Origin of the sequence: Luteimonas sp. MC1750 (assembly GCF_016615955.1) — a bacterium.
Classification (GTDB): domain Bacteria; phylum Pseudomonadota; class Gammaproteobacteria; order Xanthomonadales; family Xanthomonadaceae; genus Luteimonas.
The window spans coordinates 2,206,780-2,318,141 of the sequence record NZ_CP067113.1 but is presented as its reverse complement, the minus strand read 5'-3'; the positions used below and the strand labels follow the sequence as shown (position 1 = coordinate 2,318,141).

112 protein-coding genes and 5 tRNA genes (2 of these 117 only partly in view) are annotated in these 111,362 nt (G+C 70.0%); 84 read left to right on the top strand and 33 right to left on the bottom strand.

Annotated elements, in window-relative coordinates; translation table 11 throughout:
- From lptD to JGR68_RS10885, 4 genes are all read right to left on the bottom strand, one after another.
- On the bottom strand, positions 1–1,219 hold the 5' portion of the coding sequence (gene lptD, locus JGR68_RS10900) for an LPS-assembly protein LptD (RefSeq protein WP_234446646.1). The gene continues 1,139 nt to the left of window position 1, outside the view; the window shows 1,219 of its 2,358 coding nt (coding positions 1–1,219); the start codon lies at positions 1,217–1,219; its stop codon lies beyond the left edge, outside the window.
- A gap of 143 nt (positions 1,220–1,362) precedes the next feature.
- Positions 1,363–2,289 (bottom strand): histone deacetylase family protein, encoded by a 927-nt coding sequence (locus JGR68_RS10895; protein WP_199362949.1) that lies wholly within the window; start codon positions 2,287–2,289, stop codon positions 1,363–1,365.
- A gap of 17 nt (positions 2,290–2,306) precedes the next feature.
- The gene (locus JGR68_RS10890; protein WP_199362886.1) at positions 2,307–2,861 is read right to left on the bottom strand and encodes a cob(I)yrinic acid a,c-diamide adenosyltransferase; all 555 of its coding nucleotides are present in this window, start codon (positions 2,859–2,861) and stop codon (positions 2,307–2,309) included.
- Between the two features lie 5 nt (positions 2,862–2,866).
- On the bottom strand, positions 2,867–3,463 hold the full coding sequence (locus JGR68_RS10885) for a hypothetical protein (RefSeq protein ID WP_199362888.1): 597 nt from the start codon (positions 3,461–3,463) through the stop codon (positions 2,867–2,869).
- A 79-nt stretch (positions 3,464–3,542) separates the two neighbouring features.
- Here JGR68_RS10885 and ubiH point away from each other — a divergent pair, with 79 nt between their 5' ends.
- Positions 3,543–4,763 (top strand): 2-octaprenyl-6-methoxyphenyl hydroxylase, encoded by a 1,221-nt coding sequence (ubiH, locus tag JGR68_RS10880; RefSeq protein ID WP_199362891.1) that lies wholly within the window; start codon positions 3,543–3,545, stop codon positions 4,761–4,763.
- A gap of 8 nt (positions 4,764–4,771) precedes the next feature.
- Positions 4,772–5,950 (top strand): FAD-dependent monooxygenase, encoded by a 1,179-nt coding sequence (locus JGR68_RS10875; protein WP_199362950.1) that lies wholly within the window; start codon positions 4,772–4,774, stop codon positions 5,948–5,950.
- Positions 5,951–5,974: 24 nt separating this feature from the next.
- On the opposite strand, the gene JGR68_RS14045 is transcribed toward JGR68_RS10875, so the two are convergent.
- From JGR68_RS14045 to JGR68_RS10850, 5 genes are all read right to left on the bottom strand, one after another.
- A complete protein-coding gene (locus tag JGR68_RS14045; RefSeq protein WP_234446501.1) occupies positions 5,975–6,733 on the bottom strand; it encodes a hypothetical protein in 759 nt (252 codons plus the stop codon).
- Between the two features lie 101 nt (positions 6,734–6,834).
- Positions 6,835–7,929 (bottom strand): 23S rRNA (cytidine(2498)-2'-O)-methyltransferase RlmM, encoded by a 1,095-nt coding sequence (rlmM, locus tag JGR68_RS10865; protein ID WP_199362894.1) that lies wholly within the window; start codon positions 7,927–7,929, stop codon positions 6,835–6,837.
- Entirely contained in the window at positions 7,929–8,507 is a 579-nt protein-coding gene (locus tag JGR68_RS10860; RefSeq protein WP_199362896.1) for a nucleoside deaminase, read from the bottom strand. Before JGR68_RS10860 ends, rlmM begins: the two co-directional genes overlap by 1 nt.
- Before the next feature lie 5 nt (positions 8,508–8,512).
- Positions 8,513–8,986, bottom strand: coding sequence for a hypothetical protein (locus JGR68_RS10855; RefSeq protein WP_199362899.1), 474 nt, complete (start codon positions 8,984–8,986; stop codon positions 8,513–8,515).
- 82 nt (positions 8,987–9,068) lie between these two features.
- Complete coding sequence (locus JGR68_RS10850; protein ID WP_199362901.1) at positions 9,069–10,820, bottom strand: glutamine--tRNA ligase/YqeY domain fusion protein; 1,752 nt, start codon at positions 10,818–10,820, stop codon at positions 9,069–9,071.
- A gap of 109 nt (positions 10,821–10,929) precedes the next feature.
- Between JGR68_RS10850 and msrA the strand changes: the two genes are divergently transcribed.
- Positions 10,930–11,553 (top strand): peptide-methionine (S)-S-oxide reductase MsrA, encoded by a 624-nt coding sequence (msrA, locus tag JGR68_RS10845; RefSeq protein ID WP_234446500.1) that lies wholly within the window; start codon positions 10,930–10,932, stop codon positions 11,551–11,553.
- A gap of 30 nt (positions 11,554–11,583) precedes the next feature.
- On the opposite strand, the gene JGR68_RS10840 is transcribed toward msrA, so the two are convergent.
- The 3 genes from JGR68_RS10840 to ahpC form a co-directional block, all read right to left on the bottom strand.
- Positions 11,584–12,537: a LysR substrate-binding domain-containing protein gene (locus JGR68_RS10840; RefSeq protein ID WP_199362906.1), complete on the bottom strand. Its 954-nt coding sequence runs from the start codon at positions 12,535–12,537 to the stop codon at positions 11,584–11,586.
- A gap of 34 nt (positions 12,538–12,571) precedes the next feature.
- Positions 12,572–14,164 (bottom strand): alkyl hydroperoxide reductase subunit F, encoded by a 1,593-nt coding sequence (ahpF, locus tag JGR68_RS10835; protein ID WP_199362909.1) that lies wholly within the window; start codon positions 14,162–14,164, stop codon positions 12,572–12,574.
- Positions 14,165–14,400: 236 nt separating this feature from the next.
- On the bottom strand, positions 14,401–14,961 hold the full coding sequence (gene ahpC / locus JGR68_RS10830; protein WP_199362911.1) for an alkyl hydroperoxide reductase subunit C: 561 nt from the start codon (positions 14,959–14,961) through the stop codon (positions 14,401–14,403).
- Positions 14,962–15,077: 116 nt separating this feature from the next.
- Here ahpC and prmC point away from each other — a divergent pair, with 116 nt between their 5' ends.
- Both prmC and pip read left to right on the top strand, forming a co-directional pair.
- On the top strand, positions 15,078–15,929 hold the full coding sequence (gene prmC / locus JGR68_RS10825) for a peptide chain release factor N(5)-glutamine methyltransferase (RefSeq protein ID WP_199362912.1): 852 nt from the start codon (positions 15,078–15,080) through the stop codon (positions 15,927–15,929).
- A 36-nt stretch (positions 15,930–15,965) separates the two neighbouring features.
- Positions 15,966–16,907 (top strand): prolyl aminopeptidase, encoded by a 942-nt coding sequence (gene pip, locus JGR68_RS10820; RefSeq protein ID WP_199362913.1) that lies wholly within the window; start codon positions 15,966–15,968, stop codon positions 16,905–16,907.
- 27 nt (positions 16,908–16,934) lie between these two features.
- Here pip and JGR68_RS10815 read toward each other — a convergent pair whose 3' ends face one another.
- From JGR68_RS10815 to JGR68_RS14040, 4 genes are read right to left on the bottom strand one after another with little or no spacing between them, the layout of a single operon-like run.
- Entirely contained in the window at positions 16,935–17,543 is a 609-nt protein-coding gene (locus JGR68_RS10815) for a hypothetical protein (RefSeq protein WP_199362914.1), read from the bottom strand.
- 23 nt (positions 17,544–17,566) lie between these two features.
- Positions 17,567–18,133 (bottom strand): NUDIX hydrolase, encoded by a 567-nt coding sequence (locus JGR68_RS10810; RefSeq protein ID WP_199362915.1) that lies wholly within the window; start codon positions 18,131–18,133, stop codon positions 17,567–17,569.
- A gap of 10 nt (positions 18,134–18,143) precedes the next feature.
- Positions 18,144–19,106: a 5'-3' exonuclease H3TH domain-containing protein gene (locus JGR68_RS10805; RefSeq protein WP_234446645.1), complete on the bottom strand. Its 963-nt coding sequence runs from the start codon at positions 19,104–19,106 to the stop codon at positions 18,144–18,146.
- Positions 19,088–19,708: a nitroreductase gene (locus JGR68_RS14040; RefSeq protein WP_234446499.1), complete on the bottom strand. Its 621-nt coding sequence runs from the start codon at positions 19,706–19,708 to the stop codon at positions 19,088–19,090. The genes JGR68_RS10805 and JGR68_RS14040 overlap by 19 nt, the downstream gene beginning before the upstream one ends.
- 49 nt (positions 19,709–19,757) lie before the next feature.
- On the opposite strand from JGR68_RS14040, the gene JGR68_RS10800 reads away from it, so the two are divergent.
- The 3 genes from JGR68_RS10800 (at position 19,758) to JGR68_RS10790 (ending at position 25,620) form a co-directional block, all read left to right on the top strand.
- Complete coding sequence (locus JGR68_RS10800) at positions 19,758–22,205, top strand: DUF1631 family protein (protein WP_200672690.1); 2,448 nt, start codon at positions 19,758–19,760, stop codon at positions 22,203–22,205.
- Between the two features lie 121 nt (positions 22,206–22,326).
- Positions 22,327–24,453, top strand: coding sequence for a DUF1631 family protein (locus JGR68_RS10795; RefSeq protein ID WP_199362917.1), 2,127 nt, complete (start codon positions 22,327–22,329; stop codon positions 24,451–24,453).
- A gap of 66 nt (positions 24,454–24,519) precedes the next feature.
- Positions 24,520–25,620 (top strand): NAD(P) transhydrogenase subunit alpha, encoded by a 1,101-nt coding sequence (locus JGR68_RS10790; protein ID WP_199362918.1) that lies wholly within the window; start codon positions 24,520–24,522, stop codon positions 25,618–25,620.
- Positions 25,621–25,627: 7 nt separating this feature from the next.
- Here the strand turns inward: JGR68_RS10790 and JGR68_RS10785 are convergent, their stop codons facing one another.
- Genes JGR68_RS10785 through JGR68_RS10775 form a run of 3 tightly spaced genes read right to left on the bottom strand, consistent with a single transcriptional unit; the run spans position 25,628 to position 27,047 of the window.
- Entirely contained in the window at positions 25,628–26,095 is a 468-nt protein-coding gene (locus JGR68_RS10785; RefSeq protein WP_199362919.1) for a DUF3106 domain-containing protein, read from the bottom strand.
- A 5-nt stretch (positions 26,096–26,100) separates the two neighbouring features.
- Positions 26,101–26,484, bottom strand: a complete 384-nt coding sequence (locus JGR68_RS10780) for a hypothetical protein (RefSeq protein WP_199362920.1) — start codon at positions 26,482–26,484, stop codon at positions 26,101–26,103.
- A complete protein-coding gene (locus JGR68_RS10775; protein WP_199362921.1) occupies positions 26,481–27,047 on the bottom strand; it encodes an RNA polymerase sigma factor in 567 nt (188 codons plus the stop codon). Before JGR68_RS10775 ends, JGR68_RS10780 begins: the two co-directional genes overlap by 4 nt.
- A 177-nt stretch (positions 27,048–27,224) precedes the next feature.
- On the opposite strand from JGR68_RS10775, the gene JGR68_RS10770 reads away from it, so the two are divergent.
- Positions 27,225–27,548, top strand: coding sequence for an NAD(P) transhydrogenase subunit alpha (locus JGR68_RS10770; RefSeq protein WP_199362922.1), 324 nt, complete (start codon positions 27,225–27,227; stop codon positions 27,546–27,548).
- Positions 27,545–28,942, top strand: coding sequence for an NAD(P)(+) transhydrogenase (Re/Si-specific) subunit beta (locus JGR68_RS10765; RefSeq protein ID WP_199362923.1), 1,398 nt, complete (start codon positions 27,545–27,547; stop codon positions 28,940–28,942). The genes JGR68_RS10770 and JGR68_RS10765 overlap by 4 nt, the downstream gene beginning before the upstream one ends.
- Positions 28,943–29,039: 97 nt before the next feature.
- On the opposite strand, the gene JGR68_RS10760 is transcribed toward JGR68_RS10765, so the two are convergent.
- Positions 29,040–29,447, bottom strand: a complete 408-nt coding sequence (locus JGR68_RS10760; RefSeq protein WP_199362924.1) for a hypothetical protein — start codon at positions 29,445–29,447, stop codon at positions 29,040–29,042.
- Between the two features lie 86 nt (positions 29,448–29,533).
- Here JGR68_RS10760 and sufT point away from each other — a divergent pair, with 86 nt between their 5' ends.
- Positions 29,534–30,085 carry a putative Fe-S cluster assembly protein SufT gene (gene sufT, locus JGR68_RS10755; RefSeq protein WP_199362925.1) on the top strand — a complete coding sequence of 184 codons (552 nt, stop codon included), beginning with the start codon at positions 29,534–29,536 and terminating at the stop codon, positions 30,083–30,085.
- Positions 30,086–30,337: 252 nt separating this feature from the next.
- Complete coding sequence (locus JGR68_RS10750; RefSeq protein ID WP_343225130.1) at positions 30,338–32,389, top strand: S8 family peptidase; 2,052 nt, start codon at positions 30,338–30,340, stop codon at positions 32,387–32,389.
- Between the two features lie 646 nt (positions 32,390–33,035).
- Here JGR68_RS10750 and JGR68_RS10745 read toward each other — a convergent pair.
- From JGR68_RS10745 to wrbA, 3 genes are read right to left on the bottom strand one after another with little or no spacing between them, the layout of a single operon-like run.
- A complete protein-coding gene (locus tag JGR68_RS10745) occupies positions 33,036–33,521 on the bottom strand; it encodes an asparaginase domain-containing protein (RefSeq protein ID WP_199362926.1) in 486 nt (161 codons plus the stop codon).
- 58 nt (positions 33,522–33,579) lie between these two features.
- The gene (locus JGR68_RS10740; RefSeq protein ID WP_199362927.1) at positions 33,580–33,939 is read right to left on the bottom strand and encodes a DUF2069 domain-containing protein; all 360 of its coding nucleotides are present in this window, start codon (positions 33,937–33,939) and stop codon (positions 33,580–33,582) included.
- Positions 33,939–34,529: an NAD(P)H:quinone oxidoreductase gene (gene wrbA / locus JGR68_RS10735; protein WP_199362928.1), complete on the bottom strand. Its 591-nt coding sequence runs from the start codon at positions 34,527–34,529 to the stop codon at positions 33,939–33,941. The genes JGR68_RS10740 and wrbA overlap by 1 nt, the downstream gene beginning before the upstream one ends.
- 88 nt (positions 34,530–34,617) lie before the next feature.
- On the opposite strand from wrbA, the gene JGR68_RS10730 reads away from it, so the two are divergent.
- Positions 34,618–35,886 carry a YihY family inner membrane protein gene (locus tag JGR68_RS10730; protein ID WP_199362929.1) on the top strand — a complete coding sequence of 423 codons (1,269 nt, stop codon included), beginning with the start codon at positions 34,618–34,620 and terminating at the stop codon, positions 35,884–35,886.
- Between the two features lie 4 nt (positions 35,887–35,890).
- Positions 35,891–36,484 (top strand): TlpA disulfide reductase family protein, encoded by a 594-nt coding sequence (locus tag JGR68_RS10725; RefSeq protein ID WP_199362930.1) that lies wholly within the window; start codon positions 35,891–35,893, stop codon positions 36,482–36,484.
- Positions 36,485–36,524: 40 nt separating this feature from the next.
- On the opposite strand, the gene ppk2 is transcribed toward JGR68_RS10725, so the two are convergent.
- Genes ppk2 through hemA form a run of 4 tightly spaced genes read right to left on the bottom strand, consistent with a single transcriptional unit; the run spans position 36,525 to position 41,499 of the window.
- Positions 36,525–37,310: a polyphosphate kinase 2 gene (gene ppk2 / locus JGR68_RS10720; RefSeq protein ID WP_199362931.1), complete on the bottom strand. Its 786-nt coding sequence runs from the start codon at positions 37,308–37,310 to the stop codon at positions 36,525–36,527.
- 53 nt (positions 37,311–37,363) lie between these two features.
- Positions 37,364–39,091 carry a tetratricopeptide repeat protein gene (locus JGR68_RS10715; RefSeq protein WP_199362932.1) on the bottom strand — a complete coding sequence of 576 codons (1,728 nt, stop codon included), beginning with the start codon at positions 39,089–39,091 and terminating at the stop codon, positions 37,364–37,366.
- A 19-nt stretch (positions 39,092–39,110) separates the two neighbouring features.
- On the bottom strand, positions 39,111–40,199 hold the full coding sequence (gene prfA / locus JGR68_RS10710) for a peptide chain release factor 1 (protein ID WP_199362933.1): 1,089 nt from the start codon (positions 40,197–40,199) through the stop codon (positions 39,111–39,113).
- Entirely contained in the window at positions 40,177–41,499 is a 1,323-nt protein-coding gene (gene hemA, locus JGR68_RS10705) for a glutamyl-tRNA reductase (RefSeq protein ID WP_199362953.1), read from the bottom strand. Before hemA ends, prfA begins: the two co-directional genes overlap by 23 nt.
- 130 nt (positions 41,500–41,629) lie before the next feature.
- Here hemA and JGR68_RS10700 point away from each other — a divergent pair, with 130 nt between their 5' ends.
- The 54 genes from JGR68_RS10700 (at position 41,630) to JGR68_RS10435 (ending at position 83,668) form a co-directional block, all read left to right on the top strand.
- Complete coding sequence (locus tag JGR68_RS10700; RefSeq protein WP_234446498.1) at positions 41,630–43,273, top strand: tetratricopeptide repeat protein; 1,644 nt, start codon at positions 41,630–41,632, stop codon at positions 43,271–43,273.
- Positions 43,270–43,920: a lipoprotein insertase outer membrane protein LolB gene (gene lolB / locus JGR68_RS10695; RefSeq protein WP_199362935.1), complete on the top strand. Its 651-nt coding sequence runs from the start codon at positions 43,270–43,272 to the stop codon at positions 43,918–43,920. Before JGR68_RS10700 ends, lolB begins: the two co-directional genes overlap by 4 nt.
- Entirely contained in the window at positions 43,917–44,816 is a 900-nt protein-coding gene (gene ispE / locus JGR68_RS10690; protein WP_199362936.1) for a 4-(cytidine 5'-diphospho)-2-C-methyl-D-erythritol kinase, read from the top strand. Before lolB ends, ispE begins: the two co-directional genes overlap by 4 nt.
- Positions 44,779–44,855, top strand: a tRNA-Gln gene (locus JGR68_RS10685). The genes ispE and JGR68_RS10685 overlap by 38 nt, the downstream gene beginning before the upstream one ends.
- 36 nt (positions 44,856–44,891) lie before the next feature.
- Positions 44,892–45,854, top strand: coding sequence for a ribose-phosphate diphosphokinase (locus tag JGR68_RS10680; RefSeq protein WP_199362937.1), 963 nt, complete (start codon positions 44,892–44,894; stop codon positions 45,852–45,854).
- 109 nt (positions 45,855–45,963) lie between these two features.
- On the top strand, positions 45,964–46,617 hold the full coding sequence (locus tag JGR68_RS10675; protein ID WP_199362938.1) for a 50S ribosomal protein L25/general stress protein Ctc: 654 nt from the start codon (positions 45,964–45,966) through the stop codon (positions 46,615–46,617).
- Positions 46,618–46,668: 51 nt separating this feature from the next.
- Complete coding sequence (gene pth / locus JGR68_RS10670) at positions 46,669–47,250, top strand: aminoacyl-tRNA hydrolase (protein WP_199362939.1); 582 nt, start codon at positions 46,669–46,671, stop codon at positions 47,248–47,250.
- 7 nt (positions 47,251–47,257) lie between these two features.
- Positions 47,258–48,349 (top strand): redox-regulated ATPase YchF, encoded by a 1,092-nt coding sequence (ychF, locus tag JGR68_RS10665; RefSeq protein WP_199362940.1) that lies wholly within the window; start codon positions 47,258–47,260, stop codon positions 48,347–48,349.
- Positions 48,350–48,424: 75 nt separating this feature from the next.
- Positions 48,425–48,510, top strand: a tRNA-Tyr gene (locus tag JGR68_RS10660).
- A gap of 13 nt (positions 48,511–48,523) precedes the next feature.
- Positions 48,524–48,597: transfer RNA gene (locus JGR68_RS10655), tRNA-Gly, on the top strand.
- Positions 48,598–48,640: 43 nt separating this feature from the next.
- Positions 48,641–48,716 (top strand) — tRNA-Thr (locus JGR68_RS10650).
- A 60-nt stretch (positions 48,717–48,776) separates the two neighbouring features.
- Positions 48,777–49,967 carry an elongation factor Tu gene (gene tuf / locus JGR68_RS10645; RefSeq protein ID WP_199363292.1) on the top strand — a complete coding sequence of 397 codons (1,191 nt, stop codon included), beginning with the start codon at positions 48,777–48,779 and terminating at the stop codon, positions 49,965–49,967.
- A 170-nt stretch (positions 49,968–50,137) separates the two neighbouring features.
- A tRNA-Trp gene (locus tag JGR68_RS10640) sits at positions 50,138–50,213 on the top strand.
- Positions 50,214–50,237: 24 nt separating this feature from the next.
- Positions 50,238–50,621: a preprotein translocase subunit SecE gene (secE, locus tag JGR68_RS10635; RefSeq protein WP_199363274.1), complete on the top strand. Its 384-nt coding sequence runs from the start codon at positions 50,238–50,240 to the stop codon at positions 50,619–50,621.
- A gap of 5 nt (positions 50,622–50,626) precedes the next feature.
- Positions 50,627–51,208 (top strand): transcription termination/antitermination protein NusG, encoded by a 582-nt coding sequence (nusG, locus tag JGR68_RS10630; protein WP_199363275.1) that lies wholly within the window; start codon positions 50,627–50,629, stop codon positions 51,206–51,208.
- A 178-nt stretch (positions 51,209–51,386) separates the two neighbouring features.
- Complete coding sequence (rplK, locus tag JGR68_RS10625) at positions 51,387–51,815, top strand: 50S ribosomal protein L11 (RefSeq protein ID WP_199363277.1); 429 nt, start codon at positions 51,387–51,389, stop codon at positions 51,813–51,815.
- 4 nt (positions 51,816–51,819) lie between these two features.
- Positions 51,820–52,518, top strand: a complete 699-nt coding sequence (rplA, locus tag JGR68_RS10620; protein ID WP_199363279.1) for a 50S ribosomal protein L1 — start codon at positions 51,820–51,822, stop codon at positions 52,516–52,518.
- Positions 52,519–52,866: 348 nt separating this feature from the next.
- The gene (rplJ, locus tag JGR68_RS10615; RefSeq protein ID WP_199363282.1) at positions 52,867–53,391 is read left to right on the top strand and encodes a 50S ribosomal protein L10; all 525 of its coding nucleotides are present in this window, start codon (positions 52,867–52,869) and stop codon (positions 53,389–53,391) included.
- A gap of 65 nt (positions 53,392–53,456) precedes the next feature.
- Complete coding sequence (rplL, locus tag JGR68_RS10610) at positions 53,457–53,828, top strand: 50S ribosomal protein L7/L12 (RefSeq protein ID WP_199363284.1); 372 nt, start codon at positions 53,457–53,459, stop codon at positions 53,826–53,828.
- A gap of 229 nt (positions 53,829–54,057) precedes the next feature.
- Entirely contained in the window at positions 54,058–58,215 is a 4,158-nt protein-coding gene (gene rpoB, locus JGR68_RS10605) for a DNA-directed RNA polymerase subunit beta (RefSeq protein ID WP_199363287.1), read from the top strand.
- A gap of 89 nt (positions 58,216–58,304) precedes the next feature.
- Positions 58,305–62,555 carry a DNA-directed RNA polymerase subunit beta' gene (gene rpoC, locus JGR68_RS10600; RefSeq protein ID WP_199363289.1) on the top strand — a complete coding sequence of 1,417 codons (4,251 nt, stop codon included), beginning with the start codon at positions 58,305–58,307 and terminating at the stop codon, positions 62,553–62,555.
- A gap of 355 nt (positions 62,556–62,910) precedes the next feature.
- Positions 62,911–63,285, top strand: a complete 375-nt coding sequence (rpsL, locus tag JGR68_RS10595) for a 30S ribosomal protein S12 (RefSeq protein WP_144892849.1) — start codon at positions 62,911–62,913, stop codon at positions 63,283–63,285.
- Positions 63,286–63,335: 50 nt separating this feature from the next.
- Complete coding sequence (rpsG, locus tag JGR68_RS10590; protein ID WP_199363290.1) at positions 63,336–63,803, top strand: 30S ribosomal protein S7; 468 nt, start codon at positions 63,336–63,338, stop codon at positions 63,801–63,803.
- 129 nt (positions 63,804–63,932) lie between these two features.
- Positions 63,933–66,029 carry an elongation factor G gene (gene fusA / locus JGR68_RS10585; RefSeq protein WP_199363291.1) on the top strand — a complete coding sequence of 699 codons (2,097 nt, stop codon included), beginning with the start codon at positions 63,933–63,935 and terminating at the stop codon, positions 66,027–66,029.
- A 50-nt stretch (positions 66,030–66,079) separates the two neighbouring features.
- Positions 66,080–67,270 carry an elongation factor Tu gene (gene tuf / locus JGR68_RS10580; RefSeq protein WP_199363292.1) on the top strand — a complete coding sequence of 397 codons (1,191 nt, stop codon included), beginning with the start codon at positions 66,080–66,082 and terminating at the stop codon, positions 67,268–67,270.
- 469 nt (positions 67,271–67,739) lie between these two features.
- On the top strand, positions 67,740–68,051 hold the full coding sequence (gene rpsJ, locus JGR68_RS10575; RefSeq protein ID WP_024891232.1) for a 30S ribosomal protein S10: 312 nt from the start codon (positions 67,740–67,742) through the stop codon (positions 68,049–68,051).
- Positions 68,052–68,061: 10 nt separating this feature from the next.
- Positions 68,062–68,715 (top strand): 50S ribosomal protein L3, encoded by a 654-nt coding sequence (rplC, locus tag JGR68_RS10570; RefSeq protein WP_199363293.1) that lies wholly within the window; start codon positions 68,062–68,064, stop codon positions 68,713–68,715.
- Between the two features lie 12 nt (positions 68,716–68,727).
- Positions 68,728–69,333, top strand: a complete 606-nt coding sequence (rplD, locus tag JGR68_RS10565) for a 50S ribosomal protein L4 (protein WP_199363352.1) — start codon at positions 68,728–68,730, stop codon at positions 69,331–69,333.
- The gene (gene rplW, locus JGR68_RS10560; RefSeq protein ID WP_199363294.1) at positions 69,330–69,632 is read left to right on the top strand and encodes a 50S ribosomal protein L23; all 303 of its coding nucleotides are present in this window, start codon (positions 69,330–69,332) and stop codon (positions 69,630–69,632) included. Before rplD ends, rplW begins: the two co-directional genes overlap by 4 nt.
- A 10-nt stretch (positions 69,633–69,642) precedes the next feature.
- Positions 69,643–70,470, top strand: a complete 828-nt coding sequence (gene rplB, locus JGR68_RS10555; protein WP_199363295.1) for a 50S ribosomal protein L2 — start codon at positions 69,643–69,645, stop codon at positions 70,468–70,470.
- A gap of 6 nt (positions 70,471–70,476) precedes the next feature.
- Positions 70,477–70,743: a 30S ribosomal protein S19 gene (gene rpsS, locus JGR68_RS10550; RefSeq protein ID WP_199363297.1), complete on the top strand. Its 267-nt coding sequence runs from the start codon at positions 70,477–70,479 to the stop codon at positions 70,741–70,743.
- Between the two features lie 10 nt (positions 70,744–70,753).
- Positions 70,754–71,089 carry a 50S ribosomal protein L22 gene (gene rplV / locus JGR68_RS10545; protein ID WP_199363299.1) on the top strand — a complete coding sequence of 112 codons (336 nt, stop codon included), beginning with the start codon at positions 70,754–70,756 and terminating at the stop codon, positions 71,087–71,089.
- Between the two features lie 4 nt (positions 71,090–71,093).
- On the top strand, positions 71,094–71,834 hold the full coding sequence (gene rpsC, locus JGR68_RS10540; RefSeq protein ID WP_199363300.1) for a 30S ribosomal protein S3: 741 nt from the start codon (positions 71,094–71,096) through the stop codon (positions 71,832–71,834).
- A 3-nt stretch (positions 71,835–71,837) separates the two neighbouring features.
- Positions 71,838–72,251, top strand: coding sequence for a 50S ribosomal protein L16 (rplP, locus tag JGR68_RS10535; protein WP_199363302.1), 414 nt, complete (start codon positions 71,838–71,840; stop codon positions 72,249–72,251).
- On the top strand, positions 72,251–72,436 hold the full coding sequence (gene rpmC / locus JGR68_RS10530; protein WP_199363304.1) for a 50S ribosomal protein L29: 186 nt from the start codon (positions 72,251–72,253) through the stop codon (positions 72,434–72,436). The genes rplP and rpmC overlap by 1 nt, the downstream gene beginning before the upstream one ends.
- Positions 72,437–72,449: 13 nt before the next feature.
- Positions 72,450–72,716 (top strand): 30S ribosomal protein S17, encoded by a 267-nt coding sequence (gene rpsQ / locus JGR68_RS10525; protein ID WP_199363305.1) that lies wholly within the window; start codon positions 72,450–72,452, stop codon positions 72,714–72,716.
- Positions 72,717–72,728: 12 nt separating this feature from the next.
- The gene (gene rplN / locus JGR68_RS10520) at positions 72,729–73,097 is read left to right on the top strand and encodes a 50S ribosomal protein L14 (protein WP_199363307.1); all 369 of its coding nucleotides are present in this window, start codon (positions 72,729–72,731) and stop codon (positions 73,095–73,097) included.
- A gap of 22 nt (positions 73,098–73,119) precedes the next feature.
- Positions 73,120–73,434, top strand: coding sequence for a 50S ribosomal protein L24 (gene rplX / locus JGR68_RS10515; RefSeq protein ID WP_199363308.1), 315 nt, complete (start codon positions 73,120–73,122; stop codon positions 73,432–73,434).
- Positions 73,435–73,444: 10 nt separating this feature from the next.
- Positions 73,445–73,987 (top strand): 50S ribosomal protein L5, encoded by a 543-nt coding sequence (rplE, locus tag JGR68_RS10510; RefSeq protein WP_199363310.1) that lies wholly within the window; start codon positions 73,445–73,447, stop codon positions 73,985–73,987.
- Positions 73,988–74,001: 14 nt separating this feature from the next.
- Positions 74,002–74,307 carry a 30S ribosomal protein S14 gene (gene rpsN, locus JGR68_RS10505; protein ID WP_199363312.1) on the top strand — a complete coding sequence of 102 codons (306 nt, stop codon included), beginning with the start codon at positions 74,002–74,004 and terminating at the stop codon, positions 74,305–74,307.
- 84 nt (positions 74,308–74,391) lie between these two features.
- Entirely contained in the window at positions 74,392–74,787 is a 396-nt protein-coding gene (rpsH, locus tag JGR68_RS10500) for a 30S ribosomal protein S8 (RefSeq protein ID WP_199363314.1), read from the top strand.
- A gap of 13 nt (positions 74,788–74,800) precedes the next feature.
- Positions 74,801–75,328: a 50S ribosomal protein L6 gene (rplF, locus tag JGR68_RS10495; RefSeq protein WP_199363315.1), complete on the top strand. Its 528-nt coding sequence runs from the start codon at positions 74,801–74,803 to the stop codon at positions 75,326–75,328.
- 30 nt (positions 75,329–75,358) lie between these two features.
- Positions 75,359–75,712, top strand: coding sequence for a 50S ribosomal protein L18 (gene rplR, locus JGR68_RS10490; RefSeq protein WP_199363316.1), 354 nt, complete (start codon positions 75,359–75,361; stop codon positions 75,710–75,712).
- A 175-nt stretch (positions 75,713–75,887) separates the two neighbouring features.
- Positions 75,888–76,427 carry a 30S ribosomal protein S5 gene (gene rpsE / locus JGR68_RS10485; protein ID WP_199363317.1) on the top strand — a complete coding sequence of 180 codons (540 nt, stop codon included), beginning with the start codon at positions 75,888–75,890 and terminating at the stop codon, positions 76,425–76,427.
- A complete protein-coding gene (gene rpmD / locus JGR68_RS10480) occupies positions 76,420–76,617 on the top strand; it encodes a 50S ribosomal protein L30 (RefSeq protein WP_199363318.1) in 198 nt (65 codons plus the stop codon). The genes rpsE and rpmD overlap by 8 nt, the downstream gene beginning before the upstream one ends.
- A 4-nt stretch (positions 76,618–76,621) precedes the next feature.
- Positions 76,622–77,056 carry a 50S ribosomal protein L15 gene (gene rplO, locus JGR68_RS10475; protein ID WP_199363319.1) on the top strand — a complete coding sequence of 145 codons (435 nt, stop codon included), beginning with the start codon at positions 76,622–76,624 and terminating at the stop codon, positions 77,054–77,056.
- A 7-nt stretch (positions 77,057–77,063) separates the two neighbouring features.
- Positions 77,064–78,401, top strand: coding sequence for a preprotein translocase subunit SecY (secY, locus tag JGR68_RS10470; RefSeq protein ID WP_199363321.1), 1,338 nt, complete (start codon positions 77,064–77,066; stop codon positions 78,399–78,401).
- A 343-nt stretch (positions 78,402–78,744) separates the two neighbouring features.
- Positions 78,745–79,101: a 30S ribosomal protein S13 gene (rpsM, locus tag JGR68_RS10465; RefSeq protein WP_189496883.1), complete on the top strand. Its 357-nt coding sequence runs from the start codon at positions 78,745–78,747 to the stop codon at positions 79,099–79,101.
- A 12-nt stretch (positions 79,102–79,113) separates the two neighbouring features.
- Complete coding sequence (rpsK, locus tag JGR68_RS10460) at positions 79,114–79,503, top strand: 30S ribosomal protein S11 (protein ID WP_189496882.1); 390 nt, start codon at positions 79,114–79,116, stop codon at positions 79,501–79,503.
- Positions 79,504–79,518: 15 nt separating this feature from the next.
- A complete protein-coding gene (gene rpsD / locus JGR68_RS10455; RefSeq protein WP_189496879.1) occupies positions 79,519–80,154 on the top strand; it encodes a 30S ribosomal protein S4 in 636 nt (211 codons plus the stop codon).
- Between the two features lie 49 nt (positions 80,155–80,203).
- On the top strand, positions 80,204–81,202 hold the full coding sequence (rpoA, locus tag JGR68_RS10450) for a DNA-directed RNA polymerase subunit alpha (protein ID WP_199363323.1): 999 nt from the start codon (positions 80,204–80,206) through the stop codon (positions 81,200–81,202).
- 25 nt (positions 81,203–81,227) lie between these two features.
- Positions 81,228–81,602: a 50S ribosomal protein L17 gene (gene rplQ / locus JGR68_RS10445; protein WP_199363325.1), complete on the top strand. Its 375-nt coding sequence runs from the start codon at positions 81,228–81,230 to the stop codon at positions 81,600–81,602.
- Between the two features lie 83 nt (positions 81,603–81,685).
- Positions 81,686–82,204 (top strand): disulfide bond formation protein B, encoded by a 519-nt coding sequence (locus tag JGR68_RS10440; protein ID WP_199363327.1) that lies wholly within the window; start codon positions 81,686–81,688, stop codon positions 82,202–82,204.
- Positions 82,205–82,273: 69 nt separating this feature from the next.
- Positions 82,274–83,668, top strand: coding sequence for a 3-deoxy-7-phosphoheptulonate synthase class II (locus JGR68_RS10435; protein WP_199363329.1), 1,395 nt, complete (start codon positions 82,274–82,276; stop codon positions 83,666–83,668).
- A gap of 124 nt (positions 83,669–83,792) precedes the next feature.
- Here the strand turns inward: JGR68_RS10435 and typA are convergent, their stop codons facing one another.
- On the bottom strand, positions 83,793–85,640 hold the full coding sequence (gene typA, locus JGR68_RS10430; protein ID WP_199363331.1) for a translational GTPase TypA: 1,848 nt from the start codon (positions 85,638–85,640) through the stop codon (positions 83,793–83,795).
- Positions 85,641–85,830: 190 nt separating this feature from the next.
- On the opposite strand from typA, the gene JGR68_RS10425 reads away from it, so the two are divergent.
- The 6 genes from JGR68_RS10425 (at position 85,831) to prpC (ending at position 93,555) form a co-directional block, all read left to right on the top strand.
- Positions 85,831–86,325, top strand: coding sequence for a peptidylprolyl isomerase (locus JGR68_RS10425; protein ID WP_199363333.1), 495 nt, complete (start codon positions 85,831–85,833; stop codon positions 86,323–86,325).
- 104 nt (positions 86,326–86,429) lie between these two features.
- The gene (locus JGR68_RS10420; protein WP_199363335.1) at positions 86,430–87,629 is read left to right on the top strand and encodes an aminotransferase class I/II-fold pyridoxal phosphate-dependent enzyme; all 1,200 of its coding nucleotides are present in this window, start codon (positions 86,430–86,432) and stop codon (positions 87,627–87,629) included.
- A gap of 100 nt (positions 87,630–87,729) precedes the next feature.
- The gene (locus JGR68_RS10415) at positions 87,730–88,716 is read left to right on the top strand and encodes a malate dehydrogenase (RefSeq protein WP_199363337.1); all 987 of its coding nucleotides are present in this window, start codon (positions 87,730–87,732) and stop codon (positions 88,714–88,716) included.
- Positions 88,717–89,424: 708 nt separating this feature from the next.
- Positions 89,425–91,311, top strand: coding sequence for a propionate--CoA ligase (gene prpE, locus JGR68_RS10410; protein WP_199363339.1), 1,887 nt, complete (start codon positions 89,425–89,427; stop codon positions 91,309–91,311).
- 116 nt (positions 91,312–91,427) lie between these two features.
- Positions 91,428–92,309 carry a methylisocitrate lyase gene (gene prpB / locus JGR68_RS10405; RefSeq protein WP_199363341.1) on the top strand — a complete coding sequence of 294 codons (882 nt, stop codon included), beginning with the start codon at positions 91,428–91,430 and terminating at the stop codon, positions 92,307–92,309.
- A gap of 91 nt (positions 92,310–92,400) precedes the next feature.
- Positions 92,401–93,555: a 2-methylcitrate synthase gene (gene prpC, locus JGR68_RS10400; protein ID WP_199363344.1), complete on the top strand. Its 1,155-nt coding sequence runs from the start codon at positions 92,401–92,403 to the stop codon at positions 93,553–93,555.
- Between the two features lie 110 nt (positions 93,556–93,665).
- Here the strand turns inward: prpC and JGR68_RS10395 are convergent, their stop codons facing one another.
- Together JGR68_RS10395 and JGR68_RS10390 are read right to left on the bottom strand one after the other, a co-directional pair.
- Positions 93,666–94,277 (bottom strand): glutathione S-transferase N-terminal domain-containing protein, encoded by a 612-nt coding sequence (locus tag JGR68_RS10395; RefSeq protein WP_199363346.1) that lies wholly within the window; start codon positions 94,275–94,277, stop codon positions 93,666–93,668.
- An 85-nt stretch (positions 94,278–94,362) separates the two neighbouring features.
- Positions 94,363–94,818, bottom strand: a complete 456-nt coding sequence (locus JGR68_RS10390; protein ID WP_199363348.1) for a cell wall hydrolase — start codon at positions 94,816–94,818, stop codon at positions 94,363–94,365.
- A 471-nt stretch (positions 94,819–95,289) separates the two neighbouring features.
- Here JGR68_RS10390 and JGR68_RS10385 point away from each other — a divergent pair, with 471 nt between their 5' ends.
- The 4 genes from JGR68_RS10385 (at position 95,290) to JGR68_RS10370 (ending at position 99,140) form a co-directional block, all read left to right on the top strand.
- Positions 95,290–96,414, top strand: coding sequence for an OmpA family protein (locus JGR68_RS10385; RefSeq protein ID WP_199392535.1), 1,125 nt, complete (start codon positions 95,290–95,292; stop codon positions 96,412–96,414).
- A gap of 216 nt (positions 96,415–96,630) precedes the next feature.
- A complete protein-coding gene (locus JGR68_RS10380) occupies positions 96,631–97,719 on the top strand; it encodes an OmpA family protein (RefSeq protein ID WP_199359851.1) in 1,089 nt (362 codons plus the stop codon).
- 105 nt (positions 97,720–97,824) lie between these two features.
- Positions 97,825–98,388: a hypothetical protein gene (locus JGR68_RS10375; protein ID WP_234446497.1), complete on the top strand. Its 564-nt coding sequence runs from the start codon at positions 97,825–97,827 to the stop codon at positions 98,386–98,388.
- The gene (locus JGR68_RS10370; protein WP_199360790.1) at positions 98,385–99,140 is read left to right on the top strand and encodes a pseudouridine synthase; all 756 of its coding nucleotides are present in this window, start codon (positions 98,385–98,387) and stop codon (positions 99,138–99,140) included. The genes JGR68_RS10375 and JGR68_RS10370 overlap by 4 nt, the downstream gene beginning before the upstream one ends.
- 72 nt (positions 99,141–99,212) lie before the next feature.
- Here JGR68_RS10370 and kbl read toward each other — a convergent pair whose 3' ends face one another.
- The 3 genes from kbl to tdh form a co-directional block, all read right to left on the bottom strand.
- On the bottom strand, positions 99,213–100,406 hold the full coding sequence (gene kbl / locus JGR68_RS10365; protein WP_199359852.1) for a glycine C-acetyltransferase: 1,194 nt from the start codon (positions 100,404–100,406) through the stop codon (positions 99,213–99,215).
- A 48-nt stretch (positions 100,407–100,454) separates the two neighbouring features.
- Entirely contained in the window at positions 100,455–101,450 is a 996-nt protein-coding gene (locus JGR68_RS10360) for a hypothetical protein (RefSeq protein ID WP_199359853.1), read from the bottom strand.
- A 68-nt stretch (positions 101,451–101,518) separates the two neighbouring features.
- Positions 101,519–102,553 (bottom strand): L-threonine 3-dehydrogenase, encoded by a 1,035-nt coding sequence (tdh, locus tag JGR68_RS10355; protein ID WP_199360792.1) that lies wholly within the window; start codon positions 102,551–102,553, stop codon positions 101,519–101,521.
- Between the two features lie 160 nt (positions 102,554–102,713).
- Between tdh and JGR68_RS10350 the strand changes: the two genes are divergently transcribed.
- From JGR68_RS10350 to purF, 6 genes are all read left to right on the top strand, one after another.
- A complete protein-coding gene (locus JGR68_RS10350) occupies positions 102,714–104,912 on the top strand; it encodes a S46 family peptidase (RefSeq protein WP_234446496.1) in 2,199 nt (732 codons plus the stop codon).
- Between the two features lie 136 nt (positions 104,913–105,048).
- Positions 105,049–107,142, top strand: a complete 2,094-nt coding sequence (locus tag JGR68_RS10345; RefSeq protein ID WP_234446642.1) for a S46 family peptidase — start codon at positions 105,049–105,051, stop codon at positions 107,140–107,142.
- The gene (locus JGR68_RS10340) at positions 107,139–107,783 is read left to right on the top strand and encodes a histidine phosphatase family protein (RefSeq protein WP_199359855.1); all 645 of its coding nucleotides are present in this window, start codon (positions 107,139–107,141) and stop codon (positions 107,781–107,783) included. The genes JGR68_RS10345 and JGR68_RS10340 overlap by 4 nt, the downstream gene beginning before the upstream one ends.
- Positions 107,784–107,786: 3 nt before the next feature.
- Positions 107,787–109,088 carry a bifunctional tetrahydrofolate synthase/dihydrofolate synthase gene (gene folC / locus JGR68_RS10335; RefSeq protein ID WP_199359856.1) on the top strand — a complete coding sequence of 434 codons (1,302 nt, stop codon included), beginning with the start codon at positions 107,787–107,789 and terminating at the stop codon, positions 109,086–109,088.
- 30 nt (positions 109,089–109,118) lie between these two features.
- On the top strand, positions 109,119–110,282 hold the full coding sequence (locus JGR68_RS10330) for an SPOR domain-containing protein (protein WP_199359857.1): 1,164 nt from the start codon (positions 109,119–109,121) through the stop codon (positions 110,280–110,282).
- A 36-nt stretch (positions 110,283–110,318) separates the two neighbouring features.
- Positions 110,319–111,362, top strand: partial view of an amidophosphoribosyltransferase gene (purF, locus tag JGR68_RS10325; protein WP_199359858.1) — the 5' portion only. The gene runs 429 nt beyond the window's last position; 1,044 of the gene's 1,473 nt are visible here — the first part of the coding sequence; the start codon lies at positions 110,319–110,321; the stop codon falls past the right edge of the window.

Below are 111,362 nucleotides of genomic sequence, written 5' to 3'. Positions count from 1 at the left end.
CCGAGGCGCCGGCGACGAACCGGCCGAACCGGTCCTCCCAGTTCGCGTACAGCCGCGGCAGGCGGTTGTAGGGCAGAATCAGTTCCGGCTGGGTGTAGTCGCCGAGCTGCCAGTAGTCGGCCATCAGGCCGGCGTCCCAGGTGCGCCCGCGGCCGTACACGCCGATGTCGCTCTTGATCGAGAAGTCGGTGGCGCCGTTGAGGTTGCTGGTGGAGTCCTCGACGTAGCGCGGATCGCTGATCCAGGCCAGGAAGGTGCGCGCCTGCCAGTTGGCGTCGAGCCCCTCGACGGCCTGGAAGCGCAGCATGCCGCGGTTCTCCTTGCGGCGGTTCTCGGGCCGGATGCCGAGGTCGATCTCTTCCTGGCGCCCGTCTTCGGCGAGGCGGTCGGACGGCAGGTACTCGACTTCCAGGTTGCCGCCGCCATCCTTGGTGAGATAGCGGAACTCGGTGCCGAGCAGCAGCCCGCGCCGGGTCATCAGCCGGGGCTCGAGCGTCATGTCGTAGTTCGGCGCGAGGTTGAGGTAGATCGGCTGGCGCCAGTCGAAGCCGTTGCGGCTGGAGTACCCGATGGCGGGGTACAGCAGGCCGGTCTTGCGGCGGCTGTCGGTCGGGAAGGCGAAGATCGGCACGTACAGCACCGGCACCTTGCCCACCCGCAGCGTCGCGTTGCGGGCAACGCCCTGGCCCTTGTCGTTGTCGATCTCGATGCGCTCGGCGCGCAGCTCCCACCAGCGGTCGTCCGGCGGGCAGGTTGAATAGGTGGAGCCGTACAGCGCGCCCTGCGAGCCCTTCATCTCGATGCGCTCGGCGCCGCCGTTGCCGCGGCGCTCGGTGAGCTGGTAGGTGACGTTGTCGACGCGGTGGGTATCGGCCTCCTGGTCGCCTTCCAGGTGCTCGGCGACCAGGCGCATGCCCGAGTCCTGGTAGCGCACGCGGCCGCTGGCGACATAGGTGGAATCGCCGGCGCGGTATTCCAGGTTGTCGGCGCCGAGGAACTGGTCGCCGCGGCGCAGGGTGACGTTGCCGGAGTACTCGACGCTTTCGCCGTCGACGCCGGCAAGGGTGTCGCCGGCGATGTCGGTGGGCTGAGCCGCGCGGTCGGCCGGCGCGCCGGTGGCCGGCTGGGCGTCCGGGAACGCAGGCACCGACTCCACCAGCGGACACAGGCCCCAGTCGGGCTCGATGTCGTCGCGCGCCATCGCGCCGGGGTGGTGCATGGCCAGGACCGAGGCGATGCACAGCGGCAGCGGGAGCAGGCGGGAGGCTTGGCGCACGCAGGATTTCCGGGGGGGAAGAAGCGGCGGCTAGCTTGCCGCATCCCCCGTGCAGCGGCAATGCATGGCCCGTGAACGCTGGCGCGTCACCCGGGCGCTCCGGCGGCAAGGGCGCGGACGTGGGCGATGCTGCATTCGGCCAGCGCACCGAGGTCGTAGCCGCCTTCGAGCACCGAGACGATCCGGCCGCCCGCATGGCGTTCGGCGATCGCGGCGAGCTCGGCGGTCAGCCAGGCGAAGTCGTCGGCTTCGAGCTCGATGTGCGCCACCGGATCGGCGCGATGGCCGTCGAAGCCGGCGGACACCATCACCAGCTGAGGCTCGAACGCGTCGATGGCCGGCAGCAGGCGCTCGCGCCAGGCCTCGCGGAAGCGGTGGCTGCCGGTTCCGGCGCGCAGCGCGGCGTTGTGCACGTGCAGGCCGGCGCTGCGCTCGCGCGGGTCGCCGCTTTCGGGAAACAGCGGCATCTCGTGCGCACTGGCATAGAGCACCCGGTCCTCGGCCGCGAAGATCGCCTGGGTGCCGTTGCCGTGGTGCACGTCGAAGTCGACCACGGCCACCCGGGCCAGGCCATGGCGCTCCAGCGCGTGCGCGGCGCCCACGGCGACGTTGTTGAAGAGGCAGAACCCCATCGCATGGGCCGCGGTCGCATGGTGGCCCGGCGGGCGCACGGCACAGAAGGCCGCCTCGGCGACACCGCCCATGACCAGGTCGACCGCGGCGACCACGGCGCCGGCCGCGCGCAGGGCGGCCTCGGGCGAGCCCGGCGAGAGCACGGTGTCGGGATCCAGCCGGACCGTGGCGTCGGACGCGGACTCGAGGATCGCGTGCAGCAGCAGGGGGTCGTGCACGCGCAGCAGCTGGCCGCGCGTGGCGCGCGGGGCTTCCAGCCATTCGATGTCCGGGAGGTGGTCGCGCAGCGCGGTCACCACTGCGCCCAGGCGGGCCGGGACCTCGACGTGTCCGGGGCCGGTGTCATGCCCGAAGCACGCTGCGTGGGTGAACACCGGCAGCGGCTTCGCGCCCACGCTCAGCCCCGGCGTCGCTCGTGCTGCCAGGTGACCTCGCCGTGGCCGCCCTCGCGTGCCAGCACGCGACCGAGCACGAAGAGCAGATCGGACAGGCGGTTGAGGTAGCGCACCGCCTGCGGGCGGACGTCTTCGACCCGCGCCAGCGCCACCGTGCAGCGCTCGGCGCGACGGACGACGGTGCGCGCCACGTGGCAGCGCGCCGACGCTTCGCCGCCGCCGGGCAGGATGAACTCCTTCAGCGGCGGGAGGTCGGCGTTGAAGCGGTCGAGGTGCTGTTCCAGGCGGGCCACGTCGTCATCGTCGATCGCGGCATGGCCCGGGATGCAGAGCTCGCCGCCGAGGTCGAACAGCTGGTGCTGCACCGCGGTCAGCAGCTCCTGCACCGCGGCCGGGACCCCGGCGGCCAGCATCACGCCGATGCAGGCGTTCGCCTCGTCGACGGTGCCATAGGCCTCGACGCGCAGCGAATCCTTGCCGGTGCGGCTGCCGTCGCCCAGGCCGGTGCTGCCGTCATCGCCGGTGCGCGTGTAGATCTTCGAAAGGCGGTTGCCCATCGTGCTCAGCGACGCGTCTGCTGCCGGGTGGCCGCCGAATGGCGGGCCACGACCTCCGACACCGCCTGCGCCGCCGCGGCAACGGCCACGAACATGGCGGTGGAGCCGAGGTAGGGTCCGATCCAGTGGCCGTAGTTGGCGGCCCAGCCGGCCAGCGTCGGCTCGGCGACCGCCGCCGACAGCCAGTAGAAGCCGCCCTGCGCGAACAGGTGGCAGGTCGCGGTGGCAGCGACCACCACCGCCGCCAGGCGCACCAGGGCGCCCAGGCTGGCGCCACTGTAATGGCGGCCCAGCCAGTGGCCGCCGGCCCACATCGCCGCGTGCGCGGGCACCAGCATCCAGTAGCCCGGCGACACGCAGTAGTGGGCGAAGAAGTCCATGCCCTGGCCGCGGATCACCATCCAGTCGATCGCCACCGCCAGCGCCATCAGCGCCGGGAAGGCCCAGCGGGCCCAGTCGCGCAGGTAGAAGCCGCCGATCAGGAACACCGCCCACGACGCATCCGGCACCGGGGTGAAGTGGGTGAAGACATGGCTGCGCGTGGCGGCCATGAGGAGCGCGAGCAGCGACAGGACGATGGCGCGGTGCAGGGTGGTGTTCATGGGCGCTGGCGGCTCCGGGAATTGCAGGTCGGCGGCCATTCTAGCGAACCGCGGCGCCGGGCGGCCGTATCATGCGTGGATGACGGCGACTCACGACGTGGTGATCATCGGTGGCGGGCTGGTGGGTGCGAGCCTGGCCATCGCGCTGGAGGGCAGCGGCCTGGACGTCGCGATGGTCGAAGCCGCTCCGGCGGCGGCGATGCCGGCGGTCTTCGACGAGCGCAACCTCAGCTTCGCCGAGGCCACGGTCAATGCACTGACCCGGCTCGGGGTGATGCAGCGCCTGCGCGCGCCCACCGGTGCGATCGCGCGCATCCACGTCAGCCGCCGCGGCGACTTCGGCCGGGTGCTGATGCAGGCCGCGGACCACGGCCGCACGGCGTTCGGCCAGGTGGTCGTGGCGCGCGACTTCGGCGAGGCGCTCGAGGCGCGGCTGGCCGAAGTGCAGGGACTGGTGCGGCACCGCGGGACCCGCTTCACCGGCTTCGCCGCCGATGCCGGGGGTTGCCGCGTACTCGACCTGGCCGGGGCCGGGCCTTCGCAGCTGCGCGCGCGCCTGGTGGTCGCCGCCGATGGCGCGGCCAGCGGGGTGCGCGATGCGCTGGGGATCGAGGCCAGCCGCCACGATTACCGCCAGGTGCTGCTGGTCGCGCGCCTGCGCGCCGCCCGCGCGCCTGACGGCACCGCCTACGAGCGCCTTGGCGACGACGGCCCCACCGCGCTGCTGCCGCGGGGCGACCGTGCCTGGGGCCTGGTCCACGGCGTGGCGGCCGAACATGCGCCGGGCGTCCAGGCGCTGGACGACGCCGGCTTCCTCGCCCGCGTGCAGGACGCATTCGGCTGGCGCGTGGGCCGGCTGCTGTCGGTGGGTCCGCGCAGCGCCTACCCGGCCGTGGCGGTGCGGGCCGCGACCACGACCGCGGCGCGCGCCGTGCTGGTCGGCAACGCCGCACAGAGCATCCACCCGGTCGGCGCACAGGGCTTCAACCTCGGCCTGCGCGATGCGCTGGTGCTGGCGGAACTGCTGGTCGCCGCGGCGCGCCAGGGTGCGGATCCGGGCGATGCCGACCTGCTGTCGGCCTATGCCGGGCGCCGCCGCGAGGACCGCGCCCGCACCCTCGACTTCTCCCACGGCCTGGCGCGGCTCAGCTCGAATCCGGAGCACGGCGCCTCGCTGCTGCGCAGCGCCGGGCTGGTGGCGCTGGCGGCGCTGCCCGGGCTGCAGGCCGGCGTGGCCGGTGGCGCGATGGGCTATCGCGGCGACGTGCCGGATGCCTGCCGGGCCGGAGCCGTTCGGTGAGCCGCGGCATGGTCGACGTGGCCGTCGTCGGCGGCGGGGTGGTCGGGGCCACGGCGGCGCTGGCCCTCGGCGGACTCGGCCTGTCGGTGGTGCTGGTCGAAGGCCGGGCACCGGCGCCCTGGTCCGAGGCACGCCCGGATCTGCGCGTCTTCGCCTTCGCCCACGACAATGCCGCCCTGTTCGAGGCGATCGGCGTCTGGGCCGGCATCGACGGCCGCGACGGCCGCGCCACGCGCCTGCAGCCGTATCGGCGCATGCGTGTCTGGGACGCGGCCGGTGGTGGCGAGCTGGCCTTCGACGCCGACCGCCTGGGCCGCCGCGAGCTGGGCTGGATCGTCGAGAACGGCCTGCTGGTCGACCGCCTGTGGGCGCGCCTTCCCGGCGCCGGCGTCGATGTGCGCTGCCCCGCGCGGGTCGAGGCGCTCGAACAGGACGCGCAGAGCGTGCGCCTGCGCCTCGACGACGGCAGTCGGGTGGCCGCGCGCATCGTGCTGGCCGCGGACGGGGCCGGATCGACCCTGCGCCAGCTGGCCGGAATCGACGTCACCGGCCATGGCTATGGCCAGTCCGGCGTGGTCGGCTTCGTGCGCACCGGGCACCCGCACGAGGCCACCGCCTGGCAGCGCTTCCTGCCCGGCGGTCCGCTCGCCTTCCTGCCCTTCGCCGACGGCAGCTGCTCGATCGTCTGGTCGATGCCCACGGCCCAGGCCGAAGCCGCGCTGGCGATGGATGACCCCGCCTTCGCCGCGATCCTTGAACGGGCCTTCGATCGCCGGCTTGGCCGGATCGAGCCCTGTTCGCCGCGGGCGGCGTTTCCCCTGCGGCTCCAGCTGGCCGAGCGCTATGCGCAGGGGCGAGTGCTGCTGGTCGGCGACGCGGCCCACGTGATGCATCCCCTGGCGGGCCAGGGGGTCAACGTCGGGCTGCGCGATGTCGCCCTGCTGCGCGAGTCGGTCAGCGCCGCGCTCGCGCGGCGGCAGCCCTGGGATACCCCGCAGCGGATCGCGCGCTGGGCGCGCACCCGGCGCAGCGAAGCGACACTGGCGGCGCGGGCCTTCGACGGCATCAACCGCGTCTACAGCAGTGACTCCGCGCCCGCCGTGCTGCTGCGCGGCCCGGCCCTGGGTGCCGCCGGGCGCGTGCCGCCGGTGGCGGCGGCCCTGTGGCGGCGCGCGGCGGGGATCTGAGGCCGCCGGCGCGCCGCAGGACGGTCAGCGCGTCCAGCCCCTGAGTTCGGTGGCGTCGAGCGCGCCATCGCCGTTGCTGTCGACCGCGCGGAATTCCGCGGTCAGGGTGGCATTGGGTCGCGCCTCGGCGCGGCTGAGCCGGCCATCGCCGTTGGTGTCCAGCGCGGCCATGTCGATGCGGTATTCGCCCACGACTGAATCCGGCGCGCTGGAGGTGATCGTCACCTGCGGCTCGCTCGGGTAGGTCTCGGCCGGACGCGTGCGCGGGGGCGGGGCGGGTGGCTCGCTCGCGGCGGCGCGCGCGCGCTCCGCGGCGGCCCGGGCCTCCATCGCGGCATCACGCGCCGCGCTGCTCGCGGCACTGGCATCGGCGGCGGCGCCGTGGGACTGGGCGGCCACCTGGCTCGGCTGGGCGGCGCCGCCATACGCCGCGGCGCTGGCGCCCCCGGCACGGTTGCCGGCGTGGCCGGCGGCATGCGCGGCGCGTTCGGCCCGGCGCGAGGCCTGGTCGGCCTGCCATGCGCTGTAGTCCGCCTGCGCCTGGCCTTCGGCGGTCACGGCGCCGGCGCGGCGCTGGGCTTCGGCCTGCTCGGCAGCCTCGCGCGCCATCCGGGCATCCTGTTCCGCAGTCCGTGCATCCTGCTGCGCGGCACGGGTCTTCTGGTCGGTCACGGTCTGCAGGCCGACGCTTTCGGCCGACTGTGCGAACAGCGGCCCGCTGGCGCCGATGGCGGCCGCGAGCAGGGCGAGGCCGAGCGGGTGCTTGAGCATGCGAGTGTCCATGGTGGTTCCCGTCGTGTTGGGTCGGGGCGCCACGCTAGTCCGGGGCCCATGAAGCCCCGGTCAGGATCCGCCTGCTGGACGCTGAACGGCGGTCGGGCGCGTCAGCCGCGGGCCGGCAGCACCAGCACCGTGATCTCTTCGCGGTCGTGGTAGAGCTGGCGCGCGCGCAGCTCCAGCGGACGCCCGGCCTCGCGGGCGAACAGGTCCAGGCACAGCGCCGTCTCCAGCCAGCGCTTCTTCATCGGCAGCTTCAGGTTGAACACCGCCTGCCGGCACCAGCCTTCGCGGAACCAGGTCGCCATGCGCGAGGCGACGCGGCGCGGCTGCTCGACCATGTCGCAGACCATCCAGTCGAGGGCGCGCGGCGGCTGCCAGCGGAAACCGTCCTCGCGCAGGTGGTCGACGCCCCCGGCGTCGAGCACGTGCTGGCGCAGCGGCCCGTTGTCGACCGAGGTCACGTGCAGGCCCGAGCGCTGCAGCACCCAGGTCCAGCCGCCGGGCGCGGCGCCGAGGTCGGCGGCGGTCATCCCGGGCCTGAGCAGGCGCGCGCGTTCGCCTTCGTCGAGCAGGACGAGGAAGGCCTCCTCCAGCTTCAGCGCCGAGCGCGACGGGGCGTCGCGGTGCAGGCGCAGGCGCGGCACGCCCATCGGCCAGGACGAGGCATCGCCGGAATCGGCCACTGCCAGCAGCAGGTGGTCGCCGTCCAGCAGGCAGACGTGCAGGGCGGGCCGCCGCGGATCGTCCTTCGCGGCCAGCAGGCCGGCCTTGCGCAGCACCGGGCGGATCGCGTTGCCGAGCGCGCGGGCCAGCCCGGCGAGCGGCCGCGCGGCGTCGCTGTCGGGGTGCTCGACGACCAGGGCGCCGAACGCGGCGCTGCCGGCGTGGGCCTGCAGCGCGGCCACGATCGGGGTGACGCGGTCGCTGGTGTCGATGCCGTCGAGCTCCGCCAGCAGCCTCAGCTTCTGCCGCGCGAAGACCAGCGAGCGCCAGGGCAGGGCGCGCGACAGCGCGTGCGCGTCGGCGCCGGGCGCGAGGAAGCGCACGAAGCCGCTGCCGCGCTCGGTGGCGGCGTAGCCGTGGTGGCCGGCCGCGGCGGCGCGCTCGCCGAGCTCGGCCGCGAGCTCGGGCTCGAAGCCGCCGCGGCAGTAGCAGAGCAGTCCGGTCGCGCCCGCCGCGGGCGCATCTCCGGCGTGCATCAGTAGCGCTGTCCGCCGGCGCGGCCGTAGGCGGCCAGCACCTCGCGGGCCTGCCCACGGGCGATGTCGCGCACCACCTCGATGCCGCGGCGGGCCAGTTCGCCCGGCCAGTCGGCCGGCAGCGGGCCTTCGTCGAACTCGGTCAGCGCGTGCACGTCCTCGGCGCGGGCGCCGATCAGCAGGCGGTCGATGCCGGCCCAGACGGTCGCGCCATAGCACTGGCAGCAGGGCTGGGCCGAGGTCGCCAGCGTGTACGGGCCACACGGGCGGCCGGCGTCGTCGAGATTGATGCGCGCGCGGCCCAGCGCCTGCTGGGCCAGCATGTAGGTCAGGTTCTCGGCGTGGGCCAGCGAGGTCGACTGCGGCAGCACCACGTTGACGCCGGCGGCGACGACGCGGTCGTCGGGGCCGAACAGCACCGCCCCGAACGGGCCTCCGGTCGCCTCGTCGACGTTGCGTGACGCCAGCGCGATGGCCAGCGCGACCTTGTCGTCATCGCCGGCATAGGCGCGTTCGCGGTCGACCAGTCCGTCGACCCAGGCCGGGAGCTCGAGGCCCACGCGCGCGGGAAGGTGCATGGCGGTCACCGGGCCACCGCGCCGCCGGACTGGGCCGGCTCGCAGGTGTTGGACACGCAGGCGCAGGCCTCGATCTCGCGGAAGCCGCAGACGCCGGCCATGCCCGAGTCGGCGCAGGCGGCCTGCACGGCCTTGGGGTCGGGCCGGGCGGCCGTGTTCACGCAGGCCGGGAAGTAGCCGCAGCAGTTGCCGACGTCCTTCACCGCGCAGTCGCTGTCGACGCGGCAGCTGCGGTCGAGGTCGGGTACGCCGGGCATCGCGCCGCGGACGGGCGCGGCGACACCGGCGGGCGGAGCGACATCGGCGGGCGGAGCGACATCGGGCGAAGCGACTCCGGGCGCGACCGGGGCGGTCGGGGCCGCGGGACGCGTTTCGGCGGTTGGCGGCATCACCGCACCGCCATTCGGCTGCGGGGCGGTGCAGGCCGCGAGCAGCAGCGCGGCCAGGGCGATGGATGCGGGCTGGAAGATCCGGCGCATGGAGGTCTCCGGTCGTGGACGTCGCCGGGCATGGTAGCCCCGGACGGCGTGGACCCCGGCGAAGGCCGGGGCCGCGGGTCGGTCAGGCCTTGGCGGCCCAGGTGTCGCGCAGGGTCACGCTGCGGTTGAACACCGGCGCCCCGGCGCGGTGGTCGCGCCGGTCGGCGACGAAATAGCCCAGGCGTTCGAACTGGAAGGCGGTCTCGGGCGCCGCATCCGCGGCCGAGGGCTCGATCCAGCCGCGCACCGACACGCGCGAGTCCGGATTGAGGTGGTCACGGTAGGTCTGGCCGCCGCTCTCGTCGTCCGGGTCGGCGACTGAGAACAGGCGGTCGTAGAGCCGGACCTCGGCCTCCACCGCGCACGTCGCGTCGACCCAGTGGATGGTGCCCTTGACCTTGCGGTTCGCGCCTTCCATCCCCGGCCGCGATTCGGGATCGAGCGTGCCGCGCAGCTCCACGATCGCGCCATCGGCGTCCTTGACGACCTCGTCGCAGCGCACGATGCCGGCGCCGCGCAGGCGGACTTCGCCGCCCGGCACCAGCCGCTTCCAGCCCTTGGGCGGCACTTCGGCGAAATCGTCCTGCTCGATCCACAGCGCGCGCGAGAACGGCACCGCGCGCTCGCCGAAGGCGTCGTCCTTCGGATGGTTGGCGAAGCGCAGGGTCTCCGCGTGGCCCTCCGGGAGGTTGGTGAGCACCAGCTTCAGCGGTGCGACCACGGCCATGCGGCGCGGGGCGCGCGCGTCGAGATCTTCGCGCAGCGCACCTTCCAGCACCGAGAAGTCGATCATCGAGTTCTGCTTGCTGATGCCGATGCGGTCGACGAACAGGCGCAGCGCACCCGGGGTGTAGCCGCGCCGGCGCAGGCCCTGCAGGGTGTACATGCGCGGGTCGTCCCAGCCGTCCACCAGGCCTTCGGCCACGAGCTGGGTGAGCTTGCGCTTGCTCATCACCGTGTAGTTGATGTTGAGCCGCGAGAACTCGATCTGGCGCGGCTTGGCGGCCTCGATCGGCAGGTCCTTCCCGACCAGCGGCGCCAGCAGCTCCGGGTTGCCGGCGAGATCGACCCGGTCCACGCACCAGTCGTACAGCGGACGGTGGTCCTCGAACTCCAGCGTGCACAGCGAGTGGGTGATGCCCTCGACGGCATCGCCCAGGGCGTGCGCGAAGTCGTACATCGGATAGATCGGCCAGGCGTCGCCGGTGTTCTGGTGCGGCACCTTCTTGATGCGGTAGATCGCCGGGTCGCGCAGGTTGATGTTGCCGCTGGACATGTCGATCTTCGCGCGCAGCGTGCGCGCGCCGTCGTCGAACTCGCCCGCGCGCATGCGCCGGAACAGGCCGAGGTTCTCCTCCACGCCACGGTCGCGATACGGCGACGCGCGGCCGGGCTCGGTCAGGCTGCCGCGGTACGCGCGCACCTCGTCGGCGGACAGGTCGCAGACGAAGGCATCGCCCTGGCGGATCAGCTTCTCGGCGGCCAGGTAGAACACCTCGAAGTAGTCGGAGGCGTGGCGCAGGCTGTTCCACTCGAAGCCCAGCCAGCGCACGTCGTCCTGGATCGCCTGCACGAACTCGGGGTCCTCCTTCGCCGGATTGGTGTCGTCGAAGCGCAGGTTGCAGCGGCCGCCGAACTCCTCGGCGATGCCGAAGTCCAGGCAGATCGCCTTGGCATGGCCGATGTGCAGGTAGCCGTTGGGCTCGGGCGGGAAGCGCGTGCGGATGGCGGTGTGCTTGCCGCTGGCCAGGTCGTCGCGGACGATCTGGCGGATGAAGTCCTGCTTCACGGGCGCCGTATCGGAGCCGGCCGTGGTGTCGTGGGGTGCGGTCATGCGTGTCGTCGGGGAGTCCGGCGCGGCTGCGCCGTGGACCGGGCAGTGTAGCGGAGCGGCGCGCGGGCGGTGGCCGGGCTGAACGCCGCGCCCGGGCGTGGCTTGGACCGTGCCGGGGCAGGCCACATCATGGAAGGCCGGTCCGCGCGAGGCGTCAACGATGAACACCGTCCACCATGTCCATGGCCGCCCCCTGCGCGGCGTGTTTTCCGGCGCGGAGCGCGTGCAGTTCGGGATGGGCTGCTTCTGGGGTGCGGAGCGGCTGTTCTGGACCCTGCCGGGCGTGGAGACCACGGCCGTCGGCTATGCCGGCGGTGACGCCGACGCGCCCACCTACCGCGAGGTGTGCAGCGGACGTACCGGCCACGCCGAAGTGGTGCTGGTGGTCTACGACCCGGAGCGGGTCGACTTCGCGACCCTGCTGTCACGCTTCTGGGAGGGCCACGACCCGACCCAGGGCATGCGCCAGGGCAACGACGTCGGCAGCCAGTACCGTTCGGTGATCCACTGCGACACCGGGGCGCAGCACCGCGCCGCCGTGGCCAGTCGCGACGCCTACCAGCAGCGCCTTGCCGACGCAGGCCACGGGCCGATCACCACCCAGATCGTGTATCCGGCGCCCGCCTTCCACTACGCGGAGGACGAGCACCAGCAATACCTGTCGAAGAATCCCCGCGGCTACTGCGGCCTGGGCGGCACCGGGGTGAGTTGCCAGGTGGGCGTCGCCAGCTGAGGCCGCGCGCAGGAACGGACGCCGTTGCGGCTACAGGCCGGGGGCGCCCGGGACGTGGGCCGTCGCGGTGGATTCGGACACGTGCGGCTCCAGCAGCCCGGCCGGCAGCCCGCGGAGCACGTCGGCGAGTTCGTGCAGGAAGCCGGCCATCGCCGTGCTGCGGCGCCAGACCATGGCGATGCGCCGGCTGGGCGCCGGCGCGTGGAAGTCGACCAGCCGGATGTTGTCCGAGCGCGCCACCGGCGGCTTCACCGCCAGCGAAGGCAGCAGGGTCACGCCGACGTTGGCGGCGACCATCTGGCGCAGGGTCTCCAGGCTGGTGGCCTGGAACTCGCCCTTCTCGCCGGCGCCGGCGAGATGGCAGACGTCCAGCGCCTGGTCGCGCAGGCAGTGGCCGTCGGCGAGCAGGAGCAGGCGCTCGTCGACCAGGTCGCCCAGCGAGATGCGGCCGCGGCCGGCGAGCGGGTGCGCCTCGGGCACCGCGAGCACGAAGGGCTCCTCGAACAGGAACTCGACCTCGAGCTGGTCGTCGCCTACCGGCAGCGCGAGGAGAGCGGCATCGAGCCGGCCCTGCTGCAGGCGATCGAGCAGGACATCGCTCTTCTCCTCCACCAGCAGCAGCTCGAGCTCCGGGAACCGCTTCCGGATCGCCGGCACCACGTGCGGGAGCAGGTAGGGGCCGAGGGTCGGGAACAGGCCCAGGCGGACGGTGCCGGCCTCGGGGTCCTGGCTGCGCCGGGCGGCCTCGCGCATCTGCTCGATGTCGGCCATGACCCGCCGAGCGCGCGTCGCGACTTCGCGCCCGGCGGGCGTGAGCATCACGTTGCGCGGCGCCCGTTCCACCAGCGCCACGCCCAGCTCCTCCTCCAGCTTGCGGATCTGGGTCGACAGCGTGGGCTGGCTGACGAAGCTCGCCGCCGCCGCCCTGCCGAAGTGCAGGTGGTCGGCGAGGGCGACGAAGTAGCCCAGGTCGCGCAGGTTCATGGCGGAGCCTCGCTGTGGAGGAGGTGGCCGCGGCTTACGCCGTGGCCGCCTCGGCATCGGCCGTGGCGGCCGGGCTGCTGCTGCGGATCAGGTGGTCGAACGCGCTGAGCGATGCCTTGGCGCCTTCCCCCATCGCGATCACGATCTGCTTGTACGGCACCGTGGTGGCATCGCCGGCCGCGAACACGCCCGGCAGCGACGTGCGGCCGGCGTCGTCGACCACGATCTCGCCGCGGGGGCTGAGCGCGATGGCGCCCTTCAGCCACTCGGTATTGGGCAGCAGGCCGATCTGCACGAACACGCCTTCCAGCTCCACGCGGTGCGCGTCGCCACCGACGCGGTCGCGGTAGACCAGCCCGTTGACCCGCTTGCCATCGCCGAGCACCTCGGTGGTCTGCGCGGAGGTGATGATGCGCACGTTGGCCAGGCTGCGCAGCTTGCGCTGCAGCACCTCGTCGGCGCGCAGCTTCGAATCGAACTCGACCAGGGTGACGTGGCTGACGAGGCCGGCCAGGTCGATCGCGGCCTCGACGCCGGAGTTGCCGCCGCCGATCACCGCCACGCGCTTGCCCTTGAACAGCGGGCCGTCGCAGTGCGGGCAGTAGGCCACGCCCTTGTTGCGGTACTGGTCCTCGCCGGGCACGCCCATCTGCCGCCAGCGCGCGCCGGTGGCGAGCACCACGGTGCGGCCGCGCACGCTGGCGCCGCTCTCGAGCTCGACGGTGGTCACGCCGTCGCCGTCCTGGCTCAGCGCCTTCGCGCGCTGCAGGTTCATGATGTCGACGTCGTACTGGCGCACGTGCGCCTCGAGCTGCGCGGCGAAGCGCGGGCCGTCGGTCTCGGGCACGGAGATGAAGTTCTCGATCGACATGGTGTCCAGCACCTGGCCGCCGAAGCGCTCCGAGACGACGCCGGTGCGGATGCCCTTGCGCGCCGCATAGATCGCCGCCGCCGCGCCGGCGGGGCCGCCGCCGACTACCAGCACGTCGAACACGTCCTTCTTCGCGATCGCCGCGGCGTCGCGCCTGGCGGCGCCGGTATCGAGCTTGGCGACGATCTGCTCGAGGCTCATGCGGCCCTGGTCGAAGACCTCGCCGTTGAGGAACACGGTCGGCACCGACATCACTTCGCGCGCCTCGACCTCGTCCTGGAACAGGGCGCCGTCGATCGCGACGTGGTGGATGCCGGGGTTGAGCACCGCGGCCAGGTTCAGCGCCTGGACCACGTCCGGGCAGTTCTGGCACGACAGCGAGAAATAGGTCTCGAAGCGGTACTCGCCCTCGAGGTTGCGGACCTGCTCCAGCAGCTCCGGCGCCGCCTTGGACGGATGGCCACCGACCTGGAGCAGCGCCAGCACCAGCGAGGTGAACTCGTGGCCCATGGGCAGGCCGGCGAAGCGCAGGTCGATGTCATGGCCGGGGGAGGTCACGGCGAAGGACGGCTTGCGCTGCGCGTCGTCGCGCGAGACCTCGACGCTCACCTTGTCCGACAGCGCGCGGATGTCTTCCAGCAGCTCGAGCATCTCGGCCGACTTGCTGCCGTCGTCCACGCTGGCGACCAGCACCACGGGGCGCTGCAGCCGCTCGAGATAGGCCTTGAGCTGGGTCTTGAGATCGTCTTCGAGCATGGTGGACTCCTGGATAACGGCAAGGCGGGGGCCTGCAGCCCGTCCCGGGACGGGCCGCCACCGGCGTGGGGATGGACCGCAGGCCGCGCGCGCTGCACGGACTCCGGTCCAGCCCCACCCCCGCCGAAGCGGGGATGGGCTGGGTCTTGCACCTGTAGGAGCGGCCATGGCCGCGATCGCTTCCTGAGGCCGGAGGGATCGCCGCTATAGCGGCTCCCACAGAAAAACCGGCGTTCTTAGATCTTGCCGACCAGGTCGAGCGACGGCTTCAGGGTCTTCTCGCCTTCCTTCCACTTGGCCGGGCAGACCTCGCCCGGATGGGCGGCGACGTACTGGGCGGCCTTGACCTTGCGCAGCAGCTCCAGGGCGTCACGGCCGATGCCCTCGGCGGTGATCTCGATCGACTGGATCACGCCCTCGGGGTCGACGATGAAGGTGCCGCGGTCGGCCAGGCCGGACGGACGCAGGATCTCGAAGTTCTTAGAGATCTCGTGGGTCGGGTCGCCGATCATCGGATACTGGATCTTGCCGATCGCGTCGGAGCTGTCGTGCCAGGCCTTGTGCGAGAAGTGGGTGTCGGTCGACACGCTGTAGATCTCGACGCCGAGCTTCTTGAACTCGTCGTAGTTGATGGCCAGGTCCTCGAGCTCGGTCGGGCAGACGAAGGTGAAGTCGGCCGGGTAGAACACGAACACGGACCACTTGCCCTTCAGGTTGGCGCTGTCGACTTCGACGAACTCGCCGTTGTGGAAGGCGGTAGCCTTGAACGGCTTGATTTCGGTGTTGATGACGGACATGGGAATCCTCGCGAGGTGGGAGAAAACCGGCGGCTGCCGGACGAAGGGAATGTTAGGCCAGGCCTATCAATCGGTAAAGTTGATTATAGTTATTCAATCGATAGGCTAAAACTATCATGAGCCAGCACATTGTTTCCCAATGCCTGTCGGAGGCCGCAGAGCGGATCGAAGCCTCCGAGGCCGGTCTCCTCCTCCAGCACGTCCTGCGGCGGTCACAGGCCTGGCTTTTCGCGCACGCGGACGCCGAGGTTCCGGCGGCCGAGGCCCGCCGCTTCGATGCCCTGGTGGCACGTCGCGCCGAGGGGATGCCGGTGGCCTACCTGGTCGGACGCCGCGGCTTCTGGACCCTCGACCTTGCGGTGACCCCGGACACGCTGATTCCGCGCCCCGAAACCGAGCTTCTGGTGGAGCAGGCGCTCCAGCGGCTGCCGACCGGGCGGCCGCTGCGCGTCGCCGACCTGGGGACCGGCAGCGGCGCCATCGCCCTGGCGATCGCCAGCGAGCGTCCGCTCGCGCAGCTGGTCGCGACCGACCGCAGCGAGGCCGCGCTGGCGGTGGCGCGCGGAAACGCGCGGTCGCACGGACTGGATGGCCGCGTCGACTTCCGCCAGGGCGACTGGTTCGCGCCGCTGGCCGGCGATCGCTTCGACCTGCTCGCCAGCAATCCGCCCTATATCGCCGCGGCCGACCCACACCTGGGACGCGGCGACCTCCGCCATGAGCCGGCCGATGCGCTGGCGTCCGGCGCCGACGGCCTGGACGCGATCCGCATCCTCGCCGCGCACGCGCCGGCCCTCCTCGTGCCCGGCGGCTGGCTCCTGCTCGAGCACGGCTGGGACCAGGGTCCGGCCGTGCGCGCGCTGCTGGCCGCCGCGGGCTTCGAAGAGGTCGCCACCGTGCCCGACCTCGAACACCGCGACCGGGTCAGCCTGGGGCGCCTGGGGTCGGCCCGGGGAGCCCGCTGGTAGACTGGCCACGTTCATCCCGCACGAGGTTCCGCCCGCATGCGCACGCTGTATCCCGAGATCCAGCCCTTCGACGCCGGCACGCTCCGCGTCGACGATCGCCACGTCCTCTACTACGAGCAGTGCGGCAATCCAGAGGGCAAGCCGGTGGTCATGCTGCATGGTGGCCCGGGCGGCGGATGCACCGACAAGATGCGCCGCTTCCACGACCCGGCGAAGTACCGCATCGTGCTGTTCGACCAGCGCGGCTCGGGCCGCTCGACCCCGCACGCCGACCTGGTCGACAACACCACCTGGCACCTGGTCGACGACATCGAGCGCCTGCGCGAACACCTGGGCATCGAGCGCTGGCAGGTCTTCGGTGGTTCCTGGGGTTCGACGCTGGCGCTGGCCTACGCGCAGAGCCATCCGAAGAAGGTCACCGAGCTGGTGCTGCGCGGCATCTTCATGCTGCGCCGCTGGGAGCTGGAGTGGTTCTACCAGGAAGGCGCCTCGCGCCTGTTCCCCGAGGCCTGGCAGCACTACATCGCGGCCATCCCGGAGAGCGAGCGCGGCGACCTGATCGCGGCCTTCCACCGCCGCCTGACGTCCGACGACGAGGCCACGCGCCTCGCCGCGGCGCGGGCGTGGAGCGTCTGGGAAGCGGCCACGAGCTTCCTGCGCATCGACCCCGGCTTCATGTCCGACCACGAGGACCCGCAGTTCGCGCTGGCCTTCGCGCGCATCGAGAACCATTACTTCACCAACGCCGGCTTCTTCGAGTGCGACGACCAGCTGATGCGCGATGCCTACCGCATGGTCGACATTCCCGGCGTCATCGTGCACGGCCGCTACGACGTGGTCTGCCCGATCCAGAACGCCTGGGACCTGCACCAGGTCTGGCCGAAGGCCGAGCTGGTGGTGACGCCGACGTCCGGTCATTCCGCGTTCGAGGACGAGACCGTCGACGCGCTGGTGCAGGCGACCGACCGCTTCGCCTGAGCGGCTGCGCGGTCCCGGCCCGGCGGGCTAGGCCACGCTCGCCGCGCGCGGGCGCGGCGGGCGGTTGAAGAGCAAGAGCATGCGCTGGATCAGCGGGCCGATCGTCAGCGCGTAGGCGAGGGTGCCGAGCCCGAGGCTGCCACCCAGCAGGAAGCCGGCCAGCAGCACGCCGCCTTCGATCAGCGTGCGCACCAGGCGCACGGACCATCCGGTGCGCCGCGCCAGCCCGGTCATCAGGCCGTCGCGCGGCCCGGGGCCGAAGCGCGCGCCGATATACGCCGCGGTGGCCGCGCCGTTGAGCACGATGCCGCCGACCAGCAGCCCGACGCGCGCCGGCAGCGTGAGGTCGGCGAGCGCGCCGCCGATCCAGGCCATCGCCGCATCGAACACCAGGCCGATCACGACCACGTTGCAGACGGTCCCGAAGCCGGGGCGCTGGCGGATCGGGATCCACGCCAGCAGCACCGCGAAGCCGACCACGATCGCCACCCGGCCCATCGGCCAGTCGCCCTGCAGCGCGATGCCCTGGTGCAGCACGTCCCAGGGCATCAGCCCGAGCCCGGCCTGCACCAGCAGCACCATCGACAGGCCGTAGGCGACCAGGCCCAGGAACAGCTGGATGAGCCGGCGGGGCATGCGTGGGGCCGCCGCGCCGCGGCTCAGGCCTTCGTGCCGTCCGGGTTGTATTCGATCATCCACAGCCCGGCCCAGAGCTTGAGGTCGAGCTCGTAGCCTTCGGCGTATTTCCGCATCAGCCAGGCCGGTGCGCTGGCGCGCGGCACCGCGTGCACGGTGATGGCCTCGTCGGCCACGCCGCCGCCGTCGCCGACCTTGCGCAGGTCCAGCGCGCGGGCGAACGCGATCCGCTCGTTGCTCATGCCCGACGAGGTGGGGCCGACCAGCAGCACGTCGATGCGGCCCGCGTCCCAGCCGGTCTCCTCGATCAGCTCGCGCCGCGCGGCGGATTCGAGGGTGTCGTCGTCGACATCGTCGCCGACGAGGCCGGCCGGCATCTCGATCGTGCGCGCGCCCAGCGGCACCCGGTACTGCTCGACGAAGAGCACGTGGTCATCGGGGGTCACCGCGATCACCAGCACCGCCAGGCCGTCCTTGCCGTGGGTGCGTTCGCAGGATTCCCAGTGGCCGCGCCGGACCATGCGCAGCCATTCGCCCTGGTAGAGGATTTCCGGTTGTTCGCCGCCGGCGCGGGTGCGGGTGTCGTCCATGCCCTCGATCCTAGCCTTCCGACATGGTCGAAGCACCGTTTGCCGTCGCCGCGATGCCGCTGGCGGCGTCGAGCCTGCGGCGCGTCATCGGTCCGAACCCCAGCGCGTCGGCGAACGCGGCCAGCGTCGCGGCGTCGGCGGCGGCGCGTTCGAACGGCACCGTCGCATCCGTGAGCGGGGCGTCGCAGGCGATGGTCGACAGTCGCCGGCAGAGCAGGGCCTGTTCGCGGTGCTCGCGCAGGCGCGCGGCCACGGTCGCGGCGCCGCGCATGCGCAGGAAGGCCACCTCGTCGATGCGCCCGAGCAGCGCGTCGAGGCTGCCGAAATGCCCGAGCAGCACGGCCGCCGTCTTGCAGCCGATGCCGGGAACGCCCGGGATGTTGTCGACCGCGTCGCCGCACAGGGCCAGGTAGTCGGCCACCTGGTGGGCATGCACGCCCTGGCGCGCCTTGACCCCGTCCGCGCCCCAGCGCTGGCCGCGTGCGTAGTCCCACTGCTCGTCGTGCGCCTGCAGCAGCTGGGACAGGTCCTTGTCGGCCGAGACGATCACCCCGCGGAAGCCGGCATCGCGCGCCAGCACCAGCGCGGTGCCGATCAGGTCGTCGGCCTCGTACTCGCGGTGCGCCAGCACCGGCAGCCCGAGCGCCGCGCACAGCGATTTGCAGTAGGCGAACTGGCGCTTGAGCTCCGCCGGCGCCGGGTCGCGGTTGGCCTTGTAGGCCGGGTACAGCGCGTTGCGGAAGCAGGAGTCCAGGGCCTCGTCGAAGGCGATGGCGATGTGCCGCGGGCGCTCGCGCTCCAGCAGGTCGAGCAGGAAGCGGGCGAAGCCGTGCACCGCGTTGGTCGGCCAGCCGTCGGCGTCGCGGAAGCCCTCCGCCGGCATCGAGTGCCAGGCGCGGAAGACGTACAGGCTGGCGTCGACCAGGTAGAGCGGCGGGGCCGGCGCGGGCAGGGTCACGCCGGCGGCGTCCAGGCGCGCAGCAGCGCGTCGGGATCGGGTCGCTCGCGCTCGGGCGGCACCAGCTTGGGCGTGCCGATATGGATGAAGCCGGCGATCCGCTCGTCGGGGCCCAGTCCGAGCAGCGCCGCCACGCCGGGATCGACGGCCGGCCAGCCGGTGAGCCAGCACGCGCCGAAGCCCATGCCCTGCGCTGCCTGCAGCAGGGCGAAGCAGGCGCAGCCGGCGGTCAGCAGGCGTTCCTGCGCGGGGATGGCCTCGTCCGCCGGATCGAACACCGCGACCACCACGACCACCAGCGGGGCATGCGAGAAGCGCGCGCGGTCCTTGGCAATCGCCGCCTCGCCGGCATCGGGATGGAGGACCTGGCCACGCGCGGCGACCGCCTCGCCCAGCGCGTGGCGCGCGTCGCCGGCGATCGACAGGAAGCGGAACGGCACGCGCTTGCCGTGGTCCGGCACGCGGACCGCCGAACGCAGCATGCGCCGCAGCTCGGTTTGCGTCGGCGCGGGCGCCTCCAGCTGGCGCGCGGGCACCGACCGGCGGGCGTCGAGGGCCTCGAGCGCGGCGGAGTGTTGGCTAAGTGGGATTGCAGTCACAGACCTCGATGGCTCCATTCAGGGATGGTATGCGTGGGTGCATCCCCCGGCACCGATCGCATCCCGAATGATCGCAGAAGACGCCCCCGGCTACTCCCCCTCCCCGTCACGCTCCGGCGCGATGCGCGATCCCGTGCGCCTGTTCGACGCCCTGCGGCGCGAATCGGTGACCGCCCTCGGCGGCGTGCTCTCGGGGTTCTGGGGCACGATCGAAGAGCAGGTGCGCCTGGAGGCGCTGGCCGGCCACGACTACAGCGGTGCCCAGGACGACCGCATGGCGGTGATGGCGCTCGGCCATCGCGCGCTGGACCTGGCCACGCGCTACCGCGAATCGCTCGAGCGCGGCTTCGATGCCTGGCGCAAGCCCGCGTCGCCACCGCTCAGCGACAAGTCGCTCAGCCTGATGTCGGAGGGCGAGCTCGAGATCCACCTCGCGGGACAGCACACGACCGAGCTGCTCGACCACCAGTTCCTGCATCCGCTGGAGCAGCTGGAGGAACGGCTGCAGGCCCTGGCCTCCGCGCTGGGCGTCGAAGGTCCGCGGGCCAATCCCGTGCGCCCCGAGGCCGCGGTGGCCGCCTTCGTCGAGCTCTTCGGTGCCGAAGACCTGACCCGCGGGCTGCGTCCGCTGGTCTTCAACCAGTTCGACAAGCGCCTGCCGGAGGTGCTCGGCGACCTGTACGAGAAACTCAATTCGATGCTCGAAGGGGCCGGCTTCGGCTCCCAGGCGGGCGGCGGCACGCGCGCGGTGCGCGGGCGCCCGGGCACGGGCGGAGGGCAGGGCCACGGGGCAGCCGGCGCCGACCTCGGCGGACAGGCCGAGGTCGGCGGTGGCTGGGTGCCCGAGGGCGGGGTTGTCGAGCACGGCGGTGGTGGCGGCGGCGGCGGTGGTGGTGGCGGTGTCTCCGGAGCGGCGGGCGGATCGGGCGGGCCGGGCGGTGGCTTCGGCGCCGTGCCGATGGGCTACGGCATCGGCGCGCCGATCGCCGGCGGCGCGATGCACGCCGCGGCGTCCGAAGGCCGTCCACCGCGCTATCGCGACGTCGTGCGCGAGCAGCTCGCGCACTGGCGCGCCTCGGGCGGCGGCACGGCCACGGGTACGGCGCGCGCGGGTGACCCGTTCGAGCAGGATGCATCGCCTGGCGACGCGCACGTGCTGCGCACCGAGGACCTGCTCAACGTCGCGCAGATCCTGCAGGGCGACGACAGCGCCCCCTACACCCGCGCACTCGCGGCGTCGGACGCGCGTGAGCTCAGCCGGGTGATGCGCGAAGCCATCCGCGGCGGTGTGCGCCAGCTCGGCCTCGACGCCGACGTGACCCATTTCAGCGTCGACGAGGAGGATGCGATCGACCTCGTCGGCATGCTTTTCAGCTCGATCAGCGACGCCAACGACCTGGAGGGCCGCGCACGCGACTTCTTCGGCCGGCTGGTGGTGCCCTACCTGAAGGTCGCGCTGACCGACGATTCGATGTTCAACCGCCGCAGCCATCCCGCGCGGCGCCTGCTCGACGTGCTGGCCGAGGCCTGCGACGGCAACGCCGGGGAAACGCCGCAGGACCGCGAGACCCTGGACCGCGCCGAGCGTGCCGTCGACCGCGTGGTCGAGGAATACGACGACGACCAGGCGATTTTCGAACTCGCCGCCAGCGAACTGCGCGACCAGCTGGAGCAGCAGCGCCGCCGGTCCGAGCTGGCCGAGAAGCGTGCCGCCGAAGCGATCCACGGTCGCGAGCGGCTGCAGCAGGCGCGCGCCCATGCCGCCGACCTGGTCGGCTCGCGTCTGTCGGAGCGGCGGCTGACCGCGCCGGTGGCGCAGTTCCTCGACCGCCACTGGCGCCACCACCTCACCCAGGCCTGGCTGCGCGACGGCCCGGGCAGCAGTCGCCACCACGAGGCCATCGCGCTCGGTGACGCGATGGTCCAGGTCGACGTCGACGCCGCGCACGCGCGCGGCCGGGTGGTCGCCGAGCAACTCCTGGCGCTGCAGGTGCCGCTGGGCGAGTGCTATTCCAGCTGCGGCATGGACGCGACCGCGGCGCGCGACGGGATGGCCCGCATCATCTCCGCGCTCGGCCTGCCCGACGCCCCCCGGCGCGTGCATGCGCCGGAGGCCGGCCTGGAGGACGCGGACACCGGCGCCGCCGAAGGCCCGCTGGCGGGGCTGCAGCTTGCGGGCGGCACCGACACCCTGGACTTCGACCCGGAGGTCGCCGCGCGGATGCGCCGGCTGCGGGTCGGGCAGGGCCTGCGCCTGATCGACGAGGACGGACACGAGACCGCGGCGCGGATCGCCTGGGTGAGCCCGCTGACCGGCCGCTTCCTGGTGGTGAACCGCCGCGGCATGCGCCGGATGGTGGTGTCGCCCGAGGAGCTGACCGCCCTGGTCGCGGCGGGCCGGGTGGCGGTGCGTTCGACCGATGCACCGTTCGACGAGGCCATGCGCCAGGTGTGGCAACAGCTCAATCCCAAGGCCGCGTCCAACGCGCGGGACGAGAGGGCGGTCAACGGCTGACGCCTGCTGGCGGATGGCCGTGGCGCCTGCCGGCGGATGACCGCCGCGGTTGCCGTCATGCGCCATGTGCTGGTGTTGGGATATCGTGGCGCGCCCGCCCAGTCTCAGGCATCTCCTAGAAATGCGACCGCGATCAAGTCCCGGCGATGCAGGTCCTGCCCGGACAGCGTCGGCCAACACGCCGGCCCGCCAGCTCGAGGCGCTGCACCAGGGCTTCCGCGCCCGCCTGCTACCGCTGCTGGCCGAGTCCCGCGAAGCCACCGAGGCCGAGTTGAGGCGCCTCGCGGCCGAGGCGCCCGACGACGAACTCGCCGAAGCGCTCGCCAACGCCGTCGTCCTGCAGCACGACGCCAGCCGCCACCAGCGCAGCTGGGAAGGCCATCTCGCCCAGGGCTTCGCCGGCTGGCCCACGCCGCCGGATGCGGCCAGGCTCGCGCGCGGCTTCGCCCTGGTCTCGGACGGGGAGCTGCATGCGCAGCTGATCGGGCAGCCCGCGGTCGAGGCGCTGGAGCGGCGCTTCGCCGACGTGCTCGGCATCATCGATGGGCGCCTCTGGTCGATGGCGGCGTCGCTCGGCGGCCATGCGCGGCCGGTCAATCCGTTCGCGCCGCGCGCGGTGATCGACGCCTTCCTCGAGACCTTCAGCGCCACCGAATGCGATCCGATCCTGCGCTCGGCGCTGCTGCGCCAGTACGAGCGGCTGTGCGGACCGCGCCTGCTCGAGGCCTATGCCTGGCTCAACACCACGCTGGCCGAAGGTGGACACGCGCTGGATGGCGCCAGCGGCGGTGCCGCACTGGTCTCGCAACCGGTGGCGGGCAAGGGCGGGCAGCCGGCCTGGGCCGGACACGACGCGCTCAAACCCCAGGCGTCGTCCTGGCGCGAGTCCGCGCCCGGAGCCGTGGAGCACGGCACCGGGCGGCGCAGGATCCTGTGCGACCGCCTGCGCGCGGCGCGCGGCCCGGAGGCCAGTTCCCGGGCCGCGTCGGCCCGCGACTTCAGCGAGCAGGAATTTTTTTCGGTGCTGTCCCTGCTGCAGGGCAACGAGACGCCGAAGCAGCCGGTCCAGGTGCCGGGTTCGATCGGCGTGCACCTCAGGGATGCGCTGCGGAACGGAGCCGAAGGCCTGGGCCTGCCTGCGGACCTCGCGGCGCCATCGCCGGCCCAGGACGATGCGATCGACGCGGTCGGTGCGCTGTTCGACGGCCTGCGCGCCGACGCCGCACTGTCACCCGATGCCCGCGGCCGGCTGGCAAGGCTCGCCTGGCCATGGCTGCGGCTGGCGCTGGCCGATCCCGCGCTGTTCGAAGACCCCGCGCATCCGGCCATGCGCCTGCTCTCGGGCCTGGTGGCGTGCTGGGACGCCAACCTGGCGCGCAGCGACGACGAGGCCGCGCTGCACGTCCTGGCGGACGGGCTGGCCGACCGCGTGGCCAACGACTACCACGACGACGCGGGCGTGTTCGCCGCGGCGCTGGAGGAACTCGATGCCACGCGCGCGCCGCTGGAGCGGCGTGCGGCGATCAGCGAACGCCGGGCCTGGCAGTCGATCCTCGGCGGCGAGCGCCTGCAGGAGGCGCGCCGCGACGCCGATGCGCACCTCGCCGCGCGGCTTGGGCGCGCGCCACTGCTGGTCGAGGTGGCCGGCTTCCTCTCCGGCGCCTGGCGCCAGTCGCTGGCCATGGCCTGGCTGCGCGACGGCCCCGGGTCGGCTCGCCACGGCGAGGCGCTGGCCGTCGGTGACGAACTGCTGGAGATCGACGCCGCGGCGGCCGCGGCCGAGGGACGCGACGTTGCCGATCGCCTGATCGCACTCGGCCCGCAGCTTCGCGCCTGCCTGCTGGCCGGCGGTATCGCCGATGCCGGCGCCGACGAGCAGTTGGCCCGGCTGGTGGCCGCCCTGGCACGGCCCGATGCGCCGCGCATGCCGGCGGCCTTCGTGCCGCTGGCCGAGCCGGAAGGATTCGATACGTCCGCCGGGTCTGTCGGCGACGACGCGGCGGCAGCCGTCGGACAGGTGCTGGTCGGGGATGCCGCTGGGGGCGAGCCACCGACCTGGCTGCGCCTGGCCTGGACCAGCCCGGTCACCGGACGCCACCTGCTGGTGAACCGCCAGGGTGCGCGCACGGCGCTGCTTGGACCGGCGGAGCTGGCCGCGACGCTGGCAGGCGCGCAGCTGGTGGCGCGCTCGGCGGAAGGCGCGGCGGAAGCCGTGCTGCAGCGACTCGCCGGTCCGCCGGCCGGCTGAGCGCTGCCGTCGCGCATCGCCGCCGACACCGCTAGGATGGAGCGAAGGCATCGCGGGGAGTCGGGAATGGCAGTGAGGATCGGCATCGCGCGGGAAACCGCGCCGGGCGAGCGGCGCGTCGCGCTGACCCCCGAAACCTGCAGGAAGCTGGTCGCCCTCGGGGCGACGGTCACCATCGAACGCGGCCTGGGCCACCACGCCCACTTCGCCGACGCCGCCTATTCCGCCGCGGGTGCCGTGCTTGCCGACGATGCACCGGGCGCGCTGGCCGGAGCCGACCTGGTGCTGTGCGTGCAGGCGCCGCCGCCGGCGCTGCTGGCGACGCTGCGCGAAGGCGCCGCGCTCATTGGCCAGCTGCAGCCCGAGGCCGACCCGGCGCGTGGCGAAGCGATCCGCGCGCACGGCGTGGTCGCGTTCCCGCTGGAGCGGTTGCCGCGCACCACGCGCGCGCAGGCGATGGACGTGCTGAGTTCCCAGGCCGGAATGGCCGGCTACAAGGCGGTGCTGATCGCCGCGCAGCTGGCGCCGCGCTTCTTCCCGATGCTGACCACCGCGGCCGGCACCATCCGGCCGTCGAAGGTGCTGGTGATCGGCGCCGGCGTCGCCGGCCTGCAGGCGGTGGCCACCGCGCGCCGGCTGGGCGCCCAGGTGGAGTGCTTCGACGTGCGTCCGGAAACCCGCGAGCAGATCGAATCGCTGGGCGGCCGGTTCCTCGACCTCGGCGTGAGCGCGGCGGGCGAGGGCGGTTATGCGCGCGCGCTCACCGACGAGGAGCGCGCCGAGCAGCAGAAGCGCCTGGGCGAGCACCTGCGCAACATCGACGCCATCGTCTGCACCGCCGCCGTTCCCGGGCGGCCGGCGCCGAAGATCATCACCGCCGGCATGGTCGGCGGCATGGCGCCCGGCAGCGTGATCGTCGACCTCGCCGCCGAGACCGGCGGCAACTGCGAGCTGACGCGGCCGGGCGAGACGATCGACGCCGGCGGGGTCACCGTGGCCGGGCCGCTCGACCTTGCGAGCAGCGGCGCGGTGCACGCCAGCGAGATGTTCGCGCGCAACGTCTTCAACTTCGCCAGCCTGCTGGTCGCCGACGGCGCGCTCGCCTTCGACTGGAACGACGAGCTGCTGGCCAGGACCGTCTGGCCGCAACCGCAGCCCGCGGCCTGAGTCGCGCTCAGCGGTCGCGCGGCGGCTCGGGGGACCTGGGCGCCCGCGGTGGCGCCGGATGCGCCTGGACCCACGCGCGCCGCTGCGCCGGCGTCATCGCGCCCCACTGCTTGCGCAGGACCTCGCGCTCGGCCTCGGGCAGGGTTCGCATGTGCGCATAGAGGGCGCGCAGGGCGCCGCGCTTTTCCGGATCCATCTGTCGCCAGCGCTCGGCGCCCCGGCGGGCACGCTCACGCTGTTCGGGCGGCATCTGCTGCCAGCGCTCGGCATGTTCGAGCATGCGCGCGCGGCGCTCGGGATGGTCGTCCCAGCGCTGGCGCAGCGGCGCGACCAGGGCCTCGCGCTGCGCGTCGCTCAGCTGGTCCCAGGCTGGGAGTGCCGGTCCGGCGGGCGTCTGTGCGGCGGCCGGCAGGGTGAACGTGGCCAGCGCCAGAAGCAGCGCGGTGGTGGTCGAGCGGATCGTGGGATTCGGCATGGTCCTCACTCCATCGCCAGGATCAGGCTGTCCTGCGAGGCGACCCACAGGTACAGATCAGGGTCTTCCTCGAGCGTGGCCAGGCCCTCGTCCCAGGCTGCCGCCTCGATGGCCGTCCCGGCCGCGGCCAGCGACGGTGGCGCAGCATCCGTTGGCCCACCGTCCAGCGCCGGCTGGCGCAGCCCGATGGCCAGCGCGAAGACGGCTGCCAGGCCGGCCGCCGCCCACCAGCCGCCCGACCGCAGCTCCGGCCGTGCCGGCGTGGCGGCGGAGGCGGCATGGCCACGCCGCACCCGCAGGGCATAGAGGGTGCGCGGCGGCACCTGTGCCACCGCCTGCACATGCACGGCGCGCAGCCGGCGGTCGAATGCGTCGTGTGTGTCGCTCATCGGAAATCCTCCAGTCGCTTCTGCAGCGCGTCGCGTGCGCGCGACAGGTGTGTCTTGACCGATCCCTCGCTGCAGCCCATCACCCGCGCGGTGGTCGCCACGTCGAGCTCTTCCAGGATCCGCAGGGTGAAGGCCTCGCGCTGGCGCCTCGGCAGGGCGCGCAGCGCCTGCACCAGCTCGCTCCAGGCCTCGCGGCCGTCGTGCGCGCGGGACGGGTCCGGCTCGTCGCCGGCCCATTCCACGCCCGCCTCCTGGCGTTCGTCGGCCGAGGTCATCCAGCCCAGGCGCAGGGTGCGCCGGCGCTGCACGTCGACGATGCGGCTGCGCAGGACGGTCCAGAACAGCGGCGTCCACTCGTCGGCGGGCCGATCGCGGTAGCGCAGCATCCGCACCATCGCGTCCTGCACCGCGTCCAGGGCGTCCTCGCGGTGGCGCAGCCCGGCTTCGGCGAAGCGCACCGCACGCGCGGCGATGCCGTCGAGGAAGGTCTCGAGCGTCATCGCGTCGGCCGTCGCCCCGGTCTGCGCCGCGGCGGCGTACACGCTGTTGGCGTCAGCTGGCATGGGATCCAGCATAGCCAGCGCGGTGCCGTGGTGTTGTGGGTTGCTGCTGCCGTCCATCCAGGCATTCCAGTCGGGTCGTGGATGGGAACGCAGGCCGGCGCGCGCGGTTGACAGGTGCCCGTGGCGCCGCGGTCAGGGCCGGTTATGATCGGAGCGGGCAGCCCGGGGAGAACGCGTGTGGCCGATGGATTCGTTGCGCTGTACATCTTCATGCTGGCGGCGATCGCCGGCCACGTGATCATCTCGCGGGTGCCGGTGATCCTGCACACGCCGCTGATGTCGGGGTCGAACTTCATCCACGGCATCGTGCTGATCGGCGCGATGGTGGTGCTGGGGCACGCCGACACCACGCTGGAGAAGGCGATCGGCTTCGTGGCGGTGCTGATGGGCGCGGGCAATGCCGCCGGCGGCTACGTGGTCACCGAGCGCATGCTCGAGATGTTCAAGCCCAGCGACCGCGCCAAAGGCGGCAAGTCCGGCAGCCCGGAGGGTGGCGCATGAGCGGCGCGTCCGTGCTGATGCTGGTCATCCAGGCGAGCTACCTGGTCGCGGCCACGCTGTTCCTGCTCGGCCTGCAGCGCATGGCCTCGCCGCGCACCGCGCGCAGCGGCATCCAGTGGGCGGGCGTCGGCATGGTCCTGGCCACGGTGGTCACCTTCTTCATCCCGGGGCTGCAGAACATCGCGCTGATGGCGGTGGCGGTGGCCCTGGGCACGGTGATGGCCTGGGTCTCGGGCAAGCGCGTGGCCATCACCGACATGCCGCAGATGGTCGCGCTGTACAACGGCCTGGGCGGTGGATCGGCGGCGGCGATCGGCGCGGTCGAGCTGCTGCGCTGGACCTCGGCCGGCCAGGCGCCTGGCGTGGTCGTGCCGGTGCTCGCGCTGCTGGGCGCGCTGATCGGCTCGGTGGCGCTGTCGGGCTCGATCATCGCCTGGGCCAAGCTCGACGGGCGCATGGACAAGCGCTACAGCTTCCCGGGCATGCAGCTCTTCAACGCCGCGGTGCTCCTGGCGGCGCTGGTGCTGGGCGGGCTGCTGCTGCGCTCGCTGGGCGTGCCGCTGGTGGTGGCGTTCTTCGTCGCCGCGCTGGCCCTGGGCGTGCTGATGACCCTGCCCATCGGCGGCGCCGACATGCCGGTGGTGATCTCGCTGTACAACGCGCTGACCGGCCTGGCGGTGGCCTTCGAGGGCTATGTGCTGGGCAACGAGGCGCTGATCATCGCCGGCATGATGGTCGGCGCGGCCGGCATCCTGCTGACCCGGCTGATGGCCAAGGCGATGAACCGCTCGATTTCCAGCGTGCTGTTCTCCAACTTCGGTGCCACCGGCGAGGCGGCGGAGATCACCGGCAGCCAGAAGCCGATCGAGGCCGCCGACGTCGCCGCGATGATGGCCTACGCCGAGCGCGTGGTGATCGTGCCCGGGTACGGCATGGCCGTGGCCCAGGCGCAGCACAAGATCTGGGAGCTGAGCCAGCGGCTGATCGAGCGCGGGGTGAAGGTGAAGTTCGCCATCCACCCGGTGGCCGGGCGCATGCCCGGGCACATGAACGTGCTGCTGGCCGAGGCCGGCGTGCCCTACGATCTGATCGTCGACATGGACGACGTCAATCCGGAGTTCAAGAACACCGACGTCAGCCTGGTGATCGGCGCCAACGACGTGGTCAACCCGGTGGCCAAGACCGATCCCGCCAGCCCGATCTACGGCATGCCGATCCTCGACGTGGTCGAGTCGAAGAACACGATCGTCATCAAGCGCGGCAAGGGCCGCGGATTCGCCGGCATCGAGAATGCGCTGTTCTACGCCGACAACACGCGGATGCTCTATGGCGACGGATCGGAGATGGCGAGCGCGCTGGTGAGCGAGCTCAAGGCGCTCGACGGCGGGCACTAGCCGGTCGGGCCTGTGGGAGCGGCTACAGCCGCGAAAACGGAGTTCGCGCAGGGCGATCGCGGCTGTAGCCGCTCCTGCAGACGGCGGGCGTAGGTGCTCAGCGGCCCCAGGCGGCGGCGACCACGAGGCCGGCCGCCAGCCAGGCCAGGTCGACGGCGTCGTTGGCCATGCGCAGCAGCAGCCAGCCGTGCTCCGGGCCCATGCGGATGATCGAGCTCCAAGGGGTGAGGCCCAGCATCCGCCCGACCTGGTCCGCGGCGATGCCCCAGTTGGCCAGCGCGATCGCCACCAGCGTCGCCAGCACCGCCCAGGCCGCGCGCGCGGCGCCGGGCCGGTGTCCGCCCATGCGCAGCAGCAAGAGCGCATCGACCGCGGCCACCACGGCCATCCAGCTCGACTGGCGGCCGGTCACCTGCGCGACCAGGATCCAGGCCGCGGCGATGCCGATGCTGCCGGCCAGCGCCAATGCCAGCGCCGTCGTCGGCCGGGAGCGGAAAGGGGGCATGGAACGCAGCACCGTTCGGGGTGGTACAGGATAGCGTCCGCCACGGGCGGTAGAATGAGCGTCCAGTCGCCACAGCCGAATCCCGCATGTATTCCCGCAACAGCGAACCCGTCCGCCTCGAGCGCGACTGCGCCGCCGTGCTCGTGCCGCAGGGCGACGAGGTCACCCTGCCCGCGGGCAGCGTGGGCTACATCACCCAGGCGCTGGGCGGCAGCTTCACGGTGTTCGTCGAGGGCAACCTGTTCCGCATCGCCGGCAACGACGCCGACGCGATCGGCAAGGAGCCGCCGGAACCGCTGCAGCTGGAGGAGGGCGCGGACGACGCCGCGGTGGAGCGCCTGGTCTGGAGCCAGCTGCGCACCTGCTTCGACCCGGAGATCCCGATCAACATCGTCGACCTCGGCCTGGTCTACGAGGCGAACGTGCTGCACCGCGACGATGGCCAGCGGCTGGTCGAGGTGCGCATGACCCTCACCGCGCCCGGCTGCGGGATGGGCGACATCCTGGTCGACGACGTCCGCATCAAGCTGGAAATGATCCCGACCGTGGTCGAGGCCGACGTCGAACTGGTGTTCGACCCGCCGTGGACCCGGCACATGATGTCCGAGGCCGCGCGGCTGGAAACCGGGATGTTCTGAACGGCGGGCGCAAGGCCCGTCTTGCCTGTTTTCCAGAGCCAATGTCAGGATCTGTGACTGGCCGCACATTCCGTGCTGCCAAGTGCAACCTGTTTCCGCTTGCGGGCCCCGAAGGTGTCGCTTAGCGTCACTTTGCGGACGGAAAGTGTCAGTCCGCATCCGGCGGCTGCCACAGACGGGGAGGGGTTCCCGGAGCGGCGGCGCCGTCCCGCCGCGCGCGCGGCACCTCGTTCACTCCGGGAAAAACCACTCATGTCCGACGCCAAGCTTCGCCGCGTGCGCCTGCACGCCCTCGCGGTCGCCACCACCGCGGTCCTGTCGTCCCTTGCGGTCGCGTTGCCGGCCCTCGCCGCCGAGCGCGTCGAGCTCAGCGGCCTCCAGGCCTCGCAGCAGCACGATCGCTTCATCGTGAAGTACGTCGATGGCAGCCCGGAACAGGCCAGTCCCAAGGAGCGCGACGCCGCGCTGCGCGCCGCGGCCGGCGTGGTCCCGGCCTCGCGCCGCGCCGCGCCGCTGGTGCTGCGCCACGAGCGCCGTATGGCCGTGGGCGCCGAGGTGATCACCACCAGCCGCAAGCTCGACCGCGTCGAGGCCGAAACCCTGATGCGGCAAATCGCGGCCAATCCGAACGTCGAGTACGTCGAGGTCGACAAGCTCAACACGCTGGTCATGACGCCGAACGATCCCCAGTTCTCGCAGCAGTGGGGCTTTGGCACCGGAGCCGGCGGCATCCGCGCCACCCAGGCCTGGGACACCACCAGCGGCGCCGGGACCGTGGTCGCAGTGCTCGATACCGGCATCGCCAGCCACAGCGACCTCAATGCCAACGTGCTGCCCGGCTATGACTTCATCGCCGACACCGCGGTCGCCGGCGACGGCAACGGCCGCGACGGCGACGCCAGCGATCCCGGCGACTACTACGGCGGCAACGCCTCGAGCTGGCACGGCACCCACGTCGCCGGTACGGTGGCCGCGCTGACCAACAACGGCAAGGGCGTGGCCGGCACGGCGTATGGCGCCAGGATCGTGCCCGTGCGCGTGCTCGGCCGTGGCGGTGGCTACGACTCCGACATCGCCGACGCGGTGATCTGGGCCTCGGGCGGTTCGGTCAGCGGCGTGCCGGCCAACGCCAACCCGGCGGAAGCCATCAACCTCAGCCTCGGCGGCTCCGGCAGCTGCGGCAGCGCGATGCAGAGCGCGATCAACGGCGCGGTCGGCCGCGGCTCCACGATCGTGATCGCCGCGGGCAACAGCAACGCGAACACCTCGGGCTTCTCGCCGGCGAACTGCGGCAACGTGATCGCCGTCGGCTCGATCACCAGCACCGGCGCGCGCTCCAGCTTCTCCAACTACGGCGCCATCGTCGACATCGCCGCGCCGGGTTCGAGCATCCAGTCCACGCTCAACAGCGGCAGCCAGGGCCCGGGCGCCGAAAGCTATGCCAGCTACAGCGGCACCTCGATGGCCGCGCCGCACGTGGCCGGCGTGGTCGCCCTGATCCAGTCGGTGGCCAACCCGGCCAAGACCCCGGCGCAGGTCGAGGCGCTGATCAAGAGCACCGCCCGCGCCTTCCCGTCCACGCCGTCGCAGCCGATCGGCGCCGGCATCCTTGATGCCAAGGCGGCGGTCGATGCGGCCGCGGGTGGCGGCGGCAATCCCAACCCGAACCCGGGCGGCGTCCTGCAGAACGGCACGCCCGTCAGCGTGGCCGGCGCCTCGGGCAGCACCCAGTACTGGACCGTCACCGTGCCGGCCGGGGCGACCAACCTCAACATCGCCACCGCGGGCGGCACCGGCGACCTCGACATGTACGTGCGCTTCGGGTCGCAGCCGACCACGTCGACCTACGACTGCCGCCCCTACCGGTCGGGCAATGCCGAAACCTGCAGCTTCGCCACGCCGCAGGCCGGCACCTGGCACGTCATGCTGCGCGGCTATTCGGCGTTCTCGGGCGCGAGCCTCACCGCCAGCTACTCCACGGGCGGTGGCGGCGGTGGCAACACGCTGCAGAACGGCGTGCCGGTGACCGGCCTGTCGGGCGCGGCGTCGAGCGAGCGTCGCTACACCATCCAGGTGCCGGCGGGCCGTACCCAGCTCCGGGTGCAGACATCGGGCGGCACGGGTGATGCCGACCTCTATGTGCGCCAGGGTTCGGCACCGACCACCACCACCTACACCTGCCGTCCGTACCAGGGTGGCAACAACGAGACCTGCACCATCAACAATCCGGCGGCCGGGACCTGGCACGTCATGGTGCGCGGCTACAGCGCGTACTCCGGCCTGAGCCTGGTCGGCAGCTACTGACCACGGCGGGCTGACGGCGGCGGACGGGGCGACCCGTCCGCCGTTTTCTTTTTTTGCCGACGGGGTTCGCGCCGCCCGTCCCGCGCACAGGGGGTGTGCTTCCCCGTCCTGTCCGCATCCTGCTCCCAAGGCCGGCCGCCGGCCATCCATGGCCGGCTGTACGCACACCCCCTGTGCGCGGGACGGGCCGTGGCCATGGTCGGCTTCGGGGAAGAGCGACGGCAACGGCAACGGCTGCAGCGAAAGCGGCAGCTGCAGCCACGGTTACCGCCAGAGCTGCAGCCACAGCTGCAGCCACAGCCACCGCTACAGCTACGCAAGGGCGATCGCGGCTGTAGCCGCTCCTACAGGGGTGGGGCGTGAGGGCTTGGGATGTCGGGGCTTCCCGATCGCGGAGGCGGTGGGGCCGGACGCGGATGCAGGGGGGATGGCCAGAGCCGGCCATGGATGGCCGGCGGCCGGAACTGGGAGCAGGGCGCGGACATTCCGGCTGGGCATCCCCCCTGCATCTGCGGCCGGCGGCGCACCGTGTCCGGAGCAATGGCCACGAGTCAGCAGCTCCGAGGAAGACCGTCCAAGCGTGCAGCCGAAGCGGCTCGGTCGTGCGGCCTGCCGATCACCCGGCCTGCCGGCGTGGGCCGCGCGGTCAGGCCGGTTCGAAGCGGTTCGCGGCCACGTTCTTGCGGACCGTGAGCGGGTCCCAGATGCGTCCGTTCATGGCGATGTAGACGCCGGCGGACAGTGACTGCACCGCGCCCACCGCGGTGCCGATGTTGAACTCGGCGTCCGAGCCGCGGAAGCGCGCCGGGTTGAGCGCACCGGTCAGCACGATGGTGCGGTCGGCCAGCGGCGCCAGCGCCTTCGCGGTCTCGACCATGGTGTCGGTGCCGTGGGTGACCAGCACGTGGCGCGTGGCCTGCGCCGCGATGGTGGCGCGCAGCAGCTCGCGGTCGCCGTCGTCGATGTGCAGCGAATCCTTGCGCAGGATCGGGATCACGCGGAAGCGGAAGGCCACGCCGAGTTCCTCGAGGATCCGGCCGATCTGCGGCTCACCCACCTGGAAGTCCGACTTGTCGTCGAAATAGACCTTGTCGATCGTGCCCCCGGTGGTGACGATCAGCAGTTCTTCCATCGTGCGTGTCCTCGATTGCGGCAGCCGTGACCCGCATCGCGCGGGCCGGGTGCGCATTCTAGTCGTTCGCGGCGTGGCGCTTGCCGCGGCCGGCGAAGCGCGCCTGCAGTCCCGGCCAGCTCGAGGCCACGATGATGCCCAGCGCCAGCAGCACCTCGCCCAGTGCGTAGCCGCGCCCGTCCGCGCGCTCCCACGCCAGCATGACGCCGTGGCAGAACCACCCCAATCCCAGCACGCCGGACCAGAAGGCCGCGGTGCGCCGCCCGGCCAGCACGCCGATGGCCAGCAGCAGCGGCGGCAGCGCGAACACCGCCAGCGCCTGCAGGTAGCGCGCGTCGCCCGCGAACCAGGCCGCGAACAGCGCCGCCAGCGCCAGCAGCAGGGCGGCAAGCACGCGCCCGGACGTCGTCGCCGGCATCAGCCCAGCCTCGCCGCCAGGGCGGCGATGCGCCGGCCGAGAGCGCGCGCAAGCCTGGCCTCGTCCTCGCTGGGCGTCGGATCGTTGTCGCCGCCGGCGACGTGGCTGGCGCCGTAGGGCGTGCCCCCGGTGCGCGTGGACGACAGCCCCGGCTCGGTGAAGGGAATGCCGGCGATGACGCAGCCGTGGTGCAGCAGCGGCAGCATCATCGTGAGCAGGGTCGACTCCTGGCCGCCGTGCTGGGTGGCGGTGGAGGTGAACACGGCCGCCGGCTTGCCCACCAGGGTGCCGCTGGCCCATTCGCTGCCGAGGCCGTCGAGGAAGTGCTTCATCGGTGCCGCCATGTTGCCGAAGCGGGTCGGGCTGCCGACCAGCAGGCCGGCGCATTCGGCCAGGTCGCGCAGCTCGACGTAGGGCGCGCCGTCCTCGGGCACCGGTGGCTGCGTGGCCACGGTCACCGGCGCCACCGGTGGCACCGTGCGCAGGCGCGCGGACATGCCCTCGACCTCGCCGACGCCGCGCGCGATCTGCCGCGCGAGCGCGGCGACCGAGCCGCCGCGGCTGTAGTACAGGACCAGGATCTCGGGCATGGCGACTCCTCGCGGGGCCGGGAAGCATAGCCGCAGCGGCCCTGCGCGCGCTGCGATGGGGCCGGTGCGATCGGTTAACCTCGCCACGATGGAGCCACTGGATTCGCTCAACCGCTGGGCCGACCGCCTGCGCGACCGCGCGCGCGCGCTGACCTTCGCGCGCTTCCTGTGGCGGCGCTTCCTCGACGACCGCCTGTTCGAGGCCGCCGGCGCGCTGTCGTTCACCACGACCTTCGCCCTGGTGCCGCTGTCGATGGTGGTGTTCGGGGTGCTGTCGGCGTTCCCGGTGTTCGAGGAGTGGCGCGACCTGCTCAGCGAGTTCGTGTTCGCGAACTTCGTTCCCAGCTCCGCCCAGGGCATCCGCGACTGGCTGATGTCGTTCTCCGAGAACACCGGCAAGCTCACCGCGGTCGGCGTGATCGCGCTGGTGGTGTCGGTGCTGGTGACCCTGGTCGGCATCGAGGCGGCGTTCAACCGCATCTGGCGCGTGCATACTGCCCGCCCGCAACTGTCGCGCTTCCTCGTCTACTGGACCGTGCTGACGCTCGGCGCGCTGGTGGCGGCGGCCAGCCTGTCGGTGCTCGGGCGGCTGTTCGCCCTGGACGTCTTCCGCAGCGGCGCCGGGCAGTGGCTGCAGGGGGCGATGCTGGACGCGGCGCCGGTGGTGATCGAGCTGCTGGCGTTCGCGACCATCTACCGCGTGGTGCCGCATCGCACGGTGCAGTGGCGCCACGCGTTCGCCGGCGCCCTGGTGGCGGTGGTGCTGCTGGAGATCGGCCGGCGCCTGATCAGCCTCTACCTCGGCAGCTTCAACGCCTACCAGAACATCTATGGCGCGGTGGCCTTCGTGCCGATCTTCCTGCTCTGGCTGTACCTCGGCTGGGTCAGCATCCTGCTGGGAGCTTCGTTCGCGGCCTCGGTCTCGGCCTTCCGCTACCAGCCGGCCCACCTGCGCCTGCCGCAGGGCTACGAGATCTACGCGATGCTGCGCCTGCTGGACCGCTTCCGCGAAGCGCGCGCCACCGGCGGCGGCCTGCACAGCGACGAGATCCTGGAGTGCGAGCCGGTCCTGACCGACGCCCTGGTGCAGGAGACCCTGGGCCAGCTGGCCTCGATCAACGTCGTCCGCCGGGCGGAGTCGGGCGAGTGGCTGCTCGCCCGCGACCTCGACGCGCTGACCCTGGCCGAGCTCTACGAAGCCGGCCAGTTGCGCATCCCGATCGCCGAGGCCCACCTGCCGGGCGCCGACGACGCCCGCGGCGCCGCGGTGATCGCCACCATCGACGCGCTGCGCCTGCCGCTGCGCGACCTCCTGCGTCGCCGCGTCGGCGACTGCCTCGACCAGAACCGGACCTGACGCCATGCCGCTGCGCCACGCCCTCGCAACCTGCTTTGCCCTGCTGCTCCTCGCGGCCTGCCAGCCTGATCGCGAGGGAGTGGCCCAGGGGCCGGCAAGCGCTCCGTCCGCCGCGCAGGAACCGTCCGTTGATAACCCGGCGGGCGAGGCGACCGGGACGACCTCCAGCGAGGAGTTCCCGTCGCTGGTCGTGACCACGCTCGACGGCGAACGCTTCGACCTGGCCGAGCGTCGCGGCCGCTGGGTGGTCGTCAACTTCTGGGCGACCTGGTGCGCGCCCTGCCTCAAGGAGATGCCCGAGCTGTCGGCGCTCGACGCCATGCGCGAGCACGTGGAGGTGATCGGGCTGGCCTACGAGGAGACCGACGCCGAGACCCTGCGCGCCTTCCTCGCCGAGCGCCCGGTGGTCTACCCGGTCGCCATCGTCAGCACCTACGAGCCGCCGGCGGACTTCCCGACGCCCCGCGGCCTGCCGCTGACCGTGCTGGTCGCGCCGGACGGCCGGCGGGTCAAGGCCTTCCTCGGCCCGGTGACCGCCCTGGAGCTCGAGCAGGCCATCGAGGCTGCCGGCGGTCCCGCGCCCGGCGAGGGCGCGTAGCCGCGCAGGCGGGGATCGACCGACCGCGCAGCCGCGGCGCTCAGTCGCCGTCGCTGCCGTAGGGAGGGATCGGCTGCAGCACGCCGTAGCGCTCCGTGGACGGCGGCCCGGGCAGGGGCGCGAAGTCCGGCCTGTGTGCGGGGACGGTCACGTCCGGCAGGCGGTCGAGCAGGTGGCGGATCAGCGCCAGCCGTCCGGACTTCTGGTGGTTGAAGTCGACCAGGGTCCAGGGTGCGTGCGTGGTATGCGTCGCCGCCAGCATCGCCTCGCGGGCGCGGGTGTAGTCGTCGTAGCGCAGGCGCGCCTCGACGTCGATCGGCGACAGCTTCCAGGCCTTGAGCGGATCGTCCAGCCGCTCGGCGAAGCGCTTCTCCTGCTGCGCCTGGTCGCAGCACAGCCAGTACTTGAACAGCCTGATGCCGTCGTCGGCCAGCAGCTGTTCGAACGTCGGGGCCTGGGCCAGGAAGGCCTCCACCTGCCCATCGCTGGCGAAGCCCATGACCTTTTCGACGCCGGCGCGGTTGTACCAGCTGCGATCGAACAGGACGATCTCGCCTGCGGCCGGCAGGTGGCAGACGTAACGCTGGAAGTACCACTCGCCCTGTTCGCGTTCGCTCGGCCTGGGCAGGGCCACCACGCGGTACTGGCGCGTGTCCAGGTGCTCGGTGATGGCCTTGATCGCGCCGCCCTTGCCGGCGGTGTCGCGGCCTTCCATGACGATCGCGATGCGCTCGCCGCAGTGGCGGGCCCAGCGCGCCATCGCCACCAGCTCGTGCTGCATGGCCTTCAGCTCGGCCGCGTACGCCTTGCCCTTGAACGTCTTCACCTGTGCGCTCCTTCCCGTCGGTCCCCGGATGGGGCGGCATCCGCGCGCCGCGGTCAAGCGCCGTCGAGCCGGAGGCCGGCGGGCGGAAGCCCGTTCCGATGGCGCGCGGCCATCGCCCGGGCCATGGCCGCGAAGTCGCGCGCGAAGCCGGCCATGTCGAACAGGCCCGAGCTCCCGCGCAGGCCGGCCAGCCGCGCACGCAGCCCGGCCAGCCGCGCCGGGTCCCGGCCCAGCGCGGTGGCGAGCTCCACGTACGCCGCAGCGTCGGCCACGTTGAGCGCGCCCAGGCCCAGATGGTGGTTCAGGCTGCCCGCGACCCGCGCGGCGAAGGTGCGTCCGGGACAAGTCAGCACCGGGCAGCCGGCCCAGAGCGCGTCGGATGCCGTGGTGTGGGCGTTGTAGGGATTGCTGTCCAGGAACAGGTCGGCGAGCTGCAGCCGCGCGAGGTAGGCGGCGTGCGGCTGCTTGGCCATGAACACCAGCCGCGCGGGATCGATGCCCGCGGCCGTCGCCGCCGCGCGCAGACGGTCGTCGCCCCGGCCGGGGCCGGAGAGCAGCCAGAGCACGCTGCCGGGCACGCCGCGCAGCACCGCCATCGCGCGCATGAAGCTGGCCGGATTCATCTTGTAGCTGTTGTTGAAGCAGCAGAAGACCACGCCGGCGTCGGGCAATCCGCACTCGCCGCGCGAAGGCGGCGGTCCCGGCGCACGCCGCGTGTCGGAGGGCTGGAAGCAGCGCGGCAGGCGCGCAACGGCTTCCGAAAACCCCGTTTCCAGCGCCGTCGGCAGCACGACGTCATCGGCCAGCACGTAGTCGATCCACGGCGCGCCCGAGGTGCCCGGATAGGCCAGCCAGTTGACCTGCACCGGCGCCGGGCGCATGGCCAGCACGCCCGGCGCGCCGCCCCCGCCCCAGCCGCGCAGGTCGTGGAGGATGTCGATGCCCGCGTCGCGGATGCGCTGCGCCACCGCGGCATGGGGCAGGGCGGAGACGTCGTGCAGCGTGGTCGCGGCCTCCAGGCGCTGGCGGATCGCGCTGCCGTCGTCGGGGTTGAGCGCGAACAGGTGGGCCTCGAGCCCGGCTTCGGCACGCAGGGCTTCCAGCAAGGCCACGGTGAGCAGGCCGGTCGGATGCGCGCCGAAGCCGTTGGACAGGAAGCCGACGCGCAGGGTTCCGGCTGCGGCCATCGCGCGCGGTGGCAGCGGCCGCGCCTGGTGCGCGACCTGTGCCGCACTCAGGCGCGCGCAGCGCAGCTGCTCGACGGCGTCGCCGTCCTCGCTGAGGAACGCGAAGGGTTCGACCGCCGCCTCGCCGCGCGCGACGGCGCCGCGCACCTGTGCCGACAGCGCGTCCAGGCCGCGCCAGTCGCACAGCTTGCGGCGCCAGGCGAGGAGATGGGCGGCGATCTGCGCCGCATCCGGCGCCAGCGCGTGGGCCCGTGCATAGGCTTCGGCGGCGGCTTCGGCCTGGCCGGCGTCTTCCAGCACGTGCCCGAGCCACAGCGCGATCCCGGGGTGGCGCGGGGCTCCCCGCGCCGCCCGGGCGAGGCTGTCGACGGCCTCGCGGTGGCGGCCGCGCATCCAGTGCAGGCGGCCCAGCCGGGCCAGCGCTTCGGGATGGCCGGGCGCCAGGGCCAGCGCGCGCTGGACCGCGACCTCACCGGCCGCGGCGTCGCCGGCATCGAGTTCGGCGTCGGCCAGCACGATCCAGGCGACGGCATTGCCGGGGGCCGCCGCCGTGGCGCGGCGCGCGGCGTCGCGGGGATCGCGCGCGCCGGTCACGCGTCCCGCGGCCCCGGCCTCACGCCGCCTGCTCCGCCAGCCGCGCCAGTTCGTCGGCCTGGTGCTCGCGGGCCAGGCGGTCGACCAGCAGGTCGAGCGCGCCGTCCATCACGTTGGGCAGGTCGTACAGGGTCAGGCCTTCGATACGGTGGTCGGTGATCCGGCCCTGGGGATAGTTGTAGGTGCGGATGCGCTGGCTGCGGTCGCCGCTGCCGACCTGCAGCTTGCGGCTGGCGGCGGTGGCCGCGGCACGGCGGTCGGCCTCGGCCTGGGCCAGGGTCGCGCGCAGCCGCTTCATCGCCTTGTCGCGGTTGGCGTGCTGCGAGCGCTCGGTCTGCGATTCCACCACCACGCCGCTGGGGAGGTGGGTGATGCGGATCGCCGAGTCGGTCTTGTTGACGTGCTGGCCGCCGGCGCCGGAGGAGCGGAAGGTGTCGACGCGCAGGTCGGCCGGGTTGATCTCGACCGGCTCGCCTTCTTCTTCCACCGGGATGATCGCGACCGTGGCTGCCGAGGTGTGGATGCGACCCTGCGACTCGGTCTCGGGCACGCGCTGCACGCGGTGGGTGCCGGACTCGAACTTCAGCCGCGCGTACGCGCCCGCGCCCTCGATCCGGGCCACGGCCTCGCGCACGCCACCGTGTTCGCCGGGGTTGGCGGATTCGATCTCGACCTTCCAACCCTGGCGCTCGGCGTAGCGGGTGTACATCCGCAGCAGGTCGCCGGCGAAGATCGCGGCCTCGTCGCCGCCGGTGCCAGCGCGCACCTCGAGCCAAATGCCGCCGTCGTCGCGCGCGTCGCGCGGGACCAGCAGCGCCATCAGCGCGTCATCGAGCTCGGCCAGCCGCGCGGTGGCGGCGTCGACCTCCTCGTCGGCCAGCTCGCGCAGCTCCGGATCGGTGCGCATCGCCTCGGCGGCCTCGAGGTCGGCGCGCGCGCGGGTCTCGTCGGCGAGCGCGGCGGCGAGCGGTTCCAGCCCGGAGAACTCGCGCGACAGCGCGCGGAACCGGGCCTGGTCGGCGGCGATCGCGGGCTCGGCGAGCAGGCGCTCGAGCTCGTCGCGGCGCTCGGCCAGGGCCTCCAGCTTACGGCGCAGCGTCGGGAGCATCGGGGTTGCGGGGGTCGCGGGGGGCGTGGTCGGCAGGGGTGCCGGCGTCGGGCGGCAGCATGCGCGAGATCGCGTCCAGCATCGCGCCGTCCCCGCTGGCCGCGGCGTCGCGCAGGGCGGCGGTGGGCGGGTGCAGCAGGCGGTTGGTGAGGGTGTGCGCCAGGTACTCCAGCGTGGCTTCTGGCGACTGGCCCGCGGCCAGCTGCTGGCGTGCGCGTTCCAGAACGTCGGCGCGCACGGCGTCGCCGTGGGCGCGAAGCCGCCGGATCGGACCGCTGCGTGCGCCGGTGGCCTGCACGCGCGCATAGCGCGCCACCTGCAGGTCGATGATCGATTCCGCGGCGTCGGCGGCCTCGCGGCGGTTGCGGCGGTTGTCCTCGACCGCGCGCTCGAGGTCGTCGACCGAGTAGAGGTAGGCATCGCGCAGCTGGCCGACTTCGGGCTCGATGTCGCGGGGCACGGCCAGGTCCAGCAGCAGCATCGGCCGCTGCCGGCGTGCGGCCAGCGCCGCCTTGACGTCGGCGTGGCGGATCACCGGCTCGCGGCTGGCGGTCGCCGACAGCACGATGTCGGCCAGGTGAAGGTGGTGCTGCAGCTCTTCCAGCGGCAGCGCGGTGCCGCCGTGGCGGTGCGCGAGTTCCTCGGCGTGGCGGTACGTGCGGTTGGCGATGACCAGCCGCTTCACCCTGGCGGCCGCGAGGTGGCGCGCCGCGAGCTCGATGGTCTCGCCGGCGCCGACCAGGAGCGCCACCGAATCCTCGGGTCGCGCGAAGCTGTCCTGGGCCAGGCGCACCGCCATCGAGGCCATCGACACCGGGCTGTTGCCGATCCGGGTCTCGGTGCGCGCGCGCTTAGCGGTGACGAAGGCGTGCTGGAACAGGCGGTCGAGATGGCCGCCGAGCGTGCCGGCGCCGCGCGCGGCCGCCCAGGCCTGCTTCACCTGGCCGAGGATCTGCGGCTCGCCCAGCACCATCGAGTCCAGGCCGGTGGCGACGCGGAACAGGTGGCGGGCGGCGTCGTCGCCGGCGTGCCGGTACAGGTAGGCCTGCAGCGAGCCGGCATCGCCCATCGGATCGTCCGGGTGCGTGGCCAGCCAGTTCACCAGCGCGCGCCCCTCGTCGTCCGCCACCGCGTAGAGCTCGGTGCGGTTGCAGGTCGACAGCAGGGCCACCTCGTGCACGCCGGGCAGGCCGCGCAGGTCGGCCAGCGCGCGCTCCAGCCGGTCGCTGGCAAACGCCACCCGTTCGCGCAGTTCAACCGGCGCGGTCTGGTGGTTGAGGCCGATGGCGAGGAGGCTCATGTGCTCGGGGTGCTTGCGATAAAGTGCTGGCATGACACGGCCTCATTTTACGGTGCCTGCGCCTCCCGCGTCCGGGACCCCGGTTGGCGGGCATTCCGCCCGGCTCCGGACCGCGGTCGGGACCCTCGTCGTGGCCCTCTGCCTGGCGCTCCCGGTGGCGCCCGCGGCCGCGCGCGGGGCGCCGGCCACGCCGCCGCTGCGCGAGGTGCTGGCGGCGGAGTTCGCGGTCTCGTCGGGGCGACCGGAAGAGGCCGTCACCTGGTACCTGCAGGCGGCCCGCGCCGCGCCCGGCGACGCGGCGCTGGCGTCGCGCGCCACCCAGTACGCGCTGATGGGCCGCGACGACGCTGCGCTGAAGGAAGCGCTGGCGCTGTGGAGCGCCCGCGCGCCGGAGTCGCTCGGCATGCAGGGTGCCCGCGCCACGCTCGCCCTGCGCACCGGCCGCGCGCGCGTCGCGCGCCGTGAGCTGGAGTCGATGCTGCGCGGCGGCGGGGCCCGCGGCTGGCTTGCCGCCTATAGCGTGCTCGGCACCGGCAGCCGCGACCCCGAGCTGTCGGCCCGGGTGCTGGGACAGCTGTTCGAGCGCGACGTCCTGCCGACCAGCCCCATCGCCCTGGCCGCGGCCGGGCAGCTGGCGCTTGGGCTCGGCGACGACGCGCTGTTCGGGCGCATCGACGCGGTCGCCCGCGAGCTCCATCCCGGCGATCCGGCGATGGGCCTGCTGCGCGTCAGCCACCTGCATCGCGCCGGCCGCAGCGCCGAGGCCCGCGCGGTGCTCGACGCACTGGCCGCCGGCGGTGCCGCGGGCCCGCGGATCCGCGAGCGCATCGCGCTGGGCTATGCCGAGCTGGGCGACCCGGCCGCCGGCGCCGCCCTGCTGGCGGCCAATCCCGGGCCCGACACCGATCTCGGCCAGCTCGCGCTCCGTGCCTCGCTGCTGGCCGATGCCGACGACAAGCAGGCCCTGGCCGCGCTGTACCAGGGCCTGTCCGCCGGCGCCGAAGTCCCCAACCCTGCGCGCCGGCTGCTGCTGGGACAGGTGGCCGAATTCCTGGAGCGTCCGGGCGAGGCGCTGGACTGGTACCGCAGCGTGCCGGGCGGCACCGAGCGCGACACCGCGCGCCTGCGCGAAACCAAGGTGCTGCACGACCTCGGCCGGAAGGACGAGGCCTGGGCCGCCCTGGGCGCGCTGCAGCAGGACGCCGCGGCCAACGAGCGCCTGCGCCGGGACGCCTACCTGATGGAGTCCGAGCTGCGGCGCGCCGACACCGACGGCGCCGCCGAGCTCGACGCCCTGGCACGCGGCCTGGCGGCATTCCCGGACGAATCCGCCCTGCTGTACGCGCGCGCCCTGATGTGGGAGCGCCGCGACGACATCCCGCGCGCCGAGGCCGACCTGCGCCGCATCCTGGTCGCCGAGCCGGACAGCACCGCCGCGCTCAACGCGCTGGGCTACACGCTCGCCGACCGCACCGACCGCTACGCGGAGGCACTGGAGCTGATCGAGCGCGCGCGCATCGCCGAGCCCGCCAACGCCGCGATCATCGACAGCTACGGCTGGGTGCTGCATCGCCTGGGCCGCAACGAGGAGGCCCTGGTGGAGCTGCGCCGGGCCTTCGTGCTGGAGAAGGACGCCGAGATCGCCTCCCACGTCGGCACCGTGCTGTGGCAGCTGGGACGGCGCGACGAGGCGCGGGAGTGGTTCGAGCAGGCCCGCGCGATCGACCCCGACAACCGGTCGCTGCGCCGCGCACTGGAGGATATCGGCGCATGAGGACGCTTCGGTTCGTGATGGTGCTGGCCTGCACGGGCCTGCTCGCGGCCTGCGCGACGCGCCCGCCGGCGCCGGCGCCGCTGCCGACCCTCGATGCCGCCGCGCAGGCGGGGGCCGAAGCCCTGCAGGCCGATCGCGCCCGGGCGCTGTCGGCGATGCCGGCCTGGAGCCTGTCCGGACGGGCCGCGATCACCCGCGCCGGAAAGGGCGGCAGCGGGCGCATCGAATGGCAGCAGGACGGCGCGGCGTTCGCGGTGGCGCTGGCCGCGCCGGTGACCCGGCAGAGCTGGCGGCTCGCGGTCGACGACGATGGGGCCCGGCTGGAAGGACTCGACGGCGGTCCGCTCAGCGGCCCGGATGGCCAGTCCCTGCTGTTCGACGCCACCGGCCTCGAAGTGCCCGTGGACGCGCTGGGCGCCTGGCTGCGCGGGCTGCCGGCCGACGAGGCCGTGCACGGCCCGGCGCGCATGGCGTTCGGTGCCGACCTGCTGCCGGCGCGGCTGGAGCAGGGCGGCTGGAGCATCGACTATCGCGCCTGGCGCCCGCAGGACGGCGCGGCGCCCGCGCTGCCGCTGCGCATCGACGCCCGCCGCGGCGACGCCGGCGTCCGCCTGGTGGTCGATACCTGGAGCGAGGCCGGCCCGTGACGGCGGCCGGGTGGTCGGCCTGGCCCGCGCCGGCCAAACTGAACCTGTTCCTGCGCATCACCGGGCGACGTCCGGACGGCTACCACGAGCTGCAGACCGTGTTCCGCCTGCTCGACTGGGGTGACACGGTGCATCTGCGTCCGCGCGAGGACGGCAGGATCGTGCGACACGGCGGTGACCTGTCGGACGTGCCCGAGGCCGCGGACCTCAGCCTGCGTGCAGCGCGATTGCTGCAGGACGCGTTCAACGTCGCCCAAGGTGTCGACATCCGCGTCGAAAAGCGCATCCCTACGGGTGGTGGGTTTGGCGGGGGCTCTTCGGACGCGGCCACCGTGCTGCGCGCGCTGGACGCCCTCTGGGGCCTCGGCGCGGACGTCGATGCGCTGGCGGCGCTGGGTGCGCGCCTCGGCGCCGATGTCCCGGTCTTCGTCCACGGCCACAGCGCCTGGGCCGAGGGCGTGGGGGAGCGGCTGCGGCCGCTGGACCTTGCACCGGCCTGGTACCTGGTCGCCGACCCCGGCGTCCACGTGGCCACCGCGGCCCTGTTCCAAGCCCCTGAATTGACGAGGGATGCCGCGCCCGCGACAATGGCCGACTTCGCTTCGGGTGCTCCGCTCGGCAATGCGTTCGAACCGGTGCTGCGTCGCCTGGAACCCGCCGTCGAGGCCGTGTTCCAGGTGCTCGCGCGCGCCGGCACGCCACGCCTCACCGGGACGGGCAGCGGTTGCTTCGTCGAGTTCGCCGCGCGCGAACCCGCCGAGGCCGCGCTCGCCACGCTGCCGCCAGGGTTTCGCGCCCGCGTGGTGGCGGGCGTGTCGCGATCGCCGCTGCTGGATGCACTTGCGGCCGGTTCACCGCAGGGGCGTCGCCAAGTGGCCCAAGGCACCGGGTTTTGATCCCGGCATCCGCAGGTTCGAATCCTGCCGCCCCTGCCAATCCTTCGTCGTCCCAGCGTCCAGCGGAGTAGTCCCGTGAAAAAGGAAGATGGCAACCTGCTGATCTTCTCCGGCAATGCCAACCGCCCGCTGGCCCAGGCCGTCTGCCGCGAGCTGGGTGTGCGGCCGGGCAAGGCGCTGGTCTCGACGTTTTCGGATGGCGAGGTGCAGGTCGAGATCGAGGAGAACGTGCGCCGCCAGGACGTGTTCGTGGTGCAGTCGACCTGCGCGCCGACCGCCGAACACTTCATGGAACTGATGGCGCTGATCGACGCGCTCAAGCGCGCCTCGACCTCGAGCATCACCGCGGTGGTGCCGTATTTCGGCTACGCCCGCCAGGACCGCCGCATGCGCTCCTCGCGCGTGCCGATCACCGCCAAGCTGGCCGCCAAGATGTTCACCGTCGCCGGCGCCGACGGCCTGCTGACGATCGACCTGCACGCCGACCAGATCCAGGGCTTCTTCGACATCCCGGTCGACAACGTCTACGCCTCGCCCCTGCTGCTGGCCGACATCTGGCGTGCGCACGGCACCGACAACATGGTCGTGGTCAGCCCCGACGTCGGCGGCGTGGTGCGCGCGCGGGCGATCGCCAAGCGCCTGGACGACGCCGACCTCGCGATCATCGACAAGCGCCGCCCGAAGGCCAACGTCGCCACGGTGATGAACATCATCGGCGACGTGGCCGGCAAGACCTGCGTGCTGGTCGACGACATCGTCGACACCGCCGGGACGCTCTGCGCGGCCGCCGCGGCGCTCAAGGCGCAGGGCGCGACCAAGGTCGTGGCCTACTGCACCCACCCGGTGCTGTCGGGCGCGGCGATCGACAACCTGACCCGCTCACAGCTCGACGAGCTGGTGGTCACTGATACCATTCCGCTTTCCGACGCGGCCCGCACCTGCGGCCGCATCCGCCAGCTGAGCGTTGCGGAGCTGCTGGCCGAGACCATCCGCCGCATCGCCGGCGGCGAGTCGGTGAGCTCGCTCTACGTGGACTGACGGCCTCCGGGCCGCGCGCGTCCGCATCCGTGTGTTCCGGCTCCCCTGGTCGCGGGGGAGCCGTCTTTCCGCCGCGAGGCGGGCCAATCCAGCAAGTGAGTAACCAACAATGAGCAACCAGAAGATCACGGCCACCAGCCGCAAGGACGAGGGGAAGGGTGCGAGCCGCCGCCTGCGTCTCACCGGCAAGGTCCCGGCCATCATCTACGGCGGCGACAGCGCCCCGCAGAGCATCCAGCTCGACCAGGAAAAGACCTGGGTCGCCAGCCAGCACGAGTGGTTCTACGCCTCGATCATCGACCTCGAGGTCGACGGCAAGGTGGAGCCGGTGCTGCTGCGTGACATGCAGCGCCATCCCTACCGCCAGCTGATCATGCACCTGGACTTCCAGCGCGTGAACGCCAAGGAAGCGATCCGCGTCAGCGTGCCGCTGCACCTGGTGAACGCCGAGACCTCGCCGGCCGGCAAGACCGCGGGCGTGGTGCTGACCCAGGAGCTGAACGAGGTCGAGGTGGTCTGCCTGCCGGGCGACCTGCCCGAGTCGATCGAAGTCGACCTGGCGAAGATGGAGATCGGTGGCACCGTCCACCTGTCCGAGGTCGTGCTGCCCAAGGGCGTCGAACTGGCGACCAAGCTCGACGGCGACCACAACCCCGCCGTCGCCGTGGCCCGCCACGCGCGCGTCGAGGCCGAGCCGGAAGGCGAGGGCGAGGGCGACGGCGAGGTGCCCACCAGCAAGCAGGACGCTGGCGAGGACAAGTAAGGCGCTGCGCGCTGGCGCTTCCTCCGGGGAGCGCCGGCCCGCGCCGATGCGATGGACGGCATCCGCCTCATCGTCGGGCTGGGCAACCCCGGCCCGGAACATGCACGGACCCGGCACAACGCCGGGTTCCGTCTTGTCGACACCCTGGCCGAGCGCGGGGGCGAGCGCTTCAGGGTCGACGGCAAGCTGTTCGGCGAGACCGCGAAGCTGCGGATCGCCGGCCACGAGGCCTGGCTGCTGAAGCCGGCCACGTTCATGAACCTCAGCGGCAAGTCGGTACTGGCCGCGCTGAATTTCTGGAAGATCCAGCCGGAGCAGGCGCTGCTGGTCCACGACGAGCTGGACCTCCCGCCAGGCACCGTCCGGCTCAAGTTCGACGGTGGCCACGGCGGCCAGAACGGGCTGCGCGACACCATGCGCCTGCTCGGCCACGGCCGCTTCCACCGCCTGCGCGTCGGCATCGGCCATCCCGGGCACAAGGACCGGGTGACCGGCTGGGTGCTGGGGCGGGCGTCGCCGGACGACGACATCCTCATCGGGCGCGCGATCGACGACGCGCTCGACGTGCTGCCGCTGGCCATGGCCGGCGATTTCAACGAAGCCATGAAGCGGCTGCATACCAACAGGACCTGACACAGCTATGGGCATTACCTGCGGCATCGTCGGCCTGCCGAACGTCGGCAAGTCGACCCTCTTCAACGCCTTGACCAAGGCGGGCATCGCCGCCGCCAACTTCCCGTTCTGCACCATCGAGCCCAACGTGGGCGTGGTGCCGGTGCCGGACCCGCGCCTGAACGCCCTGGCGGAGATCATCAATCCGCAGAAGGTGATCCCGACCGCGGTCGAGTTCGTCGACATCGCAGGCCTCGTGGCCGGTGCCGCCAGCGGCGAGGGCCTGGGCAACAAGTTCCTGGCCCATATCCGCGAGGTCGACGCGATCACCCACGTGGTGCGCTGCTTCGAGAATCCCGACGTCATCCACGTCAACAACCGCGTCGACCCCCTCGCCGACATCGACACCATCGACACCGAGCTGGCGCTGGCCGACCTGGAATCGGTGGACAAGGCCCTGCAGCGCGCCGAGCGCTCGGCCAAGACCGGCGACAAGGACGCCAAGGCGCGGGTCGAGGTGCTGGCGCGGGTGCGCGCCGGGCTCGACGCCGGCACGCCGGCGCGCGCGCTGGGGCTTTCCGAGGACGACCGGGCCGCGGTGCGCGACCTGTTCCTGCTGACGCTGAAGCCGGTGATGTACGTGGCCAACGTGCTCGAGGACGGCTTCGAGGGCAATCCGCACCTGGATGCGGTGCGCGCGCGCGCGGTGGGCGAGGGTGCCGAGGTGGTGCCGGTCTCGGCCGCGATCGAGGAGGAGCTGAGCCAGCTCGACGACGCGGACCGCGACGAGTTCCTGCGCGACCTCGGCCTGGACGAACCCGGCCTGAACCGCGTCATCCGCGCCGCCTACAACCTGCTCGGGCTGCAGACCTACTTCACCGCCGGGGTGAAGGAAGTCCGCGCCTGGACGGTCAGGGCCGGATCGACCGCGCCGCAGGCGGCGGCGGTGATCCATACCGACTTCGAGAAGGGCTTCATCCGCGCCGAGACCATCGGCTACGACGACTTCATCCGCTACCGCGGCGAAGCCGGCGCACGCGAGGCCGGACGGCTGCGCCTGGAGGGCAAGGAGTACCGCGTGCAGGAAGGCGACGTCCTGCATTTCCGCTTCAACGTCTGAAAGCGATCACAGGCGTTGACAGCCGCCTCGCGCGCCGTCAAAATCGTGGGCTGTTTCACCGGCTTGTCTTTTGCTGGAGGGATACCCAAGCGGCCAACGGGGGCAGACTGTAAATCTGCTGGCTTACGCCTTCGGTGGTTCGAATCCACCTCCCTCCACCAGTTCATCCCCGGCGCGGGAGTAGTTCAACGGTAGAACCTCAGCCTTCCAAGCTGATGGTGCGGGTTCGATTCCCGTCTCCCGCTCCACCGCGGGGTATCATTGGAAACCCGGCGCCAGGGTACAACTCACGCTCACGTAGCTCAGTCGGTAGAGCACCTCCTTGGTAAGGAGGAGGTCACTGGTTCGATTCCAGTCGTGAGCACCATCTTCGGGCCGCAGCCGAACGCGCGGCCTTCCACCCAACAGTTCAACGAGATACGCAATCATGGCCAAGGGTAAGTTCGAGCGCACCAAGCCCCACGTGAACGTGGGCACGATCGGTCACGTGGACCACGGCAAGACGACGCTGACGGCGGCGCTGACGAAGATCGGTGCGGAGCGTTTCGGCGGCGAATTCCACGCCTATGACGCGATCGACAAGGCGCCGGAAGAGAAGGCGCGTGGCATCACGATCTCGACCTCGCACGTGGAGTACGAGAGCCCGAACCGCCACTACGCGCACGTCGACTGCCCCGGGCACGCCGACTACGTCAAGAACATGATCACCGGTGCGGCGCAGATGGACGGCGCGATCCTGGTGTGCTCGGCCGCTGACGGCCCGATGCCGCAGACGCGCGAGCACATCCTGCTGGCGCGCCAGGTCGGCGTGCCGTACATCGTGGTGTTCCTGAACAAGGCCGACATGGTCGACGACGCGGAGCTCCTCGAGCTGGTCGAGATGGAAGTGCGCGAGCTGCTGTCGAAGTACGACTTCCCGGGCGACGACACCCCGATCATCCACGGTTCGGCGCTGAAGGCGCTGGAAGGCGACCAGTCGGACATCGGCGTGCCGGCGATCATCAAGCTGGTCGAGGCGCTGGACACCTGGATCCCGGAGCCGGAGCGTGACATCGACAAGACCTTCCTGATGCCGGTGGAAGACGTGTTCTCGATCTCGGGCCGCGGCACCGTGGTGACCGGCCGCATCGAGCGCGGCATCATCAAGGTGGGCGAGGAAATCGAGATCGTCGGTATCCGCGACACCCAGAAGACGACCGTCACCGGCGTCGAGATGTTCCGCAAGCTGCTCGACCAGGGCCAGGCGGGCGACAACGCCGGCCTGCTGCTGCGCGGCACCAAGCGCGACGACGTCGAGCGCGGCCAGGTGCTGTGCAAGCCGGGTTCGATCAAGCCGCACACGGACTTCGAGGCCGAGGTTTACGTGCTGTCGAAGGACGAGGGCGGCCGCCACACGCCGTTCTTCAAGGGCTACCGTCCGCAGTTCTACTTCCGCACCACCGACATCACCGGCGCCTGCGAGCTGCCGGAGGGCGTCGAGATGGTGATGCCGGGCGACAACGTGAAGATGGTGGTCTCGCTGATCAACCCGATCGCGATGGACGAGGGCCTGCGCTTCGCGATCCGCGAGGGTGGCCGTACGGTCGGCGCGGGCGTGGTCGCCAAGATCCTCAAGTAAGCCTATCCCGGCGGCGTTGCCGCCGTGATATGTGCTGCCGTTGATCCGGGCCTGCAAGCAGGCCGGATAACGCCAGCGGCCATCGGCTCACGCCGGCGGCCTGTGGTAAACGCCGGGGCGAGTCGGGAGCGGCTCGCCGTTGGCGTCTAAGAGGTGCCAAGTTTTTGTACACGCCAGTAGCTCAATTGGCAGAGCAGCGGTCTCCAAAACCGCAGGTTGGGGGTTCGAGTCCCTCCTGGCGTGCCATGCCGCAACGAGGGCGATAGCCACTTGAACAGCAGGGTTGAACATTCGAGGAACCACGCCTCGGCAGGCGACATCGCCAGGTACGTGGTTGCGGGCCTCCTGCTTGTCGGCGGGCTCGTCGCCTTCTACTGGTTCGAAGGCCAGTGGCCGATGCCGCTGCGCGTCCTTGCCGTGGTCGGCGGCGTCGCCGCCGCGCTGGTCGTGTTCCTGACCAGCACCAAGGGCTTCCAGACCCGGGAGTTCCTGTCCGAAGCCCGCTTCGAACTGCGCAAGGTCGTCTGGCCGACGCGCCAGGAAGCCATGCGCATGAGCTGGGTGGTGATGATCGTGGTGGTGATCATCAGCCTGATGCTGGCCGGGTTCGACCTGGTCATCCAGTGGCTCATCCGCCTGCTGCTCGGCAACTGATGGAGATGTCCGGTTTGGAAAGCGAGATCGTCAAGCGCTGGTACGTGGTCCATGCCTATTCCGGCTTCGAGAAGTCGGTGGCCCAGGCGCTGCGCGACCGCATCGTGCGCATGGGCATGGAAGAGAAGTTCGGCGACGTGATGGTGCCGACCGAAGAGATCATCGAGATGCGCTCCGGCCAGAAGCGCCGTTCCGAGCGCAAGTTCTTCCCGGGCTATGTCCTGGTCCAGATCGCCACCCAGGACGAGGGCGGGATTCCGCGCATCGACAGCGAGAGCTGGCACCTGGTGAAGGAAACCCCCAAGGTGATGGGCTTCATCGGCGGCACCGCCGCCCAGCCGCTGCCGATCCGCGACGAGGAGGCCGATGCCATCCTCGCCCGCGTGCAGGAAGGCGTCGAGAAGCCGCGCCCGAAGGTGCTGTTCGAGGCCGGCCAGATGGTGCGCGTCGTCGACGGTCCCTTCAACGACTTCAATGGCGTGGTCGAGGAAGTCAACTACGAAAAGAGCCGCCTGCGCGTGGCCGTGCTCATCTTCGGCCGCTCGACCCCGGTCGAACTGGAATTCGGGCAGGTCGAGAAGGCCTGATCCCCGGCCGCTTGGCCGGTCTACCGGAAGCTGCTATAGTGCGCGGCTTCCTGCCCGGAAACCGGGCGTTCGCATTGGCCGCCGCCCTGGCGGCCTTTGCGCGTGAAAACGCGACACCGGGACGCGAGATTCCCGGCCCGATGGGGAGCCTGACAGGCGTTCGCACCCGGAGAGGACAATGGCCAAGAAAGTAGTGGGTTACATCAAGTTGCAGGTCAAGGCGGGTCAGGCGAATCCTTCGCCGCCGGTCGGTCCTGCCCTGGGCCAGCGCGGCCTGAACATCATGGAGTTCTGCAAGGCGTTCAACGCCGCCACGCAGAAGCTCGAGCCGGGTCTTCCGACCCCGGTCATCATCACCGCGTACTCGGACCGCACCTTCACCTTCATCACCAAGTCGACCCCGGCTGCGGTGCTGCTGCGCAAGGCTGCCGGCGTCGCCTCGGGCTCCAAGCGCCCGAACACCGAGAAGGTGGGCAAGGTCACCCGCGCCCAGCTCGAAGAGATCGCGAAGATGAAGGAAGCCGACCTGACGGCGGCCGACCTGGAAGCAGCAGTTCGCACCATCGAGGGCTCCGCCCGTTCGATGGGCCTGTCGGTGGAGGGCTGAAGACATGGCACAGACCAAGCGACAGAAGACCATCAAGGCCGCCGTGGTTCCGGGCAAGGCCTATGGCATCGATGACGCACTGAAGATCGTGCAGGACAACAGCAAGGCCAAGTTCGTCGAAGCCGTCGACGTGGCCGTGCGCCTGGGCGTCGACGCGCGCAAGTCGGACCAGCAGGTCCGTGGCTCGACCGTGCTGCCGCAGGGCACCGGCAAGTCGGTGCGCGTGGCGGTGTTCGCCCCGGCCGGCGCCAAGACCGAGGAGGCCCTGGCCGCCGGTGCCGACGCCGTCGGCATGGACGACCTGGCCGAGAAGATGCAGGCCGGCGACCTCAACTATGACGTCGTGATCGCCACCCCCGACGCCATGCGCGTGGTCGGCAAGCTCGGCACGCTGCTGGGCCCGCGCGGCCTGATGCCCAACCCGAAGGTCGGCACGGTTTCGCCGAACCCGGGCGAGGCGGTCAAGAACGCCAAGGGCGGCCAGGTCCGCTACCGCACCGACAAGGCCGGCATCATCCACTGCACGATCGGCAAGGCCGACTTCGGCGCCGAGCGCCTGAAGGAGAACCTGCAGGCGCTGCTGGTCGACCTGGTGAAGGCCAAGCCGGCCACCGCCAAGGGCCAGTACCTGCAGAAGATCTCGGTCAGCTCGACGATGGGCCCCGGCGTCACCGTCGACCAGTCGACGCTGTCGCTCAAGTAATCAGCAAGTTTTGAGGGCATCGCCGAAGGCCTTGTGCCGGAGGCGGGGCCGTCAAAGACCGCAGGCGCGGCCTGCGCGGCAGCGACGACGGGCAGGGATGCTCGAACTGGCATGGATTCGCCGTCGTTGCCACCGCAGGGCGCTTAATCCTCGAACCGCGCGAGCGGGGACGGGCCTGCGCAGATGGTTGCCGACCCTCCCAAAGATCAAGACGTATCGATCCAGACGGAAAACGGCCACCAACGGGATGCCGCTTGCGGCGTCCCCGGCACCAAGGGACTGGTGCCGCCAAAGGACCGGCCCGGCGCGGATGCGCCAGGCCGGATTGCGAAGTACGGAGGAAGTGCAATGGCTCTCAATCTGAACCAGAAGAAGGAAGTCGTTGCCGAACTGGCCGAGGTCGCCGCGACGGCGCACTCGCTGGTTGCCGCGGAGTACGTGGGCCTGACCGTCGAGCAGTTGACCAGCATGCGCAAGAAGGCGCGCGCCGAAGGCGTGTACCTGAAAGTCGCGAAGAACACGCTGGTCTCGCGTGCAGTGGAGAACACCGATTACGCCATCGTCCAGGACGAGCTGACCGGTCCCCTGCTGTACGCCTTCTCGAAGGAAGACCCCGGCGCCGCCGGACGCCTGATCAAGGAGTTCGCCAAGGCGAACGACAAGCTGAAGCCGCGCCTCGTGGCGATCGGCGGGCAGAAGTACCCGGGCACCCATGTGGATGTCCTGGCTTCGCTCCCGACGCGTGACGAAGCGCTGTCGATGCTGCTCAGCGTCATGGTCCAGCCCGCCACCATGCTGGTGCGCGTGCTGGCCGAGCCGGCCACGCAGGTCGCCCGCGCTACGAGCGCGGTCGGCCAGCAGAAGGCTGCTTGAGGCAACAGTTCGGTCGACACCCGACCACAGACGTTTTCCAACATTAGATAACCAGAGGTATCGAGATGTCCCTTTCCAACGAGCAGATCATCGAAGCGATCAGCAGCAAGACCCTCGTCGAGGTGATGGAGCTGGTCCACGCGATGGAAGAGAAGTTCGGCGTGTCCGCCGCCGCCCCGGTCGCCATGGCCGCTGGCCCGGCCGCCGCCGCCGCTCCCGTCGAGGAGCAGACCGAGTTCAACGTCACGCTGAAGTCGGCTGGCGAGAAGAAGGTCGAGGTCATCAAGGTGGTCCGCGCGATCACCGGCCTGGGCCTGAAGGAAGCCAAGGACCTGACCGAAGCCGGTGGCGTGGTCAAGGAAGGCGCTTCGAAGGAAGACGCCGAGAAGATCAAGAAGGACCTGGAAGCGGCCGGCGCCACGGTCGAAGTCAAGTAAGCGTTGTCGCGTCGCCAGCGTGATCGGCGACCACCGGGGCTGGGGGCGAAAGCCCCCGGCCTTCGGCCGTTGTAGAGACTGTTGCAAGAACCGACACGAGTCGGCAGTTGGAAGTAGCGGGAGATGGCGTGCTGGTGCCGGCAATACCAGCGATTTCCAACTGGCGGTTCACAGATTCCCCTGGGTCGCGCCGCGCGCGGCCCGCTGATGCCAAAGGCGGTAGCTCCCCATGACGACGTCATATTCGTTCACCGAAAAGAAGCGCATCCGCAAGGACTTCGGCAAGCGCCGTTCGATCCTCGAGGTCCCGTTCCTGCTGGCCATCCAGGTCGACTCGTACCGCGAGTTCCTGCAGGCCGACCGCGATCCCGCGCGCCGCGAGGACCGCGGCCTGCACGCCGCCCTCAAGTCCGTGTTCCCCATCACCAGCTACAACGGCTACGCAGCGCTGGAGTACGTCGGCTACAAGCTCGGCGACCCGGTGTTCGACGAGCGTGAGTGCCGCAACCGCGGCCTCAGCTACGGCGCCCCGCTGCGCGTGACCGTGCGCCTGGTGATCTACGACCGCGAGTCCTCGTCGAAGGCCATCAAGTACGTGAAGGAGCAGGAGGTCTACATGGGCGAGATCCCGCTCATGACCGGCAACGGCACCTTCATCGTCAACGGCACCGAGCGCGTCATCGTCTCCCAGCTGCACCGCTCGCCGGGCGTGTTCTTCGACCACGACCGTGGCAAGACCCACAGCTCGGGCAAGCTGCTGTACAGCGCCCGCATCATCCCGTACCGCGGCTCGTGGCTCGACTTCGAGTTCGACCCGAAGGACGCGCTGTTCACCCGCATCGACCGCCGCCGCAAGCTGCCGGTTTCGGTGCTGCTGCGCGCGCTCGGCTACAACAACGAAGAAATGCTCAACGAGTTCTTCGAGATCAACCACTTCCACATCGATCCCGAAGAGGGCGTGCAGCTCGAGCTGGTGCCCGAGCGCCTGCGCGGCGAGACCCTGGACTTCGACCTGGCCGATGGCGACCGCGTGATCGTCGAGGCCGGCCGCCGGATCACCGCGCGCCACGTCAAGCAGCTGACCGACTCGGGCATCGAAGCCCTGGCCGTGCCGGATGCCTACCTCGTGGGCCGCGTGCTGTCGCATGACGTCGTCGATGCCGCCACCGGCGAGCTGATCGCCTCGGCCAACGACGAGATCACCGACGAGATGCTGGAAGCCCTGCGCAAGGCGGGCATCGAGGCCGTGGGCACGATCTGGACCAACGACCTGGACCGCGGCGCGTACCTGTCCAACACCCTGCGCATCGACGGAACCCGGACCCAGCTCGAGGCCCTGGTCGAGATCTACCGCATGATGCGTCCCGGCGAGCCGCCGACCAAGGATGCCGCGCAGAACCTGTTCCACAACCTGTTCTTCACCTTCGAGCGCTACGACCTGTCGGGCGTGGGCCGGATGAAGTTCAACCGCCGCATCGGCCGCAAGGAAACCACCGGTTCGCCGGTGCTGTACGACGCCAAGTACTTCGCCGAGCGCAAGGACGACGACTCCGCGCGCCTGCGCCAGGCCAACGGCGACAGCTCCGACATCCTCGACGTGCTGAAGGTGCTGACCGAGATCCGCAACGGCCGCGGCGTGGTCGACGACATCGACCACCTCGGCAACCGCCGCGTGCGTTCGGTCGGCGAGATGGCCGAGAACGTGTTCCGCGTGGGCCTGGTGCGCGTCGAGCGCGCGGTGCGCGAGCGCCTGACCATGGCCGAGGCCGATGGCCTGACGCCGCAGGAGCTGATCAACGCCAAGCCGGTCGCGGCGGCGGTGAAGGAGTTCTTCGGTTCGTCGCAGCTGTCGCAGTTCATGGACCAGAACAACCCGCTGTCCGAGGTCACCCACAAGCGCCGCGTGTCGGCGCTTGGCCCGGGCGGCCTGACCCGCGAGCGCGCCGGCTTCGAGGTGCGCGACGTGCACCCGACCCATTACGGCCGCGTCTGCACCATCGAGACCCCGGAAGGCCCGAACATCGGCCTGATCAACTCGCTGGCCGTGTTCGCGCGCACCAACGGCTACGGCTTCCTCGAGACGCCGTACCGCAAGGTCGTGGACGGCAAGGTCACCGACGACGTCGAGTACCTGTCGGCGATCGAGGAGAACGAGTACGTCATCGCGCAGGTGAGCGCGCCGCAGGATGACAACGGCAACCTCGACGCGCCGTTCATCGCCTGCCGCTTCCAGGGCGAGAACCTGCTGAAGCCGCCGAGCGAGATCCACTACATGGACGTCTCGCCGATGCAGACCGTGTCGGTCGCGGCGGCGCTGGTTCCGTTCCTCGAGCACGACGACGCCAACCGCGCGCTCATGGGCGCGAACATGCAGCGCCAGGCCGTGCCGACGCTGAAGAGCGAGAAGCCGCTGGTCGGCACCGGCATCGAGCGCGCCGTGGCGCGCGACTCGGGCGTGACGGTGAACGCGCGCCGTGGCGGCGTGATCGAGCAGATCGACGCCGCGCGCATCGTGGTCAAGGTCAACGAGGACGAGATCTCCGGCGAAACCGATGCCGGCGTCGACATCTACAACCTGATCAAGTACACGCGCTCCAACCAGAACACCTGCATCAACCAGACCCCGCTGGTCAACGTGGGCGACGTGGTCGCGCGCGGCGACGTGCTGGCCGACGGTCCTTCGACCGACATCGGCGAGCTGGCCCTGGGCCAGAACATGCTGGTCGCGTTCATGCCGTGGAACGGCTACAACTTCGAGGACTCGATCCTCCTGTCCGAGCGCGTGGTCAAGGAAGACCGCTACACCACGATCCACATCGAGGAGCTCACCGCCGTCGCCCGTGACACCAAGCTGGGCCCGGAGGAGATCTCGGCCGACATCCCGAACGTCTCCGAGCAGGCGCTCAACCGCCTCGACGAGTCGGGCGTGGTGTACATCGGCGCCGAAGTGCGCGCCGGCGACATCCTGGTCGGCAAGGTCACGCCCAAGGGCGAAAGCCAGCTGACCCCGGAAGAGAAGCTGCTGCGCGCGATCTTCGGCGAGAAGGCGTCGGACGTGAAGGACAGCTCGCTGCGCGTGCCGCCCGGCATGGACGGCACCGTCATCGACGTGCAGGTCTTCACCCGCGACGGCATCGAGAAGGACAAGCGCGCCAAGCAGATCGAGGAAAGCGAGATCAAGGCCGTCAAGAAGGACTTCGACGACCAGTTCCGCATCCTCGAGGGCGCGATCTACGCCCGCCTGCGCGAACAGCTGCTGGGCAAGACCGCCAACGGCGGCCCGGGCGTCAAGAAGGGCGACACCGTGTCGTCGCTGGTGCTGGACGGCCTGAAGAAGTCCGACTGGCTGCAGCTGCGCATGAAGGACGACGACGCCGCCGACGCGATCGAGCGCGCCGCCAAGCAGCTGCAGGTGCACGAGGAGGAATTCGAGCGCCGCTTCCAGGACAAGCGCGGCAAGATCACCCAGGGCGATGACCTCGCACCGGGCGTGCTGAAGATGGTCAAGGTCTACCTGGCGGTGAAGCGCCGCATCCAGCCGGGCGACAAGATGGCCGGCCGCCACGGCAACAAGGGCGTCGTGTCGACCATCGTTCCGGTGCAGGACATGCCGCACATGGCCAACGGCGAGACCGTCGACATCGTGCTCAACCCGCTGGGCGTGCCGAGCCGAATGAACATCGGCCAGATCCTCGAGGTCCACCTGGGCTGGGCTGCAAAGGGCCTGGGCAGGAAGATCGACGAGATGCTGCAGGCGCAGGCCAAGGTGGCCGAGCTGCGCAAGTTCCTCGACCAGATCTACAACCACGACAACAAGCTGCACGGGCAGCGCGTGGACCTGAAGCAGTTCTCCGACGAGGAGCTGCTGACGCTGGCGAAGAACCTGACCGGCGGCGTGCCGATGGCGACCCCGGTGTTCGACGGCGCGGCGGAGGTCGAGATCAAGCAGATGCTGGAACTCGCCGACCTGCCGACCAGTGGCCAGGCGCAGCTGTACGACGGCCGCACCGGCGATGCCTTCGAGCGCAAGGTGACCGTGGGCTACATGCACATGCTCAAGCTCAACCACCTGGTCGACGACAAGATGCACGCGCGTTCCACCGGTCCGTACTCGCTCGTCACCCAGCAGCCGCTGGGCGGCAAGGCGCAGTTCGGCGGCCAGCGCTTCGGCGAGATGGAGGTCTGGGCACTGGAAGCCTACGGCGCCGCCTACACCCTGCAGGAAATGCTGACGGTGAAGTCCGACGACGTGCAGGGCCGCAACCAGATGTACAAGAACATCGTCGACGGCGAACACGAGATGGTCGCGGGCATGCCCGAGTCCTTCAACGTGCTGGTCAAGGAAATCCGTTCGCTCGCGATCAACATGGAGCTGGAAGAGAACTGAGGACGCCAGCCGGGGCAGGGCGCGCACCACGCGCCCGCCCCCGGTGAGTACCGCAGCCACGTCCTCGATTTCCGTTCCCGGAGAAACACATGAAAGACCTTCTGAACCTGTTCAACCAGCAGCGCCCGGCGCTCGACTTCGACGCGATCAAGATCGCGCTGGCCTCGCCCGACCTGATCCGTTCGTGGTCGTTCGGCGAAGTCAAGAAGCCCGAGACCATCAACTACCGCACCTTCAAGCCCGAGCGCGACGGCCTGTTCTGCGCCGCCATCTTCGGGCCGGTGAAGGACTACGAGTGCCTGTGCGGCAAGTACAAGCGCATGAAGCACCGCGGCGTGGTCTGCGAGAAGTGCGGCACCGAGGTCACCCTGGCCAAGGTGCGCCGCGAGCGCATGGGCCACATCGACCTCGCCAGCCCCACCGCGCACATCTGGTTCCTCAAGTCGCTGCCGTCGCGCATCGGCCTGATGCTGGACATGACGCTGCGTGACATCGAGCGCATCCTCTATTTCGAGGCGTTCGTCGTCACCGAGCCGGGCCTGACGCCGATGGAGCGTGGCCAGCTGCTCAACGAAGAGCAGTTCATGCAGATGCGCCAGGAGCACGGGGACGACTTCGACGCCGCGATGGGCGCCGAGGCCGTGTTCGACCTGCTGCGGACGATCGACCTGCAGGCCGAGATGGTGCGCCTGAAGGAAGAGATCGCCGCCACCGGCTCCGAGACCAAGCTCAAGCGCCTCACCAAGCGCATCAAGCTGGTCGAGGCCTTCCTCGAGTCGGGCAACCGCCCCGAGTGGATGGTCATGACCGTGCTGCCGGTGCTGCCGCCGGACCTGCGCCCGCTGGTCCCGCTGGACGGTGGCCGCTTCGCGACCTCCGACCTCAACGACCTGTACCGCCGCGTCATCAACCGCAACAACCGCCTGCGCCGCCTGCTCGAGCTCAACGCGCCCGACATCATCGTGCGCAACGAGAAGCGCATGCTGCAGGAGTCGGTGGACGCGCTGATGGACAACGGTCGCCGCGGCCGCGCCATCACCGGCACCAACAAGCGCCCGCTGAAGTCGCTCGCCGACATGATCAAGGGCAAGCAGGGCCGGTTCCGCCAGAACCTGCTGGGCAAGCGCGTCGACTACTCGGGCCGTTCGGTCATCGTGGTCGGCCCGACGCTGCGCCTGCACGAGTGCGGCCTGCCGAAGAAGATGGCGCTGGAGCTGTTCAAGCCCTTCATCTTCGCCAAGCTGCAGCGCCGTGGCCTGGCCACGACGATCAAGGCCGCCAAGAAGCTGGTCGAGCGCGAAGAGGCCGAGGTGTGGGACATCCTCGAAGAGGTGATCCGCGAGCACCCGGTGCTGCTGAACCGCGCGCCGACCCTGCACCGCCTGGGCATCCAGGCGTTCGAGCCGGTGCTGATCGAGGGCAAGGCCATCCAGCTGCACCCGCTGGTCTGCACCGCGTTCAACGCCGACTTCGACGGTGACCAGATGGCCGTGCACGTCCCGCTGAGCCTCGAGGCCCAGCTGGAAGCGCGTGCGCTGATGATGTCGTCGAACAACATCCTGTCGCCCGCCAACGGCGAGCCGATCATCGTGCCGTCGCAGGACGTGGTCCTGGGTCTGTACTACATGACCCGCGCGCTGGAGAACACGGTGGGCGAGGGCATGGCGTTCGCGAACGTCGCCGAGGTCAAGCGCGCCTACGACAACAAGGCCGCCGGCCTGCACGCCAAGGTCAAGGTCCGCATTTCCGAGACCGTGGCCGACGAGGACGGCAACCGCGAGAAGAAGACCTCGATCGTGGAGACCACGGTCGGGCGCGCCCTGCTGGCCGAGATCCTGCCGGAAGGCCTGCCGTTCGCGCTGGCCAACACCGAGCTGAACAAGAAGAACATCAGCCGCCTGATCAACTCCTGCTACCGCATGCTCGGCCTGAAGGACACGGTCGTGTTCGCCGACAAGCTGATGTACACCGGCTTCGCGTACGCCACGCGCGCCGGCGTCTCGATCGGCATCGACGACATGGTGATCCCGGACGAGAAGAAGGGCATCCTGGCCGAGGCCGAGGCCGAGGTCCTGGAGATCCAGCAGCAGTACCAGTCCGGCCTGGTCACCGCCGGCGAGCGCTACAACAAGGTCGTGGACATCTGGTCGCGCACCAACGAGCGCGTCGCCCAGGCGATGATGAAGACCATCGGCACCGAGATCGTCACCAACGCCAAGGGCGAGCGGGTCGAGCAGAAGTCGATGAACTCGGTCTACATCATGGCCGACTCCGGCGCGCGTGGTTCGCAGGCGCAGATCCGCCAGCTGGCGGGCATGCGCGGCCTGATGGCCAAGCCCGACGGCTCGATCATCGAGACCCCGATCACCTCGAACTTCCGCGAGGGCCTGAACGTCCAGCAGTACTTCATCTCGACCCACGGTGCGCGAAAGGGCCTGGCGGATACCGCGCTGAAGACCGCGAACTCCGGCTACCTGACCCGTCGCCTGGTCGACGTGGCGCAGGACGTGGTGATCACCGAGACCGACTGCGGCACCCGCGACGGCCTGAGCATGACCCCGATCGTCGAAGGCGGCGACGTGGTCGAGCCGCTGAAGGACCGCGTGCTCGGCCGCATGGTGGCCGAGGACGTGTTCCTGCCGGGCGACGACGAGGATCCGATCGTCACCCGCAACACGCTGCTCGACGAAGCCTGGGTGCAGAAGCTCGAGGACGCCGGCGTGCAGGCGATCCAGGTGCGTTCGACCATCACCTGCGAGTCGTCGTTCGGCGTCTGCGCCCACTGCTATGGCCGTGACCTCGGCCGCGGCCACCTCGTCAACCTCGGCGAGGCCGTGGGCGTGGTTGCCGCGCAGTCGATCGGCGAGCCCGGCACCCAGCTGACGATGCGGACCTTCCACATCGGTGGCGCGGCGTCGCGTGCGGCCGCGATCGACAACGTGACGGTCAAGACCACCGGCTCGGTGAAGTTCAACAACGTCAAGTTCGTGTCGCACTCCGCGGGCCACCTGGTCGGCGTGTCGCGCTCGGGCGAGATCTCGGTGCTCGACCAGCATGGCCGCGAGCGCGAGCGCTACAAGCTGCCCTACGGCGCGACCATCAACGCGAAGGACGGCATGGCGGTCAAGGCCGGCCAGACGGTTGCCACCTGGGACCCGCATAACCACCCGATCGTGTCGGAAGTGAAGGGCGTGATGCGCTTCATCGACTTCATCGACGGCGTCACCGTCATCGAGAAGACCGACGAGTTGACCGGCCTCGCCTCGCGCGAGATCACCGATCCGAAGCGTCGCGGTTCCCAGGGCAAGGACCTGCGCCCGCTGATCCGCATCGTCGACGCCAAGACCGGCGAGGACCTCAACATCCCCGGCACCGACCTGCCGGCGCAGTACCTGCTGCCGCCGCGTTCGATCGTCAACATGCAGGACGGCGCGTCCGTCGGCGTGGGCGACGTGGTGGCGAAGATCCCGCAGGAAGCGTCCAAGACCCGCGACATCACCGGCGGCCTGCCGCGCGTGGCCGACCTGTTCGAGGCGCGCAAGCCGAAGGACCCGGCGATCCTCGCCGAGAAGTCCGGCGTGGTGAGCTTCGGCAAGGACACCAAGGGCAAGCAGCGCCTGATCATCAAGGCGGCCGACGGTGACGATCACGAGGAGCTGATCCCGAAGTATCGCCAGATCATCGTGTTCGAGGGCGAGCACGTGGAGAAGGGCGAGACCGTGGTGGACGGCGAGCCGAGCCCCCAGGACATCCTGCGCCTGAAGGGCGTCGAGGAGCTGGCGTCGTACCTGACCAAGGAAATCCAGGACGTCTACCGCCTGCAGGGCGTCAAGATCAACGACAAGCACATCGAGGTGATCGTCCGCCAGATGCTGCGCAAGGTCGAGATCACCGATGCCGGCGACAGCACCCGTTTCCTCAATGGCGAGCAGGCCGAGCGCCAGCGCGTCATCGAGGCCAACGAGAAGCACAACGCCAAGGGCGAGCTTCCGGTGCACTACGATCCGGTGCTGCTGGGCATCACCAAGGCGTCGCTGGCGACCGAGTCGTTCATCTCCGCGGCCTCCTTCCAGGAGACCACCCGCGTGCTGACCGAGGCGGCCGTCCGCGGCACCCGTGACAGCCTGCGCGGCCTGAAGGAGAACGTGATCGTCGGCCGCCTGATTCCCGCGGGCACCGGACTGGCGTACCATACGCAGCGTCGCAAGAACGCCTCCGGCCTGACCGAGTCCGAGATGGAGGCCCTGTCCGCGGTCACCGTCGTGGAAGAGTCGCAGGTCGAGGAGACGGCGCAGGTCGAGGGGGGCGATGCACCCCTGGCCGAAGGCGCCGGCGAGTAATACCGATCCAAAGTCAGTGACGGCCCTCCCGGGGGCCGTCCCAGATCCCGAAATGAGGTGCCATGGAGGCGCCTCGTGTTCGGCCCAGGAAGGGCGGGAAAGATGACCATGGCCCAGGCGCGCCCCGGAATGCGGAGTGCTGCCTGCCCGGTCCCTTGGCTGCGTTGACGCTGGGCGTCGACGCCGGCTATACTTTTCCGTCTCGGCAGGCTGGGTTGACTCCGCCTGCCTTCGTTTTCGCGCACGGAACCTGGACCGTGCGGCCGGCGAGCCCCCTGGGGCCCGCCACCGAGCCGGGCCCAGCCCGTCATACCCAACAGCGGGCCTCGCGCCCGGAGCAGAAGACCCGACACCGATGGCAACGATCAACCAGCTGGTGCGCAAGCCGCGCAGCCCGGAAACCTACAAGAGCAACTCGCCCGCGCTGCAGAACTGCCCGCAGCGTCGTGGCGTGTGCACCCGCGTCTACACCACGACCCCGAAGAAGCCGAACTCGGCCCTGCGCAAGGTCGCCAAGGTGCGCCTCACCAACGGCTACGAGGTCATCTCCTACATCGGTGGCGAAGGCCACAACCTGCAGGAGCACTCGGTGGTGCTGATCCGCGGCGGTCGCGTCAAGGACCTGCCGGGCGTGCGCTACCACACCGTGCGTGGCTCGCTCGACGCCGCCGGCGTCGCCAAGCGCAAGCAGGCCCGTTCCAAGTACGGCGCCAAGCGTCCGAAGGGCTGATCCAGTCCCTTTCCCGCCCTTCGAACAGATACTGAAAAGGCTCGAGAACAATGTCGCGTAAAGGAAACACCCCGCAGCGCTCGGTGCTGCCCGACCCCAAGCACGGTAGCGAGACCATCGCGCGCTTCATCAACATGGTGATGTACAGCGGCAAGAAGTCCGTCGCCGAGAAGATCGTGTACGGCGCCATGGACGTCATCGGCGAGCGCAACCCGAACCCGCTGGAAGTCGTCGAGAAGGCGCTCGGCAACATCTCGCCGTCGGTCGAGGTGAAGTCCCGCCGTGTCGGCGGCGCCACCTACCAGGTGCCGGTCGAAGTGCGCCAGTCGCGCCGCATGGCGCTGGCGATGCGCTGGCTGATCGATTCCGCCCGCAAGCGCGGCGAGAACAGCATGCCGCGCAAGCTCGCCGCCGAGCTGATCGACGCCTCCGAGAACCGCGGTGGCGCGATCAAGAAGCGCGAAGAGACGCACCGCATGGCCGAGGCCAACAAGGCCTTCGCGCACTACCGCTGGTAACGGCGCACGGCCGGCGCCTGACGCCGGCCAGATGATCGCTTGGCCGGGTGCCGCCGCAGGGCGGCATTCGCCCATCCGGAACCATTCCGCACGTCCGCGACAGTGGACAAAAAATACAGAGAGATCGCCGTGGCCCGCACCACTCCCATCGACCGCTATCGCAACTTCGGCATCATGGCCCACATCGATGCCGGCAAGACCACCACGTCCGAGCGCATCCTGTTCTACACCGGCAAGAGCCACAAGCTCGGTGAAGTGCACGACGGCGCCGCCACCATGGACTGGATGGAACAGGAGCAGGAGCGCGGCATCACGATCCAGTCCGCCGCCACGACCGCGTTCTGGAAGGGCATGGACAAGACCCTGCCCGAGCACCGCTTCAACATCATCGACACCCCCGGGCACGTCGACTTCACCATCGAGGTGGAGCGTTCGCTGCGCGTGCTCGACGGCGCGGTGTTCGTGCTCTGCGCGGTCGGCGGCGTGCAGCCGCAGTCCGAGACCGTGTGGCGCCAGGCCAACAAGTACAAGGTCCCGCGCATCGCGTTCGTCAACAAGATGGACCGCACCGGCGCCAACTTCGTCAAGGTCCGCGACCAGCTGAAGTCGCGCCTGGGCGCCGCGCCCGTGCCGATGCAGGTGCCGATCGGCGCGGAGGACGGCTTCGAGGGCGTGGTCGACCTGCTGAAGATGAAGGCGATCCACTGGGATACCGCCAGCCAGGGCCTGACCTTCGAGTATCGCGAGGTCCCCGCCGAGCTGCTCGAGCAGGCGAAGGAGGCGCGCGCCTACATGGTCGAGTCGGCCGCCGAGGCCAACGAGGCGCTGATGGACAAGTACCTCGAGGGCGGTGAGCTGTCCGAGGACGAGATCGTCGCCGGCCTGCGTGCGCGCACCCTGGCCACCGAGATCGTGCCGATGTTCTGTGGCACCGCGTTCAAGAACAAGGGTGTCCAGGCGATGCTCGACGGCGTCGTGCAGCTGCTGCCGTCGCCGGTCGACGTGCCCTCGATCCGCGGTACGGACGTGGATGACGAGTCCAAGGAGCTGAGCCGCGAGTCCAGCGACAACGCGCCGTTCTCCGCGCTCGCGTTCAAGATCATCACCGACCCGTTCGTGGGCTCGCTGACCTTCTTCCGCGTGTACTCGGGCAAGCTCAACGCCGGCGACCAGGTGCTGAACTCGGTCAAGGGCAAGAAGGAGCGCATCGGCCGCCTGCTGCAGATGCATTCCAACAACCGCGAAGAGATCAAGGAAGTTTTGGCGGGCGACATCGCCGCTGCCGTGGGCCTGAAGGACGTCACCACCGGTGACACCCTCTGCGCCCAGGACGCGCCGATCGTGCTCGAGCGCATGGTGTTCCCGGAGCCGGTCATCTCGATGGCCGTGGAGCCGAAGACCAAGTCCGACCAGGAAAAGATGGGCATCGCCCTGGGCCGCCTGGCGCAGGAAGATCCCTCGTTCCGCGTCCGCACCGACGAGGAATCCGGCCAGACCATCATCGCCGGCATGGGCGAGCTGCACCTGGACATCATCGTCGACCGCATGAAGCGCGAGTTCAACGTCGAGGCCAACGTCGGCAAGCCGCAGGTGGCCTACCGCGAGACCATCCGCAAGACGGTCAAGTCGGAAGGCAAGTTCGTCCGCCAGTCGGGCGGCAAGGGCCAGTTCGGCCACGTGTGGCTCGAGATCTCGCCGCAGGAGCCGGGTACCGGCTACGAGTTCGAGAACGCGATCGTCGGCGGCGTTGTGCCGAAGGAATACATCCCGGCCGTCGACAAGGGCATCCAGGAAGCGGTGGCCAACGGCATCCTCGCCGGCTATCCGATCGTGGACGTCAAGGTGAAGCTGTACGACGGTTCGTACCACGAGGTCGACTCGTCCGAAATGGCGTTCAAGATCGCGGGCTCGATGGGCTTCAAGGAAGGTTTCCAGAGGGCCTCGCCGGTCCTGCTCGAGCCGATCATGAAGGTCGAGATCGTCAGCCCCGAGGACTACCTGGGTGACGTCATGGGCGACGTGAGCCGCCGCCGCGGCATCCTCCAGGGCCAGGACGACAGCCTGTCGGGCAAGATCATCAACGCGATGATCCCGCTGGGCGAGATGTTCGGCTATGCCACCAGCCTGCGCTCGATGTCGCAGGGCCGCGCCACCTTCACGATGGAGTTCGACCACTACGCGGAAGCGCCGTCGAACATCGCCGATGAAGTGGTGAAGAAGAAGTAAGCCGCGCCGGCGACGGCAACCAGACAACCAACTCTAGAGAGACTGCAATCATGGCCAAGGGTAAGTTCGAGCGCACCAAGCCCCACGTGAACGTGGGCACGATCGGTCACGTGGACCACGGCAAGACGACGCTGACGGCGGCGCTGACGAAGATCGGTGCGGAGCGTTTCGGCGGCGAATTCCACGCCTATGACGCGATCGACAAGGCGCCGGAAGAGAAGGCGCGTGGCATCACGATCTCGACCTCGCACGTGGAGTACGAGAGCCCGAACCGCCACTACGCGCACGTCGACTGCCCCGGGCACGCCGACTACGTCAAGAACATGATCACCGGTGCGGCGCAGATGGACGGCGCGATCCTGGTGTGCTCGGCCGCTGACGGCCCGATGCCGCAGACGCGCGAGCACATCCTGCTGGCGCGCCAGGTCGGCGTGCCGTACATCGTGGTGTTCCTGAACAAGGCCGACATGGTCGACGACGCGGAGCTCCTCGAGCTGGTCGAGATGGAAGTGCGCGAGCTGCTGTCGAAGTACGACTTCCCGGGCGACGACACCCCGATCATCCACGGTTCGGCGCTCAAGGCGCTGGAAGGCGACCAGTCGGACATCGGCGTGCCGGCGATCATCAAGCTGGTCGAGGCGCTGGACACCTGGATCCCGGAGCCGGAGCGTGACATCGACAAGACCTTCCTGATGCCGGTGGAAGACGTGTTCTCGATCTCGGGCCGCGGCACCGTGGTGACCGGCCGCATCGAGCGCGGCATCATCAAGGTGGGCGAGGAAATCGAGATCGTCGGTATCCGCGACACCCAGAAGACGACCGTGACCGGCGTCGAGATGTTCCGCAAGCTGCTCGACCAGGGCCAGGCGGGCGACAACGCCGGCCTGCTGCTGCGCGGCACCAAGCGCGATGACGTCGAGCGCGGCCAGGTGCTGTGCAAGCCGGGTTCGATCAAGCCGCACACGGACTTCGAGGCCGAGGTGTACGTGCTGTCGAAGGACGAGGGCGGCCGCCACACGCCGTTCTTCAAGGGCTACCGTCCGCAGTTCTACTTCCGCACCACCGACATCACCGGCGCCTGCGAGCTGCCGGAGGGCGTCGAGATGGTGATGCCGGGCGACAACGTGAAGATGGTGGTCTCGCTGATCAACCCGATCGCGATGGACGAGGGCCTGCGCTTCGCGATCCGCGAGGGTGGCCGTACGGTCGGCGCGGGCGTGGTCGCCAAGATCCTCAAGTAAGCAGGCGTATCCCGGCGGCCTTTGGCCGCCGCGATACGGGTCGCCGTTGATCCGGACCGTGGTCCGGATAACGCCGACGGGGCCATCGGCTTGCGCCGACGGCTTTTTCGGTTCCCGGGTGTTGCGCTTTTCCTTGGGAGCCCGCTATAATCGCTGACCACTCCGGCGGATGCCTTCGGGCCTTCGCCGGAATCGCGAAATGAGGTGCAGGATGCGCCTCGTCTTCGCCAGACAGGGAACACGTCGCGCGGCAGTACCCCGGTCCCTCCCGAAGCTCTTCGGGACACAGCGGACCAGGGGAATCGTCGCGTTCGCTTCTCCGTCTGGGCGGGCCGGGTCACCGGCCTGCCTTGTTTTTTGCAGGGAAGGTCGCCGTGGCGCGGGTCGTCAGCCTCGGCAGCCAATGAATCCACGGGGTTCCGCGCACCCAGCCGCGGGCCTGTCGCTCTTTTAACGAAGGAATTCCGTCATGGCGGACCAAAAGATCCGGATCCGGCTGAAGGCGTTCGATCATCGACTGATCGACCGTTCGGCCAGCGAGATCGTCGAAACGGCCAAGCGGACGGGCGCCCAGGTGCGCGGCCCGATCCCCCTGCCGACCAAGATCGAGCGTTACACCATCCTGACGTCGCCGCACGTCGACAAGGATGCGCGTGACCAGTACGAAACCCGCACGCACAAGCGCGTGCTTGACATCGTCGACCCCAACGACAAGACCGTGGACGCGCTGATGAAGCTCGAGCTCGCGGCCGGCGTCGACGTCCAGATCAAGCTGACCTGAGGCCACTGACATGACTGCGAAGAAGTATTCGCTGGGAATCGTCGGTCGCAAGGCCGGCATGAGCCGGGTGTTCACCGAGGACGGCCAGTCCATCCCGGTGACCCTGATCGAAGCCACCCCGAACCGCATCACCCAGGTGAAGACCAGCGCGACCGACGGCTACAGCGCCGTGCAGGTCACCGTCGGCAGCAAGCGCGCCGTGCTGGTGAACAAGCCCGAAGCCGGCCACCTGGCCAAGGCCAAGGTCGAGGCCGGTCGTGGCCTCTGGGAGCTGCGCGTGGCCGACGACAAGATCGGCGACTTCGAAGTGGGCGGCGAGATCAAGGCCGACATCTTCGAGGTTGGCCAGATGGTCGACGTCCAGGGCGTGACCAAGGGCAAGGGCTTCCAGGGCACGATCAAGCGCTGGAACTTCAGCATGGGCGACGCGACGCACGGCAACTCGTTGTCGCACCGCTCGCCGGGCTCGATCGGCCAGCGCCAGACTCCGGGCCGCGTGTTCCCGGGCAAGAAGATGGCAGGCCACATGGGTGCCGTCCGTCAGAGCACGCAGAACCTCGAGGTGGTCCGGGTCGACGCCGAGCGCGGCCTGATCGCCGTGAAGGGTGCGGTTCCGGGCGCGCCGGGCGGAGACGTGATCGTGCGTCCCGCGAGCAAAGGATAAGGAGAGATGACGATGGAACTCTCTATTACGGGTAGCAGCAACAAGATGTCGGTCTCCGACGTGGTGTTCGGTCGCGAGTTCAACCGTGACCTGGTCCACCAGGTCGTGGTCGCGTACCGCAATGCGGGTCGTGCCGGCACCAAGGCGCAGAAGACGCGCTCCGAAGTCAACGGCACGACCAAGAAGTCGAAGAAGCAGAAGGGCGGCGGCGCGCGTCATGGCGCACTGACGGCCCCGATCTTCGTCGGCGGCGGCGTGACCTTCGCGGCCAAGCCGCGCAGCTTCGAGCAGAAGGTCAACCGCAAGATGTACCGCGCGGCGATGATGGCGATCCTCTCCGAGCTGGTCCGCCAGGGCCGACTGCAGGTCGTCGAGACCTTCGACGTCGAGGGTACGAAGACGAGCGCGCTGGTCGAGAAGCTCAAGGGCTTCGACCTGGGCCGCCGTCCGCTGATCGTGACCGAGGACGCCTCGGAGCACCTGTACCTGTCCGCGCGCAACCTGCCCTACGTCGAGATCCGCGACGTGCAGGGCCTGGACCCGGTCTCGCTGGTCGGTGCCGACAGCGTGCTGGTCACGGCCGACGCCATGAAGAAGATCGAGGAGTGGCTGGCATGATCAACGACGCCAAGCTTTATGCACTGATCCGTGCGCCGCGCGTGTCCGAGAAGACCGCGCGCCTGCAGGAAGTGTCCAACCAGTACGCGTTCGAAGTGGCGACCGATGCCACCAAGGCCGACATCAAGATCGCGGTCGAGAAGCTGTTCGACGTCAAGGTCGAAGCGGTCAACGTGCTGAACGTGAAGGGCAAGCAGAAGGCCTTCCGCAACCGCAACGGCCGTCGCGGCGACTGGCGCAAGGCGTATGTGACGCTTGCCGAAGGCCAGTCGATCGACGTCATGAACGCCAAGGCCTGAGGAAGCCCCCATGCCATTGATGAATTTCAAGCCCACCTCCGCCGGCCGCCGCAGTGCAGTCCGCGTGGTCACGCCCGAGCTGCACAAGGGTGCGCCCTACGCGCCGCTGGTCGAGAAGCAGAGCAAGACCGGTGGCCGCAACCACCACGGCCGCATCACCACCCGTCACATCGGTGGTGGCCACAAGCAGCATTACCGCATCATCGACTTCAAGCGCGACAAGGAAGGCATCCCGGCGCGCGTGGAGCGGATCGAGTACGACCCCAACCGCACCGCGCACATCGCGCTGCTGGTCTACATCGACGGTGAGCGCCGCTACATCATCGCCCCCAAGGGCCTGAAGACGGGCGACCAGGTGATCGCGGGCAACGACGCCCCGATCCGCGCCGGCAACACCCTGCCGCTGCGCAACATCCCGGTCGGCTCCACCGTGCACTGCATCGAGATGAAGCCGGGCAAGGGCGCGCAGATCGCCCGTGCCGCCGGTGCCGGCGTGCAGCTGGTGGCGCGCGAGGGCGTGTACGCCACGCTCCGCCTGCGTTCGGGCGAGATGCGCCGCGTTCCGGCCGAGTGCCGCGCGACCATCGGCGAAGTGGGCAACTCCGAGCACAACCTGGAGAAGCTGGGCAAGGCGGGCGCCAAGCGCTGGCGCGGCATCAAGCCGACCGTCCGCGGCGCGGCCATGAACCCGGTCGACCATCCGCACGGCGGTGGTGAGGCCAAGGCCGGCCAGGGCAACCCGCACCCGGTCACCCCGTGGGGCGTGCCGACCAAGGGTTACAAGACCCGCCACAACAAGCGGACGCAGCAGTTCATCGTGCGCGACCGCAGGAGCTAACCGACCATGGCACGTTCACTCAAGAAGGGCCCGTTCGTCGACCACCACCTCGTCAAGAAGGTGGAAGCGGCGGGCAACACCAAGAAGCCGATCAAGACCTGGTCGCGCCGTTCGATGGTGCTCCCGGAGATGGTGGGTTTCACCATCGCGGTGCACAACGGTCGCAACCACGTCCCGGTGCTGGTCAACGAGAACATGGTTGGCCACAAGCTCGGCGAGTTCGCCCTGACCAGGACCTTCAAGGGTCATGGCGGCGACAAGAAGTCGCGTTAAGGAGATGACGATGGAAGCGAAGGCAATCCTGCGCACCGTGCGCATCTCCCCGCAGAAGGCACGCCTGGTCGCCGACCAGGTCCGTGGCCTCTCGGCCTCGCGCGCCCTCGACTTGCTGAAGTTCAGCGACAAGAAGGCCGCCCACCTGATCTACAAGGTCGTGTATTCGGCCACCTCCAACGCCGAGAACAACCTCGGCGCGGACGTCGACGAGCTGAAGGTCAAGGCGATCATGGTCGACGAAGGCCCGACGCTGAAGCGCTTCATGGCGCGGGCGAAGGGTCGCGGCACGCGCATCCTCAAGCGCACCAGCCACATCACCGTCGTTGTCGGCGAGGGGAAGTAAGCATATGGGTCACAAAGTTCACCCCACCGGCATCCGCCTGGGCATCTCCAAGGACTGGAATTCCAAGTGGTACGCCGGCAAGAAGGAATACGCCGGGTACCTGGCGTCGGACCTGAAGGTCCGCGAGATGCTCCGCAAGAAGCTGGCCGCCGCCGGGATCAGCAAGATCCTGATCGAGCGTCCCTCGAAGTCGGCCCGCGTGACGATCCACACCGCCCGCCCGGGCGTGGTGATCGGCAAGCGCGGCGAGGACATCGAGAAGCTGCGCAAGGAAGTCAGCGACATGATGGGCGTCCCGGCGCACATCAACGTCACCGAGGTCCGCAAGCCTGAGCTCGACGCGCAGCTGGTCGCCGAGTCGATCGCGCAGCAGCTCGAGCGCCGCATCATGTTCCGCCGCGCGATGAAGCGCGCCGTCGGCAACGCGATGCGCCTGGGCGCGCTCGGCATCAAGGTCAACGTGGCCGGTCGCCTGAACGGCGCCGAGATCGCGCGTTCGGAGTGGTACCGCGAAGGTCGCGTGCCGCTTCACACGCTGCGCGCCGACGTCGACTACGGCTTCGCCGAGGCCAAGACGACCTACGGAATCATTGGAATCAAGACCTGGATCTACAAGGGCGAGATCTTCGACTTCGCCCAGGTCGGCCAGGAAAAGCAGGACGATTCTCCGCGCGGCGAGCGTGGTGATCGTGGCGACCGCGAGCGCCCGCGTGGCCCGCGTCGCGAACGCGAGGCGAGGGACTAAGTCATGCTGCAACCCAAGCGAACCAAATACCGCAAGATGCACAAGGGCCGCAACGACGGCCTGTCCTGGAGCGCGAACGCAGTCAGCTTCGGCGAGTTCGGCCTGAAGGCCACTCAGACCGGCCAGCTGACCGCCCGCCAGATCGAGGCCGCGCGTCGTGCCATCAGCCGCTACGTCAAGCGCGGCGGCAAGATGTGGATCCGCGTGTTCCCCGACAAGCCGATCTCGAAGAAGCCGATCGAAGTCCGCATGGGCTCGGGCAAGGGCAACGTCGAGTACTGGGTGGCCCAGATCCAGCCCGGCCGCATGATCTACGAGATCGAGGGCGTCGATGAAGTGACGGCACGCGAGGCGTTCCGCCTGGCGGCCGCCAAGCTCTCGGTCACCACCACTTTCGTGACCCGGACGGTGCGCTGATGGACATCAAGGAACTCCGCCAGAAGTCTTCGGACGATCTGAAGGCGCACCTGCTCGAGCTGCAGAAGGAGCAGTTCTCGCTGCGCATGCAGAAGGCGACCGGCCAGCTCGCCAAGACCCACGACGCCCGTCGGGTACGCCGCGAGATCGCTCGCGTCAACGCCCTCCTCGGCGCCAAGCAGTAAGGACCGGGCAGACATGACCGAAAATACCGAAAAGAAGCTGCGCACGGTCGAAGGCCGCGTCGTCAGCAACAAGATGGACAAGACCGTGACGGTGCTCGTCGAGCGCCAGGTCAAGCACGCGCTGTACGGCAAGTACATCCGTCGCTCGACCAAGCTGCACGCGCACGACGCCGAGAACTCCTGCAACGAGGGCGACACCGTCCGGGTTGTGGAGATCGCGCCGATGTCCAAGACCAAGAACTGGCGCGTCGTCGAAATCGTCACGCGCGCCGCTGAATAAGGAGGCTCCGAAATGATCCAGATGCAGAGCCACCTGACGGTGGCGGACAACTCCGGTGCCAAGGAAGTGATGTGCATCAAGGTGCTGGGCGGCTCGAAGCGTCGCTACGCCGGCATCGGTGACATCATCAAGGTGTCCGTCAAGGACGCCATTCCGCGCGGCAAGGTCAAGAAGGGCGAGGTCTACGACGCCGTCGTGGTGCGCACCCGCAAGGGCGTGCGTCGTGCCGATGGTTCGCTGATCCGCTTCGACGGCAACGCCGCCGTGCTGCTCAACAACAAGCAGGAGCCGATCGGCACCCGCATCTTCGGGCCCGTGACCCGCGAGCTGCGCTCCGAGAAGTTCATGAAGATCGTCTCGCTCGCACCCGAAGTGCTCTGAGCCGGACGAAGAGGAAACCGACATGAACCGCATCAAGAAGGGTGACCGCGTCGTCGTCACCGCAGGCAAGGACAAGGGCAAGCAGGGCGAAGTCGTCCGCGTGCTCGGCGAGAAGGTTGTCGTCGCGAACGTCAACATCATCAAGCGCCACACCAAGCCCAACCCCCAGGCCAACCAGCCGGGCGGCGTGATCGAGCGCGAAGCTCCGATCGACGCTTCGAACGTGATGCACTTCAACCCTGCCTCGGGCAAGGGCGAGCGCATTGGAACCAAGGTCCTCGAGGATGGACGCCGCGTACGCGTGTTCCGCTCGAGTGGTGAGGCGATTGACGCCTGAGGAATGTGAAATGACCACCCGTCTGGAAAAGTTCTACAAGGAAGAAGTGGTGCCGAAGCTCACCGAGCAGTTCGGCTACACGAATCCGATGCAGGTTCCGCGCCTGAGCAAGATCACGCTCAACATGGGCGTGGGCGAAGCCGCCGCGAACAAGAAGGTGCTCGAGAACGCCACCGCCGACATGGCCAAGATCTCCGGTCAGAAGCCGCTGGTCACCAAGTCGCGCGTGTCGGTGGCCTCGTTCAAGATCCGCGACGGCTGGCCGATCGGCTGCAAGGTCACGCTGCGCAGGGCCCACATGTACGAGTTCTTCGACCGCCTGGTCAACGTCGCGCTGCCGCGCGTCCGCGACTTCCGTGGCGTCTCGGGTCGTTCGTTCGACGGCCGTGGCAACTACAACATGGGCGTCAAGGAACAGATCATCTTCCCGGAGATCGATTTCGACCAGGTCGACGCCCTGCGTGGCATGGACATCGCCATCACCACGACCGCCAAGACCAACGACGAAGCCCGCGCCCTGCTCGAGGCGTTCCGCTTCCCGTTCCGCAACTGACCGGACAAGAGACCATGGCCAAGACCTCAATGATCAACCGCGAAGCGAAGCGCGCGAAGCTGGCGAAGAAGTTCGCCGCCAAGCGCGACGAGCTGAAGAAGATCGTCAGCAGCGAGTCGGCGAGCTACGAGGAGAAGATGGACGCGGCGGTCAAGCTGCAGAAGCTTCCCCGCGATTCCTCGCCCTCGCGCCAGACCACGCGTTGCGCCCTGACCGGCCGTCCGCGCGCCGTGTACAGCAAGTTCGGCCTGGGCCGCAACATGCTGCGCAAGGCGACGATGAACGGTGACGTTCCCGGCCTGCGCAAGGCGAGCTGGTAACCACAGCGACACCCGGGTCCGCGAGGGCCCGGTCCAACGAATTCGCAATCCCGCGGATATCGGTGCACTCAAAGGTATTCATCAATGAGCATGACTGATCCCATCGCCGATATGCTGACCCGCATGCGCAATGCGGCGGCCGTCGGCAAGCCGACGGTGAAGATGCCGTCCTCCAAGACCAAGGTGGCCATCGCCAAGGTGCTGCAGGATGAAGGCTACATCGCCGGCGCACGCGTGAACGAGAACGGCGCCAAGGCCGAGCTCGAGATCGAACTGAAGTACTACGAGGGCCGCCCGGTCATCGAGCGCATGCAGCGCATTTCGCGCTCCGGCCTGCGCCACTACCGCGGCAAGTCCGAACTGCCCAAGGTCCTCAACGGCCTCGGCATCGCCATCATCTCCACCTCGAAGGGCATCATGACCGATGCGCAGGCGCGCCAACTGGGCGTCGGCGGCGAGGTCCTGTGCTTCGTGGCCTAAGGGAGGAACCGTAATGTCCCGAATTGCCAAGAAGCCCATCCCGCTGGCGAAGGGCGTGGAGCTGAAGATCCAGGACGGCACCGTCGTCGCGAAGGGCCCGAAGGGCTCGCTGTCGATGGCGATGCCGTCCGGCGTCGAGTTCAACATGGAAGACGGCCAGCTCGTCCTGTCCCCGGCAACCGCCGAAGACATGGCGATCACCGGCACCATGCGCTCGGTCATCGCCAACATGGTCCAGGGCGTCTCCGAAGGCTTCGAGCGCAAGCTCGAGCTGGTCGGCGTCGGCTACCGTGCCGCCATGCAGGGCCAGGACCTGAACCTGTCGCTCGGTTTCTCCCACCCGGTGCTGTTCAAGCCGCCGGCGGGAATCACCATCAGCACCCCGACCCAGACCGAAATCGTGGTCAACGGCGCTGACAAGCAGCAGGTCGGCGAAGTGGCCGCCAAGATCCGCGGCTACCGTCCGCCGGAGCCGTACAAGGGCAAGGGCGTCAAGTACGCCGGCGAGAACATCATCCGCAAGGAAGCCAAGAAGGCCTAAGCCGGCCTTCAGCTTTCGGAGAACGAGACCATGCAGAAGAAAATTGCCCGCCTGCGCCGCGCCAAGTCGACGCGCGCCCATATCCGCGAACTCGGCGTTCCGCGCCTGTCGGTGCTGCGCACCGGCCAGCACCTCTACGCCCAGGTGTTCACCGCCGACGGCTCGAAGGTCCTGGCTGCCGCCAGCACCACCCAGGCCGACGTGGGCGAAGGCCTGAAGAACCGCAACAACATCGAGGCCGCCGCCAAGGTCGGCCGCGCGATCGCGGAGAAGGCCAAGGCCGCCGGGATCGACGCGGTTGCCTTCGACCGCTCCGGTTACAGGTATCATGGGCGGATCAAGGCCCTGGCCGACGCCGCGCGCGAAGGCGGCCTGCAGTTCTAAGCGTCACGACGACGCATTGAAAGGGTGGGGCGCAGGCCCCACCCTTCGCCTCCTGCCGATGCGGGCTGCATCGGACGCCTTCCGGCTTCTGCCCGGGAACGCGGTCCACCGATCCACACCACAACCATAAGCGGCGCCAAGCCGTACATCCCTCAACAACACAGGCAGCATCGAAATGGCAGAAGAACGCGCACCGCGCGGTCGTGACCGCGACCGCAACCGCGAGGAAATCGACGACGGCATGATCGAGAAGCTGATCGCGGTCAACCGCGTCAGCAAGACGGTCAAGGGTGGCCGCCAGTTCACCTTCACCGCGCTCACCGTGGTCGGTGACGGCGCCGGCAAGGTCGGCTTCGGCTACGGCAAGGCCCGCGAGGTCCCCGTTGCCATCCAGAAGTCGATGGAGCAGGCGCGCCGCAACATGACCAGCGTGCATCTCAACGGCGGCACGCTGTACCACACGGTGAAGGCCGGCCACGGCGCCGCCCGCGTGTTCATGCAGCCTGCCTCGGAAGGTACCGGCGTCATCGCCGGTGGCGCGATGCGCGCCGTGCTCGAGGCCGTGGGCGTCAAGGACGTGCTGGCCAAGGCCGTCGGTTCGCGCAACCCGATCAACCTCGTCCGCGCCACGGTCAAGGGCCTCGCCGGCATGCACTCGCCCGGCGACATCGCGGCCAAGCGCGGCAAGAAGCTGGAGGACATCGTCCATGGCTAAGAACGAAGCCGGCAGCGGCACCGTCAAGGTGCGCCTGGTCAAGGGCCTCCGCGGCTCGCAGGCCAAGCACCGCCTGTCCGTCAAGGCCCTGGGCCTTGGCAAGCTCAACAGCGTCCGCGAACTGAAGGACAGCCCGCAGGTCCGTGGCCTCATCAACAAGGTCCACTACCTGGTCCGGGTCGAGGAATAAGCACATGAAGCTCAACACCATGCAGCCCGCAGAGGGCGCCCGCACCGACCGCAAGCGCGTCGGCCGCGGCATCGGCTCCGGCCTCGGCAAGACCGCCGGTCGCGGCCACAAGGGTTCCTTCGCCCGCTCGGGCAAGGGCAAGATCAAGGCCGGCTTCGAAGGCGGCCAGATGCCGCTGCGCAAGCGCCTGCCCAAGGTCGGCTTCCGTTCGCGCATCGCCGGCGACACCGCCGAAGTCATGCTGTACCAGCTTGACCGCCTGGAAGGCGACATCGACTTCAAGGCGCTGCGCGCCGCGAAGCTGGTGCCGTCCACCGCCAAGCGCGCCAAGATCGTGCTCAAGGGCGAGATCGGCAAGGCCCTGGTGCTGAAGGGCCTGCTGGCCACGGCCGGTGCCCGCGCGGCGATCGAAGCCGCCGGCGGCAAGGTCGAGGAGTAAGCACCGCATGGCACGCAGCGGCAGCGCAATGGGGGGCGTGGGCGGGCTCGGCAAGTTCACCGAGCTGCGCCAGCGCCTGCTGTTCGTCCTCGGCGCGTTGATCGTCTACCGCATCGGGTGCTACATCCCGGTGCCGGGCGTCAATCCCGACGCCATGCTGCGGCTGATGGAGCAGACCGAAGGCACCATCGTGGACATGTTCAACATGTTCTCCGGTGGTGCCCTCGAGCGCTTCAGCCTGTTCGCGCTGAACGTGATTCCCTACATCTCCGCCTCGATCATCATCCAGCTCCTGGTGCAGATCGTGCCGAGCCTGAAGGCGATCCAGAAGGAAGGCGAATCCGGCCGGCGCAGGATCACCCAGTGGTCGCGCATCGGCGCGATCCCGCTGGCGATCTTCCAGGCCGCCGGCATCGCCACGATGCTGCAGAGCCAGGGCGTGGCCTACGCGCCGGGCCTCGGCTTCGTGCTGACGGCGATCGTGGCCCTGACCGCGGGCACCATGTTCCTGGTCTGGCTGGGTGAGCAGGTCACCGAGCGCGGCGTCGGCAACGGCGTGTCGCTGATCATCTTCGCCGGCATCGTGGCCGGCCTGCCGAGCGCGGTCATCACCACCTTCGAGGCCGCCCGCAACGGCGACATGAGCCCGATCGCGGTGATCCTGATCGTGCTTCTGGTGGCGGCGTTCACCTACTTCGTGGTCTTCGTCGAGCGCGGCCAGCGCCGCATCACGGTGAACTACGCGCGCCGCCAGGGTGGCCGCAACGCGTACATGAACCAGAGCTCGTTCCTGCCGCTCAAGCTCAACATGGCGGGCGTGATCCCGGCGATCTTCGCGTCGTCGATCATCATGTTCCCGGCCACGGCCTCGACCTGGTTCAGCCAGGCCGGCCAGGCCAACTGGCTGCAGCGCGTGAGCCAGGCCCTGTCGCCGGGCGAGCCGCTCTACATCCTGCTGTATGCGGGCCTGATCGCCGGCTTCACGTTCTTCTACACGGCCCTGGTCTTCAACTCCCAGGAAACCGCGGACAACCTGAAGAAGTCCGGCGCGCTGATCCCGGGCATCCGTCCGGGCAAGGCCACGGCCGACTACATCGATGGCGTGCTGACGCGGCTGACCGCCGCCGGCGCGGCCTACCTGGTGCTGGTCTGCCTGCTGCCGGAATTCATGCGCGGCGAGCTCAATGCCTCGTTCTACTTCGGCGGCACGTCGCTGCTGATCGTGGTGGTGGTGGTGATGGACTTCATTTCCCAGATCCAGGCCCACCTCATGTCGCACCAGTACGAGAGCCTGCTCAAGAAGGCCAACCTGAAGGGTGGCGCGCGCGGCCTGCCGCGCGGCTGAAGATTCAAGACGGATCCCGGGCCCGGCACTGCCGGAACACCCAGGGATCCATGGCCCGACCGCCTTGCGGCCGGGCCTTGATGGGCGACCTGCGCGGCGGTCCCGCACGCAGGTGGTTCCCCGGCCAGTCCCGGCGCCAGAGTAGCGCCGGGCGGGCAGGTCCCCGAAAGGGGGCATGTCCAGCCTGGAACCGTCGCCGGAGCATGGGCACACTCCCCATGCCGGGCCGGTCGGACGCCTTTGGCGGCCGCGGGCTTCCTTGGAACGCGGGATCCTGATACAATTTCTTGTTCACTGCGCCGGATGACCTGTCCGGCCGCCCCAAACAGTTGGAGATCCGCGCATGGCGCGTATTGCAGGTGTCAACCTGCCTGCCCAGAAGCACGTCTGGGTCGGGCTGCAAAGCATCTACGGCATTGGCCGTACCCGTTCGAAGCTCGTCTGCGACGCCGCCGGCGTGGCCTCGAACACCAAGATCCGCGACCTGTCGGAACCCGAAGTCGAGCGCCTGCGCTCGGAAGTCGGCAAGTTCGTGGTCGAGGGCGACCTTCGTCGCGAGATCGGCATGGCGATCAAGCGCCTGATGGACCTGGCCTGCTACCGCGGCCTCCGCCATCGTCGTGGCCTCCCGCTGCGCGGCCAGCGCACCCGGACCAATGCCCGCACCCGCAAGGGTCCGCGCAAGGCCATCAGGAAATAAGGAAACAAGATCATGGCCAAGCCGGCAGCTAAGCCGAAGAAGAAGATCAAGCGCGTCGTCACCGACGGCATCGCCCACGTCCACGCTTCGTTCAACAATACGATCATCACCATCACCGACCGCCAGGGCAATGCGCTGTCGTGGGCGACTTCGGGCGGCGCGGGTTTCCGCGGCTCGCGCAAGTCGACCCCGTTCGCTGCCCAGGTCGCCGCGGAGAAGGCCGGCAAGGCCGCCCTCGACTACGGCGTGAAGTCGCTTGAAGTCCGCATCAAGGGCCCGGGCCCGGGCCGTGAGTCCGCCGTCCGCTCGCTCAACAACGTGGGCTACAAGATCACCAACATCATCGACGTGACGCCAATCCCGCACAACGGGTGCCGTCCGCCGAAGAAGCGTCGCGTCTAAAGGGGGCGATAAGAAATGGCTCGTTATATCGGTCCCACCTGCAAGCTCGCCCGCCGCGAAGGCGCCGACCTCTCCCTGAAGTCGCCCGCGCGCGCCCTCGACTCGAAGTGCAAGCTGGAGCAGAAGCCCGGCCAGCACGGTGCCGGCACCGGCGCGCGTCGCAGCAAGCTCTCCGACTACGCCGTCCAGCTGCGTGAAAAGCAGAAGGTCAAGCGTATCTATGGCCTGCTCGAGCGCCAGTTCCGCAACTACTACAAGAAGGCTTCGACCAAGAAGGGCAACACGGGTGAGAACCTGCTGCAGCTCCTCGAGACGCGCCTCGACAACGTCGTCTACCGCATGGGCTTCGCGGTCACCCGCCCGGCGGCCCGCCAGCTGGTCTCGCACCGCGGCGTGACGGTCAACGGCAAGTCCGTGAACCTGCCGTCGTACCAGGTCAAGGCCGGCGACGCGATCGCCCTGTCGGAAAAGGCCCAGAAGCAGATGCGCGTCCAGGAGGCACTGACGGTGTCGTCCACCATGGACCTGTCGCCGTCCTGGGTCGAGGTCGACTCGAAGAAGTTCAGCGGCGTGTTCAAGGCGGTCCCCGACCGCGGCGACCTGCCCGCCGACATCAACGAAGCGCTGATCGTCGAGCTGTACTCGAAGTAATTCACCCGGCCTGCCGGTTCACTCCGGCAGGCCCCAGGAGACACCAAACATGACGGTTACCGCCAACCAGGTCCTGCGCCCGCGTGGCCCCCAGATCGAGCGCATCACGGGCAACCGCGCCAAGGTCGTGATCGAGCCGCTCGAGCGCGGCTACGGCCACACGCTCGGCAATGCCCTGCGCCGCGTGCTGCTGTCGTCGATCCCCGGCTTCGCCATCACCGAGGTCGAGATCGACGGCGTGCTGCATGAGTACAGCACGATCGAAGGCCTGCAGGAAGACGTGCTCGAGGTGCTGTTGAACCTCAAGGACGTCGCCATCCGCATGGGCACCGGCGACAGCTCGACGCTCACCCTGGCCAAGTCCGGCCCGGGCGTCGTCACCGCCGCCGACATCAAGACCGACCACAACGTGGAAGTGCTGAACGGCGAACACGTGATCTGCCATCTGACCAAGGATGCGTCGATCAACATGCGCCTGAAGATCGAGCGCGGCTTCGGCTACCAGCCGGCCTCCGCGCGTCGTCGCCCGGACGAGGAGACCCGCGCCATCGGTCGCCTGATGCTGGACGCGTCGTTCTCGCCCGTGCGCCGCGTGGCCTACGAGGTCGAAGCGGCCCGCGTCGAGCAGCGCACCGACCTCGACAAGCTGGTGCTGGACATCGAGACCAACGGCACGATCGACGCCGAGGAAGCCGTGCGCACCGCCGCCGACATCCTGACCGACCAGCTCAGCGTCTTCGGTGATTTCACCCGTCGCGAGGGTGCGAGCCAGAAGGCCGCGACCCCGGGCGTCGACCCGGTGCTGCTGCGCCCGATCGACGACCTGGAGCTGACGGTGCGTTCGGCCAACTGCCTCAAGGCCGAGAGCATCTACTACATCGGCGACCTGATCCAGAAGACGGAAGTCGAGCTGCTCAAGACCCCGAACCTCGGCAAGAAGTCGCTCACCGAGATCAAGGAAGTGCTGGCCCAGCGTGGCCTCTCGCTCGGCATGAAGCTCGAGAACTGGCCGCCGGCCGGCGTCTCGGCGCACGGCATGCTCGGCTAAGACAAGACAGACAGGAACCAAGACCATGCGCCACCAGAAATCCGGCCGCAAGTTCAGCCGCACCAGCGCACACCGCGATGCCATGTTCACCAACATGGCGGCGTCGCTGCTCAAGCACGAGCTGATCAAGACCACGCTCCCGAAGGCCAAGGAGCTTCGCCGCGTCGCCGAGCCGCTGATCACCATGGGCAAGACCGACGGCGTTTCCAACCGTCGCCTGGCCTTCTCGCGCCTCCGCGACAAGGAAGCCGTGGGCAAGCTGTTCGTCGAACTGGGCCCGCGTTACCGCGAGCGTCCGGGCGGCTACCTGCGCATCATCAAGTGCGGCTTCCGCGACGGTGACAACGCGCCGATGGCCTACGTCGAGCTCGTCGACCGGCCGCAGGCCGCCGCCGAGTAAGTGGCGCACCGCTGCACGTGAGAACCCCGGCCTGCGTGCCGGGGTTTTTGCTATCTTGGCCTCCGTTTTACGCGAGCCTGCCGATGACCTTCAATCCGTTCCGCTGGACCTTCCGCAGCCAGTGCCTGGCGGGCTTCGCCGCCTGCGCGGCACTGATCGGCTTCGCGATCTATTCGCAGTTCGCCTGGGGCCTCGAGCCCTGTCCGATGTGCATCTTCCAGCGCCTGGCGTTCGCCGCGCTGGGCCTGGTGTTCCTGGTTGCCGGGCTGCACGCGCCGCGTACGCCGGGTTCCCGCCATGCCTACGGCATCCTGGGATTTCTCGCGGCTGCGGTCGGGATGGCCTTGGCGGGCCGCCACGTCTGGCTGCAGCTCAACCCGCCCGAGATCCCCGGCTGCCTGCCGCCGCTGTCGTTCATGCGCGAGACCATGTCGACCACCGGCGTGATTCGCCGCGTGCTGACCGGATCGGGCGACTGCAGCGCGGTCGACTGGAGCTTCCTGGGCCTGTCGATGCCGGCATGGAGCCTGGTGTGGTTCGTGCTGCTCGGGCTGTTCTTCCTCGTGGCGGCGTTCAGGACGCGGCGTCGCGGCCAGCGCTGAGTCATTGCGATCATCCGCCGGTGCGCGGATGATGGTCGACTCGCTGCAGTGCAACACCGACGAGTCCCGATGTCCGCCAACGAACGCAATCTCCGGCCCGTGAACCTGCCCCTGGACTGGAATCCAGGCAGCTGGCGCGAGCGCACCGCGCTGCAGATGCCGAGCTACCCCGACGCCACCGAGCTCGCCGGCGTCCAGGATGAACTGCGCGACCTTCCGCCGCTGGTAACGTCCTGGGAAGTCCAGGCGCTGAAGCAGCAGCTGGCCGAGGCCCAGGAAGGCAAGCGCTTCCTGCTGCAGGGCGGCGACTGTGCCGAGAACTTTTCCGACTGCAGCTCGACGGTGATTTCAAACCGGCTGAAGGTGCTGCTGCAGATGAGCCTGGTGCTGGTGCACGGCCTGCGCCAGCCGGTGGTGCGCGTGGGCCGCTTCGCCGGCCAGTACGCCAAGCCGCGCTCGGCCGACCTGGAGACGCGCGGCGACACCACGCTTCCCAGCTATCGCGGCGACATCGTCAACGGCCCCGGGTTCAGCGCGCAGGCGCGCATCCCCGATCCGCGGCGCATGGTCAAGGCGCACGCGCGCTCGGCGATGACGATGAACTTCGTGCGCGCCCTGGTCGACGGCGGCTTCGCCGACCTGCACCACCCGGAATACTGGGACCTGGGCTGGGTCACGCATTCGCCGCTGGCCCACGAATACCAGCGCATGGTCGCCAACATCGGCGAGGCCGTGCGCTTCATGGAGACGCTGTCGGGCGCCGAGGTGCACAACCTCAACCGGGTCGACTTCTTCACCTCGCACGAGGCGCTGCTGCTTCCCTACGAGGAGGCCTTCACCCGCCAGGTGCCGCGGCAGTGGGGCTGGTTCAACCTGAGCACGCACTTCCCGTGGATCGGCATGCGCACCGCCGCGCTGGATGGGGCGCACGCCGAGTACTTCCGCGGCATCCGCAATCCGGTGGCGGTCAAGGTCGGCCCCACGGTCGGCGCCGACGAGTTGCTGCGGCTGGTGGACCTGCTCAATCCCGACGACGAGCCCGGGCGGCTTGCGCTGATCTGCCGGATGGGCGCGGGACAGGTGGCCGGCCGCCTGCCGCCGTTGCTGGACGCGGTCCGGCGCGAAGGCCGGCGCGTGCTCTGGGTCTGCGATCCGATGCACGGCAATACCGAGGCGACCAGCAACGGCTACAAGACGCGCCGCTTCGACAACATCCGCAGCGAAATCGAACAGAGCTTCGACCTGCACGCCGCTGCCGGCACGCGTCTGGGCGGCGTGCACCTCGAACTGACCGGCGAGGACGTCACCGAGTGCACCGGCGGCGCCCGCGACCTGGGCGAGGTGGACCTCGAGCGCGCCTACCGCTCGACGGTGGACCCGCGGCTCAACTACGAGCAGTCGCTGGAAATCGCGATGGCGATCGTGCGCAAGCACGCGCAGCTCAAGGCGCCGGTCAACGTCTGAAACGACGCCGGCGGGGCATCAGGCCCCGCCGGTCTTCGTGTGCCCGGCCGCCGCCTGGATCATGCGGCGGCGGCGCTGGGCAGGGCCGCGGCGATGGGGCCGCGGCGGAGTCGACCCCGATCGATCAGGCCGCGCGGCTGGCCCGCTTGCGGTCGACCTCGGTGCGCAGCTTCTTGCGCAGGCGGATCTGCTTCGGCGTGACCTCGACCAGCTCGTCGTCGTCGATGAACTCCAGCGCCTGCTCGAGCGAGAACTTGATCGCGGGGATCAGCCCCTCGTCGTCGTCCTTGCCGGACGCGCGGAAGTTGGTCAGCTGCTTGCCGCGCAGGGCATTGACCGTCAGGTCGTTGTCCTTGGAGTTGATGCCGAGGATCTGGCCCTCGTAGATCTCCTCACCCGGCTCGATGAACAGCCGGCCACGTTCCTGCATCGCCATCTGCGCGTAGGCGGGCGAGGGGCCGGTGCCGTTGGAGATCAGCACGCCGTTGTTGCGCTGGCCGATGTCGCCGTCCGCCTTCGGACCGTAGTGGTCGAAGACGTGGAAGAGCAGGCCGGTACCTGCGGTCAGCGTCTTGAACTCGGTCTGGAAGCCGATCAGGCCACGCGCCGGGATGATGTAGTCCAGGCGCACGCGGCCCTTGCCGTCGGGCTCCATGTTCTGCAGCAGCGCCTTGCGCTCGCCCAGGCGGCCCATGACGCCGCCCTGGAACTGCTCGTCCATGTCGACGACCAGCGCCTCGTAGGGTTCCTCGACCACGCCGTCAACCGTGCGCACGATGACTTCCGGGCGCGACACCGCCAGCTCGTAGCCTTCGCGGCGCATGTTCTCGATCAGGATCGACAGGTGCAGCTCGCCGCGGCCGGACACCTTGAACTTGTCGGCGTCGGCGGTGTCCTCGACCCGCAGCGCCACGTTGTGCGCGGTCTCGCGGGTGAGGCGGTCGCGCAGCTGGCGGCTGGTGAGGTACTTGCCACCCGAGCGGTCCTTGACGCCGGCGAAGGGCGAATCGTTGACCTGGAAGGTCATCGAGATCGTGGGTTCGTCGACGGTCAGCACCGGCAGCTGCTCGACCGCCGAGGGGTCGCACAGCGTGTCCGAGATGCCCAGGCCCTCGATGCCCGAGAAGGCGATGATGTCGCCGGCGCGCGCTTCCTGCACCTCGACGCGCTCCAGGCCCATGAAGCCGAGCACCTGCAGCACCTTGGCGTTGCGGGTCTTGCCGTCGGCGGCGATGACGGTCACCGACTGGTTGGTCTTGACCTTGCCACGCTGGACGCGGCCGATGCCGATCACGCCGACATAGTTGTTGTAGTCCAGCGAGGTGACGCGCATCTGGAACGGGCCATCCGGATCGACTGGCGGCGCGGGCACGTGCTCGCAGATCGCCTCGAACAGGGGCGTCATGTCGCCGCTGCGCACGGTGTCCTCGAGGCCGGCGTAGCCGTTGAGGCCGGAGGCGTAGACCACCGGGAAGTCGAGCTGGTCGTCGGTGGCGCCGAGGCGGTCGAAGAGGTCGAAGGTCTGGTCCAGCACCCAGCTGGGACGCGCGCCCGGGCGGTCGACCTTGTTCACCACGACGATCGGCCGGAAGCCCATCGCGAAGGCCTTCTGGGTCACGAAGCGCGTCTGCGGCATGGGGCCGTCCATCGCGTCGACCAGCACCAGCACCGAGTCGACCATCGACAGCACGCGCTCGACCTCGCCACCGAAGTCGGCGTGGCCGGGGGTGTCGACGATGTTGATGCGCCAGACCTCGCCGGTGGTCGGATTGGTCCAGCGGATGGCGGTGTTCTTGGACAGGATCGTGATGCCACGTTCCTTTTCGATGTCGCCGCTGTCCATCACGCGGTCGGGGACGGCGGCGCGTTCGTCAAGGGTGCCGGACGACTTGAGCAGCTGGTCGACGAGGGTGGTCTTGCCGTGGTCGACGTGGGCGACGATGGCGATGTTGCGGAGGCGTTCGATGGACATCGGGAAAACCGCACCTCGTGCCTTCTTGGGGCAGGGCGCATTGGGCCTGTGGCGGGGAAGCCGACCATTATACTGTCACTCGCCCCCGCCACCTAGTGTTGCAATGCGGCAGGGTGGCTCCACTTCAGGTCCGCGGCCCGGCGCCGCCCGGTCCAGCTCCCGTCCCGACACCCCCCGAGGAATCCCCGACATGTCCCTGAACGCCGTTTTCGACACCGACCGTGGCCAGATCAAGGTCGAGCTTTACGCCGACAAGGCCCCGCTGACCGTCGCCAGCTTCGTGAACCTCGCCAGGCGCGGCTTCTACGATGGCCTGACCTTCCACCGCGTCATTCCCGACTTCATGATCCAGGGCGGCTGCCCCAAGGGCACCGGGACCGGTGGCCCCGGCTACAAGTTCGAGGACGAGGCCAGCAACGGCGTGAAGCACGACCGCGGCGTGCTGTCCATGGCCAACGCCGGCCCCAACACCAATGGCAGCCAGTTCTTCATCACCCACATCAAGACCGACTGGCTGGATGGCAAGCACACCGTGTTCGGCAAGGTCACCGAGGGCCTGGACGTGGTCGATGCCGTCAAGCAGGGCGACGCCATCAAGTCGGTGAAGATCGAGGGCGATGCCGACACCGTGCTGGCCGCGAAGGCCGACCGCGTCGCCGAGTGGAACCGGATCCTGGCCGCCTGAGCCAGCGGTCCCGGCGGGGCGCGATGCTAGAATACGCGGCTGCAAACCGCGTTTTCCGGGCTTTCCCGGCGCGCCCCGCCACTCCACTTCCCGAGGTTCCCGCAATGCCCCAGCTTGCCAAGCGCATGGGTCGCGCCAAGCCCAGCGCGATCATGGTGGTGGCCGAAACGGCCCAGCGCCTCAAGGCCGAAGGCCGCGACATCATCAGCTTCTCGATCGGCGTCCCCAATTTCCTGCCCGGCGAGCACGTCTATGCCGCCGCGCGCAAGGCGCTGGACGTCGATTCCGGCCAGTACGGCAGCAACCGCGGCGCCGCCGGCCTGCTCGACGCCTTCATCGGCCATCTCGACGGCCTGGGCCTGACGGGCTACGCCCGCGCCAACTGCGCGACCGGCGTGGGCGCCAAGCACATCCTTTACAACCTGGCCGAAGCGCTGCTGGACGAGGGCGACGGGTTCGCCTTTGCCACCCCGTACTGGACCAGCTACATGGACATCGCCGAGATCGTCGGCGCCGACGTCCAGCTGCTGCCGTGCCCGGCGGAGCAGGACTACAAGCTGACCCCGGAGCAGCTCGACGCCGCGTTGGCCAGGAAGCCGAAGCTCTTCCTGTTCAACAACCCGTCCAACCCGACGGGCATGGTCTATACGAAGGACGAGATCGCGGCGCTGGCCGACGTCGTCGCCCGCCACCCCGACACCTGGATCATCACCGACGACATCTACAACTCGATGGTGTTCGACGGCGTCGGCTACCACAACTTCGTGCACGCGCGCCCCGAGCTGCGCGACCGCGTGATCTTCGTCGATTCGCTGTCCAAGACCTATGGCATGCCGGGCTGGCGCGTCGGCCTGATGGCCGGCCCCGAGGTCGTGGCGCAGGCCGTGACCACGATGAACTCGAACCACATCACCAGCCTGCCGGAAGTGGTGGCCGCCGCCGCCGCGGCCGCGCTGTCGGGCCCGCAGGACGTGCCCGCCGCGCGCTGCGCCGAGTTCCAGGGCAAGCGCGACCAGGTCGTGGCCGCACTCAATGCCATTCCCGGCGTGGTCTGCCCGGTGCCGCAGGGCGCGTTCTATGCCTTCCCGGATATCAGCTGCGCCTTCGGGAAGTCGCACTCGGGCAAGGTCATCAACAACGACGTCGAGTTCTGCGCCGCCCTGCTTGAAGCGAAGGGCGTGGCCTGCGTGCCCGGTTCGGCCTTCGGCGAGCCGCGCGGCCTGCGCATCAGCTACACCTGCCCGACGCCTCAGCTGGCGCCGGGCCTTGCGCGCATCCAGGAATTCTTCGCCGAGCTCGAATGAGCCCTGGCCGGTCCGGGCCGGATCCACGGGCCCGGACCGTCGCTGTGTCCTGCGCCGCACACGCATTCCCTCCAATCCCACGCACCATCGGAGCCACCCCATGAAGACCCCCGTCCGAGTTGCCGTCACCGGCGCCGCCGGCCAGATCGGTTACGCCCTCCTGTTCCGCATCGCTTCCGGCGAGATGCTGGGCCGTGACCAGCCCGTCATCCTGCAGCTGCTGGAACTGCCGATGGAGAAGGCCCAGGCCGCGCTCAAGGGCGTGATGATGGAGCTCGAAGACTGCGCCTTCCCGCTGCTGGCGGGCATGGTCGGCACCGATGATCCCGAAGTCGCGTTCAAGGATGCGGACATCGCGCTGCTCGTCGGCGCGCGCCCGCGCGGCCCCGGCATGGAGCGCAAGGACCTGCTGCTGGAGAACGCCAAGATCTTCACCGCCCAGGGCGCGGCGCTGAACAAGGTCGCCAGCCGCGACGTCAAGGTGCTGGTGGTCGGCAACCCGGCCAATACCAATGCCTACATCGCGATGAAGTCGGCGCCGGACCTCAAGGCGAAGAACTTCACGGCGATGCTGCGCCTGGACCACAACCGCGCGCTGAGCCAGCTGGCCAACAAGGCCGGCGTGGCTGTCGGCGACATCGAGAAGCTGGTGGTCTGGGGCAACCACAGCCCGACCATGTATCCCGACTACCGCTTCGCCACCGTCAAGGGCGAATCGCTGAAGGACAGGATCAACGACGCGGACTGGAACGCCAATGCGTTCATCCCGCAGGTCGGCAAGCGCGGCGCGGCGATCATCGAGGCGCGCGGCCTGTCCTCGGCCGCCTCCGCCGCCAACGCCGCCATCGACCACATCCGCGACTGGGTGCTGGGTTCGAACGGCAAGTGGGTGACCATGGGCGTGCCGTCCGATGGCGGCTATGGCATCCCCGAGGGCGTGATCTACGGCGTCGCTGTGACCACCGAAAACGGCGAGTACACCCGGATCGAAGGTCTCGAGATCGACGAATTCAGCCGGGCGGCGATGGACAAGACGCTTGCCGAGCTCGAGGAAGAGCGCGAAGGCGTCGCCCACCTGCTGGGCTGACACGCCTGCGGGATCCGTCCCGCAATGGCGCTATCGGAACGACCGGGCCTGGCCCGGTCGTTTTCGTTTTGGCTCTTCTCAAGATCGGCGGGGCATTGCTTCAAGAAGATGCGCGCCGCCCGCCGTGGACGCAGGGGGATGCCCAGCCGGATGTCTCCGCGTCCTGCTCCCATCATCCGGCCGCCGGCCATCCATGGCCGGCTCTGGGCATCCCCCTGCATCCACGGCGGGCCTGGACCTTCTGGGCGGTCGGGTGGAGCAAGCGCGCCTACGTCCGGAGCGATCGAGCCCTCACCGGACCTGACGATCAGGGCCCGGCCACACGGGCGCCCCGCTTTTGATCTTCGGTCCGAAGCCGAATAACGCCACAGCCCGTCCCGTGCCCAGGGGGTGTGCGTACAGCCGGCCATGGATGGCCGGCGGCCGGCAGTGGTAGCAGGACGCGGAGACTGCCGGGGGAGCACACCCCCTGGGCACGGGACGGGCAGGCCGGATCACGACGGAGCGCGCCCCATCGACTCCCCAGAGCGCACCAGGCGCACCAGGTGCACCAAGTGCACCGGCACACACGCCATCACCCCGCGCTGTGTGGAAAGAGCCTTTTCGTGTCCGGCCCCCGGACATCGTGCGGCGAAGGCATTCGACCAACGTCGTAGCGCGCGTGGCGGCGTGGCGGACTAGCCTCGATCGGGACACTTGGAGACCGTCATGCGCTACGAAGACGTTTACCGGCGTTCGGTCGAGGAGCCGGAGGCCTTCTGGGCCGAACAGGCGCAGGCTGTTTACTGGCACAAGGCGCCGGAGAAGATCCTCGACGACTCCAACCCGCCGTTCCGCAAATGGTTCGTCGGCGGCGAGACCAACCTCTGCTACAACGCGGTCGACCGGCATCTGGAGGAGCGCGGCGACCAGCTCGCGCTGGTGGGTTACTCCACCGAGACCGACACCGTCCGCGAGCTGAGCTACCGCGAGCTGCATCGCGAAGTGAACGTGTTCGCCGCCGTGCTCGGCTCGCTGGGCGTGGGCAAGGGCGACCGGGTGGTGGTCTACATGCCGCACACCGTGGATGCGGTGGTGGCGATGCTGGCCTGCGCGCGCATCGGCGCGATCCACTCGGTGGTGTTCGGCGGCTTCGCCGCGAAGAACCTGGCGCTGCGGATCGACGATGCCGAGCCGAAGGTGCTGGTCTGCGCCGACGCAGGCAGCCGCGGCGGCAAGGTCATCCCGTTCAAGCCGCTGGTGGACGACGCGCTGGCCCAGGCCGCGCATCCGCCAGCGCACGTGCTGGTGGTCAGCCGCGGGCTGGCCGAGGTGCCGATGCAGGAGGGTCGTGACTTCGACTACGCGACGCTGCGGCGCGACCATGAAGACGCGCAGGTGCCCGTGCAGTGGCTGGAGTCGAACGAACCCAGCTACATCCTCTACACGTCCGGGACCACCGGCACGCCCAAGGGCGTGCAGCGCGACGTCGGCGGCTATGCCGTGGCGCTGGCGCTGTCGATGTGGGCGGTCTACGACATCCGGCCCGGCCAGGTGATGTTCTCCACCTCCGACATCGGCTGGGTGGTGGGGCATTCCTACAATGTCTACGGGCCGCTGATCGCGGGCGCGACCTCGATCATCTACGAGGGAATGCCGACCCGGCCGGATCCGGGCATCTGGTGGGAGCTGTGCGAACGCTACGGCGTGCGCACGCTGTTCTCCGCGCCCACCGCGCTGCGGGTGCTGAAGAAATTCGACACCACGTACATCACCGACCGCGACCTGTCGAAACTGGAGTACCTGTTCCTGGCCGGCGAGCCGCTGGACGAGCCAACCGCGCGCTGGATCTCCGGCGTGCTCGGCAAGCCGGTGATCGACAACTACTGGCAGACCGAGACCGGCTGGCCGGTGCTGACCATGATGCCGGGGCTGGACATGAAGCCCATCAAGCTGGGCTCTCCCGGCCTGCCGAACCTGGGCTACAGGCTGCGGGTGATCGACGAGGTCACCGGCGAGGACGCGCCGGCGGGCGAGAAGGGCGTGCTGGTGATCCAGCCGCCGCTGCCGCCGGGATGCCTGAGCACGGTCTGGCGCAACGACGAGCGCTTCATCGCCAGCTACTTCAGCCACTTCAGCGAGCCGCTCTACAGCTCGCTGGACTGGGCGATCCGCGACGAGGACGGCTATGCGTACATCCTCGGCCGCACCGACGACGTCATCAACGTGGCCGGGCACCGCCTGGGCACGCGCGAGATCGAAGAATCGGTGTCGGGCCATCCGGGCGTGGCCGAGGTCGCGGTGATCGGCGTTCACGACGAGATCAAGGGCCAGGTGCCGGTGGTGTTCGCCACGCTGAAGCAGGCCGCAGATGCGTCGCTGGCCGCGCAGGAGATGCAGGGCAGGGTGGTGGAGCAGCTGGGCGCGATCGCGCGCCCGGCGCGGATCTACGTGGTCGCGTCACTACCCAAGACGCGCTCGGGCAAGCTGCTGCGGCGCTCGATCCAGGCCCTGGCCGAGCATCGCGATCCGGGCGACCTGTCGACCCTCGACGATCCCGGGGCGCTGGGCGAGATCGCTGATGCGATCAAGCGCGGGGCCGACGCCGGAAGCTGAAGTTCCGCAGGCTGCGCGGCGGCGCGCCCCGGGCGTCCGGGTTGCACCTCCGGGCAGCGGGCTTGGCACCTGCCGGCTCCGTTAGAATGGTGCCGATCCCCTACGCAGAATGTCCCATGTCCGAGCATGTTTCCGCAGGCGCGCGCTTCCGCGCCGCCGTCGCCGACGAATCCCCCCTGCAGGTGATGGGCGCCATCACCGCCTATGCCGGCCTGATGGCCAAGCGCACCGGCTACAAGGCGCTGTACCTGTCGGGCGGCGGCGTGGCCGCGAACTCGCTGGGCATGCCTGACCTCGGCATCTCCACGATGGAGGACGTGCTGATCGACGCCCGTCGCATCGTCGAGGCCACCGGCCTTCCGCTGCTGGTCGACATCGACACCGGCTGGGGCGGCGCCTTCAACATCTCGCGCACCATCCGCAGCTTCGAGCGCGCCGGCGTCGCCGCCGTGCACATGGAGGACCAGGTCGGCCAGAAGCGCTGCGGCCACCGTCCCAACAAGGAAGTGGTGCCAAAGGGCGAGATGGTCGACCGCGTGAAAGCCGCCGTCGACGGCCGCACGGAAGCCGGCTTCGTGATCATGGCGCGCACCGACGCCGCCGCCGTCGAGGGCATCGATGCCGCGATCGAGCGCGCCGTGGCCTACGTCGAAGCCGGCGCCGACATGATCTTCCCCGAGGCGATGAAGTCGCTCGAGGACTACCGCAAGTTCAAGGACGCGGTGAAGGTGCCGATCCTGGCCAACCTCACCGAGTTCGGCTCCACGCCCTTCTTCACCACCGACGAGCTGCGCTCGGCCGGTGTCGACATCGCGCTGTACTGCTGCGGCGCCTATCGCGCCATGAACAAGGCGGCGCTGAACTTCTACGAGACCGTGCGCCGCGAGGGCACGCAGAAGAACATCGTCGACACCCTGCAGACGCGTGCGGAGCTGTACGACTTCCTCGGCTACCACGCCTACGAGGACAAGCTCGACACGCTGTTCTCGAAGGACTGAGCGGCGCCGTGCGAAGCGCTGCCAGCCTCGCACGCCGTGCCACATCGCCGCGCGCTGCGCGCCACCACATCATGCGTCAATGGAGTACCTGATGAGCGAGACCCCGAGCACCCTGCCGAAGCCGAAGAAGTCCGTCGCCCTGTCCGGCACCGCCGCCGGCAACACCGCGCTGTGCAGCGTCGGCCGCAGCGGCAACGACCTGCATTATCGCGGCTATGACATCACCGGGTTCGCCACGACCGCCGAGTTCGAGGAAGTCGCCTACCTCCTGGTGCACGGCAAGCTGCCGTCCAAGCCTGAGCTCGCGCGCTACAAGGCGAAGCTGAAGTCGCTGCGCGGCATCCCGGCCGCGGTCAAGGCCGCGCTGGAAGAGCTGCCGCCGTCGGCGCATCCCATGGACGTGATGCGTACCGGCGTTTCGGTCATGGGCTGCCTGGCGCCCGAAAAGGACGACCACAACCACCCGGGCGCGCGGGACATCGCCGACAAGCTGATGGCCTCGCTGGGTTCGATGCTGCTGTACTGGTACCACTACAGCCACAACGGCCGGGTCATCGACGTCGAGACCGACGACGACTCGATCGGCGGCCACTTCCTGCACCTGCTGCACGGCGAGCCGCCGCCGGAAAGCTGGGTGCGCGCGATGCACACCTCGCTGAACCTGTACGCCGAGCACGAGTTCAACGCCTCCACGTTCACGGCGCGCGTCATCGCCGGCACCGGCAGCGACATGCATTCCTGCATCACCGGCGCGATCGGCGCGCTGCGCGGTCCCAAGCACGGCGGCGCCAACGAGGTCGCCTTCGAGGTGCAGAAGCGCTACGACACGCCGGACGAGGCCGAGGCCGACATCCGCGAGCGCGTGGGCCGCAAGGAAGTGGTGATCGGCTTCGGCCATCCGGTCTACACCGTCGGTGATCCGCGCAACGGCATCATCAAGCAGGTGGCCAAGGACCTCTCGGAAGAGCAGGGCGACACCCGCATGTACGCCATCGCCGAGCGACTGGAATCGGTGATGTGGGACATCAAGAAGATGTTCCCCAACCTCGACTGGTTCAGCGCGGTGAGCTACCACATGATGGGCGTGCCGACGGCGATGTTCACCCCGCTGTTCGTGATCGCGCGCACCAGCGGCTGGAGCGCGCACGTGATCGAGCAGCGCATCGACGGCAAGATCATCCGTCCGAGCGCGAACTACACCGGTCCCGACAACCGCGACTGGTTGCCGATGGCCGAGCGCGGCTGAGTCCCGCCTGGCTGCGGACAGCCGCTTCGACACGGAAACGGCGCCCCTGGGGCGCCGTTTCGCTGTCCGCTACTGCCGCGCGCCCACGGGCGCGCGGACGGGCGTGGCGCTTACGCCAGGCCTTCGGCCCTGAGCGCGGCCTGCACGCCCGCGTCCTGCTCCATCCGCGCCTTGAAGGCCGCCACGTTGTCCAGGCCCGACATGTCCACGCCGGTGCCCTGTGCCCAGCGCAGCGTCATATAGAAGTACGGGTCGGCGAAACTGCGGAATCCGGCCAGCCACTCCTTGCCGTCCAGGCGCCGGTCGGCGGTCTCCATCAGCGCGCGCACCTGGGCCCTGGCCGCGGCCTTGACTGCATCGTGCTGTGCTTCGTCGCCGATGTAGCGCGCGGCGGAGAAGATCGGCTTGAACGCGGGGTGCAGGTCGGAATTGACGAACGACAGCCAGCGCGTCGCTTCGGCGCGCTGCCGTGGCGAGCCGTCGCCCGCCAGTCCCGCCTCGGGCCGGCTGTCGGCGATGTAGCCCATGATCGCGGCGTTCTGGGTGAGCACGAAATCGCCATCGACCAGCGCGGGCACCGCGCCTGCGGGATTGATCGCGAGGAACGCCGGTGCCTTCATCGATCCCGCGTCGAGGATCTCGACCTCGTAGGGGCGGCCGCTCCACTCCAGCGCCATGTGGACGGCGGTCGAGCAGGCGCCCGGCTTCGAATACAGCTTCATGTGCGGCTCCAGGCATGGGGAAGCCACCATCATCGGCGCTGCGTCCGGGGCGCTCAAGGCGCGGGCGCCGCGCTGTCGCCCGCCGTCAGGACTTCGGCTTCAGGTTCTGCACCCGGAGGAAGGTGTGGTCGCCGATGGTCGCGACCTGGTAGGCGTTGCGCCAGCTCGGGCTGGCGATCGCGTGGGCCATGAAGTGGCTGGCCCCGGGCACGACTTCCTTGCGCTCGCCGGCCGGCAGCGCCCAGTTGCGTTGCGACTCCAGCGCGATGGTGACCGCCTGCGACCAGGCCTCGGTATTGGACAGGCGCGTACGCGGCGACACGATGGTCGGTGCGAACTGCTTGCGCGCGGTCACCACCTCGCACACCGAGTCACCCCACAGCCCGCTGTCGGTGCGGCGCAGGGCGACTTCCGCCACGGCGCGCTGGCCGAGCACGGACTGGTCGCGGGCTTCGAGGTACAGGGTGGTGCTGAGGCAGAGGGAATCTGCGGCCTGCGGCGGCAATACCGATGCCAGCCACAGGATCCAGGCGAGTTTCATGACGGCTCCTTGCTCCGTTGCGCCGGCCGCGCGCCATGGCCGGGTCCTGTTGGACCCGTGCCACCGCATCGCGGAACGGCCTGGCGTGTTGGGGAGGGCGGCGGCACTCTCTGGCGCGCTTGCTGCCCGGGCGCGAAGCCCGCGGAAGTGCGGGACGTGCCGGTTTCCGCCGAAGACGTGGCGGAGAAAAAGTTGGCGCACGTTACTGCCCGGTTTCGAAACGCTGGCTGAACAGGGGTGCGGTGCAACTCCGGCCGGTGGCTGGTTCGAGAAGGCCTCGCCGCTCGTCGGACGTTTGGCGCTGGCGCCGTGATTGGCCCGAAGTTTGTTATGCCATCGTTAACGCGGTCTTCACGGCACCGAACCTAACCTGCAGCGCGATCCGGCCATGCTGATGGTCGTGTCCATTGACAGTTTCAGGCGGCTTCGGCATCGCTCGGCACCGTCCACCACCCAAGGAGCAACAACATGATCAACAAGAAGCTGCTGTGTGCAGCCATGCTGCTGGCCGGTCTGGGCGCTGCCCACAGTGCCGCCGCGCAGGAATTCGACGACCGCTGGTACGTGACCGGCAGCGTCGGCTTCAACATCCAGGACAACGACCGCGGCACCAACGACGCGCCGTTCGGCACGCTGGGCATCGGCAAGTTCGTCTCGCCCAACTGGTCGGTGGACGCCGAGCTGAACTACCAGAACCCGAACTGGGACGCCAACCAGGACCTGAACTGGAGCCAGTACGGCATCTCGTTCGACGCCCGCCGCCACTTCATCGCTGAAGGCCGCAGCTGGAACCCGTACCTGCTGATGGGCCTGGGCTACCAGCGCGAAGAGATCGAACTGGACAACTTCCCGAACCCCGATTCCCCGTTCCAGGAAGAAGACGGTGCGGTCGCCGGCAAGTTCGGCGTGGGCGTGCAGGGCAATGCCGGGCGTGCGCGCCTGCGTGCCGAGCTCGCCTATCGCGCGGTGGCGCTCGACGACACCCGCGCCCAGCTGCTGAACGACGATCCGCCGCCGGAGCGCAATGACGGCGAAGACTGGTTCGGCGACGTGCTGGCCTCGGTCGGCGTGGTGATCCCGCTGGGTCCGGAGCCGACCGCCCCGGTCGCCCCGGCGCCGGTGGCCCCGAGCTGCGCCGACATGGACAGCGACGGTGACGGCGTGAACGATTGCGACGACAAGTGCCCCGGTTCGCAGGCTGGCCAGACCATCGGTCCGGACGGCTGCCCGGTGCCGGTGTCGATCGACCTGAAGGGCGTCAACTTCGACTTCGACAAGTCGACCCTGCGCCCGGACGCGGTTTCGATCCTCAACGAGGCGATCGAGATCCTGAAGCGTTACCCGGAGCTGAAGGTCGAGGTGGCTGGCCACACCGACTCGAAGGGCACCGACGCCTACAACCAGTCGCTGTCGGAGCGCCGCGCGACCGCGGTGTACGACTACCTGACCGGCAACGGCATCGACGCTTCGCGCCTGGTGGGTCCGAACGGTTACGGCGAGAGCCGTCCGATCGCGCCGAACACCAATGACGACGGTTCGGACAACCCGGACGGCCGCGCGCGCAACCGCCGCACGGAGCTGAACGTCCAGAACTGAGGACATCGGCACCCGCAGTGAACACGAAGCCCGGCCTTGCGCCGGGCTTCGTGCCATGGGGCCCGGCACTGCCGGGCCCCGTGCGTTTAATGGATGGTTAACATCTACCTGAATGTGTATCATGCCCCCGCGACTGGCCGGGGTCGGTCCTCTGGATTGGCCCCGATGCTCCCGCCGTTCCCCCTTTTCATTCCTGATTGACCTTAGGAGTAATCAATGAAGATTCGCGTGCTGAGCACTGCCTTGCTGGCAGGCCTTGCGTTCTCGCAGGCCGCCGCCGCCCAGGAATTCGACGACCGCTGGTACCTCACCGGCAGCGCCGGCTTCAACCTCCAGGACAACGACCGCGGCACCAACGACGCGCCGTTCGTCGGCCTGGGCCTCGGCAAGTTCATCGCACCCGAGTGGTCGGTCGATGCGGAACTGAACTACCAGAACCCCAACAACAACGCGAACCAGGACCTGAACTGGAGCCAGTACGGCGTCTCGCTCGACCTGCGTCGCCACTTCCTGGCCGAAGGCCGCAGCTGGAACCCCTACCTGCTGATGGGCGTCGGTTACCAGCGCTCGGAAGAAGAGTACGACGCGTTCCCGAGCCCGGATTCGCCCGGCCAGCGTGAAGACGGCAACTTCGCCGCCAAGGTCGGCGTGGGCGCCCAGGGCGGCACCGGTCGCGTGAAGCTGCGCACCGAGCTCGCCTACCGCGCGGACTTCGACGACACCAGCGTCAGTGCCCCCAGCGAAGACTGGTTCGGCGACGTGCTGGCCTCGGTCGGCGTGGTGATCCCGCTGGGTCCGGAGCCGACCGCCCCGGTCGCCCCGGCGCCGGTGGCCCCGAGCTGCGCCGACATGGACAGCGACGGTGACGGCGTGAACGATTGCGACGACAAGTGCCCCGGTTCGCAGGCTGGCCAGACGATCGGTCCGGACGGCTGCCCGGTGCCGGTGTCGATCGACCTGAAGGGCGTGAACTTCGACTTCGACAAGTCGACCCTGCGTCCGGACGCGGTTTCGATCCTCAACGAGGCGATCGAGATCCTGAAGCGTTACCCGGAGCTGAAGGTCGAGGTGGCTGGCCACACCGACTCGAAGGGCACCGACGCCTACAACCAGTCGCTGTCGGAGCGCCGCGCGACCGCGGTGTACGACTACCTGACCGGCAACGGCATCGACGCTTCGCGCCTGGTGGGTCCGAACGGTTACGGCGAGAGCCGTCCGATCGCGCCGAACACCAATGACGACGGTTCGGACAACCCGGACGGCCGCGCGCGCAACCGCCGCACGGAGCTGAACGTCCAGAACTGAGGACGTCGGCACCCGCAGTGAACACGAAGCCCGGCCTCGCGCCGGGCTTCGTGCGTTTGCGGCTGCTACACTCGCGGCCCTGTGCAGACGAAGTGGATCGACGAAATGAAGCGTGCAGCGTGGGTGGTGGTGGCGATCGGCCTGGTGACTCCCGGCCTTGCGATGGCCGCGGTCGATTGCGGCAGCCTGCCGGCCGCCGGTACCGCGCCGCGCGCCAGCGTGCTTGCGCCGCTGGCGACCGAGCTGGTGGCGCCGTCGTACATGCTCGGCGCCAACAGCGGCGTCCTTGGTCACGCCTATGACGAGTCGCAGACCGTCGACGAGGTGCTGCTGCGCCGACGGATCGAAGGCTGCCGCAACGTGGCCATCGCCACGCCGGCCAGCGTTGCCAATCCGAACGATCCCGGCGCCTACAAGCCGCAGACCGAGTTCGACAACACCCCCTGGCGCTTCGACATGAACCAGAACGGCCGTCGCATGACCGCCGACGAGTTCGATGCCTGGATGAAGGCGCGCGGCGTCCGCGTCGCGCGCGGAAGCGCGCCGGCGGCCGTGCCGGCGGTTGCCCCCGGAGCGCCCGGCGCCGAAGCGCCTGCGGCTGCCGAAGCCGCTGCGCCGACCGCACAGCCGGCGCCTGCGCCGACGTCCGACGACGGCGAGCGCCGCTGAGGGACGCGCCGCGCCCGGGCGTCCGGCACGGGTTGGCGCGCGCGCTGTCCAAGCGCGGCATCTGTTCGCGCAGCGAGGCCGAACGCCGGGTCCGCGAGGGCCGGGTAGAAGTCGATGGCCGGGTGGTGCGTGATCCCGAGCACCCGGTCGACGTCAGTCGCGCCCGTATCCACGTCGACGGCGTGGACGCCACGCTGCCGGTGGCCCGCTACCTCGTCCTGAACAAGCCGCGCGGCCTGGTCACCACGGCCAGCGACGAGCGCGGCCGCGAGACCGTCTACCGCTGCTTCGACGGCGCCGGCCTGGGCTGGATCGCGCCCGTGGGACGCCTGGACCAGGCCAGCGAAGGCCTGCTGCTGTTCACCAATGATCCCGCGTGGGCGGCAGCGGTCACCGACCCGGCTCGCGGACCCGACAAGACCTACCACGTGCAGGTCGACGCCTGTCCCGCCGAGCCACTGCTCGAAGCGATGCTGCGCGGCCTGCGCGTGGATGGCGAACGCCTGTCGGTCGCGTCGGTGCGGGTGCTGCGGACAGGCGCCCGCAACGCATGGCTCGAAGTGGTGCTGCACGAGGGCCGCAACCGGCAGATCCGCAGGCTGATGGCCGCCTGCGGCCTCGAGGTGTTGCGCCTGGTACGCGTGGCGATCGGTCCGGTGGTGCTGGGCGAGCTCGCCAAGGGCGCGTGGCGCGCCCTGGACGACGCGGAGCTGGCGGCCCTGGTTCCGCCGTCGACACCCGCCGCGGCCTGAGGGCCGCCGAGGCCCGCATGGGGCAGGGCGGTTGCGGCCCCGCGAGCGGCAGGGGGGCCGCGACCGCCCCCGTCAGGCCTTGAGCACGCCCAGCTCGTGGCCGATGCGCGTGAAGGCATCGATCGCCCTGTCGAGGTGCTCGCGGGTATGTGCCGCCGACAGCTGGGTGCGGATGCGCGCCTGGCCCTGGGGCACGACCGGGAAGAAGAAGCCGATCGCGTAGATGCCTTCCTCGAGCAGGCGCTCGGCGAAGCGCTGCGCCAGCGGCGCGTCGTACAGCATCACCGGGCTGATCGGATGCACCCCCGGCTTGATGTCGAAGCCCGCGGCGGTCATCCGCTCGCGGAAGTAGGCGGTGTTCTCCGCCAGCCGCTCACGCAGCTCGCCGGCCGCATCGAGCATCTGGAACGCCCTGGTGCCCGCGGCGACCACGTGCGGCGGCAGCGAGTTCGAGAACAGGTAGGGCCGCGAGCGCTGGCGCAGCAGTTCGATCACTTCCGCCTTCGCCGTGGTGAAGCCGCCCAGTGCCCCGCCCATGGCCTTGCCCAGGGTGCCGGTGATGATGTCGATCCGGTCGAGCACGCCCTTGACCTCGGCCGAGCCGCGGCCGGTGGCGCCGATGAAGCCGGTGGCATGGCATTCGTCGATATGGACCAGTGCCTCGTACTTCGCCGCCAGCGCCGTGATCTCGTCCAGGGGCGCGATGAAGCCGTCCATCGAGAACACGCCGTCGGTGGTGATCATGATCGTGCGCGCGCCGTCGGCGCGGGCCTGCTTCAGCTGCGCCTCCAGGTCGGCCATGTCGCAGTTGGCGTAGCGGTAGCGCTTCGCCTTGCACAGGCGCACGCCGTCGATGATCGAGGCGTGGTTGAGCGCGTCGCTGATGATCGCGTCGGCTTCGCCCAGCAGCGGCTCGAACAGGCCGCCGTTGGCGTCGAAGCAGGCGGCATAGAGGATCGTGTCCTCCTTGCCGAAGAAGCCCGCGATCGTGCGCTCCAGCTCCTTGTGCAGGTCCTGGGTGCCGCAGATGAAGCGCACCGAGGCCAGGCCGAAGCCATGCGTGTCCAATGCTTCGCGCGCGGTCGCGATGATGTCCGGGTGGTCCGCCAGGCCCAGGTAGTTGTTGGCGCAGAAGTTCAGCACCCTGCGGCCGTCCTCGAGCGTGATCTCGGCGGACTGGGGGCTGGTGATGATGCGCTCGGCCTTGAACAGGCCGGCCTCGCGGATCTCCTCGAGGGTGTCGGCGTAGCGCTGGGTGATGGACATGGTCGGGACGCCTTCGCGAAAACGGATCCCGGATTCTACGTGTCGCCTTCAGCCTTTGCCGCCGCGACCCCGCTGAAACACCTGGCTTTTCAGCCAGCCATCCCACAGGGCCTGCAACGCGGGGACGTCGATTGGCAGCCCGTGCGCCGCGCCGTCCGAAGCCAGCCACTGGTCGAACGTGGCGCCGCCGGCGACTGCAGCGCTGATCGGGACAAGGATGCGCGGGTCGCCACTGGTCTCGGCCAGGAACAGGGCCAGCAGCAGCGATTGTCCGTAGAAGCTGTCGACGCCGGGGAATTCACCGCCGTCCGCGACCACCATCTGCACGCCCGATCCGGACCGGGGGCCGCGGGACAGGGCGCGGGCGAGCGCAGCGGAGCGGACCGGATGCTCGGCCTGGAGGAAGTCGGTCAGCCCAGGGATGGTCTGCGGCCGGTGCTTCGCCGCGTCGATGAACGATTCCAGGTGGCGCGCCTGGGCTTCAGGCGGCTCCATCAGGATCGCGACCGCCTCATCGAGCCAGTCCGGGGCTGGCGTGCCATATCGCACCTGCAGCGACGCCCCGGCGGCGTGCGGCCAGTACATCGCGGCGTACATCGCATGGCCGACTTCGTGACGCAGCGTGACCGCTTCGCGTTCCGCCGCGCCAGCCAGGGCCCGGGTGATGCCTGCGCGGTCGACACCGGCCTGGCGCATCGCGCGCTCGGTCATGGCCCGCTTGGCACTGGCGGGCAGCCAGACCTGGGCGTAGTCGAGCCCATGGGCCCGGGCATGGTCGTTGGCGACGAGCGGGTCCAGATCCGTACTCAGGATCAATGTGCCGACTGGCGCACGGCCGAAGTGGAGCATGTAGTGCCGCGCCGCATCGCCGAGCGCATCCGCCGCCCGGTGGGCTTCTTCTCCGGTGTCGGCGTACGCCAGCCCGTGGGGAGTCGACACGCACACCGGTGCAGGCGGCGCTTCCACCTCCGGGCACTGCCGGTCGCCCGCCGTCGCCACGCCGGGTATCGCCAGCAACGTCATCACTGCGAATTGCTTGAGCACGCGCACCACCTTCCATGGTTGGACTCTCGAGCGCGGCGACCAGCCGTCCGCGGCGTGGAACCGACGGCTCAACGCCAGTCGAGCACGACCTTGCCGGATTTCCCCGATTCCATCAGGTCGAAGCCCTTCTGGAACTCGTCGGCCGGCAGCTGGTGGCTCAGCACCTTTTCGAGCGGGAAGCCCGCCAGCACCAGCTGGGTCATCTTGTACCAGGTCTCGTACATGCGCCGGCCGTAGATGCCGTGCAGCACGAGGCCCTTGAAGATCACCCGGTCCCAGTCGATGCCCGCGCCCTTGGGCAGCAGACCGAGCAGGGCGACCTTGCCGCCGTGGTACATGCAGTCGAGCATGTCGTTGAAGGCCGCCGGATTGCCGCTCATTTCCAGGCCGACGTCGAAGCCGTCCATGTTGAGCTCCGCCATGACCTCCTTCACCGAGGTCTTGCTGACGTTGACCACGCGCGTGGCGCCCATGTCCGCGGCCAGCTTCAGGCGGAAGTCGTTGACATCGGTGACCACCACGTTGCGCGCGCCGATGTGCTTGCAGATGCCCGCGGCCATCACGCCGATCGGGCCGGCGCCGGTGATCAGCACGTCTTCGCCGACCACGTCGAACTCCAGCGCGCAGTGCGCGGCGTTGCCGTAGGGATCGAAGAACGCCGCCAGCTCCGACGGGATCTGGTCGGGAATCGGCCACAGGTTCGAGGCCGGCATCACGATGTATTCGGCGAAGGCGCCGTTGCGGTTGACGCCGATGCCGACCGTGTTCGGGCACAGGTGCTGGCGGCCTGCACGGCAGTTGCGGCACTGGCCGCAGACGATGTGGCCTTCGGCCGAGACCCGCTGGCCGATGTCATAGCCGGTCGCGCCCGGGCCCAGCCTGACCACGCGGCCGACGAACTCGTGGCCGATGGTCAGCCCCTGCGGAATGGTGCGCTGCGCCCACTCGTCCCAGAGGTAGATGTGCAGGTCGGTGCCGCAGATCGCGGTCTTCTCCAGGCGGATCAGGACCTCGTTGGGGCCCGGCTCGGGCACCGGGACTTCCTCCATCCAGATGCCCTTGGCGAGCTCGCGCTTGACCAGCGCCTTCATGGTGGTCGGGATCGTGGACTGCTGGTACTGCGACATGGTTGGGCCGGTCTGCTGGGTCGAAACCGCGATTGTAACGCCGGGCGCGGCCGCGGCCGGTCGCGTGACCGGCGGCATTTGCACCCGGCCGCCGGGCCGGCCTATGGTCGCGGGCTGTCCGCACACCGGGAACCCCATGCGCCTGAGTCCTGTCGCCGCCGCCCTCGCCGCTGTCCTGCTGCCCGCCACCGCCGTCGCCGACGAAGGCATGTGGCTGCCCTCCCAGCTCCCGGAGATCGAATCGGCCATGCGCGGCTCGGGCTTCCAGGGCGACCCCAAGGACCTGTCCGACCTGTCGAAGCCGCCGATGAGCGCGGTCGTCTCGCTGGGCGGCTGTACTGCGAGCTTCGTCTCGCCTCAGGGGCTGGTGGTCACCAACCACCATTGCGCGCACGGTGCGATCCAGCTGAATTCGACTCCGGAGAACAACCTCATCGTCGATGGCTTCAACGCCCCGACGATGGCCGACGAGCTCTCGGCGGGCCCGGGGGCGCGCGTGCTGGTGACCGACCGCTTCGAGCGCATCACCGACCGCATCCTCGCCGACGCCCGCGGCAAGACCGGGCGCGCCTACCACGACGCGGTCGAAGCCGCCTCCAAGGCCGCCGTGGCCGAGTGCGAGGCCGAGCCCGGCTACCGCTGCAGCGTGGTCGACATGTACTACGGCACCGACTTCCACCTGGTGCGCCAGCTGGAGATCCGCGACGTGCGCCTGGCCTATGCGCCGCCCGACGCGATCGGCAGCTATGGCGACGAGATCGACAACTTCATGTGGCCGCGCCACAGCGGCGATTTCACCTTCTACCGGGCCTATGTCGGCCCCGACGGCAAGCCGGCCGCGCATTCGCCGGACAACGTGCCGTTCAAGCCGGCCGCCTGGCTGACGGTGTCCACCGAGTCCTTGGCCGAGGGCGATTTCGCCATGCTGGCCGGCTACCCGGGCCGCACCTTCCGCCACCGCACCGCGGCCGAGTTCGCCGACCAGGTCGAGTGGCAGCTGCCGTCGCGCGTCGAGCTGATGACGGCGCTGCTGGGGGCCGTGGAGCGCGGCACGGCCGAGGACGCCGATGCCGAGGTGCGCTACGCGGCCCAGGTGGCCAGCCTCAAGAACACCCTCAAGCGCGCCCAGGGCGAGCTCGACGGCCTGCGCCGCAGCCATGCGGTGGCCGAGCGCCGGCGGCAGGAAGCGGCGATGTCGCGCTGGCTCGCGGGCCAGCCGGATGCCGCCGCCACGGTCGCGGACATCGCGTCGGCGGCCGAGGTCATCGCCTCGGCCCGTGCCACCCGCGAGCGCGACCAGCTGTTCGGCCTGATGCAGGCCCAGACCCAGCTCCTGCGCAGCGCCGTCCAGCTGCAGCGGCTGGCGCTGGAGCGCGGCAAGCCCGACGCCGGGCGCGAAAGCGGCTACCAGCTGCGCGACGAGGCCCGCATCGAGGCCGCGCTGCGCCAGGCCCAGCGCCGCTACGCGCCGGCGGTCGAGCGCGCGCTCCTCGCCGAACTGCTGGCGCGCCACCGCGCGCTGCCGGCCGACCAGCAGGTGCCCGAGGTCAACGCGGTGTTCGGCAGCGACGCGGCGGCCACGGAAGCCGCGCTGCAGGCGCTCTACGCGGACACCGCGCTGGCTTCCGAAGCCGAGCGCCTGCGCCTGCTGGCCGCCGATCCGGCCGAGGTGCAGGCGTCCAGCGATCCGCTGATGCGCGCGGCCGCCGCGCTGCAACAGGCGACATTGCGTTTCGAGGCCGAGGACAAGGCGCGCGCCGGCGAACTGCTGCGGCTGCGTCCGGCCTACATGCGCGGGATGATCGGCCACGCGCGCAGCGAAGGCCGGGCGGTCTATCCGGACGCCAACTCCACCCTGCGCGTCAGCCATGGCCGCATCGAGAGCCTGCAGCCGCGCGACGCGGTGAGCTGGTCGCCGCTGACCACGGTCGAAGGCATCGTGGAAAAACACACCGGCGTCGCGCCCTTCGATGCGCCGGACCCGCTGCTGGCCGCCATCGCGCGCCGCGACTTCGGCGCCACGGTCGATCCCGGCCTCGGCACCCAGACCGTCAACTTCCTCACCAACCTCGACACCACCGGCGGCAATTCCGGCTCGCCGGTGATGGACGCGCGCGGCCGGCTGATCGGGCTGAACTTCGACAGCAACTGGGAGGCGGTCAGCGCCAGCTGGAAGTTCGACCCGCGCTACAAGCGCGCGATCCACGTCGACGCGCGCTACATGCGCTGGATCATGGCGCGCGTCTATCCGGCGCCGCAGCTGCTCGCCGAGATGGGGCTTCCGCTCGACGGCGCCGATCGCCCTGCCGTGCCGGCGGCCGCCGCTGGCCGCTAGACTCGGGCCATCCGTTCCGACCTTCTTTCCACACCGCACCAGGAAACCAGACATGGGCAAGACCGTCCTCGCCACCGCCGCGGCCGCGTTCGTCGCCGCCATCTCCAGTCCCGCTCCCGCACACGGGGGCGAGGGCATGTGGGTGCCGCAGCAGCTTCCCGAGATCGCGCAGCCGCTCAAGCGCGCCGGCCTCAGGCTCAAGCCGGAGCAGCTGGCCGACCTCACCGGTGATCCGCTGGGCGCCGTGGTCTCGCTGGGTGGCTGCACGGCGAGCTTCGTCTCGCCGCAGGGCCTGGTGGCGACCAACCACCACTGCGCCTACGGTGCCATCCAGCTGAACTCGACGCCGGAGAAGAACCTGATGCGCGACGGCTTCTATGCCGAAGCCATCGGCGACGAGATCAGCGCCGGGCCGACCTCGCGCATCTTCGCCCTGGAAGCCATCGAGGACGTCACCGACAAGGTGCAGGCCGCGGTCGCCGGCGCGGCGGATGCGCTGGGCCGCACCAACGCGCTGGATGCGATCGAGAAGTCGCTGGTGGCCGACTGCGAGGCCGAGGCCGGCTACCGCTGCCGCCTGTACAGCTTCGCCGGCGGCAACACCTATCGGCTGTTCAAGAACCTCGAGATCCAGGACGTGCGCCTGGTCTACGCGCCGCAGGGCAGCGTCGGCGCCTATGGCGGCGAGGTCGACAACTGGATGTGGCCGCGGCACACCGGCGACTTCGCGTTCTACCGCGCCTACGTCGGCAAGGACGGCAAGCCCGCGCCCTACGCCGAGGACAACGTCCCCTACACGCCGAAGCGCTGGCTGAAGTTCGCCGACAAGCCGCTGCGCGAGGGCGACTTCGTCATGGTGGCGGGCTATCCGGGCCGCACCGCGCGCTACGCGCTGGCCAGCGAGTTCCAGGACACCCAGGACTGGCAGTACCCGACCATCGTCCGCCACTACAAGGCGATGCAGAAGATGGTGGCCGAGACCGGCAAGGCCAATCCCGACATCGAGGTGAAATACGCCAGCACCATGCGTGGCTGGGAAAACGTCTACAAGAACTACGACAGCCAGCTGCAGGGTTTCCAGCGCACCGGTGCCATGGCCACCAAGGAAGCGCAGGAAGCGGCCGTGCTCGCTTGGGCGCGGGAGCAGGGCGAGGCCGGGCAGGGCGTGCTGGATGCGCACGCGAAGCTGCTCGAACTCAATGCCGCCAGCCGCGCGACCCGTGACCGCGACCTGGTCTTCGGCCAGTTCAACGGCACCGGCCTGCTGTCGACCGCGATCCGCGGCTACCGCCTGGCCATCGAGCGCGAGAAGCCCGACGCCCAGCGCGAGCAGGGCTACCAGGAACGCGACCTGCCGACGCTGGAGGGCGCCGTGCGCCAGATGGAGCGCCGCTACGTGCCGGAGATGGACCGCGGCCTGCAGCGCTACTGGCTCGACGCGTACGCGAAGCTGCCCCAGGACCAGCGCATCGAGGCCCTCGACAAGTGGCTGGGCGGCAGCAACGACCGCGCCATCAACGGCGCGCTCGACCGCCTGGCGCGCAGCGAGCTGGCCGACGGCACCGAGGCGCGGCTGAAGTGGCTGCGCGCCGACCGCAAGGCCTATGAATCGAGCAAGGACCCGGCGATCCGCTACGCGGTGGCGGTGATGCCGACCCTGCTGGCGCAGGAAGCGGAGCGCAAGGCGCGCGCCGGCGACGCGCTGCTGGCGCGCCCGGTCTACCTGCAGGCGGTGGCCGACTACAAGGCCAGCAAGGGCGAATTCGTCTATCCGGACGCCAACTCGTCGCTGCGCATCACCTTCGGCAACGTCAAGCCCTATACCAAGCTCGACGGCACGCCGCAGAAGGCCTTCACCGTGCTCGAGGAGATCCCGGCCAAGGACACCGGCGAGGACCCGTTCGACGCGCCCAAGGCCCTGCTCGACGCCGTCGCCGCCAAGCGCCACGGCGGGCTGGCCGATCGCCGCCTGAAGTCGGTGCCGGTGAACTTCCTGTCCGACCTCGACATCACCGGCGGCAACTCCGGCTCGCCGGTGCTGGACGCGAACGGCAAGCTGGTCGGCCTGGCCTTCGATGGCAACTGGGAGTCGGTGGCCTCGAACTGGGTATTCGACCCGGTGATGACGCGGATGATCTCGGTCGACCAGCGCTACATGCGCTGGATCATGCAGGAGGTCTACCCCGCGCCACGCGTGCTGGCCGAGCTCGGGCTGGAGCCGAAGCGGTGAGGATCCTCCTCGCCCGCCACGGCGAGACGAGCTGGAACCGCGAGGGCCGCTACCAGGGCCAGGAAGACATTCCGCTGTCGGAAACCGGCGCCAAGCAGGCGCTGCGCCTGGCCGAGCGCCTGCACGACGTGCGCATCGACCGGGCCATCGCCTCGCCGCTGTCGCGCGCCTATGACACCGCTCGGCTGGCGCTGGGCGAGGCGCGCGCCGACATGCTCGAGGTCGACGAGGGGCTGATGGAGATCGCGCACGGCAGCTGGGAAGGCAAGCTCGCCAGCGAGATCCGCGAGGCCGATCCGGAGCGCCTGGCCGCCTGGCGAGACGCACCCGACAAGGTGCAGATGCCGGGCGGCGAGTCGCTGAAGCAGGTGCTGGAGCGCGCCTGGCCGGCGTTCTCCAACGCCTGCGCGGGACTGGGGCCGGAGGACACGTTGCTGGTGATCTCGCACGACGCCGTCAACCGCGTCCTGCTGTGCCGCGTGCTGGGCCTGCCGCTGTTCCGGCTGTGGACGTTCCGCCAGGCACCGGCGACGCTCAACCTGCTGGAAGGCCCGGACCCGCAGCACCTGGAGGTGGTGCGCCTGAACGACTGCACGCACCACACCCTGCTGTTCGGCGAAGCGGTGCACCGGGCGCTCTGAGCCATGGCCGATCCGCGCAGCCTGCAGGACTGGCTCCGTGACATCGAGGGCCGGCATCCGCGCGAGGTCGACCTCGGCCTGGAACGCGTGCGCGAAGTCGCCCTGCGCATGGGCCTCGGCCGGCCGGCGCGCCTGGTGGCCACGGTGGCGGGCAGCAACGGCAAGGGCTCGACCGTGGCCTTCATCGAGGCGATCGCCGCCGCCTCCGGCCTGCGGGTGGGCGCCTACACCTCCCCGCATCTGCTGGCCTACAACGAACGCGTGCGCATCGATGGCGCCGACGCCGGCGATGCCGCACTGGTCGAGGCCTTCGAAGCGGTCGAAGGCGCGCGCGGCGCGACCTCGCTGACCTATTTCGAGGTCGGCACGCTCGCCGCGCTCTGGCTGTTCGAACGCGCCGACCTGGACCTCGCGGTGCTCGAAGTCGGCCTGGGCGGGCGCCTGGATGCGGTCAACCTGGTGGATCCGGACGTGGCGGTCATCACGACCGTGGACCTCGACCACCAGGACTGGCTCGGCCACGACCGCGAGGCGATCGGCGCGGAGAAGGCGGGCATCGCGCGCGCCTGGACGCCGCTGGTGCTGGGCGAGGACGATCCGCCGTCGAGCGTGCTCGGCCACGCCTACGCGATCGGTGCCTCGGCGATCCGCGCCGGCAGCGACTACCGCTTCGGCCGGGACGAGGGCGGGGAGAGCTGGTGGTGGCGGGAGCCCGGCTTCGAGCTCGCGCTGCCGCTGCCCGGGCTGGCGGCGCCGGCCCAGCTGCGCAACGCCGCGGCGGCGATCGCGGCGCTGCGCGCGCTCGACGTGGAGATCGACGAAGGTGCCTGGGCGCGCGGCGTGGCCGCGGCGCAGGTGCCGGGGCGGTTGCAGCGCTTCGAACGCCGCGGCGTCGAGGTGCTGGTCGACGTGGGCCACAACCCGCAGGCCGCGCGCGCGCTGTCGGACTGGCTGCGCGCCGCGCCGCCGCTGCGCACGGTGGCGGTCTACGGTGCGCTGGCCGACAAGGATGCGTGCGGGGTCGTGGACGCGCTGGCCGGTCAGGTGGACGGCTGGCACCTGGCCGGCACCACCGCGGCCGGCGCCCGGGGCCGTGACGCACAATCGCTGGCTGCGGGCCTCGGCACGACCGCTGCCGCCGATGCAACGCGCCACGACGACGTCGACGCGGCGCTGGAGGCGGCGCTGGCCGACGCGGGCGCCGGCGGACGGGTGCTGGCATTCGGCTCGTTCCACGTCGCGGCTGCGGCGCTGGCCTGGCTCGCTGTCGCAGGTTCAGAAGCCGGAGCGGGCGGGGCCGTATAATTCGCGGGCCTCCCCGCTGCCCGAGCGCCCATGGATTCCGGACTGAAACAGCGCCTCATCGGCGCCGCGGTACTGATCGCCCTGGCCGTGATCTTCCTTCCGATGCTGGTGCAGGGTCCCGCACCCGACAGCGGCGTGTCCGATCTTTCGCTGCACGTGCCCAGTGCGCCCTCGGGCGACTACGTCACCCGCGACCTGCCGCTGGTTGCGCCGGCGGCCACCGGCAGCCCCGGCCTGCTGGCCGACGACGGCAGCGTGGCGACAGTGGACACCGCGACCGCGCAGCCTGCTGGCGAAGGCGTGTCCGACGATGCGGCCGACCTGGCCTCCGGCGTGGAGACCGCGCCGCTGCAGGACGCCGCAGGTCCCGCGGTCCAGCCGCTGCCGGCGCCGATGCCGATGCCGGCGGCGGGTCCGGATCCGGCCGACGGTGCCAGCGCCGCCGCTGCCGCGCGCGAAGCCGCCGCGGCGCAGGCGCGGGCCGCGCAGGTCGCGGCACAGACACCCGAACCGGCCAGGCCCGAGCCCGCGAAGCCGGATCCGCCGAAGCCCGATCCGGTGGCCGCCCCCGCGCGCCTGCCGCCCGCGACCGCCGGCGGCGATTACGCGGTGAACTTCGGTGCCTACGGCAGCCGCGCGGACGCCGGCACCGTGGTGACGCGCCTGCGCCAGGAAAACCTCCCCGCCTATGTCGAGGAGACCCGGGTGGGCGGCCGCGACGCCTGGCGCGTGCGCATCGGCCCCTATGCCACGCAGGCGCATGCCGAAGCGGCACGCGTGCGTGCCGGCGGCATCGGCTCGCGGGCACAGGCCTCGGTGGTGGCGCTCGACGCGGCGGCGCCCGCGTCCAGCACGCCGGCTGCCGCGTCCAGCGCCCGGACTCCGGCGGCCCGAGCGCCTGACAGTGCCGCTTCGTCGGCAAGCACGCCGGCCGCTCCGGCGGCGAGCGCCGCCGCGGGCACCGGCTTCGCGGTGCAGCTGGGGGCCTTCGGCAACGCCGCGGAGGCCAACGCGCTGCGCGATCGCCTGCGTGGCGCCGGCATCGGCGCGTTCACCGAGACCGTGCAGACCGACAAGGGCACGCTCACGCGCGTCAAGGCCGGTCCGGTCGTGACCCGCGCCGAGGCCGACCAGCTCCGGTCGCGGGTGAAGTCGAGCGTCGGCATCGACGGCCTCGTGCGCTCGCATCCCTGATTCCCCCCGCTCCAACTGACACCCGGAAACCAGCTCATGTGCGGCATCGTCGGCATCGTCGGAACCACTGAAGTCGCAGCCGCGCTGTATGACGGTCTGACCGTGCTGCAGCATCGCGGGCAGGATGCGGCCGGCATCGCCACCGGCAAGGGCACGCGCCTGCGCGTGCACAAGGGCAACGGCCTGGTGCGCGACGTGTTCGACGCCGAGGCGATGGCCCTGCTCGACGGCCGCGTCGGCATCGGCCATTGCCGCTATCCGACCGCCGGCAGCGAGGGCAGCGACGAGGCGCAGCCGTTCTACGTCAACTCGCCCTATGGCATCGCACTCGCGCACAACGGCAACCTGGTCAACACCGACGAGCTGCGTCGCGCCGTGTTCGAGACCGACCGCCGCAACATCAATACCGAGTCGGACTCGGAGGTCCTGCTCAACGTGTTCGCGCACGAGCTGGACGGACAGCGCGCGCTGACGCCGGAGGCGGCGCTCAACGCGGTGGAAGGGCTGCATCGCCGCGCCCGTGGCGGCTACGCCGCCGTCGCGCTGGTGCTGGGCCTGGGCCTGGTCGCGTTCCGCGATCCGAACGGGATCCGCCCGCTGGTGCTTGGCCGGCGCGACGTCGAAGCCGGCACCGAGTACGCCGTGGCCTCGGAGTCGGTGGCGCTGGACATCCTCGGCTTCGAGCGCGTGCGCGACGTCGAGCCGGGCGAAGGCATCGTCATCACCGCGCGCGGCGAACTGCATGCGCGCCAGTGCGCGGAGCCCGCCGAGCACGCGCCCTGCATCTTCGAGTACGTGTACTTCGCGCGCCCGGATTCGATGATCGAGAACATCTCGGTGCACAAGGCGCGCATGCGCATGGGCGTGACGCTGGGCGAAAAGATCCTGCGCGAGTGGCCCGGGCACGACATCGACGTGGTGATCCCGATCCCGGACACCTCGCGCGATTCGGCGATGGAGCTGGCGAACGTGCTCGGGGTGAAATACCGCGAGGGCTTCGTCAAGAACCGCTACGTCGGCCGCACCTTCATCATGCCGGGGCAGGGCGAGCGCGCGAAGTCGGTCAAGCGCAAGCTCAAC

Excerpts from the sequence above, each read along its gene's own strand:
- hemA (WP_199362953.1), bottom strand. The coding sequence starts at position 41,499 with ATGAGCCTCCTCGCCATCGGCCTCAACCACCAGACCGCGCCGGTTGAA.
- JGR68_RS10740 (WP_199362927.1), bottom strand. The coding sequence starts at position 33,939 with ATGCCGGCGACGACGTCCGGGCGCGTGCTTGCCGCCCTGCTGCTGGCG.
- rpsE (WP_199363317.1), top strand. The coding sequence starts at position 75,888 with ATGGCAGAAGAACGCGCACCGCGCGGTCGTGACCGCGACCGCAACCGC.
- JGR68_RS10440 (WP_199363327.1), top strand. The coding sequence starts at position 81,686 with ATGACCTTCAATCCGTTCCGCTGGACCTTCCGCAGCCAGTGCCTGGCG.
- JGR68_RS10810 (WP_199362915.1), bottom strand. The coding sequence starts at position 18,133 with ATGGACGACACCCGCACCCGCGCCGGCGGCGAACAACCGGAAATCCTC.
- JGR68_RS10780 (WP_199362920.1), bottom strand. The coding sequence starts at position 26,484 with ATGAGCGACACACACGACGCATTCGACCGCCGGCTGCGCGCCGTGCAT.
- JGR68_RS10380 (WP_199359851.1), top strand. The coding sequence starts at position 96,631 with ATGAAGATTCGCGTGCTGAGCACTGCCTTGCTGGCAGGCCTTGCGTTC.
- ubiH (WP_199362891.1), top strand. The coding sequence starts at position 3,543 with ATGACGGCGACTCACGACGTGGTGATCATCGGTGGCGGGCTGGTGGGT.
- wrbA (WP_199362928.1), bottom strand. The coding sequence starts at position 34,529 with ATGCCCGAGATCCTGGTCCTGTACTACAGCCGCGGCGGCTCGGTCGCC.
- pth (WP_199362939.1), top strand. The coding sequence starts at position 46,669 with ATGGACGGCATCCGCCTCATCGTCGGGCTGGGCAACCCCGGCCCGGAA.
- JGR68_RS10375 (WP_234446497.1), top strand. The coding sequence starts at position 97,825 with ATGAAGCGTGCAGCGTGGGTGGTGGTGGCGATCGGCCTGGTGACTCCC.
- JGR68_RS10785 (WP_199362919.1), bottom strand. The coding sequence starts at position 26,095 with ATGCCGAATCCCACGATCCGCTCGACCACCACCGCGCTGCTTCTGGCG.
- rpoC (WP_199363289.1), top strand. The coding sequence starts at position 58,305 with ATGAAAGACCTTCTGAACCTGTTCAACCAGCAGCGCCCGGCGCTCGAC.
- pip (WP_199362913.1), top strand. The coding sequence starts at position 15,966 with ATGCGCACGCTGTATCCCGAGATCCAGCCCTTCGACGCCGGCACGCTC.
- JGR68_RS10350 (WP_234446496.1), top strand. The coding sequence starts at position 102,714 with ATGCGCCTGAGTCCTGTCGCCGCCGCCCTCGCCGCTGTCCTGCTGCCC.
- prpC (WP_199363344.1), top strand. The coding sequence starts at position 92,401 with ATGAGCGAGACCCCGAGCACCCTGCCGAAGCCGAAGAAGTCCGTCGCC.
- JGR68_RS10885 (WP_199362888.1), bottom strand. The coding sequence starts at position 3,463 with ATGAACACCACCCTGCACCGCGCCATCGTCCTGTCGCTGCTCGCGCTC.
- prmC (WP_199362912.1), top strand. The coding sequence starts at position 15,078 with ATGAGCCAGCACATTGTTTCCCAATGCCTGTCGGAGGCCGCAGAGCGG.
- JGR68_RS10860 (WP_199362896.1), bottom strand. The coding sequence starts at position 8,507 with ATGCACCTTCCCGCGCGCGTGGGCCTCGAGCTCCCGGCCTGGGTCGAC.
- rplB (WP_199363295.1), top strand. The coding sequence starts at position 69,643 with ATGCCATTGATGAATTTCAAGCCCACCTCCGCCGGCCGCCGCAGTGCA.
- rplR (WP_199363316.1), top strand. The coding sequence starts at position 75,359 with ATGCAGAAGAAAATTGCCCGCCTGCGCCGCGCCAAGTCGACGCGCGCC.
- sufT (WP_199362925.1), top strand. The coding sequence starts at position 29,534 with ATGTATTCCCGCAACAGCGAACCCGTCCGCCTCGAGCGCGACTGCGCC.
- rplQ (WP_199363325.1), top strand. The coding sequence starts at position 81,228 with ATGCGCCACCAGAAATCCGGCCGCAAGTTCAGCCGCACCAGCGCACAC.
- JGR68_RS10675 (WP_199362938.1), top strand. The coding sequence starts at position 45,964 with ATGAGCAACCAGAAGATCACGGCCACCAGCCGCAAGGACGAGGGGAAG.
- rpsC (WP_199363300.1), top strand. The coding sequence starts at position 71,094 with ATGGGTCACAAAGTTCACCCCACCGGCATCCGCCTGGGCATCTCCAAG.
- JGR68_RS10775 (WP_199362921.1), bottom strand. The coding sequence starts at position 27,047 with ATGCCAGCTGACGCCAACAGCGTGTACGCCGCCGCGGCGCAGACCGGG.
- rplF (WP_199363315.1), top strand. The coding sequence starts at position 74,801 with ATGTCCCGAATTGCCAAGAAGCCCATCCCGCTGGCGAAGGGCGTGGAG.
- JGR68_RS10850 (WP_199362901.1), bottom strand. The coding sequence starts at position 10,820 with ATGACCGCACCCCACGACACCACGGCCGGCTCCGATACGGCGCCCGTG.
- JGR68_RS10425 (WP_199363333.1), top strand. The coding sequence starts at position 85,831 with ATGTCCCTGAACGCCGTTTTCGACACCGACCGTGGCCAGATCAAGGTC.
- ahpC (WP_199362911.1), bottom strand. The coding sequence starts at position 14,961 with ATGTCCGTCATCAACACCGAAATCAAGCCGTTCAAGGCTACCGCCTTC.
- JGR68_RS10855 (WP_199362899.1), bottom strand. The coding sequence starts at position 8,986 with ATGCGCCGGATCTTCCAGCCCGCATCCATCGCCCTGGCCGCGCTGCTG.
- JGR68_RS10840 (WP_199362906.1), bottom strand. The coding sequence starts at position 12,537 with ATGAACCTGCGCGACCTGGGCTACTTCGTCGCCCTCGCCGACCACCTG.
- tuf (WP_199363292.1), top strand. The coding sequence starts at position 66,080 with ATGGCCAAGGGTAAGTTCGAGCGCACCAAGCCCCACGTGAACGTGGGC.
- rplN (WP_199363307.1), top strand. The coding sequence starts at position 72,729 with ATGATCCAGATGCAGAGCCACCTGACGGTGGCGGACAACTCCGGTGCC.
- JGR68_RS10795 (WP_199362917.1), top strand. The coding sequence starts at position 22,327 with ATGCGACCGCGATCAAGTCCCGGCGATGCAGGTCCTGCCCGGACAGCG.
- JGR68_RS10415 (WP_199363337.1), top strand. The coding sequence starts at position 87,730 with ATGAAGACCCCCGTCCGAGTTGCCGTCACCGGCGCCGCCGGCCAGATC.
- rpmC (WP_199363304.1), top strand. The coding sequence starts at position 72,251 with ATGGACATCAAGGAACTCCGCCAGAAGTCTTCGGACGATCTGAAGGCG.
- JGR68_RS10745 (WP_199362926.1), bottom strand. The coding sequence starts at position 33,521 with ATGGAAGAACTGCTGATCGTCACCACCGGGGGCACGATCGACAAGGTC.
- rpsK (WP_189496882.1), top strand. The coding sequence starts at position 79,114 with ATGGCCAAGCCGGCAGCTAAGCCGAAGAAGAAGATCAAGCGCGTCGTC.
- rpsS (WP_199363297.1), top strand. The coding sequence starts at position 70,477 with ATGGCACGTTCACTCAAGAAGGGCCCGTTCGTCGACCACCACCTCGTC.
- rplV (WP_199363299.1), top strand. The coding sequence starts at position 70,754 with ATGGAAGCGAAGGCAATCCTGCGCACCGTGCGCATCTCCCCGCAGAAG.
- JGR68_RS10760 (WP_199362924.1), bottom strand. The coding sequence starts at position 29,447 with ATGCCCCCTTTCCGCTCCCGGCCGACGACGGCGCTGGCATTGGCGCTG.
- rpsH (WP_199363314.1), top strand. The coding sequence starts at position 74,392 with ATGAGCATGACTGATCCCATCGCCGATATGCTGACCCGCATGCGCAAT.
- prfA (WP_199362933.1), bottom strand. The coding sequence starts at position 40,199 with ATGCTCCCGACGCTGCGCCGTAAGCTGGAGGCCCTGGCCGAGCGCCGC.
- rpsQ (WP_199363305.1), top strand. The coding sequence starts at position 72,450 with ATGACCGAAAATACCGAAAAGAAGCTGCGCACGGTCGAAGGCCGCGTC.
- JGR68_RS10345 (WP_234446642.1), top strand. The coding sequence starts at position 105,049 with ATGTGGGTGCCGCAGCAGCTTCCCGAGATCGCGCAGCCGCTCAAGCGC.
- rplC (WP_199363293.1), top strand. The coding sequence starts at position 68,062 with ATGACTGCGAAGAAGTATTCGCTGGGAATCGTCGGTCGCAAGGCCGGC.
- rpsN (WP_199363312.1), top strand. The coding sequence starts at position 74,002 with ATGGCCAAGACCTCAATGATCAACCGCGAAGCGAAGCGCGCGAAGCTG.
- JGR68_RS10435 (WP_199363329.1), top strand. The coding sequence starts at position 82,274 with ATGTCCGCCAACGAACGCAATCTCCGGCCCGTGAACCTGCCCCTGGAC.
- rpsL (WP_144892849.1), top strand. The coding sequence starts at position 62,911 with ATGGCAACGATCAACCAGCTGGTGCGCAAGCCGCGCAGCCCGGAAACC.
- JGR68_RS10875 (WP_199362950.1), top strand. The coding sequence starts at position 4,772 with ATGGTCGACGTGGCCGTCGTCGGCGGCGGGGTGGTCGGGGCCACGGCG.
- prpE (WP_199363339.1), top strand. The coding sequence starts at position 89,425 with ATGCGCTACGAAGACGTTTACCGGCGTTCGGTCGAGGAGCCGGAGGCC.
- ahpF (WP_199362909.1), bottom strand. The coding sequence starts at position 14,164 with ATGCTCGAAGACGATCTCAAGACCCAGCTCAAGGCCTATCTCGAGCGG.
- JGR68_RS10790 (WP_199362918.1), top strand. The coding sequence starts at position 24,520 with ATGGCAGTGAGGATCGGCATCGCGCGGGAAACCGCGCCGGGCGAGCGG.
- rplA (WP_199363279.1), top strand. The coding sequence starts at position 51,820 with ATGGCACAGACCAAGCGACAGAAGACCATCAAGGCCGCCGTGGTTCCG.
- rplJ (WP_199363282.1), top strand. The coding sequence starts at position 52,867 with ATGGCTCTCAATCTGAACCAGAAGAAGGAAGTCGTTGCCGAACTGGCC.
- nusG (WP_199363275.1), top strand. The coding sequence starts at position 50,627 with ATGTCCGGTTTGGAAAGCGAGATCGTCAAGCGCTGGTACGTGGTCCAT.
- lolB (WP_199362935.1), top strand. The coding sequence starts at position 43,270 with ATGAGGACGCTTCGGTTCGTGATGGTGCTGGCCTGCACGGGCCTGCTC.
- kbl (WP_199359852.1), bottom strand. The coding sequence starts at position 100,406 with ATGTCCATCACCCAGCGCTACGCCGACACCCTCGAGGAGATCCGCGAG.
- JGR68_RS10390 (WP_199363348.1), bottom strand. The coding sequence starts at position 94,818 with ATGAAACTCGCCTGGATCCTGTGGCTGGCATCGGTATTGCCGCCGCAG.
- JGR68_RS10395 (WP_199363346.1), bottom strand. The coding sequence starts at position 94,277 with ATGAAGCTGTATTCGAAGCCGGGCGCCTGCTCGACCGCCGTCCACATG.
- JGR68_RS14045 (WP_234446501.1), bottom strand. The coding sequence starts at position 6,733 with ATGGACACTCGCATGCTCAAGCACCCGCTCGGCCTCGCCCTGCTCGCG.
- rpsM (WP_189496883.1), top strand. The coding sequence starts at position 78,745 with ATGGCGCGTATTGCAGGTGTCAACCTGCCTGCCCAGAAGCACGTCTGG.
- JGR68_RS10330 (WP_199359857.1), top strand. The coding sequence starts at position 109,119 with ATGGATTCCGGACTGAAACAGCGCCTCATCGGCGCCGCGGTACTGATC.
- rpmD (WP_199363318.1), top strand. The coding sequence starts at position 76,420 with ATGGCTAAGAACGAAGCCGGCAGCGGCACCGTCAAGGTGCGCCTGGTC.
- tuf (WP_199363292.1), top strand. The coding sequence starts at position 48,777 with ATGGCCAAGGGTAAGTTCGAGCGCACCAAGCCCCACGTGAACGTGGGC.
- rpsD (WP_189496879.1), top strand. The coding sequence starts at position 79,519 with ATGGCTCGTTATATCGGTCCCACCTGCAAGCTCGCCCGCCGCGAAGGC.
- JGR68_RS10815 (WP_199362914.1), bottom strand. The coding sequence starts at position 17,543 with ATGCCCCGCCGGCTCATCCAGCTGTTCCTGGGCCTGGTCGCCTACGGC.
- JGR68_RS10750 (WP_343225130.1), top strand. The coding sequence starts at position 30,338 with ATGTCCGACGCCAAGCTTCGCCGCGTGCGCCTGCACGCCCTCGCGGTC.
- rpoB (WP_199363287.1), top strand. The coding sequence starts at position 54,058 with ATGACGACGTCATATTCGTTCACCGAAAAGAAGCGCATCCGCAAGGAC.
- ychF (WP_199362940.1), top strand. The coding sequence starts at position 47,258 with ATGGGCATTACCTGCGGCATCGTCGGCCTGCCGAACGTCGGCAAGTCG.
- rpsG (WP_199363290.1), top strand. The coding sequence starts at position 63,336 with ATGTCGCGTAAAGGAAACACCCCGCAGCGCTCGGTGCTGCCCGACCCC.
- rplO (WP_199363319.1), top strand. The coding sequence starts at position 76,622 with ATGAAGCTCAACACCATGCAGCCCGCAGAGGGCGCCCGCACCGACCGC.
- JGR68_RS10800 (WP_200672690.1), top strand. The coding sequence starts at position 19,758 with ATGATCGCAGAAGACGCCCCCGGCTACTCCCCCTCCCCGTCACGCTCC.
- JGR68_RS10725 (WP_199362930.1), top strand. The coding sequence starts at position 35,891 with ATGCCGCTGCGCCACGCCCTCGCAACCTGCTTTGCCCTGCTGCTCCTC.
- secY (WP_199363321.1), top strand. The coding sequence starts at position 77,064 with ATGGCACGCAGCGGCAGCGCAATGGGGGGCGTGGGCGGGCTCGGCAAG.
- JGR68_RS10765 (WP_199362923.1), top strand. The coding sequence starts at position 27,545 with ATGAGCGGCGCGTCCGTGCTGATGCTGGTCATCCAGGCGAGCTACCTG.
- JGR68_RS10730 (WP_199362929.1), top strand. The coding sequence starts at position 34,618 with ATGGAGCCACTGGATTCGCTCAACCGCTGGGCCGACCGCCTGCGCGAC.
- rpsJ (WP_024891232.1), top strand. The coding sequence starts at position 67,740 with ATGGCGGACCAAAAGATCCGGATCCGGCTGAAGGCGTTCGATCATCGA.
- JGR68_RS10890 (WP_199362886.1), bottom strand. The coding sequence starts at position 2,861 with ATGGGCAACCGCCTTTCGAAGATCTACACGCGCACCGGCGATGACGGC.
- rpoA (WP_199363323.1), top strand. The coding sequence starts at position 80,204 with ATGACGGTTACCGCCAACCAGGTCCTGCGCCCGCGTGGCCCCCAGATC.
- rplD (WP_199363352.1), top strand. The coding sequence starts at position 68,728 with ATGGAACTCTCTATTACGGGTAGCAGCAACAAGATGTCGGTCTCCGAC.
- rplL (WP_199363284.1), top strand. The coding sequence starts at position 53,457 with ATGTCCCTTTCCAACGAGCAGATCATCGAAGCGATCAGCAGCAAGACC.
- JGR68_RS14040 (WP_234446499.1), bottom strand. The coding sequence starts at position 19,708 with ATGGAGCCATCGAGGTCTGTGACTGCAATCCCACTTAGCCAACACTCC.
- rlmM (WP_199362894.1), bottom strand. The coding sequence starts at position 7,929 with ATGCACGCCGGAGATGCGCCCGCGGCGGGCGCGACCGGACTGCTCTGC.
- rplP (WP_199363302.1), top strand. The coding sequence starts at position 71,838 with ATGCTGCAACCCAAGCGAACCAAATACCGCAAGATGCACAAGGGCCGC.
- folC (WP_199359856.1), top strand. The coding sequence starts at position 107,787 with ATGGCCGATCCGCGCAGCCTGCAGGACTGGCTCCGTGACATCGAGGGC.
- rplX (WP_199363308.1), top strand. The coding sequence starts at position 73,120 with ATGAACCGCATCAAGAAGGGTGACCGCGTCGTCGTCACCGCAGGCAAG.
- JGR68_RS10420 (WP_199363335.1), top strand. The coding sequence starts at position 86,430 with ATGCCCCAGCTTGCCAAGCGCATGGGTCGCGCCAAGCCCAGCGCGATC.
- rplK (WP_199363277.1), top strand. The coding sequence starts at position 51,387 with ATGGCCAAGAAAGTAGTGGGTTACATCAAGTTGCAGGTCAAGGCGGGT.
- typA (WP_199363331.1), bottom strand. The coding sequence starts at position 85,640 with ATGTCCATCGAACGCCTCCGCAACATCGCCATCGTCGCCCACGTCGAC.
- prpB (WP_199363341.1), top strand. The coding sequence starts at position 91,428 with ATGTCCGAGCATGTTTCCGCAGGCGCGCGCTTCCGCGCCGCCGTCGCC.
- rplE (WP_199363310.1), top strand. The coding sequence starts at position 73,445 with ATGACCACCCGTCTGGAAAAGTTCTACAAGGAAGAAGTGGTGCCGAAG.
- rplW (WP_199363294.1), top strand. The coding sequence starts at position 69,330 with ATGATCAACGACGCCAAGCTTTATGCACTGATCCGTGCGCCGCGCGTG.